Below are 114,820 nucleotides of genomic sequence, written 5' to 3'. Positions count from 1 at the left end.
TGACCATCATCGGCATTCTTGCGGCCATCGCCGTCCCCAGTTACCAGCGTCATGTCATCAAGGCCCGCGAAGCCGTCCTGATGGAGGATCTCTACCAGATGCGCCGCGCCATCGACGCCTATTTCGCCGATCATGCCAGTTATCCCGAATCCCTCGAGGAACTGGTGGAAAAACGCTATCTGCGGGGGCTTCCGCGGGATCCCTGGACGGAATCGGACGCCACCTGGGAGACGATCCCCCCCGAGGCCACCGGGGAGGAGGATGTCCCCATCGGCGGGGTGTTCGACGTCAAGAGCGGCAGCGATCGGGTCGGTCTCAACGGCATCCCCTATAACGAATGGTAGGGCGATGATCCAGATCTATAATGTCTGCAAGGCCTACCAGAAGGAGTCCTCGGCGCTCAACGACATCACCCTGAAGATTCCCAAGGGGGATTTCGTCTATCTGACCGGACCTTCCGGGGCCGGCAAGTCGACCCTTCTCAAGCTCCTCTACTGCGCGGAAAAGCCGAGCCGGGGGCAGATTCTCATCGACGGGCTCAACATCACCCGCATGGGCCCCCTCAAGATCCCCCGCCTCCGCCGCCGTCTCGGAGTGGTCTTCCAGGACTTCAAACTCCTCAACAGCCGGACCGTCTTTGAAAACGTCGCCTTCCCCCTCGAGGTGCAGGGGAAAAAGCGCTACGAGGTCAGTAAAAAGGTCTATCAGACCCTGAAGATGGTCGGTCTCGAGCACAAGCTGCAGCGCCATCCCCTGGAACTCTCCGGCGGCGAACAGCAGCGGGTTGCCATCGCCCGGGCGCTGGTGGTCGATCCCCTGATTCTGCTGGCCGACGAGCCGACCGGCAACCTGGACCCCGAGGTGACCATGGAAATCATGGAACTCTTCAAGGGGGCCAACGCCCGTGGGACCACGGTCGTTCTGGCCACCCACGACCGGGAGATGATCCGCCGCTTTCCCCGGCGCGTCGTCTCCCTGGACGGCGGGCGGCTCGTCGACGACCGCACGCCCTGAGCGTCCCGTCGATCCCGTCGTTCCCGCTCCCTTTCACCTTAATTTCTTGAGGTCTCTTCCGTGTTCGAACGTCTTCTTTATTTTCTGAGAAGAGCCCTGCGCAATATGCGCCAGAGCCCCTTCCTCTGCACCGCCGCCATCGGCACCGTGGCCGTCTCCCTGGCCATCATGGCCTTTTTCGCCATCATCGTCCTCAACGTGCAGCAGGTGACCCGCCACTGGAGCCAGGAGGTTCAGGTGGTCGCCTATCTCGACCAGGTCCCGCAGGAAGAGGTTCTCAAGGGGTGGATCGACGAAATTGCCCGCCTCCCCGAGGTGGAAGGCGTCTCCTTCGTCAGCCGCAGCGAGGCCTTCGAGGCCTTTGGCAAGCGCCTCGGCGCCGACAGCGATCTTCTCGACGGACTCGACAAGGATATCCTTCCCGCCTCGCTGGAGATCGCCCTGAAGGAGGACTATCGCAACCGTCAGGGGGTCGCAAGGGTCGTCGAACACCTCAGGGGACACCAGGGTCTCGGCGATCTGCGCTACGGCCAGGACTGGCTGGAACGTTTCGAATCCTTTCTCGATCTGCTGCGGTTTTCCGGACTCGTTCTCGGCGGATTCCTCCTCTTTGCCGCCCTCTTCATTGTCTCCAACACCATCAAGCTGACCCTCTACGCCCGTCGCGAAGAACTGGAAATCATGGTTCTGGTCGGCGGCACCCCCCTCTTCATCAAGATTCCCTTTCTCCTCGAAGGGGCTCTGCAGGGGGCTCTCGGCGGACTCGTCGCACTCGGCTTTTCCTATGGCCTCTTTCAACTCTTTTTGCAGCGCGGACTCTCCTCGCTGCTGCTGGCCTCGGGAGTGAGCAGGATCGTCTTTCTCCCCGTAAACGATCAGGTTCTTTTGATTGCCGCCGGAACCGCTCTCGGCTTCGTCGGAAGCCTGGTGGCCCTGCGCAAGTTCGTGCGGGTTTAGAGCGGTGACCGGGGGCAAAGGATATCGGCCGTGGCGGCCGTTGTGGTCGGGACTTTTCCTTCTTCTCGCCGTCGCCCTGCCGGCACAGGGAGAGGACCTGACCCAGAGTCGCAAGAGCCTCAAGGAGCTGGACCAGCAGATCCGCCAGACGACCCGGAACCTCGAAAAAAAGAGGAGCGCCGAGCGCTCTCTGGTCGACGAATTGAAGATCGTCGACGATGAACTCGAGGCAACCCGCCGGCGGGTCGGTAAAATCAGCGGGCACATTAAGCTTCTCGATGAACAGGTCCGGGCGGGAGAGGAACGGCTCCGCGAGGTCCACCAGGGTGCGGAAACCGCTGAAAAACGCGTTCGCAGGCGTCTTGTATCCCTCTACAAGGGGGGAGAGGTCGGACTGCTGAGGGTTCTCTTTGCCTCGGCGACCCCCGCCGAAATGGCTGAAGATTACGACTATCTCGGGCGGATCGTGCGCCGGGACCGTCTCCTCCTGGCCGAATACCGCCGCCAGCAGGCCGCCCTCGAAACCGCCCAGAGACAGTTGGCGGAACTGCGCCAGGATCAGCAGGCCGCTCTCGAGGCCCGGCGGGCCGACCAGGAGAACCTGCGTCAGGCCCTTCAACGCAAGGCCACCCTTCTGACGGAGGTGCGCCGCGACCGGAAGGCCCTCGCCAGGGCCCTTGACGACCTGAGGGAAAGGGCGGAGCGGTTGACGGCCCTGGTCAAAAATCTTGAAACGGGTCAGGCCCGGGAGTATACTGGAAAGCCTGGTGTTTTCCAGGGACAGAAGGGGAAGTTGCCCTGGCCGGCCAAGGGACAGGTCAAGGTCGGTTTCGGCACCTGGCGTCATCCGGACCTGGGGACCCTGTATGACAGCAAGGGGCTCGAGATTGCCGTCAGCGGCGAAAAACCGGTGAACGCTGTCTGGCAGGGGGAAGTCGTCTTTGCCAGCTGGTTCAAGGGATACGGCAACCTCCTCATCGTCGATCACGGCGACAGCTATTTCACTCTCTACGCCCAGGCGGCGCGCCTGAACAAAAAGGTCGGCGATCGCGTGGCCGCGGGGGAGCCGTTGGGCTTTACCGCTCCCGAGGGGGCTGTTCTCTATTTTGAAATCAGACAGGGTGGAACTCCTGTCGATCCGGCGAGGTGGCTCCGCCCCCTTTAATCACCCCTGCCGGGGGGTGAGACATCAATGCCATGAGGAGAGTTGCGATGGGGAAAGGAAAGCGCACGACCGTGCTGCTTCTGCTGCTGGCACTAGTTTTCGCCGGCTGGATGTCGACCGGTCGCGCCAACCGCATTGCCTTTGCCGAGGCCCCGACCCGGTATGAGGAACTGCAGCTCTTTACCGATGTCCTCTCCATCGTGCGCCGGAGTTATGTCGAGGAAGTGAAGATGAAGGACCTGGTCTACGGGGCGATCAACGGCATGCTCGCGGCCCTCGATCCCCATTCCTCCTTCATGCCTCCCGACGTCTACCGGGAGATGAAGATCGAAACCAAGGGCGAATTCGGCGGCCTCGGCATCGAAATCACCGTCCGGGACGGCATCCTGACCATCGTCTCCCCCATCGAGGATACCCCCGCCGCCCGCAGCGGGCTGCAGGCCGGAGACCAGATCCTCAAGATCGAAGACCGCTTCACCAAGGATATGTCCATCATGGAGGCGGTCAAGCTGATGCGCGGCCCCCAGGGGACGGAAATTTCGATTACCGTGATGCGCCAATCCCTGGACAAACCGAAGGTGTTCACCCTGACCCGGGAAATCATCAAAGTCAAAAGCATCAAGGCCCGGACCCTCGAAGACGGGTTCGGCTATCTGCGGATTTCCCAGTTTCAGGAACAGACCACCGCAGATCTCCATGCGGCCCTCAAGGCCCTGAACGAAGAGAACGGCGGGAGTCTCCGGGGTCTGGTCCTCGACCTGCGCAACAACCCCGGCGGACTCCTCGACCAGGCCGTTCAGGTCTCCGACACCTTCCTCTCCAGCGGACTCATCGTCTACACCGAGGGGCGCGAGGAGGGGAGCCGGATGAAATTCACCGCCCATCAGAGAGGAACCGAACCCGATTTCCCGATCGTCGTCCTGATCAATGGCGGCAGCGCCAGCGCCTCGGAAATCGTCGCCGGCGCTCTCCAGGACCACGGGCGCGCCGTGATCATGGGGACCCAGAGCTTCGGCAAGGGATCGGTACAGACCATCATCCCCTTGAGCGACGATTCGGGGCTGCGCCTGACCACCGCCCGTTATTTCACCCCCAGGGGGCGCTCCATCCAGGCTCTGGGGATCGTTCCCGATATCGTCGTTCACCCTGTGGAGGTTCAGGAGCTCCCCGAGGGGAGTCAATTCCGGGAAAAAGATCTGAAAAACCACTTCGAATCGAAGGGCGCCCCGGTGAAGGAGCCGCTCCCACCGACGGACAGGAAATTCAACCTCGGCGAGGCCGATTTGACCGACTATCAGTTGATGCGGGCCCTCGACCTCCTCAAGGGATGGCAGATTTTCCAGGGGCTGGCGGGCCGGGCCGCCTGATTCGACCATCGCTCGGCGAGATACGGGGGGGCCGCCGGTCCCCCTTTTTTTCGCTCTTCATTCTCCCCCCTTCCTCCGGAATTGACGGGACGGAGCCGGAGAACCTTCAACGGGAAAAGAATCGTAATTCATGCCTCCGAGAAAAAAAACACGCGGCAAGAAACGCCCCGTCTCCAAAAAATCGGCAAACCAGCACCTCAAGGTGGGACTGGCACTTCTGTTTCTCCTGGTTTTTCTCATCGGCGCCCTGGTCTTTCTGGGACAGCTCCGCAGCCGTCTCCTCCCGCCGCCGGCAAAGGTTGTCCCCGTGGCCGAGAGCGTGATTCTCGAGGCGATGCGGGTGGAAATTGAAAGTGCCCTGCTGCGCAGCGGCGCTTCCATGGAGGGGCTGGAAATCATCGCCGAGGGGGGCCGGACGCGGTTTGTCGTCGTCGCCGACTTCCCGGCGGCCCCCCTTCTGGACAACCTCGATCGCCGGCTGCAGCAGATATCCGCCGATATCCGCCTCGAGATCCGTCGGCAGCAGGGGGAGGTCGCCATCCACCGGGGGGAGACCCTCCCCTTTCTCCTGCAGTTTCGGCTTCCGCCGCCGCTGGAACCTGCCGGCAAGAGGCCGCGCCTGGCGATCATCATCGACGATCTCGGCCGCGACTTGGAGACGGCCCGGACCCTGGCCGGCATGGATCTCGAGCTGACCTTTGCCGTTCTCCCGGGAACCGAGAACGCCTCGCGGGTGGCCACCCTGGCGCATCGTTACCAGCGGGAGGTCATGGTACACATCCCCATGGAGCCCCTGAGCTACCCCGCAACAAACCCCGGGCGCGATGCCCTCCTGGTCGGGATGTCTGCGGAGGAGATCCATCGGCGTTTTCATGGGTTTCTGGAGAGGGTTCCCTACGCCGTCGGCGGCAATAATCACATGGGGTCGCGTTTTACCGAAAATCGTCCCGGGATGGCGGCCGTTATGCAGGTCATGAAGGGGGAGGGGTTGTTTTTCGTCGACAGCCGCACCTCGGCGCACTCCGTCGCCTACGACGAAGCTCGGCGAGCGGGGTTGCCGGCCGCCGGACGGGACGTTTTTCTCGACAACGTCCAGGATGTCGAGGCAATTGTCGTCGAGATTCGGAGGCTGGTGCGGCTGGCCAAGGCACAGGGGACGGCGGTGGGAATCTGCCATCCCCACCCCGAAACCCTGGAGGCGCTGCGCCGCGAGGCGGGGATATTCCGACGGGAGGGGGTCGAACTGGTCCCTGCCTCCCGATTACTGGTTCGCTAAAGGAGAAGGCTCAGGGCAACTGGGACGCGATGCGGACGGCGGCGCCGAGAAACGGTTGGTGCAGATCGTCATAGAGGATTTCTTCGGGGAGGTCCGAGCCGACGCGGCGGATCAGGAGAAAACGATCGCCGAGAAGCCCATCGCCTTCGATCAGGGTGCGGGCCAGCAGGGCGGTGAGCCCCTGTTTCGCCACCCCCGGAGAGGATTCGAGGTCCTTGAGATCGATGATCTTGCAGGACACCTCGAGCCCCTCTTCGTCGAAGCGGTAAAAGGCGAGCTGCTGGCGGTGGAAATTGACCGTACTCGCCCCCCGGCGCAGGACAAAGTAGGATCGCTGGGCCGATTCACGAAACAGCTCCCGCAGCGGGTCCGTGGTGCCGATCTCACGCTTTGAACGGTAGAAATGGCGAAAGACCGCCTCGGAGAAGCATTCATCGTCCAGGTAGCCGCAGAGGGCCTGGTCGGAGGTTTCCCAGTAATAGCCGGCGTTGATGATTCCCTGCGCTTCGACCAGTTGTTTGCCGCAGAGCGGGCAGTCGGACTCAAGCCGCAGCCGCCGGGCGACGAAGGCGTCGCTGCGGCAGGTTACGGCCTGCTCTTCTTCCCTTTGAACCTGGCCCAGGCGCCTCTCCGGCTCCTTGATGACCTCCAGGTAGATCTGCCGGGCGAGATGGGTGAACTGGACATGGACGTCGGTTCCCCGGCCGTGGGTGAGCACAGGGTAGATCTTACCCTCGGGGTTGGTGCTCAGGGATTCGACCTTGGGACTCTTGGCCACGAACCCCTCCATGCAGCGATATCCCCGGTTGATGGCGTACCCCTTGAGAAGCTGATAGGTATCCTTGAAGGGGCCGTCAAAACGGATGCGGGTATCGACCAGGCAGGGGAGGATGCGCAACGGCCGCCGCGAGAGCTGCTGGCTGTCGAAAAAGTCGTAGAGGTTGCGGCAGTTCTCCAGGGACGGCGCGTCCTTTACCGGGACGATCACCCGGTCGGCGGCAAAGAGGGCGTTTTGGGTGTAGACGTCGAGGTCGGGGCGGGTGTCGATGATGACGATCCCTTCCAGCGCCGAGGCGGCCAGGACCCGGGCCAGGACGTCGGAGTTTTTGATCCGGTCGCGGATCTGGTGGAGATTTTTGCTCGAGGGGATGAACTGAACTCCGTACTGGCCGATTTCGATTATTTCCTCGGCGGCGCGACCGTTCATCAGGTCGGCGACGTCGCCGCGCCCCTGGGTACGACCGATGCGGAACATCCGGTCGACGGTAAAGTGGTTGTCGAAGCTCAGAAGCGTGACCGGCAGCTCCTCATTGAGGGCCTTGAGGTAGATGGCCAGATTGGTGGCCAGGGTCGTCTTGCCCACCCCCCCTTTTTCGCTGGAAATAGTAACCACGTACGGATGTGCCATGAAAGATCCTTTGGCTCAGGTGAATTTACCATATATAGGGGAATTGCCCCGATTTGTCAATTTTAAACCCCAAGATATGGTGGTGACCCCATGGCCGAACCAAACCGCATCCTGACCGTCTCCAGGCTCAATGCCCTCCTCAAGGAGCTGGTCGAGGACAATTTCGTCCAGGTCTGGGTCGAGGGGGAACTCTCCAACTATTCCACCCCCGCCTCGGGGCATGCCTACTTCTCCCTCAAGGATGCCTCCAGCCAGATTCGCGCCGTCATGTTCCGTTCCCATCTGCGTCTCCTCCCCTTTCGCCCCGAAGACGGGATGAGCGTGGTCTGCAGCGGCCGGGTCTCCCTGTACACCCAGCGGGGGGAACTGCAGCTGGTGGTGGAGAGCCTCGAGCCCCGCGGGGTCGGCTCCCTGCAGCTGGCCTTCGAGCAGCTCAAGGCCAGGCTCGCCGCCGAGGGGCTCTTCGATGCCGGGAGGAAGCGCCCTCTCCCCCCCTTTCCAGTCACCATCGGGGTGGTGACCTCCGCCACCGGTGCCGCCATTCACGACATCCTCCATGTCCTGCAGCGCCGGGCCGCCGGGGTGAGGGTCCTGCTCCGTCCGGTGCGGGTGCAGGGGGAAGGGGCGGCGGCGGAAATCGCCGCGGCCATCGCCGATCTCAACCGCCACGGAGGCGCCGATGTCCTCATCGTCGGTCGGGGAGGGGGGTCTCTCGAGGACCTCTGGGCCTTCAACGAGGAGATCGTCGCCCGGGCCATCCATGCCTCAAGGATTCCGGTGATCTCCGCCGTCGGACATGAGGTCGATTTCACCATATCCGACTTCGTCGCCGACCTGCGGGCGGCGACGCCGAGTGCCGCCGCCGAACTGGTGGCCCGAAGCCGCCTTGAACTGGAGGGGCACCTGGACCATCTGGTGTTGCGCCTGGCGGCCCAGATGCGCGGGCGCCTCGAACTCCTTCGGGAGCGGGTTGCGGGGTTGAACCGTCGCCTCCGGTCCCCCCGGGGGGAGCAGGCCCTGTCGCGTCAGCGCTACGAAGCCCTCGAACGGCGTATGAAGCAGGGGATGGACGCCATCCTTCTTGAGGCGAAGAGGGAGGTCGGCACTCTTTCCGGAAAGCTCGACGCTTTTTCGCCGCTGCGCACCCTGGCGAGGGGGTATGCCATCGTCGAAAAGGACGGCCGGGCGGTGCGGGACGCCGCCGCCCTTTCCGTCGGCGACCGGCTGCGGATCCGCTTCGCCCGGGGTGAGGTCGGCGCCCGGGTGGAGGAGAAGGGATGAAACTCGGCCTGTCCCTTCTGCTGCTCCTCCTCTTCTGCGGGGAAGCTCCTGCTGCCGGATTGTCGGTGACCCCTGCGGTCATTGCCGCAGGCGGTGCGGCTCTGTTGCGCTGGGAGGGGGAACCGCCGGCGGTCGCCGTCGGCCGTTTCAACGGCCAGAGCTTTTATCTGACTCCCGGTGCCGACGGAGCCACGGCCGTTGTCGGCGTCGACCTGGAGGCGGAGCCGGGGGATTTCCCCGTTGTCGTTGCTCTCACCGACCGCCGGGGGCGCACTGATATTGCCGAGGTCACCCTCCGGGTGCAGCGGATCCGGCGGCCGGAAGAGCGCCTGACCCTCCCGCCGGAGATGGTCACACCCCGAAATCCGGCCACCCGGCAACGGATCAGGGAGGAGAGCCGGCTGCTGGCCGAACTCTTTGCCGGCACGCGTCCTGGGTTTCTCCCCGAGGCGTTTCTCCTCCCCGTATTCGACCCTCTCGGCAGCCCCTTCGGGGTGCGCCGCATTCTCAACGGCGAGCCGAGGTCCCCCCATGGGGGGGTCGATTTCCGCAGCCCGCGGGGGACGGCCGTCCGGGCGCCTGCCGCAGCCCAGGTGGCTTTTGTCGGCGATCTTTACTACACCGGTCGCACGGTGGTTCTCGACCACGGCGAGGGGCTCTTTTCCCTCTATGCCCATCTCGAAGAAATCCTCTGCCGCCCGGGAGACCGGCTGTCCCGGTCGGCGCTCCTCGGTCGGGTCGGCAGCAGCGGGCGTTCCACGGGGCCCCACCTTCACTGGGGGGTAAAGCTGCGGGGAGCCCGGGTCGATCCCCTCTCCCTGGTCGACCTCCCCCTCGGGGAAAAGCCTTGACTCACCCCTTCCGGGGGGCAATAATCTGAGCAACATCCAAGTAAAGGACCGGCAATGGCAAAAAAAGAATCGTTCGAAATCGTCCTGCGGGACCTGGAGGACGCGGTGGCACGCCTCGAAAGCGGCGAGCTCTCCCTCGAGGAGTCCCTGACCTGCTTCGAGCGGGGGGTCAAGAGCGCCGCCTCCTGCCAGAAGCTCCTCAAGGGCGTCGAATTTCGTGTCGAGCAGCTTCTCAAGGATCAGGACGGGAGACTGCATGAAGAACCTCTTGACGGGGTTTAGCAGGGAGCGGCATGGATCTGAAAAACTATTTTGAAGAGCGTCTGTCGCGCGTCGACCGGCTTCTCGACGCCTGTCTGCCGAAGGAAGACACCCTTCCGGCGTCGCTGCACAAGGCGATGCGCTATTCGGTCTTCGCCGGTGGGAAGCGGATCCGGCCGATCCTGATGATCGCCGCCTGCGAGGCTGTGGGCGGGGACGTGGCGAAGGTTCTTCCCGCCGCCTGCGCCATGGAGATGGTGCATGCCTATTCCCTGATTCACGATGACCTGCCGGCGATGGACGATGACGACTTTCGCCGCGGCCGGCCGACCAACCACAGGGTGTTCGGGGAGGCAAACGCCATTCTCGCCGGCGACGCCCTCCTCACCGAGGCCTTTATCCTGCTGAGCAACCCCGAGTCCAACCGCGGGGTTCCCGCCGAAACCCTGCTCCGGGTCATCCACCTCATCGGTCGTTGCGCCGGTTCTCTGGGGATGGTCGCCGGCCAGGTGGTCGACATGGAATCGGAGGGGACGGAGGTCGACCTGCCGACCCTCGAATACATCCACACCCACAAGACCGGGGCGCTGATCCTGGCGTCGATTCAGACCGGCGCCCTCCTCGGCGGCGGGAGTGAAGCGGCCCTGGCGGCGCTGACCCGTTACGGCGAGGCCTCCGGCCTCGCCTTCCAGCTGACCGACGACATCCTCGACGTCGTCGGCGACCAGGAGGTTCTCGGCAAGGACGTGGGGAGTGACCTGGCCCGGGGGAAGGCGACCTACGTCGCTCTTCTCGGCCTCGAAGGAGCCCGGCTCCGGGCCCGCGAGCTGCGCGATCTGGCCGTGGCGGCCCTCGCCCCGCTGGGCGAAGGCGCCGAGCCCCTGCGGCGCATCGCCCACTATATCGTCGACCGCTCCTCCTAAAGGGACAAAGGATCGTTCACCCATGATTTATCTGAAAAATCTCGCTTCGCCTGCCGATCTCAAGGGATTGACCCTCTCCCAGCTCGAGGAGCTGGCGGGCGAAATCCGCGAGGCGATCCTCGAGACGGTCGCCCAAACCGGCGGTCATCTGGCGAGTTCCCTGGGGGTTGTCGAACTGACCATTGCCCTCCACAGGGTTTTCGATACCCCCGTCGACAAGATCGTCTGGGATGTCGGTCACCAGGCCTACGCCCACAAGCTGCTCACCGGACGCCTCGACCGGTTCGCTACCCTGCGTCAGTTCGGCGGCCTCAGCGGCTTTCCCAAACGGGAGGAGAGCCCCCACGACGCCTTCGATGTCGGGCATTCCAGCACCTCCATCTCCGCCGCCCTCGGGATGGCCGCCGCCCGCGACACCCTGGGAGGGAAGGAGAAGGTGGTGGCGGTCATCGGCGACGGGTCCCTGACTTCGGGCCTGGCCTTCGAAGGGCTCAATCAGGCCGGTCATCTTAAAAAGGACCTGATCGTCGTCCTCAACGACAACGAAATGTCGATCTCACCCAACGTCGGCGCGCTCTCCTCCTTTCTCAGCCGCAAAATGACCTCCGATTTCGTCGTCCGCTTCAAAAAGGAGACGGAGCAGTTTCTCGTCAACCTCCCCCGCTTCGGCAAGGACCTCCTCAATCTGGCCCGGCGGGCCGAGGATTCCCTGAAGAGCTTTCTGACGCCCGGCATGCTCTTCGAGGCCTTCGGTTTCAACTACGTCGGCCCCATCGACGGGCACCGCCTCGAGGAGTTGATCGAAACGTTGCAGAACGTCTCCCGCCTCCGGGGACCGACCCTGATACACGTCGTGACCAAAAAGGGGAAGGGCTATCCTCCGGCCGAGGAGAACCCCGCCCTCTTTCACGGCGTCGGGCCCTTCGATCGCCCGACCGGCCAGGTTTTGGGCGTGAAAGGGGGGCTCAGCTACACGGCCGTCTTCGGGCGCACCCTGGTCGAGCTGGCCGAAAAGGACGAACGGGTGGTGGCGATCACCGCCGCCATGGCCGAGGGGACCGGTCTCAAGCTTTTCGCCGAGCGCTTTCCCGGGCGTTTTTACGACGTCGGCATCGCCGAGCAGCATGCCGTGACCTTTGCCGCCGGGCTGGCCTGTCGGGGGATGCGTCCCGTCGTCGCTATCTATTCGACCTTTCTGCAGCGCGCCTTCGACAACGTTCTGCATGACGTCTGCCTGCAGAACCTTCCGGTGACCTTCGCCCTCGATCGGGGAGGACTGGTCGGCGCCGACGGTCCGACTCACCACGGCGTTTTTGACTACTCCTTTCTGCGCCCAATCCCCAATCTCGTCTTTATGGCGCCCCGCGATGAGGCGGTTTTGCGTCGGGCGATGGCGACGGCTGTGGATTATGACGGCCCCTTTGCCTATCGCTATCCCCGGGGTGACGCCCTCGGCCTTCTTCTTGAAGGAGCGGCGGAGCCGCTGCCGGTGGGGATCGGGGAAAAATTGCGCGACGGGGAGGACGGAGTGATCTTTGCCGCCGGGACCACCGTCGCCGCGGCCATGGAAGCCGCCCGGACGCTGGAGGGGGAAGGCCTCTTTCTGACGGTGGTCGATCCCCTTTTCATCAAGCCCCTCGACCGGGACCTGATCGCCGCCGAAGCGCGCCGCAGCGGTTTTGTCGTCACCGTGGAAGAAAACGTTCTCCAGGGGGGATTCGGTTCGGCGGTCATGGAACTGCTGGCCGAGGAGGGGGTGGCGCCGCGCATGCTGATGATCGGTCTGCCGGACCGGTTTGTCGAACAGGGGAGTCAGAGCGCGTTGCGCGCTCTTTACGGGCTCGATGCCGCCGGAATCGCCGGGCGCATCCGGGCCGCCCTCGGTCGGGAGGCGGGGTCGCGCAAGGCGGCCGCTTCCTAGCCTGTCGACAGGCTCCCCGTCTTTTCCTTTTGCACCCCGTTCCGCCAGAAACAAAGAAAGGCCACCCTCCGGATCGAAACCGGAGTGGTGGCCTTTTTGTCTGGGCAGAAACTGCGGGAAGGGGGGTCAGGCGCCGGCGGACGGCTGACTTTTGCCGCGTTTGAGATTGTGTATGATCCCGGCCTTTTCCAGGGCCAGGGCGGCGTGGTGGGAGAGCTGGATCAGGAAGTGAAGCTCCTGCTCGCCGAAACGCTGGCTGCTGCCGTGCCCGGAAAGGACGACTATACCGACCACGCGTTTTTTCAGGAGGAGCGGCGCCGCCAGCAGGCCGGGAAGTTCGAGGAGTCCGTTTTTTTCCGTGGAACCGGCCAGGGCGTCGAGATGCTCCGGGAGGTTGCCGGCCACCAGCACCGGTTTCCCCTGGCGGGCGATCTCGGTCGTCAACCCCTCGGGGAGGCCGCCGGCGTACTGACGGCACAGGGCAATGGGGATTCCCTGGCTGACCTTGAGGGCGAGCCTTCCGGTGGCGCGGTCGAAAAGGGCGAGAAAACCCCGCCGGGCCTGGACTTCATCGACGGCCGAGGTCAAAAGTTCCATGAAGAGGTCTTCGATGTCGATGGCGGTCGCCAGCCGTTCGATGGAGTCGTTTAAGGCTTTCATCATTTTCAGATTGCGGGTCAGTGCGAGATTGTTCTTTTCCAGTTCGGCGATCAGCGCCGCATTGTCATGGCGCAGCTGGATGTGGCTGAAGACGCGATCCAGGGCATTGTAGAGGATTTCGCCGGTATCGATGGGCCGGACGATGAAGTCGTAGGCGCCGTTGCGCAGGGCCTGGAGGACGTTGTAGGAGGAGGCGTTGTGGGTGATGAGGATCACCTCGACGTCGGGGCGGTGCTCCTTGATCTTCTTCAGCAGGTAGAGGCCGCTTTTGGCCGGGAGTTCGGTCTCCGTCAGGACAAGGTTCACCGGGACGGCAGCGACGATCGCCAGCCCTTCCTCGCAGCTTGAAGCTTCCAGCGTTTCGATCCCCCTGTCGGTCAACAGGCGGCGCAGATGGTCGCGGCGGTCCTTGGCATGATCGACCACCAGTATTTGTTGACTTACCATCGGGAAAAACTCCTGATTACGCTTTGGGGATAGCCGAGTGGATTAATAGGTCGATTCTATCAGGAAATGGAGAAAAAGAGGTAATTTTGATGGGTTCCGCATTTTTGTCTGCCGCCGGCCCTTTGCGGGCCGGCGACGGGGAGACCAGGCAGGCGGGGAAAACGGCTATTTCAGGGGTTCGACGACGGTTTTTTCCGACGGGACCAGAACGATCTGGATGCGCCGGTTCTGGGCGCGCCCCTGGGCGGTGGCGTTGTCGGCCACGGGCTGATACTGACTGAAACCGCAGGCGGAGATCCGTTGCCCGTCGATCCCCACCTTCTCCTGAAGAAAATGCACCACGTCGGTGGCCCGGGCGGTGGAGAGCTCCCAGTTGGTCGGGAAGGTTTTGGCCAGGGCCGCGCTGATCGGGATGTTGTCCGTATGCCCTTCGACGCGAATGTCCTTGTCCTGAACCCCCTTGAGGATCGATCCGACCCGCTGCAGGACCTCGAGGCCGGCCGTCTTGACCTCGGCCTTCCCCGAGTCGAAGAGGATCCGCTCCACCATGTTGACGGTGAGTCGCCCCTGGAGTTCGGAAATGGTGACCTCCCCCCGTTCGATCTCGTTTTCCATCTTGTCGACGAGTTCGTCGAAGGTGCTCTTCATCTGCGCGACGCGGGCCTCCCGGGCGATGCGCTCCAGTTCGACCTGTCCGGCGAGGTCGCGGTTTTCTTCCTCGAGACGGTCGATGGCCTGGCGCATCTCGCTCATGGCGGCGCCGGCCTCGGCGCTGCGCGCCGAAAGGACCTTCTCCAGGCGCCCGACATCGGCTCGGCAGCGAAGGAGATCCTGCTGGAGGGCCGAAGACCTCTCCATCGCCTCCCCGTACCGGGTATTGAGGTCGCCGATGTGGGCCTCGAGTCCTTCCTTGATTTTCTGCAGCCGCGAATAATCGCTTTCCAGGGCGTTGAAAGCGGCGCTGAGTTCGTCGAGTTCGTAGAGTTTTTGCTGGTGCGTCGCCTTGCTGACGCAACCGGCAAGAGCCAGGAGGGTCGTCAAGGAGAGGGCAAGGGCGAAGAGTGGGCGCACAACAGACCTCCTTGGGAGAGAAAAAGGGGACGCGGCCTCAGGCCCGCCCCCCCTTGGGTGTCAGTTCATGTCCGCAGTGGATGCAGAAGAGCTTGACCAGCTCCTTGCGTTTGTCGGTCGCTGCTTTGCCGTTGTGGAGGGAAGGGGGAGCCGAATCGTCGTGAACGATGTTGCGGGAGGTTGCGGTGCCCAGCACTTCCCGTATTCCAGTGCCGAAACAGTTGGGACAGACGACAGCTTTGCCCGGTTTTTGCTTCATAAAGCCCCTTTTGTGGGTAATGTGCAATTCCGGAGACGTTTCTAGCATAAACCCCAAAAAAGTAAAAGCAATTTTCGTCCGGGTTTTCGGTTGCGGGGGCGGCGAGCGCTATGGTATAAAAAAGCGTTTTCAATACCTTAGGCAGGGCCGGCCGGCGCGCTAGGCGTCCAGATCCGCCCCGGCAAGTGCCCCTCAGGAGTTGACCATGTTTGAAATCGATCGAATCATTTCCAATGCCCTGCATGAGGATATCGGCCTCGGTGACATCACCACCCTGGCGACGGTGGAACCGGGGACGTCGGCCCGGGCCGAGCTGGTGGCCAAGGAGGATTTTGTCCTTTCCGGCCTGGACGTGGCCCGGCGGGTTTTTTTCACCCTCGACGCTGCCGTGGCCTTTGAAAAGTTGACCGAAGACGCCCGCCCGGTCCGCCGCGGCGAGGTACTTGCCTGGCTGAAGGGGGATGCCGCCAAGCTGCTCCAGGGGGAGCGGGTGGCCTTGAATCTGCTGCAGCGCATGAGCGGGATCGCCACACTGACCTCCCGTTTTGTCGAGGCGGTCGCCGGAACCGGCGCGATCGTCGTCGACACCCGCAAGACGACTCCGGGGCTGCGCGTACTGGAAAAATACTCGGTACGCATGGGGGGGGGGCGCAACCATCGCACCTCTCTCTACGACGGCGTCCTGATCAAGGAAAATCATATCGCAGCGGCCGGGGGGATCGCCACCGCCGTCGACCGCGCCCGCCGTCGCGCCCCCCATACCCTGAAGATCGAGATCGAAACGGAAAACCTTCAGCAGGTGGAGGAGGCCCTGACAGCAGGAGCCGACATCATCCTTCTCGACAATATGAACCTGGATACCCTGCGGGAGGCGGTTCTCTTCATCGATGGCCGGGCTCTCACGGAGGCCTCGGGAGGGGTCAACCTGGAAACGGTGCGCCCCATCGCCGAAACCGGGGTGAATTTCATCTCCGTCGGCGCCCTGACCCACTCCTTTCGGGCGGTGGATATCTCGATGCTTTTTCAGTAGCAGCCATTCTTCTGTCGTCACGGATCGAATATGACCGCTAAAAGCCCGCGGGAGGAGATCCTCCGCCTCTTTCACAAGACGGCAGGGACCTTCGTCTCCGGAGAAGAGATCAGCCTGGCTCTCGGTGTCTCCCGCACCGCGGTCTGGAAGCAGATCGGACTGCTGCGGGAGTTGGGCTACGTCATCGAGGCCGTCTCCTCCCGGGGGTACCGGCTGGTATCGACCCCCGACACCCTGATTCCGGCGGAAATCAAATCCGGGCTCGACACGGGGATCATCGGCTCGGAAATCCTCTATTTCGACGAACTCGACTCGACCAACGCCCGTGCCCGCCAGATCGGAGACGCCGGGGGCGCCGACGGGACCCTGGTCATCGCCGACCGGCAGACCGCCGGGAAGGGGCGCATGGGGCGGCAATGGGTCTCTCCCCCCGGTGTTAACCTCTACGCCTCGGTCCTGCTCCGCCCCCCGATCCCCCCCTGGCAGGCTCCCCAGTTGACCTTTCTTTCCGCCGTGGCGGTCGCCCGGGCCATCGAGGAGATCTCCGGAGTGCGCCCCCGGGTCAAGTGGCCCAACGACGTGTTGCTGGACGGGAAGAAGGTCGCCGGTCTGCTCAACGAGATGAATGCCGAAACCGAGGGGATCCGTTACGTCATCCTCGGCATCGGTGTCAATCTCAACATGGGGGCGCACCAGTTTCCTGCCGACCTTCGCTACCCCGCCACCTCCCTTCGCCTCCACACGGGGGGGCCGGTCTCCCGCCTGGCCTTTGTCCAGTCGCTGCTGCGCCATCTCGACGCCCTTTACCAAAAGTGCCTGAGCGAAGGATTCTCCCCGGTGATCGCTGCCTGGGAAGGATTCTTCGATCTCGTCGGGAAGCCGGTGGAGGTCGATTTCCAGGATCGCGTCGTCCGCGGGGTGGTGGAAGGGCTCGACGACATCGGCGCCCTCCTGCTGCGTCTGGCGGACGGGACCCTCGAGCGGGTCCTTGCCGGGGATGTCCGGCCCCTGTCGTCCCCCTCAGGCGACCCCTCTTCAACCCCTCATTCCATCCGATAGGGCCGCATCCTATGCTTCTGGTCATCGACGTCGGCAACACCAACACCGTTCTCGGCATGTATCGCGGCAAAGAGCTCGTCCGCAGCTGGCGGATCACCACGGAAAAGAACAGGACCGTCGACGAATACGCCATTCTTATCCACGAGTTGTTCAGGCTCTCCGATATCCATTTTACCGACATCCTTGACGTGATTATCTCCTGCGTCGTGCCGCCGATGCTCAACACCCTGGAAAACCTCTGCGGCGACTACTTCAAGCGCAAACCCTATGTCGTCGGACCGGGGATCAAGACCGGGATGCCGATCCATTACGACAACCCGCGGGAAGTGGGGGCCGACCGGATCGTCAACGCCGTCGCCGCTTATGAGAAATACCACCGCAGCCTCATCATCGTCGATTTCGGCACGGCGACGACCTTCGATTACATCTCGGGGCGCGGCGAATACCAGGGGGGCGCCATCGCGCCGGGACTGGGGATCTCCTCCGAGGCCCTCTTCGAGCGGGCCAGCAAACTCCCCCGGGTCGAATTCTCCCGCCCCCCCCAGGTGATCGCCAGGAACACCGTGAACAGCATCCAGTCGGGGATCTTCTACGGCTATGTGGGGCTGGTGGACGGCATCGTCGAGCGGATGATCCAGGAGGGGAAGGAAGATCCCCTGGTGGTGGCGACCGGCGGCCTCGCCGGGCAGATCGCTCCGGCGTCCCGGACCATCGCCGCGGTCGATCCGATTTTAACCCTTGAGGGGTTGAGACTTATCTACACCCTGAACAAGTCGGGATTTTGACAGTCCCCCCGGCGGATGTTAAGCTGCCGTGAGGCCCTTCTCCCTGAGACCCGGGGCCGCCGGCCGCTCAAGAAACTTCCTCCGGCGCCTGCGGCGCCCTTTCGGTTCGTTGTTTCCTGTACCTGATCCTTTGTGCTTCCTCAACTCGGCTGGACATTAAAGGAGAGACCATGGGCAAGTACGATACGGCAAAGTTGCGCAACCTGGGAATTGTGGCCCATGGCGGGGCCGGAAAGACTTCGCTGACCGAGGCGATCCTCTTCAACACCGGAATGACCGACCGCCTGGGCCGGGTCGATGACGGCACCTCCACCATGGACTTCGAGCCGGAGGAGATCAAGCGCCACATCACCATCAATTCGAGCCTCCACCACTGCGAGTGGAAGGGGCACAGCCTGCATATCGTCGACACCCCCGGTTATAGCAATTTTCTCCATGACACCCGCAACTGCCTGCGGATTCTCGGCGGAGCGGTGCTGATCGTCTCGGCCATCTCCGGGGTCAAGGCCCAGACCGAAAAGATCTGGGAGTGGTGCCAGGAGTTTGCCGTGCCGCTCATCGCCTTCGTCAACAAGATGGACCGCGATAGCGCCGACTTCCTCAAGGCCGTCGACGACATGTCGAAAAATCTCGGAACCCGTGCGGTACTGATCAACATGCCGATCGGCGCCGCCGAAGATTTCCGCGGGATCATCGACCTGGTCTTCATGAAGGCGCGCTTCTTCGATTTCGACGGCAAGGGAACCTTCCGTGAAGAGGAGATCCCCGCCGAATACCTGGAGGATGCCGGACGCCTGCGCACCCTCCTCCTCGAAGCGGTGGCCGATGCCGACGACGGACTGATGGAGAAGTACCTGGAGACGGAGACCCTCTCCACCGAGGAGATCCTCCACGGTCTGCGCGAGGGGACGTTGACCGGGACCTTCACCCCGGTTCTGTGCGGCAGCGCTCTCGCCAATATCGGGGTCCGCTCCCTTCTCGAGTACATCGTCCACTGTCTGCCGTCCCCCCTCGACAAGGGGACCCAGATGGGGAGCAATCCCAAAAGCGGCGAGCTCGAAGAACGCCGCCCCGACGAGGACGAACCCTTTTCCGCCATGGTCTTCAAGACGATCAGCGATCCCTACACCGGCAAGATGACCCTCTTCCGCGTCTACTCGGGAACGCTGAAATCCGATTCGATGGTTTACAACCCCAACCGGGAGACCGTAGAGCGCATCGGACAACTCTTCGAAGTGGAGGGGAAGAAGCACAAGGCGATCGATGTGGCTGTAGCCGGAGACATTGTTGCCGTCCCCAAACTCAAGGTCACGGTGACCGGCGATACCCTTTGCGATGCCGCCCGGCCGATCCTCTTCGAAAGCCCGCTCCCGCTCAAGCCGGTGATCAGCTTTGCCCTGCAGGCCCGCAGCAAAAACGATGAGGACAAGATCCACTCCGCCCTTCAGCGGCTCATCGAAGAGGACCCAACCCTGCAGGTTCTGCGGGACGAGGAGACCCACGAACAGATCCTTTCGGGGATGGGGCAGGTGCATCTCGAGGTCACCGTCGAAAAACTCAAGCGCAAGTACGGCGTCGAGGTCGAGCTCAAGGAGCCCAAGGTACCCTATCGCGAGGCGATCAAGGGGCGCGCCAAGCTGCAGAGCAAATACAAGAAACAATCCGGCGGGCGCGGCCAGTACGCCGACGTGTGGATCGAGTTGGAGCCTCTCCCCCGCGGCGCCGGGTTCGAGTTCGTCGACAAGGTTGTCGGCGGCGTCGTCCCCCGCCAGTACATCCCCGCCGTGGAAAAGGGGGTGGCCGAGGCGATGCAGCGCGGAACCCTGGCCGGCTTTCCCGTCGTCGACGTCCGGGTGACCCTTTTCGACGGTTCCCACCATTCGGTCGATTCCTCGGAGATGGCCTTCAAAATCGCCGGCTCCATGGGGTTCAAGAAGGGGATGGAACAGGCCGGACCGGTGCTCCTCGAGCCGGTGATGCATATGGAAATCATCGTCCCCGACGACTGCATCGGCGACGTCATCGGCGCCATGAACTCGCGGCGCGGCAAGGTCCTGGGGGTGGAGCCCAAGGCCAACCGCCAGGTGATCAACGTTCAGGTTCCCATGGCCGAAGTTCTCAAGTACGCTCCCGAACTGCGGTCCATGACCTCGGACCGGGGTCTGTTCACCATGGAGTTTTCCCATTACGAAGAGGTGCCACCGCACCTGACGGCAAAAATTCTCGGCGAGTTGAAGAAGGCCGAGTAGACAAAAATAATACCGATACTCGAAAAGGAGGACTGTTTTATTATGGCGGACAAGGATGATTTTCATTTTGAGGAAGAGGGGGAAGAGAACTCCTTCGATATGACCGGGGGGTTCGACGGCCCCGGGTCCCGCAAGGACGCGGACGCCGATCCCTTCGACTCTTCCTTCGTGCAGACAAAAAAGAGATCCCTGTCACGGCCCCTGCTCCTGGTCCTTCTTCTTTTGGTCCTCTGCCTGGCCGGAGTCTATTTTTTCTTGACTCCTGAACCCGCGCCGGTGGTTCGGGCTCCGGCGCCGGTCGTCAAGAAACAGCCGATTCCCCTCCCCGTTGCGCCGAGCGCCCCGGCGTCCGAACCGGTCCGGACGGCACCGGGAACAACAATAACCGGCGCACCCGCGCCCCCGGTCGAATCCGCTGTCCGACCCCTGGAAAAAGGGGTCGTCGAGGAGAGTCTGAGCCAGGAGAAAGTGGCGGTCGTGGAACCGGCGAACGTTTCACCGGCCGCACCGACGGCTGCACCGACGGCTGCACCGACGGCTGCCCCGGCGACTGCCCCGGCAACTGCCCCGGCAACTGCCCCGGCGACTGCCCCGGTCACTGCCCCGGCGACTGCCCCGGCGGCTGCACCGACGGCTGCCCCGGCGACTGCCCCGGCGACTGCCCCGGCGACTGCCCCGGCGGCGCAGGGGGAAGTGCAAGTCAAGACGAAACCGGAGATCGTCCCTTCTACCGCTTCTCCCGCGTCGTCCGGCAAGTACGTGCTCCAGGGGGGAGCCTTCCTGGTGCACGAGAACCTCGTCGAGGCGGAAGCGACCGTGCGCGAACTCGGTTTCGAGCCGCGCCTGGAAGCGGGGCAGAAGACGGAGAAGATGACCCGGTTGCGGGTCGGCCTCTACGCTCCGGCCGAAGCCCGGGCCAAACTCCAGGAAATAAAGGGACTGGCTCCCGACGCCTTTCTTGTCCGGGCCGGAGACCAGATGGGGGTCTATGCCGGATCCTATTACGATCTCGACAAGTCCCGCCGCTTTGCCGACCATCTTTATCAGCAGGGGCTGCGGGTCGAGGAGGAGTATGTGGAGATTCCCCTGCCGTTGACGATCCTCACCTTCGGGGATTTCCCGGATATGGCGGCGGCCCGCCAGGCCGCCGAGCGGGCCCGGGCCAAAGGATTGGACGTTCTTATCGTTCAGAGGCACTGAGACCATCATGACTTCCACCGCCAGGACCGTGCGCCTCAAGGTTTCGCCGCAGGTGGCGCGGATTGTGACCAAGGGAGCCCCGCGGGAGGTGCAGCTGAATGCCGCCCGGGGGGCTCTCCCTCTCCAGGGGCAGGATCTGCTGACGACCCTCCTTTTCCTCAGCCACGGCACCGATACGGAAATCAAAAGCCTGGCCGGCGCCACCCTGCGGGAGATCCCCCCCGGGGAGCTGGCGCCCGTCGTGGAAAACAGCGAAATTCATCCCCAGCTCCTCGACTTCGTCGCCCGGGCGCGGATCGGCGATCTCGTCATCATGGAGCCCCTGCTCACCAACCCCGCCGTTTCCACCGAGACCCTGGTCCATGTCGCCTCCCATGGCGAAGGGGGGGTCCTCTCCCTGGTGGCGCACCTCGCTCTTCGCCAGCCGGATTCCCCGGAAATCGCGGCGGCCATCCTGGGCAATCCGCGGGCGGACCGGGCCGTGAAGGATCGCCTGGAGCCGGCCATCCCCTCGCCGGCATCGGCCGAGGACGCGGCGGACGCCGACGGGGAGCCTGAAGAAAGCGGTGATGAGGCCGCCGACGACAGCGAAGAGATGCCGGTCGACGAGGAAGAGGTGAATCTCTCCAAATACCAGCAGGCCCTCGAAATGGGAATTTCGGAAAAGATCAAGATGGCCTTGACCGGCGACAAGGAGTGGCGCAACATTTTCATCAAGGACGCCAACAAGCTCGTCTCTTCGGCGGTTCTGAAAAACCCGCGGGTCACCGAGGGGGAGGTGCTGATGATCGCCAAGAACAAGAGCTCCAGCGAAGAACTGATCCGGCTCATCACCCTCGAGCGGGAGTGGGTCAAACAGTACGAAATCAAGAGAGCCCTGGTCCTGCACCCTCGGACCCCCCTCCCCAAGGCCCTGCGCTATATGGGGTTTCTCACCGAGAAGGATCTCAAGAATCTGGCCAAAAGCCGGGGTGTCGCCCAGGCGCTCGTCAACAACGCCAGGCGAATGCTCGCCGACAAAAACAAGAAAAAAGGGTAGCCGTTCCGGTCTGCTCCCTGCCGCATCGGGGGCTATTTACGAAAAAGAATCAGGAGATGGACTTATGAACAGGGCGGAGATCATCGCCGTTTGCACCAGCCCCGGCAAGGGGGAGCGGAAGAAGGACGTCGGCAGCGGCCGACTGGTGGAAAATTACGGGCTGGAGGGGGACGGCCATGGCGGGGACTGGCACCGCCAGGTAAGTCTTCTGGCCATGGAGAGCATTGACAAGATGAAGGCCGCCGGCCTCGATGTCGGCCCCGGAGATTTTGCGGAAAATCTGACCACCCGGGGGATCGATCTCTGCCATCTTCCCATCGGCACCCGCCTCAAGGTGGGGGAAACGGCCCTCCTTGAAGTGACCCAGATCGGAAAGATTTGCCACGAGCGCTGCGCCATCTACTATCAGGCCGGTGACTGCGTGATGCCCAAGGAGGGGATTTTCGCCATTGTCCTCAAGGGGGGAGCCGTATCCCGGGGGGATGTCATCGTCCTGGCCGAGGAATCGGCCAGCGGGGAGGAGACGCTTTGACGGCCGGGGGTCCTTACCGGATCGGCGTTCTGACCCTCTCCGATAAGGGGGCCCGGGGGGAGCGCGAGGACGAAAGCGGTCGGATCCTTCGGGAAATGATTGCGCCGCTGGGGAGCGTCGAGCGCTACCTGGTGATTCCCGACGATCAGGAAACCATCGTCCGGACCCTGGTGGAGTGGGTCGACCGGGAAGGTCTCGACCTGATCCTGACCACCGGCGGGACGGGACTCTCGCCGCGGGACCTGACTCCCGAGGCGACGGCCCGCGTCATCGACCGCCAGGTGCCGGGGATGGCCGAAGCGATGCGCATGGCCAGCATGGCCAAGACGCCCCACGCCATGATTTCCCGTGCCCTGGCCGGGGTGCGGCGGACCACCCTGATCATCAATTTACCGGGGAGCCCGAAGGGCGTCCGGGAGAACCTCGAGGTCGTTTTCCCCGCGCTCGGCCATGCCCTGGCCAAGCTCAAGGGTGACCCTGCCGATTGCGCCCGCTAGGAGCCTGGCGACAGGCGCCTGCCAGACGATACTCCTATTACAAGATATTTTCTCCGGCCAGAATGGTCTGACAGATTTTTCAAGGATCTTATTCATGGATTGGCTGCATCAGCTGCAGAACAGCTACGAACTGAGCATCCTCGGCCGGCTCCTCCTGGCCTCTCTCCTCGGCGGTCTCATCGGCCTGGAGCGGGAGATTCACGGCCGCCCCGCCGGTTTTCGCACCCATCTCCTGGTCACTCTCGGCTCCTGTCTGATGATGATCGTCTCCGAGTATTTTTTCATCAAGTTCGGCGACCTGTCTGCGGACGGCGTGGTGCGTCTCGACCCGGGGCGGGTCGCGGCCCAGATTGTCACCGGCATCGGTTTCCTCGGCGCCGGGGCGATCATCAAGGAAGGGCATGCCGTGCGCGGTTTGACCACGGCCGCCTGTCTGTGGGTGGTGGCGGGAATCGGCATGGCCGTCGGTGTCGGTCTCTATTCGGCGGCGCTGATCGTCACCGTCGTGGCCCTCGGCAACCTTCTTTTTCTCAAGCGTGTGGAGCTGATGCTGAAAAAGGACCGGTATCGAACTCTCCACGTTACCTGTGACGACGGCCATGGCATACGTCAGAAGTTGGAGGTCTTTCTTGCCGAGCGACATTTGCGCGTTCTCAACTTCGGGATTGAAAAGGACAAACTCTGCAAGGAAGTTCGCTTCGAGTTCCAGGTTGCTCAATGCGGAGACGATGTGCGGGGGGTGGTGGCCGAAGCCATCGCCGATTTTGCCGAGGTCAAGAAAGTACGTTTCCGGTAATACCTGCTGGATGGCTGCGCCATGGATCGTCAACAGGCCGGGCACAGGGGCCAGCCTTAATTAATGCGTAAAAGGAACTGCACTGGTTCCTTCCAGGGAGGAGATTTGCCGATGTCCGAGATCACCGTACTGCTGGCCGACGATGTGGAGCTCTTTCTCGAGCTGGAAAAGACCTTCTTCCGGCGCGAGGCCGTGCGCCTGCTGACGGCCCGCACCGGCAAGGAGGCCGTCGATCTCGTTCTGGAGCACCGGCCCGGTCTGGTCTTCATGGACCTTTACATGCCGGAGATGGACGGAGACGAGGCCTGCCGGCAGATCAAGGCGCACCCGGCCCTCGGGAAGACCCCCGTCGTCATGGTCACTCACGGCGGCCGTCCTGAGGATCTGGAACGGTGCCGTCAGGCGGGGTGCGATGACATCCTACTCAAGCCGATCAACCGTCACCTTTTTGTCGAAACCGCCCGCCGCTTCCTTCAGGTCATCGACAGGGCAGCTCCCCGCGTCGAAGCCCGTTTCAGTATCCGCTACGGTATTTTTCAGCAGAATCTCCTCTCCAATTATGCCGTCAACCTCAGTACCGGCGGAATCTTCATCGAAACCGACACCATCCTCCCCCCTCATACCGCCCTCGGTTTGGAGTTTGTCCTTCCCGAACCGGAAAGGGAGATTGTCTGCAAGGGGCGGGTGGCCTGGGTGAACCATCCGGATAAAATCATCAATCCGGCTCTTCCGGCGGGGATGGGTCTTCAGTTTCTCGATCTGCAGGGGGACGATCTCAGCGCCATCCGGGAATATATCAAAACCCGGGCACTTCACCCTTCCTGGTAATTTTGGGAGTATCGAGAAACAAAAGAGGGCCCGGCTATTTTGCCGGGCCCTCTTTTGTTTCCCCTTGAAAAAAGCTTATCGGGCGGGACAGTTACCTTTCGGTAGCGGCAATCCCTCTCTTGTTACCTTCCGGGTACGATCGAGGTAGAGATTTTCGGAAAAATTCAAGAGTGTACGGGGGGAGCCTTGCGGCTTCCCTTTGTTTTTCAGTGGGTTGAGACGCCATTTTCCCCCATGGCACGGTCCTTGGATAGGGATGAAAGAGTTACGCCGGGCTTGCCGGACGGTCAAAGTCCGTTAGGCTTGGCATCACAGATTGGTGTATGGCCGGCGACGCGCCCTCGGGGATGAACTCCGGTCTGCGCCGGCCCCGGAAGGTTCAAGACAGAGGAAGTTACGGCCCGGGGACGTTCCCCCGCAGGACCCAGGAGGTTTTCATGCCCGTCAGCGGTATTGTCATTCGGATCGACCCGGAGCAAAGGGACCGGGTCGTCGCCGGTCTTGCGGCGATGGCGGAAGTTGAACTGCAGCCCCTTTCGAACAGCACCATTCTGGTCGCGGTGCTCGATGCGGTCGATTTCGAGAGAGAAAACGCCCTCGTCCGGACCATCGGCGACTTGCCGGGCGTGGTGAGTGTGTCCCTGTCCTATCATAATTTCGAGGATATGGCCGAGGTTCCCCCTTCCCCTCAGAGGACAGATCTTTCCGGTCCCGAGTAAAATCAATAGGTTTTCGACAGCTTCATGTCTGATTATTTGAACATGGAAAGGAGTCTGCAATGGATATCAAGAGACGTCAGCTGATCAAGGGGGCCGCCGCCGCGGCGGCCATGGCGGCGGCCGGATTCCCGGTCAACGCCCTTCTGGCCAGCCAGGCAGAAGCGGCCGAAGCCGGCCTGACCTGGGGGAAGGCGCCCTGCCGCTTCTGCGGCACCGGTTGCGGCATCCTGGTCGGGACCAAAAACGGCAAGGTGGTGGCCACCAAGGGGGATGCGGCGGCGCCGGTCAACAGGGGACTCAACTGCATCAAGGGGTATTTTCTCGCCAAGATCCTTTCCGCCCCCGACCGGCTGACCCGGCCCCTGCTGCGCCAGGGGGACAAGTTCGTCCCTGTCAGCTGGGACCAGGCCCTCGATCTCATCGCCGAAAAGATGCAGGAAACGATCCGCGATCACGGGGCGCAGGCCGTCGGCATGTTCGGCTCCGGCCAGTGGACGGTGCAGGAGGGGTACGTCGCCGCCAAGTTCATGAAGGGCGGCATCGGCAGCAACAGCCTCGATCCCAACGCCCGCTTCTGCATGGCCAGTGCGGTCACCGGGTTCATGACCACCTTCGGCTCCGACGAACCGATGGGGAATTACGACGACCTCGACCTGGGGGATACCTTCTTCCTCTGGGGCGCCAACATGAGCGAGTGCCACCCGATCCTCTTCTCGCGCATGACCGCCAACCGGGTGAAGAATCCGGATGTCCAGATCATCGACCTGGCCACCCGCTATACCCGCACCTCCAGGGAGGCCGACCGGTACGTCGAATTCCAGCCGCAGTCCGACCTGGCCCTGGCCAACGGCATCGCCCACGTCATCGTCCGCGACAAGCTCTACGACAAGACCTTCGTCGCCGAAAAGGTGACCTTCAAAAAAGGGAAGACGGATATCGGCTACGGCACCGAGGACAACTTCCAGTTCAAGGAAGAGGCCGTGGGGATCGACTTTGCCGAGTACGCCGAATTTCTGAAGGACTACACTCCGGAGAAGGTCGAGGCGATTTCCGGCGTCCCGGCCGGAACCGTCGAGGAGTTGGCCAGGCTCTATGCCGACCCGAAGCGCAAGGTCTGCTCCTACTGGACCATGGGATTCAACCAGCACTCCCGCGGCACCTGGGTGAACAACCTGGTCTACAACATTCACCTTTTGACCGGCAAGATCTCCCAGCCCGGCCAGGGGCCCTTCAGCCTCACGGGCCAGCCCTCGGCCTGCGGCACCGCCCGCGAGGTCGGCACCTTTGCCCACCGCCTCCCGGCCGACATGGTGGTGACCAACCCCGAGCACCGGGCGATCGCCGCCGGGATCTGGAAGGTGCCGGTGGAGAAGATCCCGGCCAAGCCGGGGTACCATGCCACCGAGATGCTGCGGGCGCTCGACCGCGGCGATATCCGTTTTCTCTGGGTGCAGTGCAACAACCCCTTCCAGGCGGCGCCCAACGTCGATCGTTTCCGCAAGGGGGCGCGCAAGCCGGGACGTTTCGTGGTCGTCTCCGACGTCTACCCGACCCGGTCCACCGAGGTGGCCGATCTCATCCTGCCGACGGCCATGTGGGTGGAAAAGGAGGGGATGTTCGGCAACGCCGAGCGTCGCACCCAGCACTGGTTCAAGCTGGCCGACGCGCCCGGGGAGGCGAAGGAGGATCTGTGGCAGATCGTCGAGGTCGCCAGGCGCATGGGGTTGGGGCACCTCTTCGACTACCCGGCCGATCGGTCGATTCACCACTCCCTGTTCGAGGAGTACCGCCGCTTCACCCTCGGTGTCGGCAAGGACCTGGCTCCCTACGAGGTCTACCAGAAGGAGCGCGGGGTGATCTGGCCCTACGTCGACGGCAAGAGCGTCAAGTGGCGCTATAACGAGGAGTACGACCCCTACGTGCCGAAAGGGAAGGGGATCGACTTCTACAAGAACAAGAAGGAAGACCACCGGGCGGTGATCTGGGCCCGTCCCTTTGAACCGGCCGCCGAAGTGCCCGACGCCGACTATCCCTTCTGGCTCTCCACCGGTCGCGTCCTCGAACACTGGCACACCGGGACCATGACCCGGCGGGTGCCGGAGCTCCACCGGGCGGTTCCCGAGGCGCTCTGCGAACTTCATCCCGAAGATGCGGCCCGGCTCGGCATCAAGAACGGCGAGGCCATCAGGCTGACGACCCGGCGCGGCACACTGCAGATCAAGGCGAGCGTCGGCGGGCGGGGCATCCCGGGGAAAGGGAGTGTCTTCGTGCCGTTTTTCGACGAGGAGCGGATGATTAATTCCCTGACTCTCGACGCCATGTGTCCGATCTCCAAGGAACCGGACTACAAGAAGTGCGCAGTCAAGGTTGAAAGGGTCTGATGAGCCGGACGGAAGAGAAATCCTCCCTGGGCCCCGGCGCCCGGGGGGCCCTGGTCGGCGGCGGGGCGCTCTGGCTCCTTCTCAAGGCCGGCTCGGGCTACGGCTGGCTGCTGCGTCCGCCGGGAGCGGTGGCCGAGGACGAGTTTCTCAAAAAATGCCTGCGCTGCGGGCGCTGTGCCCATGTCTGCCCCTATCAGGCGGTGCAGATGGGGCGTCTGGCAACCGGGGTGGCCCTCGGCACCCCGCTGATTGTCGCCCGCCAAAACCCCTGTCGGCTCTGCGCCGATCTCCCCTGCGTCAGGGCCTGTCCGAGCGGCGCGCTCGACCCGGAGCTCAAGGAGGCGCTGAAGACGCGCATGGGGACGGCGGTTATCGTCGAACGCCAGGAGTGCCTCTCTCTCAAGGGGCTGCGCTGCGAGGTCTGCTACCGGGTCTGCCCGGCGATCGACAAGGCAATCACCGTCGAGAGTTATCTCAACGCCAAAACCGGCCGGCATGCCATCTTCGAGCCGGTGGTGCACAAGGAGCACTGCACCGGCTGCGGGATTTGCGAAGAGGCCTGCGTCCTCGAGCGTCCGGCGATTGTCGTCGGTCCGCTGCACCCCCCGTCGGAGAGCTGGTATGAGGGTTAATTTCTGGGCCATCGGCCGCCGGACCGTGCAGGTGGCCGTGCTCCTCCTCCTCGCCTCGCCGGTTTTGGGGTGGAGAGGCTTTCAGGGGAACCTCGGCTCCGCCTCTCTTTCCGGCATCCTCCTTTCCGACCCCCTGGCCGCCCTGCAGGTGCTCCTTCTGACCGGCGCCCTGGCCTTCCCCTTGCTGGCCGGCAGCGCCTCGGTCCTGGCGGTCTACGGGGTCCTCGGCGGGCGCTCCTTCTGCGGCTGGGTCTGTCCCGTCGGTCTGCTCACCGATCTCTCCGAACGGCTGCCGGGGCGCCGCAACCGGCCGCGCTGGCGCCTCGGCTGGAAAGGGGGGGTGCTGGCCCTGACGCTGCTGTTGAGCCTCCTCCTTGGCCTGCCGGTCTTCGAAACCCTTTCTCCCATCGGAATTGCCGGTCGCGCCCTGAGTTTCGGTCCGGGGGCCGAAGTCATTCTCCTTGCCCTGATCGTTGCCTCCGAGCTCCTGCTGGTGCGGCGTCTCTGGTGCCGCAGCCTCTGCCCCCTCGGCGGTTTCTATGCCCTGATCGGCCGATTCTCGCCGCTGAAGGTCGCCTATCGCCGGGAGCGCTGCATCCACTGCGGACGCTGCCGGGAGGTCTGTTTTGTCCCCGAGGTCCTCGCCCCGCCCCTCGAGGAGGGGGCGACCCGGGTGAAGAGCGGCGAATGCAGCCGCTGTGGCGCCTGCATCGGCACCTGTCCGGTGGCGGCCCTGACCCTTTCCTTCAGCAAACCCTGAAATCAAAGGAGACATTTTATGCAGAAAGCTGCCCTCACCATCGTCGCCGCCGCCACAACAGCCCTCCTCTTTGCCTGCCACCCCGCGCCCCCTGCCGCGCACCCCCCGCCCTGACGCCGCCGCCCGGTTCGACGGCCAACCCGCCGCTCATCCCCCACGAAGTCGCCGAAGCCGACAGTGGTGCCGATTGTCTGGCCTGCCACCGGGACGGCGAAGAGGGGGCGCCACCGACCCCCCACCCCTGGCTGGTCGACTGCCGCCAGTGCCATGTTCCGCAGTTAGAAGGGATCGCACCCTTTCAGCCGGCCTATTGACCGGAGTCGGCTCATACCTCTTCGGCGGATGCGGGATGCGGCGACGGTGAGGAGGGACCGCGCCAGGGAAGGGTCGGGCGGCTCTTCTCCCGGGGCACGGAGCAGAAGCTCCGTGCCCCGGAATGTCTGTGGACAGCCTGGGGCTAAAATGCGACAATGCCCTCCGAAATGCGCCGCCCCGGGGAATTCCCCTGTCACTGCGGCTCTGAGGAGTGTTTTGTGAGCGATCCGATGGAAAATGGCGGTAAACCAGGGCTTGGCCGGCGGTTGATACGTCACCTGAAGAAGAAGTTCATTACCGGATTGCTGGTGATCATCCCCGTGGGGATCACCATTTTCATTCTGCGTTTCCTCTTCGGTCTCGCCGACGGGGTCCTGGCTCCCTCCATCAAAAAGGGGGTCGGTTTTTTCTCCGGCGAGGGGCTTTATATCCCCGGCGCCGGGATGATGGCCGGACTTCTCGTGATCTATCTCGCCGGGGTGGTGGCCTCCAATGTTCTCGGCCGCCGCATGGTCGACTTCTGGGACCGGCTCTTTTCCCGCATCCCCCTGGTCAAGTCGATTTACACCTCCTCCAAACAGATCATCAACGTCTTTTCCAGCGGGGGGACCGGGTCCTTCCGTCAGGCCGTTTATGTGGAATTCCCCCGCGCCGGCTCCTTTTCCATCGCCTTCATCACCAACAGCGTCAAGGCCGCCTCCGGCAAACCCTACTACACCGTCTTTATCCCCACCTCTCCCAATCCGACCTCCGGTTATGTGCTCCTTCTCGAGGAATCCCAGGTCTATCCGGCGGCTTTCGGTGTCGAAGAGGCGATGAAAATCATCATGTCCGGAGGCATGGTCACCCCCGATGTGTTGCGCGCGGAAAAGCTTCAGTAAGGGGGGAGTGCGGGCGTCCACAGTTCCTTGTGCATAGCGCTGTGGAAAAGCACCGTCGGTCCTTCCAAGTCCTTCAAGGGGAAAAGGGAATTAGCCCTTTGCCTAGAAAAAAGCCACCCCTTGCCGCGCCTGCTGTTTTTTGGGTTATCTTTATAATTCAGATAATTGAATACTATCTGCGATCCCGTCGGCAACAACCGCTTGCCCCTTGCCTTGCTTCTCCCGGCGGGGAATGTGACGAGCGGCGGTTTTTACTTTGACTAAACACCCCGCCCATGTTATTCAAAAAGCGGTTAAAAAACAGCTATTTGACCAATCTCAAATTTTTGTTTGACGGTATTAAACTTTTTATCCCCGGCAGGAGGTAGGACTCAATGGCCAAGACGCTGCACTTTACCCTGGGCGGGATGCTCGAAGACATCGCCCGCCGTTTTCCCGACAACGACGCCCTGGTCTATCCCGATCGCGGTCTGCGCTACAGCTATCGGGAATTCGACGCCCTCTGCGACCGGGTGGCCAAGGGCCTTCTCGCCCGCGGAGTCCGGAAGGGGGACAATCTGGCGATCTGGGCCACCAACGTCCCCGAGTGGGTCGTTCTCCAGTTTGCCACGGCGAAGATCGGCGCCGTTCTCGTCACGGTCAACACCAGCTACAAGTCGTCGGAGCTCGAGTACGTCCTGCGCCAGTCCGATGCCACGACCCTCTTTCTGGTTCAGGGGTTCAAGGACACCGACTATGTGGAAACCGTCCGAACCGTGGTCCCCGACCTCGGGGACTCGATTCCCGGCAAACTCTCCAGCGCCGCACTCCCCTGTCTGAAGGACCTGATTTATCTCGGAACGTCCCCGCCGGCGGGGATGCTCGCCTACGGCGATCTCGAGATCCTCGGCGCCACCGTTTCCGATCAGGACCTGGCGGCGGCCAAGGGGGCCCTTGACGAGCACGAGGTCATCAATATGCAGTACACCTCGGGGACGACCGGCTTTCCCAAGGGGGTGATGCTCACCCACCACAACCTCATCAACAACGGCTACAACATCGGCGAGTGCATGAAGTTCACCGAGAACGACCGCCTGTGCATCCCCGTCCCCTTCTTTCACTGCTTCGGCTGCGTCCTCGCCGTCCTCGCCTGCGTCACCCACGGCTCCGCCATGGTGCCGGTGGTGACCTTCAATCCCGAGGAGGTACTCAAGACCATCGAAGCGGAGAAATGCACGGCGGTGCACGGCGTCCCCACCATGTTCATCGCCGAGCTCGACCATCCGGCCTTCCGCAAATACGACCTCACCTCGCTGCGTACCGGAATCATGGCCGGTTCACCCTGTCCCATCGAGGTCATGAAGCGGGTCATCCGCGACATGCATGTCTCCGAGATCACCATCGCCTACGGACAGACCGAGTCGTCGCCGGTGATCACCCAGACCCGCACCGACGACCCCATCGAGCTGCGCGTCGCCACCGTCGGCCGCGCCCTCCCCGATGTCGAGGTGAAAATCGTCGACATCGAAACCGGCGGGACCCTCCCTCCCGGAAAGCAGGGGGAACTCTGCACCCGCGGCTACCATGTGATGAAGGGGTATTACAAAATGCCCGAGGACACCGCCCGGGCCATCGACGGCGAGGGGTGGCTGCATACCGGCGACCTGGCGGTGATGGACGACAACGGCTACTGCAAGATCACCGGACGCATCAAGAACATGATCATCCGCGGCGGCGAGAACATTTATCCCCGGGAAATCGAAGAATTTCTCTACACCCATCCCAAGGTCGCCGATATCCAGGTCTACGGAGTGCCCGACCGGAAATACGGCGAGCAGGTGATGGCGGCGATCAAGATCAAGGAGAAGGTCTCCTGCACCGAGGAGGAGATCAAAGACTTCTGCCGCGGCCGCATCGCCAATTACAAAATCCCCTTCTACGTCAAATTTGTCGACGAATACCCGATGACCGCCAGCGGCAAGATCCAGAAATTCAAGCTGCGGGAGATGGCGATCAGCGAACTGAGCCTTGAGGAGGCGGCGGCGGAAAAAACGGCCTGAACCTGATTTCCCCCTCGCACCGCAAAGGAGAACCGGACCCATGCGCATCACGCCGAGAAGCGAACTGCAGTCCCGCATCGAGAAACTCCAGAACCTCATGCAGCAGCAGGGGCTCGATGCCGTCCTCATGCTGCAGAACGCCGATCTCTTCTATTTCACCGGCACCATCCAGCAGGGGATTCTTTACGTCCCCGCCTCCGGCGAACCCCTTTACCTGGTCCGCAAGGACCTCGACCGGGCGCGCATGGAGTGCGGCCTCAAGGAGATCCTCCCTTTCAAGAGCCCCAAAGACCTCCCCGGGATCCTCTCCGATTTCGGCTACCCGACGCCGAAGAGTGCGGGGATGGAACTCGACGTCCTCCCCGTCGCTCTCTTCCAGCGGCTGCAGAAGGTCCTCGATGGCTGTGCGATTTCCGACGCATCTTCGCTGATCCGCATGGTGCGCTCGGTCAAGTCCCGGTATGAGATCGAGATCATGAAGGACGCCGCCCTGCAGGTCGACCGCGTTTACAAGCGGGCCAGGGAGGTGATCCGGGTGGGGATGACCGACCTGGAGCTCGCCGCCGAACTCGAGTTCTGCGCCCGAAAACAGGGGCATCAGGGGATCACCCGGATGCGCGGCTTCAATTCCGAACTCTTCTACGGCCACATCTTCTCCGGCGCCGACAGCGCCGCCCCGGCCTTTCTCGACGCCCCTCTGGGCGGCATCGGCGTCAATCCGTCCATCGGCCAGGGGGCCAGTTACAAGACGATCAAGGCTCACGAACCGATTACCGTCGATTTTGCCGGCGCCTTCGACGGTTACCTCGTCGATCAGACCCGCATCCTCTGCATCGGCGGTCTCTCCGACCAGCTCACCAGGGCCTACGAGGACATGGTGAAAATTCAGGACCGTCTCAAGGCCACCGCCCGCCCCGGCGTCGCCTGGGGGGATCTTTATGAGGACTGTTACGCCCTGGCCTGCGAGCTCGGTTACAAGGAGCACTTCATGGGGTCGGCCGATGCCCAGGTCTCCTTCATCGGCCACGGCATCGGGGTCGAGATCGACGAGTTTCCCTTCATCGCCCGCGGCTTCAAGGACCAGGTCCTCGAGGAGAACATGACCTTTGCCTTCGAACCGAAGGCGGTCTTCCCCGGTCTCGGCGCCGTCGGCATCGAGAACACCTTCTGGGTCGGTGCCGACGGCCTCAAACACATCACCTTCTCCGACCAGGACCTGGTGGTCCTCTGAGTCTTGGCAAGGCTCCGGTTTCACGAACGAAAAAGGCCCCCTCGCAGGAGGGGGCCTTTTTCGTTTCATCGAAGGGAGAGACTAAAAGTCGACGCTCAACTGGGCGGCGACCCGAACTTCCTTGGGGAGATCCTCGCCGTCGAATTCCTCCTGCTGGTCGGAGAAGGCGCCGGCGACGTCGAGGCGCACCGCCCAGAGGTTGAGACCGAGGCCGGCGGTGTAGACCCAGTCGATGTCGCTTTCGATGAGGTTCCGGTAGATCCCTCCCCGCAGGGCGAGAAAGCGGAAGGCGTCCCACTCGAGGCCGAGGGAGAGATTCTGGGTCTTGTACTCCTGGAGGGTCGTTTCGTTCTGGGTCAGATCGAGGTCGACCTCGAGGGTCAGGGTCTTGAGGGGGATGAAGGCGACCCCGGCGGCCACCTGGGGATCGAGGGTGACGTCGTCGAAGCGGGTGGTTTTTATCGTTCCGTCGGGGAGGAGGGTGACGACCGTCGGTCCGTCGAAACGCGGGGCATTGATATTGCGGGCCACCAGGCCGAAATTGACCATTTTGTAGCGTCCCATCAGGCCGAGGTCGATGCCGAAATTCAGGGTCTCCTCATAGTTCTCGTCGGTCTTCATCAGGATGTCGCCCGAGTCCTCGGCAAAAACCAGGACCTGGTTGCCGTAGACCCGGCCGGTCATGACTTTGACGTTGCCGCCGACGGACCAGTGATCGTTGAGGGCGTAGCCGTAGGAAAGGGGGACTTCGGCGAGGCCGAATCCGGAGAGGAGAACGGTTGTCGAGTTGTCCTGCAAGGTCCCGGTCCCCGCGCTCACCTCGGTGAGGAGGGTGGCGATCTGCGCGGCCAGGGCCGGATCGCTCCCCTGCTGGGCGGCGAGAAAGTCCAGACGGTCCACGGCGTCGGCGGCATCGACGCCGGTCGCTCCCGAGGCAACCAGTGCGTTCTGGATGTCCGTTGCCTGCTGGGGGGTGAAGAAGGTCAAAACGCCGTCGGCGGTGTATCCGGTAATCGGTACCGAGGCGATGTCGGCTGCAAGGTTCGTGGAGGTCGCCAGGCCGAGGTTGGCCTGGTCGAGGTCGACGACGACGCCGGAGGCCTGGGCATAGCCGCGGGCGCCGATGGCGAAGTGGCCGATACGCACCCCGACGCCGGCGTTGGCGTCGGCGGTAATGGCGTTCCCCGGCTGATCGAGACCGGAGAGGCTGTGGACGAGGTTGATGAGGTCCACCAGGTCCGACTCGCTCTGGATGCCGTTGGCGCTGAGGAGCTGGTAGTCGATGGCCGTCAGTTCGTCGAGATACTCGCCGAACTTGTTGTGCAGGCGGTAACCGGCGCCGGCGCCGGCGTCGATCCCCCAGTCCTTGCGGCCGACGTCGTTGTTGTCGCAGAGAATCGGCTCCCCCTTCTCGTCGCGGCAGCCGAAAAAGCCGAAGGCGGCGGGATTGTAGTACTGGGCGGTGGTGTCGTTGACCGAGGCGACGTTGGCACCGGCCATTCCCAGGGCACGGGGTCCGACGAAGAAGGTGTCCAGTGCCGAAGCCGGAGCGGCGGCCAGGGGGAGGAGGATGAGCGCCCCGAGCAGGGCGGAGAGATGCCTGGCGATGGAAAAGTGTCTGACCTTCATCGATGAACTCCTTGATGGAAATGGGGCCGCGGCCGCCGGATAGAGATCGGCCGGATTGCTTGCCGAATTGGTGCACTGACTTTTGCACAGGTTGTGCCAGAACTTCTCCGGAAAAACACGAGGTGAGGAGACGGGGAGGGTGCCTGCAAGTAACTAGAGATTCAAGGGAAAAATGAAATCATATCAAAAAGGAGGGTTTGACCGGAATCATGTCCGAGCGGCAACGGATCCCGGGTGTCGGCGATTTGACTTGAGGCGCTCTCAGAAGCTGAGAAGACCTGGTGTCGCTGGCCTCTCCCCTGTTCCTTCTCCCTTCTCCCTTCTGGAAAACGTCGGCCTCTTTGCTATAAGGGTCAACAGGGATCGTCGCAACGTTTGCCGGAGGCATGCACCTTGGCCGAAAAAAAGGGAAACATCCACGAAGTCACAACCCTGCACGGTCGTATCGCCGTCTTTGCCGACCGCCGCCACGGCGGCGAGGTTCTGGCCGGAGTCGTTCCCCCCAACTGTCGCGACGGGGTGGTGCTGGGGATTCCCGCCGGCGGAGTGCCGGTGGCGGCGCGGCTCGCTGAACTCCTCCGGCTCCCTCTCGACGTGGCGGCGGTGAGCAAGATCGTTCTCCCCTGGAACAGCGAGGCGGGGTACGGTGCCGTGGCCTATGACGGCACGGTGCTCCTCAACGAAAAACTTCTGCCGACCCTCGGTCTCGACGAGGCGGAGATCCGAAAGGGGATCGAGCGGACGACGGAGAAGGTGCGCCAGCGGATCGGGCGCTTTCGCGGGGATCGACCCTGGCCTGATGTGACGACGGGGACGGTGATCCTGGTCGACGACGGACTGGCCTCGGGATTCACCATGCAGGCGGCGGTGGCGGCTCTGCGCCGGGAGGGGGCAAAGCGGATCGTCGTCGCCGTTCCGACCGGTCACGACCGGGCGGTGGCGCGTCTCGCCGGGGAGGTCGAGGCGCTGTGCTGCGCCAATATCCGCTCCGGGTGGAGTTTTGCCGTCGCCGCCGCGTACCGGCAGTGGCACGATGTGAGCGACGAAGAAGTCGAGGCTCTGCTCAGGCGGCAACCTGTTGAAAAAAATCCATAGGCGGGAGGGGACGTTCTGTCTTATTGCGGGTGACACTGAAGGGGGCGGGTCGGGATTTTTCGAGACGGAAGGGGACCTGCCCGTGTGTTTGAAGTCGGGGGAGCCGGGACAGTGCCGGCTCCCCCTTCGGTGTTCAGGAGAGGACCTCAGCGGAACTCCAGGGTGAGGGGTTCGGAAATCCGCCCCATCCCATAGAGGTTGGGCTGACTTTCGTCCGGGGAATTGCCGTAGAGGCTGAAAACCGAAACGCCGAAAAGATATTTCTTGCCGGATTCGGGGGCAAACTGGATGTCGAGTTTGTCATCCGTAGCGAGCTTGCGGGCCACCTCGATGAACCAGAAGCCGGCCTCCCAGACCCCCTTGGCACGAACGTCCGCATGGCTTCCGGTCGGAACCTGGGCTTCATAGCGATTGACCAGGTTGCCGAGGAATTCAGTCGGCTTGGGCACCTCCCGGTAGGGGGGCTCGCCGCTGTCGCTGAGCCTCTGCAGGTAGCGTTTTTTGCCCTTCGGGCTGATCGTTTCCGTGGCTTTCGGGGTGGATTTATCGGAAAGGATTTGCAGTTTGTCGTCGGCGTAGCCGGCCAGATTGGAACGGTTGGCTTTCCAGTACCATTCGTCGGCGCGGTAACTGTCATCGGAGAAATTGGAGAGATTGACGTCCTTGTCTTCCAGATTCCATTTGAAGACGAACGTATCCTCCCGATGGGGCCCTTCTCCATAGGTCTTGCCGGCCTCGTCCCAGATCCAGGGTATATGATAGGAGTTCTCCGCCTGATCGGAGAACATGGCCAGAAAGTAGACGCTGTCGTCGGTATAAACGGAACGCAGGAGAATTTTGACCCCGGCCACGGCATCGGTGATGACGAGCGGGGTCACAGAGGTCCACACCTGATCCTGGATGGAGCCGTCGAGAACCGGCGCTGTTTTGACCTTGACCGAAGGAAGGGTCTGCGCTCCCATGACCAGCCCGGGAAAGAGCAGGATCAGCAGAAATAAAACGATTCTCGGCATGATTGAGTCTCCTTTGTTTGGCTAATGAGGGAGCTTCTTTGTACCTATTCTCCGGGGAATCCGTCAATGTTAATGCTTGTTTATCGCGGCAGGAGACGTTTGTCCGCTAATTTTTCCGTGATCGCTTGAAACATATCAGCCGTTTTTTAGTCTCCATCGAAGTCTCATCATATAACGATGTATTAAATTATTCTATTGACTCACCCGGCCAAGCATGCCAATTTAAAGCAAATTTTAACCTTGGTGTGGCCTTGAGGGAATCCCTCCCTCCGGTCCCGCAGGCATTCAGAAGGGAGGTGAACAGCGGAGGTTAAAAGTCGCGAAGAGGAGTTCTTTAACTCAATTGGAGGTTATTCATGATTCGACGACGATTGTTTTACTTCTTGGTTGTCGCCATGTGCAGCGCGGCTCTTTTTGCCGCCGGCTGCCATAGCGACAATGACAACCCCTCACCCCCGCCCGTAAATACAGATACCGGTGGGCAGGTGAGCGGCACGAGTGCCGTCCCTGGCACAGACCTGACCGAAATTGCTGCGCGCCTCGATTTGGTTCTGGCCCTTGGGTACAACACCACAAACCCCGATGCTCTGGCCAAAGTCCTTTTCGACGACACCGCCACCACCACCGATCCCTTCATCCTCGACACCCGGGAGCCCGCGGATTATGCCGCCGGCCATATTCCGGGAGCCGTCAACATCCCCCTGCAGAACCTCCCCCAGGCCCTTCTCGACGGAACCTCCGGCATCCCGGCCGACCGCGAAGTCGTGGTCGCTTCCTACTGGGGCAACGATGGCAATATGGCCAGTCTGCTGATCAACGTGGCGCGGATTGCCGATCCGGTCGCCCAGAAGGCAGCGCTGGATGCCAAGACCGCACTCCCCTATCCCAAAGCGACCGGCCTCTTCCAGGGAATGACTTCCTGGTCCTTCCGCCGGGATCTCGTGCCTGTCGGCACCCGCTTCGACGATGCCGGAGCGGCCGGCGTGGTCGTGGAGAAAGCGACTCAACCCGGAACGGCAGCCGCAACCCCTACAGACGTCTATCCCGCTTTCAGCCCCTTCACCGCCTCGGTGGATACGGTTGTCGACAAGATTCTTGTCCGGGCGAAAAACTACCTTAATTCCGTTCCGACCCAGTTCGATCTCCAGGTCTACCCCTCGGCGCTGGCGACCAACCTGGAGGACGGCAACGCCGCGAACGATCCCCAGATCGTAAGCGTCCGCAGCGCTGCTCATTTTGCACTCGGACATATTCCCGGCTCGATCAACATCGCCTACCAGAAGGTGGCGGATCTGGCCAATTCCGAGCTCATCGACCCGACCAAACCGGTCGTCGCCTACTGTTACACCGGCCACACCGGTTCCATAAGCACCATGGCCCTGGGGATTCTCGGGTATCCGGCCAGGAACCTCCTCTACGGGATCAACGGCTGGAACACCAGTCCCGCCATTGCCTCGGGTCAGCTGTTGAATTTCGATCTGTTCAAAGCCTGGGACTTTCCCCTCAACGATGGCAGCGCGGTCGATCTGGCCAGTCTTGCCGATTACGTGCCGCCGACCGGTTGCGTCGAGTGTCACTCCAGTCTCACCGCCGTTTTCTATGATCGCGAGGTCGCCAATCCACCGATAGCGTCGGTGGCGCCCCCCTCAGAAGGTGAAGGCTGAGGCGGATCTGTGGCGCCCGTGCCGGCGTCAAAAAAATTCTGGATTTTCAACGGTTCCGTAGAGCAGTATCCTTCCATCCTTACCAACAACAGCGTCCATTATGGCGACTGCACCAGCTGCCATGGCGGAGAGGTTTCCGTCAATTCCCGTGCAGCGGCCCATGCGACCGGTTTTGTCGCGACCGCTACGGCAGAAACCTGCGATGGCTGCCATAGCACCATCGTCGCCAGTTCGGCCGCCGGCCTGCATACCAACCTGGGCGGCTACAACACCATCCTCATGCAGCGCGGCTTCGACATGACCGATCCCGAGTCTGAGGCGCGTTTCTTGACGCAGTGCACCAAATGCCACACCGCCACAGGGACCGGCGCAACCGCGGCCACTGCCTGCGGCCAGTGCCACATCTCCGTTCCGGCCACCGCCGGCGGCGGACTGATCAGCGGCCACGGCTTCAACAAGACCCCTTCCATGGACAACAACTGCACCGCCTGCCACGGATCCCGGGTCAAGGACGAGTATTACGGCCTGAACAATGCCCTGCTCGCCCGCAACAAGGCCGTCTTCGCGGCAGACAGCCCCTGGGGCGGCACCTTCCAACTGGTTCCCGACGTGCACAAGACGGCGGGTCTGACCTGCATGAACTGCCACAGCGATGTCAGTCAAAGCGGCGATGAAATGCACGGTGTCGGCCACCCTGCGCTCGATCAGGGCGACCGCTTCGATGTCACGACCGCACCCCAGTGCGTCGACTGCCACGGCGGCGCAACGGATACAGCCTTTGCCGGCATATCCCAACATACCACGGCGCACCTGGGTGCCATGGACTGCCAGGTCTGCCATGCGCTCCCTTACAAGAACTGCTTCAGCTGTCACACCGATGTGACCGCCGAGGGGCTCGGCTTCTTCCGGATCAACGGCGAAGATCCGACCCTCGCAGCCCGCAAGGCAGTCGATCCCGCCGCGGTGCCCGATGCCCTGATTACCTTCAGGGTCGGCAACAATCCGCTCTTCGGGGAACCCGGCAGGAAACCGTATTCCGTGCTCCGCCACGTGCCGGTGGACAAGGATGTGTTTCAGTACACGGGAGTTAATCTTGTCGATGGCATCATCCCACCGACCGACAATTCTCCCGCAACAGTGGACATGGGGTCCCTGTCGACCTGGAAGTATGCAACACCGCATACGATCGCCCGGTCGACGCCGATCACCGCCGCCTGCACCAACTGCCACGGCGCTGATTACAGCATGTACTGGCTGACCGACCCCCAGGTAGATTCGCAGGGCTGGGTCCCTACCAGCAGTCCTTACCTGCCGGGAGAAGTGGACGCCAATGCCGATGTCACGGTGGGCGCCCCCATTGGCACCGGCCCCATTTGATACCTGAAATCATCGCGTCTTGAATTCAGCCCGGGCTTCGGCCCGGGCTTTTTTTTGTGCGCCTTGGGTGGTATCGGGGTTATCCGATGATGAACGGACATGGGACGTCGGACAGCGCAAGAGAACCTTCTTGGTCTTTTGCCAAAAAAGAAATCGCCGCGGACGGTTTGTCGCGGCGAAAGTAGTCGATGCATTTTTAACTGGTAGCTGCAAAAAAATTGCTGATTCCGCCCCGCTACAACTTCATTACTCGCTCAACAAAAATCCGCCTCGGCCGACTCCCGCCGCCCACAAACTCGCTATACGCCGTCAACGCCTCGGTCACCCGTTCGCTATCGACCACCCCATCGACCATAAAGTCGTCGCGGTGACTTTTGCGCAAACGGGCCAGATCCGACCTGAGCCCCGGCGCACTGGCCAGGGCCTGCAGCTCGGCTTTTTCTTCTTCAGTGAGGCGCATATTTTGTCTTCAGCTCCGCAAAAAGGTTGGGCATCTCAAAGAGGTCGAAGTATTCCTCGACCAACAGCCAGTCGAGGGTTGACCCGTGCAGGCGCATCAATTCCTCGATGTCATAACGGTCGAGCGGGATCCGGTCCGGATCGTTGGCCATCGCCTGAATCTTCATGCCGATGAGGTCGTCCGGGCGCAACACACGGACCAGAATTTCACCCTCGAAAATCGACCGCTCAACCGCCCGAGCAAGCATTGTCCGGGTATGGTGACGAAAGGCGTGAAGAAAAGCGATTCCGCCTGCCGAGGAAGAAAACTGGCTGACGTTTTCTGAGCGATGGATCAGGTTGAAGCCGCATTTTTTCATGATTTGGTCGAGGAGCGGCAGATCGTCGCGTACAACCAGAAAATCGATATCGACCGTGCCGCGTGCTACCCCCCACAAACCGACGGCATAGCCGCCGATCAGAGCATAGCCGATCTCTGCCTCGACAAAGGAACTGAGCAGTTGCTGGAGAGTGGCTCTAAAGTTCATGGGGAATTCCCCTCGACATAACTGCGGAGCGCCGACACCCCAAAGCGCCGGACCAGTTCCTCCCTGTGCGTTTTCAGAAAAAGGATGATACCGTAGCGGTTTTTGACCATAGCATGGCTCCATTTCTTCAGTGAGCGGAGTATACGTTTGCCTTGCCCTAAATGCAAGAATGGCAGCCAGTGAGAAGACGAGGCGACAAACAGCGGCCAGGGTGGTATCGGGGTTGGAAGTTTGCCCCCCCGGTTCCCCGATCAGGCCGGAGTCGCAAGTTTGAGACCGACGAGACCTGCCACGATAAATCCCAGGCTCAGCAGTCGCAAAGCATTGGCGGACTCGTCGAACAAGACAATGCCCAATATCGCCGTACCCGTCATGCCCACACCCACCCAGACCGCATATGCGGTCCCCACCGGAATCGTTTTCATTGCGATACCCAGTAAACCGAGACTGATGGCCATCGCGAGAACAGTTGCGACTGTTGGCCATGGCCGGGTGAAGCCCTCGGAGTACTTAAGCCCAATGGCCCATGCGATTTCGAATAAGCCCGCAACAATAAGAATGACCCAGTTCATAAACACCCCTCTCCCTTGCGGGGCCGTCCCCGGTTATTTATAAAGAGGTGAGGCCGTCCCCACTTCTTGAAAGCCTGACGAGAAAGTAAAAAACCCCATGAGGATAGGGGCTTAGAGGATACATCTTCGAGGTGTGATCCCGGTCCATACACCCACGAGGGGAGAGGGGACTTAAAGGTCTCCTTCCTTTGATGGGAGGGGATAGGGGAGGGTGCAAGACGGTCGTTGGCAGTTATTATTCGGGAAGGGACTCTATCGCACCTGTCAGCTTGGAATTGGATGCAGATGAATCTTTCAGGTCCCAGACTTCCAGTTCGAGGTTTCGCAAACTTTGAGTTGTCTGGAAAAGATCACTTTCAAGCAATTTGATTTTGTCTTCAAGTGCGAGGATAATATAGTCCTTTTGACTTAAGTGTCTTTCAAAATCATTTTGTATTTGAAATATTTTGGTATTGAGTTCTATATATCTTAACTCGAGATCTGACCTATGGTCATGATCGGTTTCATAATTATTTTTATTTGCTGCTATGGCAATAGTAACGGCTGCTGCCAAGAACAGACACAATAGCGCAATTGTTTTCATGGGGTTCTCCATTTATATTTTAAAAAAGTTAGGGACATGACCCATTTTAGCGATACGATTAGGGAGTGTCTCTAAATCATTTCTGGCTTCTTTAAGGTAACGTTTAATTTGTAAAATTTTTTGTTTTAGCCAAAATATCATCTAAAATCATTTTTGTTCCTTTAAAAGATAAGTGGTCGTCATCATAATATAATGGTACTCCATCAATATGTGCGATACATCTGCCATCAATATAATTATTACAAAATAATTTTTCCGGGTATATTCTTATTAGGTTTTTGTTTTCAACTATTTTGTCCAATGCTTGGTATGTTCTAAAGTTCCTTTTTTTGAAGGCATCGTAGCTAGTTGAAGCAAGGGCGGAATTGATATCTTTATATATAAATTTATTTTTCATGAGTAAATCTGGTACATTCCATCCCATCTCCGGGATGGGATAAATAAGGATAACTTTTCTTCCTGATTCAATAATTTTTGTAACTGAATCAACAAAATCCTTTTCAAGTGCATTTTGGTATCCTAGAGACTCAGTGTATTCATTTGTGAAAATATAATCTTCACCGTATTCATTTCCACCTTCTTGGTTTTGATATCTCACTTGCTCCATCATTAACGTCCATCGTTGTGTGAGAATAACGTAGTTAGGTATACTATCTGTATCAAGATTGGAAAAGAATGATGCCCTTAAATCTTCACAGACATCATAAGTAGGGTCCTTGACTACGTGTTTTCCTAACATGAGAGGGGGACACGAAGAATAAGTGTAATTTAGGCCTGATATATCGATGCTTTTGGAGACATTATTTAATTCTGCAATAAATGATCCCGCATGGCTATCACCAAAAATCATGAATGATGGTTTCTTGTTTATTTGGCCGATCTTGCATGCGCTAGAAACAGAACTGTTTTTAGTTAAGTTATCCATGCATCCTATGCCTGCATTAGAGCATTCCTCGACATATTTGGACATATTGGCTGAGTCTGGTGATCTAAATATAAATCCATTAGTATATTTTCCTGTAAAACCGAATGTTATAAAAAAAATAGAACCAATGAGAGAAAAGGTAAAAATTTTCTTCTTGTCAAAAGTTATTTTATTTCTAAATGGTACTTCTACAAACCGCCAACTCAGATATGCGAGCACTATTGAAAAAACCGACAACAAAAGTAGCAACGAAACACTGGGATTTTGCAAGCTTCTATGTCGAGCAAACACAAAAAGTGGCTGATGCCAGAGATATGCGCTGTAGCTGAGCAAGCCAATTCCTACCATTATTTTAGTAGAAAGTAGGCGACCAACAAAAGTTTTAGAATTTGAAAAAATAATTATGAGTGCAGTACCAATGGTTGGAACTAATGCATATAAACTTGGAAATGGTGTTGTTTTGTTGAATGCAAATATTGAATAGCATATAAGCGCTAAACCAAGAGATCCAAATAACTCACTTGGAATTCTATGGGATGTAATGAGCTCAACTTGTTCCCGCTTATATAGGAAATAAAAAGCAATAATCGCCCCAATGGCAATTTCCCATGCACGGGTATGTAAGAGAAAGAAGGTTGTAGCTGGTTCATGATAAGCGCCCCACTGCGAAAGAACTAAGCTGATTAAACAAACAGCAATAAGGGACCCAAAAATCAAACGTTTGCGAAGTCTCCATAGAGCCATAAGAAAAAGAGGAAACAATATATAATATTGTTCTTCAACAGATAAACTCCAAGTATGAAGTAGCGGCTTTAATTCTGCTGCTGTTGAAAAATAACCACTTTGTTTCCAGAAGAAAAAATTTGATGAGAATGACGAAACAGCAATAAGACTTCTGCTGAAATTTTTAAAATGATTTGGTAACAACCAGAACCATGCAAACGGCAGACAACAAAACATTACAAAAAACAACGCTGGTAAAATTCGTCGAGCTCTCCTTTCATAGAATGTGACAATTGAAAATTTACCCTTATTCATATCGGAAAGAATAATTGTTGTTATTAGATACCCGCTGATAACGAAGAAAATATCAACACCGATATAACCACCCACTACTGTCCGGTTAATAGCCGAATAAATTCAGCTGGTTATAATCTTGGGTGTCTGGAATCTGCTTGAGCGCTTCCGCAACCAACGATGAAATGGGCTTTTTCTCGAACAGATTGACCTCCAGGATCTGCAAAAAAGTGTAGAGAGTACATTTGATGCTAAGCTGCCTTTTAGCGATCGCCACAAGTAGATATATGCAAAGAGCTACCCATATCTGGCTCTTGACCGCATTGATAGAAGTCCCGTAGAACGCTTTTATTCGTAGATGCTGTTTGATCCACTTGAAGAATAGCTCCACTTGCCAGCGCTGTTTATAGATGTCTGCAACCGTTGTGGCTCCAATTTCAAAGTGGTTGGTGAGGAATACAAGCCGCTTGTTTCGCTCTTTATCAACATAACTGACCCGGCGCAATCTCTCCGGGTAACCCTTTTTCGATTTCTGGGTGACCAAGGCAATCACTTGGTCGGCTCGGACGCCGGCCTCCTTGTCCTTGGGCAAAGAGTACAACCGCTGGTAGCGTAGGTTGTCCTTGGCCCGCACCACGAAGAAGGCGCCCTGTCGGTGAATGGCATAGAGCCGGGCAAAATCTACGTAGCCGCGGTCCATCGTGTAGATGGCCTCTTCGGTGACGGGCATTTCGTCAAGCATCTTGACGTCATGTACTTTGCCGGTTGTCACGGCCACAAACGTGGGGATGATGCCGCGCAAGTCAATGAGCGTGTGCATCTTGACCGCTGCCTTGGTCGTGCGAAACTCGGCCCACGGAAACAGGGTGAGGCAGAGGTCAATGGTCGTCGAGTCAAAGGCGAACAGTGGCTGCTTCAACTCGATGGCCAAGGGCTCATCCCGGTACAGCTGCTGTGCCATGCCGATCAGGACTTGGCCGAAATCCTGAAAAATGCGCCAATCCCGGCGCTCGTTGGCGTCGGCAAGGGTGGAGCGGGAGACAGCGCCACGAAATCCGATGTGGTAGAGCTTCTCCCGATGAGAGTTCAGGCACGTTTCGATATCCCTCAAGCTCTCGCGACCCGATAGCTGGGCATAAGCCAGGCACAGGAACTGGTCAAATGCAGTAAAGCTTTTGGCCCGGTACTCGCCGCGATACCGTCGGGCACAGAGGTTGAACTCGTGACGCGGGAGAAACTGAAGTAGCTGTCTGAAAACGGTCTGGCCAGCGTTCATGGATGCCCTCCTGAAGTGTCAGGAAGATATCACTCGCGGGCGGGGTGAAGCGATTTCAAATCGAGAAAAGAACAGTTGAGCCAAAGTACTATAATTTTCAGTAGGTTATCGACGTACATTCAAAGTTAACCGGACAGTAGTGATAACCACCTTCAAATGATTTAATCCCTGCGTGGAACAGAATTACTGGCAGAACTGCGAGTGCTCGTAATCCGTCTATTTCTCTGCGGTACTCCATGATTTCCTCCAAAAAACTGACAATCTTCAGAAGCCGAAACGGCAGAGGATTCAAAAGATTAACCAGCGTTCGTGCGCCAAACCCGATCAAGAACTCAAGACCGGGTTAATAGCATAATTTTTCGAAGAATTCACTCCGAAAGAGCGTAATTAGGTGAAGAAAAAATTAGGGCCACTGCCCATTTAAGCGAAACGTGGGGAGTGTCCCTGATGTGAACTTCTAGCATTCAGAATACCGCCACCCAATACAACCTGCCCGAACCGCTGGGCCAGATCGCCAAGCCGAGCGACCGGGGCGATCTGCTGACCAAGTTCCGCGATCCGATTGTGCGTCGAATGGTGGAAATTGACCTTCTCACCATCGAGCATTACGAGGAACTCCTGGGCACACTCGAAAGGCAGTTGGAGAAGGTTGCCGAACATCACGATCCCATCAGCCTGGCTCTGCTCAAGAGCATCCAGGGTGTCGGCCGGATTCTCGGGATGGTGATTCTCTACGAGATCGAAAACATCGCCCGCTTCCCCCGGGAGCAGGATTTCGCCTCCTACTGCCGCCTGGTCAAGCCGAGCAAGGAGTCGAACGGAAAATCCTACGGCCACAGCGGCAAGAAGATCGGCAACGCCCACCTGCGCTGGGCCTTCGGTGAGGCGGTGGTCCTGATGCTCAAGGGAAACAAGCCAGCTCAGGCCGTACTGCAGAAACTGGCCAGCAAACACGGCAAGGGGAAGGCCCTGGCGATCCTCTCTCACCGCCTGTGTCATCGGTCATGGAATAATCCCCCCCTGTGGTCATTGAAATTTCCCCCCTCCTGACCACAGGAGATAACGATGAAGCAAGACGAAAGCGAACAGATTTTGCACAATCACCTTCAGCAGACTTCAATGCTGGAGGTGCAAATGGTCCACAGGGACAAGTATGGTGCAATCCGGGAACTTGCCGAGCAGGGGATTGCCAAAAAGGCCATTTCCAGGGCGCTGGGGTTGGATATCAAAACCGTGCGCAAGTACCTTGAACAGGAGCAATGGGTCTCCTATCGGAGAGAACCTGCCACCCGGACGGTTCTTTCTGGCTTCGAGGACTGGATCAAAAACCGAGCGTCGGAAGTTGATTACAATGCCTCCGTGCTGTTCCGCGAGGCTAAGCTGCTGGGCTATCCGGGAGGGTACGAGACACTCAAGCGTTTTGTCCGTCCCCTGCGAACCGAGCAGCGAAAGATCGCCGAGGCCACGCTACGCTTCGAAACACCACCAGGGCAGCAGGGGCAGGTCGATTGGGGCAGTAGCGCTGTTTGGCTCGGTGAACAGAGAGTCCGACTGCATTTTTTCATCCTGACCCTGGGGTATTCGCGCCGGCCCTTCGCCCGGGCTTTTGTCGATGAGAAGATGGCCAGTTTTCTAGCCGGGCACGAAGCGTCATTCGCCTGGTTCGGGGGCCGCCCTCGAGAATTGCTCTATGACAACCCGCGCACCGCGGTGCTTAGACGTGAAGGCGGCCAGGTGATTCTGAACGGGACCTTTGCTGATTTCGTTGCCCATTATGGCTTTCGCCCGCGCTTCTGCAAGCCGTACCGCGCCCGCACTAAGGGAAAGGTGGAGTCAGGGGTCAAATACCTCAAGAGGAACTTTCTGGCTGGTCGCCGGTTCCTGGATCTCGCGCATCTCAATCGGGAGTTGGAGCGGTGGCTGACGGAAGTTGCTGACCTGCGCATCCACGGTACTACCGGCGAGAGACCGATCGACCGCTTCGCCCATGAAAGTCTGGTGGAAATCAGCGCCGTGCCACCCTACCGCCTGGAGACGGTCGTCACCCGAGTGGTTCCTCCCGATGTTCTGGTGAACTTCAGCGGCAACCGCTACTCGGTTCCCTGGAGGTATGTCGGCGAAACCGTTGAAGTCCAGGTGCGCGGCAGCGAGGTGCTGCTTCTCTTCCGGGGGGAGCCGATTGCTTGTCATTCCAAGCTCGCAGGCTCCGGACAACGGTGTATCGACCCGGCACACTTGCAAGGCCTGTTTCGCAACCCCTGCGAGCGCCCGGCTCCCCATCCGCCGCGTTTTGATCCGCAGTGGCCCGGTGACGACGTGATGATCCGGGACTTGGCAATCTATGACCAAGTTGCCGGGCTTTAGGGAGGTGACGATGACACAGATAACAGACCTCTCCGATGGCTTAAAACAACTGAAGCTGCAGCGTCTCTCCGATCAGATTGATGGTTATCTGCAGGATGCCGCCAAGCAGCAGTGGGGCTATGACGAGTTCCTGCGGCAACTGATCGATGCGGAATTGGCATCCAAGCAGGATAAACGCACCGAGATGGGCACGCGCATGGCGCGTTTTCCCTTCGTCAAGACACTGGAATCCTTCGAATTCGCCTATCAACCGTCCATCGACGCCAAGCGCATCAAGGAACTGTCCTGCTGCCGCTGGGTGGCCAACGGCGAGAACATCCTGCTGCTGGGGCCACCCGGGGTAGGTAAAACCCATTTGGCCGTTGGCTTGGGGATTGAGGCTATTCGCCGCGGTTACCGAACGCTCTTTATCGGAGCCCAGGCTCTGATCGCCAGTCTTGCCCGTGCACACAATGAAAACCGGCTGGAGGACAAACTCAAGCAATACTGCCAGCCCAAACTGCTGATCATCGACGAGATCGGCTACATCCCTATTGATCGGCTGGGCGCCAATCTCTTCTTCCAGCTCATATCCCGCCGCTATGAGAAGGGGGCCATGATCATGACCTCAAACCAGCCCTACTCGAATTGGGGCGAAATCTTCGGCGATCAGGTCATCGCCAGCGCCATTCTAGACCGGGTGCTTCATCATGCCATTTCGATCAGCATCAAAGGTGAGAGCTACCGGCTAAAAGAGAAACTCAAAGCCGGCCTCCTGTCCAAACAGGCGGCAAGAGAATAACCCGAGGGGGGAATTTTCGATGACCGAAAAGGGGGAATTTTCAAAGACCATTGACACACAACAGCACTGAGCGAGTTTTTGCCCACAGCGAGAGGCAGGCCATCAAGCGGTTCCGCAGGACTTCCAAAGTGTGGAAAATTAAAAGTATTGTTCGTATCTAACGTTTGAATTCACCGGCGCTGCGCGGCTTCATCGCGCAGCGTCCGGTGGAATGATGGGTTGGGCGGCGTCGGCCAGAGCAAACGAGACATCTGTGGCTGTGCGGAATGCCTTAAGTGGTGCCTCGGATTCAATGCTGAAGATGTGACCCCCGACAGCCCAGACTTTGACTGGTGCGAATATGTCTGGGGCACGCAACGTGCCGGCCCCAAGCATAAACTCGCCGTGGTTTTGAAAGAGAATTGCGGTCGGCCAACGGACTTTGAACCAGCGCATACAGTAGAACTCGATTTCGTTCCACTCAAGTAAGCGCTGCACCTTGTTGATGTGAGCGACCTGCGCTGCAAACTGTCCGCGTTGTTCTGGCGACAGCGACGAGCCCACCTCGCTCAAGATGGCATGCTCAAAGGGTAGAAGCTTCGCCATGTGTCTAAGACGCCCAACGGATAAGGGTAACCGGCTGCGACGTGCCGGAACAATTCGGTAGAGACCTATTCGGGAAGCACTCCTGTTTTTCAGTCCGTGTTTACCCTGTGGTTAGGGCTGGTTTTTATTATTAACTATTTCAAGGTATTTCTCATTCCACCACTTTACAAGTTTTGTGTGGTCTTCGATTGATACCCATGTAATGTTTTCTTCAAGATCAGGGTCGCCGCCAAAAATAATGGGTTTGATATACCATTTTATTTTGTTTGTTAATCTGTCGTCTTTGTTTAAACTCTTTTTTGTTTTGTTAAATTCTACTGGTTCTAAATATTTTGATATAGCTGGTACAGTCGGTATTTTAAAAATTTCTCCCTTAGAATTTTTAACAATAAAATTGTCCCAGTTCAATATGCCAACCAAGCGATAGCCATCTATTGTTGAATTCAAACCATAGGCGTCAAAAATTGATTCAGTCTCGGCCTCTGAAAAAAGAATTACATAATTGTCGTCCAGCCAACCTTCGGAACGCGGATCGTTTGCCATGGCATTCCCAGTTAGAAATAAAACCAAAATAGAAGTGATTATTTTTTTCATTTAAAAGCCCTAACGAGTCTGTAGAAAAAACATTATCACAGGGCCTGAATTATCCCTGATCACAAATTTTCGGGATCTTCCAGTCGAAATCGAGTGAACAACTCAAATTCCTACCGGTTCGTCATTCTGTCAACTTTGCCCCGGAACAAAGCCATTTTCAGTCATCCCAGTGCCCTTTTTCTGCCTTTTTCCTCCCCTAAACCGCCCATCCGTATCTATGAATCTTGAAGATGTTGTGCAACATCGTCATCAGCTTCCACTGACCGTCGACCTTCTCTTTCCCGCGTAATGAGAAGCGTCGCAGTCCAAGGGTCTCGCGGATATTGCCGAAGACCGGTTCGACGATCCCCAGGCGCATGCTGTAGGTGTGGCGGCCCAGGGCGGTGTCGATTTTCTCCTTCATCCGTTGGATGGGTCCGACCTTGGTTTTGTCTTTGGGCAGAGTTTCCAGCAGTACATTGACCTGCCGAGCGCCCTTCTGCTTCACCGAGCGCAGGCACTGCGCCCGCAGGGGACAGTTGTCGCAGTCGGCCTGGCGCCCCATGAACTGCATGAAAACGTGCTGACCTATTTTTGCCTTCTCGCACTTGAGCCACAGCGTCTTTCCGGCGGGACAGGTGCAGGTCTGGTCGTCAAGGTCGACCGCGAAATCCTCGACGGAAAAGCGCTGTTTCGGGGCTTTCGGCTTGACCGGTTCGTTGGCCTTGTGGCGAGCGGCGGTCTGAAACCGAGGGTCGCGGGCGCGGAAAGCATTGTCGGCGATATAGGCGTCGATCCCTTGCGCCTCGAGATGCTCCAGGGTCTTCGTGCTGTGGTAGCCGCTGTCGGCCAGGACCTTGGCTCCGTCCAGGACGTCACTGTCCCCGCCCTGGCTGAGGTTGTCCCGCACCTTCTCGAGCATCGGCTCCAGCAGGCCGTGTTCCTGCCCCTGTCCGTAGGCTTCGGCGGCCACGACCACCTGGTGCTTTCCGTCAACGGCAGCGACGCCGTTATACCCCTGAAGCACGCCGTGGCTGGTCTTCATCTTGGCGCTGGCGTTGTCGGTGATGTTGCTCTGCACGACCTTGCCCGAGATCCCCTGGCGGTCTTCGTTCTCATTCAGAAACTTCTGGATCTTGTGGCTGGCCTTGCGAAGGGTGGCGATCTGCTTCTCCTCGCGCTGGCGCATCGACTCATCCCGGGCGCCCTTTTTGTCTTCTTCCCGGTGCTTTTTGAGCATGTACCCGACGGCCCGCTCGATCTTCTCGCTCTTCTTTTGCAAGTCGGCTTTGGTGCCGCTCCACTCCTTGGAGGCGTTCGACGGGAGCTTGCAGCCGTCGATGGCGAACATCTCCTTGCCGATCAGCCCGAGACGGTCGCAGACCATCAGCACCTGGTGAAAGAGCTTGGAGACCTCCTTGGCGGAAGAGGAGATGAAGTCGGCAATGGTGGTGAAGTGAGGTCGGCTGTCGGCCGAGATCGCCATGAAGACAACATTCTCCCGGCACAGCGCTTCAATCTTGCGGCTGCTGGTGACACCCCGGGAGTAGGCCAGAAGGACGATTTTCAATAGAATCGCCGGATCGTAGGCCGGACGGCCGTTATCATCATTCTTGAAGCGATGGTGAAAGATGGTCAGGTCGAGTTCGTGATTGACCAGGTAGTTGATTGAATGTTCAAAAGTTCCGGTCAAAATCTGCTGATCGAACGCGACCGGTACCATGACCATTTGATTGTAGTTGTAGTCTATGAATTTGGGCATGTCGTAACCTTTCCGTTGTCTGAAAAAGTACGACGATTTTACCAAAAACGATGGGGAATTTGAAGTTTTTCTACAGCCTCAACGGTTCGCGATAAGCGGTGGCGACGAGCTGTTCACGCTACTACCGCAATTTGATTTTGTTTTTCGGGAAACACCCAGCCCCATTCCATCCGCTTGATCTGCTTGTTAGAGCTATTTGTAGTGATACCACCAGTTCCCATTGTCCTCTCGATCCACAGTTTCTTGGGATTCGATATCGAAGGCGACATGCGCTCTTGCTTTTTGTGGCCAGTTATATTTTACGAGCAATTCTCTTAATGAACTTCTGAATGAGTCCAATGCCTTTAATTTGTCTCTTTCTTCGTCTGTTGGTATGCCAACAACAAAGACTAAATGTTTTGGATCGATGTAGTATGCTCCGAAAGACCAAACGAATGGTTTATGCCCTTCTGCCACAATTAGTGATTTAATTGCTGCTTCAATTCTCCAAATTTTCCATTTCAGCAGAATTTTCATTTTTAGCTCTAACGGATCAAGCTCACCGGCGGCGACGGGACGGATTGGCCTGGTAGAGTCTTTTTCGGGAAGCACCCCTGTATCACCCGTCCGAGTGCAGCGTTTGGTTATGCCGATCTTTCAATTTTCTTGTTTTTGCATTTTACTTTTTATTTCAGATAGCTTTTGCTCTCTTTGTTCGCTTGTGTCTCGCTCTTTTACCCTTCTTAGATTTTCTGAGAAGAAAAAATCCTTCTCCCAGTCGATGCCCTCTTGAATGCATTTGGAGATATATTTCATCCCCATGTTTTGAAGAGTGATGCCGTCCCAAGCTACCGTAAACTCTGGCCGGCCAAATGCAGGGCAATCATTTATTTCAACAATTCGACCACGCCACCCTGTCATGTCACATTTAGTAATTTGATCTGGCTTGATGTTTATAATCTTTATGTAGTCACCGATCTTTTTCATTTTTATCTTTTAAAGGCATAACGATTCCGGTTAAGCGGCGACGATGCGCCGGTATGGGACTCACCACAATAGAATGCTTAAGACAGCAGAGTCATTTCTTTCTTCCCCTGCAGTTCAGTCATACCGAGAAGCGATTTCGGATAGCACGGCAAGTATTTCGTCCGCTTCAACCGCTTGTTGGGCGCCCCTAGCAGTTCAGATCGCCTGGAATAGCTCAATTCATTTGTTTTTATTAGTGATTTTGGTAATGATGCTTAAAATTGATTTTTTCATGTAACCACGAAGCTGAATCGTTCGAGGCCGTATTAACTTGTTATACGACGTCGAACGATTCAGCTTCGTTAATTATCATGAATCTTAAATTCTAGCAATTTCGTTCTGTGCTTTTAAGAATATATGAATAATTTTAGCAGGTTGGACGAAGACGAACCCTTGTTAAGGCGCTCAACAGGGAGTAGACCGCTTCTAATGTATCCGGTATAATGTTGGCGGTCATATCGGGTTAAATATCGCAGCCCACTACGGGTGGCGAAACTTTCTTTGCAGGGGGCCATTGTGAAAAATAGCTCATCGGAAGTCAAGGAGAAAGGGGCTGGCGGTTCAGAATTTTGGCTATCTTTTCAAGAACTTCTTCGCACCAAGGGCGTCCCGGAAGATCGCTTGCGTTGGTACCTAAACTGGGGTGAGCAATTCGCCCGATGGGGGAAGAAGGGGTCGCTGCGGGAGCGAACCCTTCAGGATATCGGCCGCTTCCTCGCCTGGCTTCATGGGCTGGAAAATATCAAGCCTTGGCAGGTGACGCAGGCCTCCGAGGCGCTTTGCTTCCTCTACGCTGATTTCCTCCGGCAACCCTGGGCCAATCCCTGGCCCCGATTCGAATTCACGGAAGGTGCCACGGCCATGGACCCCGACCCGATCGAGGGGGCGAGGCGACTTCTGTTCGGGGATACCCCTCCGGCGACTTTTTCGGCCGAGATCGAAAAGGTTTTCGAACGCTACCGCACCGAAGTGCGCCTGCTGCACTATTCCATTCGCACCGAGCGAGCCTATCTCTCCTGGATCCGGCGCTATATCGCTTTTTCTCGTTTACGGCACCCCGGCGAATTGGGGGCAGCTGACGTGAAGGACTATCTGGAGTATCTGGCCGAGGAGCGGGAGGTTTCGGCCAGCACCCAGAAACAGGCCCTCAACGCCCTGGTCTTTTTCTACGGCACCGTCCTCAAGGAGCCCCTGGGCGAACTGGGTGAATTCGCCCGGGCGAAAAAGCCGATGCGCTTGCCGACGGTTCTCTCCCGGGGAGAAGTCTTGGAGGTTCTGGAGATGATGCAGGGGACTCCGGCGCTGATGGCGGGACTCCTTTATGGCAGCGGTTTGCGCCTGATGGAGGGGGTTCGGCTGAGAGTGATGGATATCGACTTCGATCTGGGACAGATCATGATACGCAACGGCAAGGGGCAGAAAGATCGCCTGACCATGCTGCCGGAGCGGTTTCGCGAGCCTCTGCGCCAGCATCTGGAGCGGATCCGGGCGTTGCACCGGGAGGACCTCGCCAAAGGGCTCGGCGAGGTTTCCCTGCCGCCGGGGAAGGCGCTTCAGAACACAGAGGCCGGGCGGGAGTGGGGGTGGCAATTTGTCTTTCCGGCCCGGGCCTACTCGGTGGATCCCCGCAGTAGAACGGTCCGTCGTCACCACGCCAGCGAGGACTCACTGCAGAAGGCGGTCCGGGCGGCGGCCCGCCGGGCCGGGGTGACCAAGCCGGTCTCCCCCCACACCCTCCGTCACTCCTTTGCCACCCATCTCCTCGAATCGGGATGCGACATCCGCACCGTGCAGGAACTTCTCGGGCACAGGGACGTCGCGACGACGATGATCTACACGCATGTCCTCAATAAACCCGGGCTGACGGTCAAAAGTCCGGCAGACGTTTGAGAGCTGAAGGTCCCGGCAAACGAAAAAGGCACCTCCGCGGGGGTGCCTTTTTAATGCCCGACTTGACCGGTCGATCCTGTTCCCTGCCGGGTGAGGACGGTCGTCAATCGTGGACAGCCGCCTGCGAATCGCAGCTCTCGGCGATCGCCTGGCGGTAGAACGCAAGGAGAACCTCCGTCTCCTTCTCCGGGGCGTAGCGCTCGGGACTCGGGCGGGAGAGGGCGCGGCGCAGGGCGGGATCGGCGATCAGTTTTCCGGCCCGGTCGGCGAAGGCGGCGGCGTCGCCGTAGAGGAAGCCGTTGACCCCCTCTTGGACGACGGCGGCGTTGCCGGGGATGTTGCGCACCAGCATCGGCACACCGAGGGCGGCGGCTTCGAGGAGGGCGTTGGGGAGCCCTTCTTTTTGCGAGTTGTTGAGGACGACGTCGGCCTCTCGCAGCAGGGCCGGCATCGCTTTCGGGGGGATGACGCCGAGGTGGCGGGCCCAGGGGCGGCGGGCGACGGCGGCGAAAAAGTCGGCGCTGTAGGGGGCGTCGAGAGGGGGGCCGCAGAAGGCGACGGCAAAGGGGAGGCCGGAGGCCGCCAGGGGATCGAAGAGCTCGAGGAGTTCGAGGTTTCCCTTGACCGGGCGGATCCCTGCCGGGTGGAGAAAGAGGGGGTGGCCTGGGGGAGAAAGATCGCTGCGGGCGAAGGGGGAGGGAGCGGTGCCGAGGACGATTCCCGGCGGCAGGCAGACGATCTTGCCGGCGAAGGGGGGACCTGCCTGGTTCAGGGCCTCGGCGGTCAGCCGGTTCTGGGTGATGATTCTATCGGCCTTCTCCAGAACGCGCCGGATGACGGGACCTTCCGCGGGGTCGTCGAGGCCGCCGTGGATGTCGGTGCCGGTGAGGGTGACGACGCAGGGGATCCCGTCGACTCGGGCTTCGAGCCAGGGGCGTCCGCTGCGGTAGGCGTGGAGGAGGTGAATGACGTCGGGGGCAAAGGAAAGCGTTGCGGCGCGCAGGGACGCTCCGTCTCCGGGGGCGACCCGCTCCAGGGCCACCTCGTGGCCGAGGGCTTCGAGGCCGGCGCGGTGGCGTGCGGCGGTGACCTCGTTGCCGGTGGCCGGATCCTGGCGGGGGAGGACGATCAGGATGCGCATGAGAGGTCCCGAAAGGTGATGGGGGTGATGCCGCAGCGGCGCAGCTCCTCGGCGACGGTCGGGGAGGAGAGGGCGGCAAGCTCCGCCTTCCGCTCGGCTCCGGAGAAGGGGGCGTCGTCGGGATAGCCGGGGTGAACCATCAGCTCCCAGGTTCCCTCGGGAATCCGGTGCAGGGTTTGGCAAAGGGTTCGGGCATTGAGGCGGTTGAGAAGGGGCATGCCGAAGAGGCCGTCGGGTGTTGCGATACCGGCCTCCCGCACCCGGGCGGAAAAATGCGGGGCGAGGCGGCGATAGAGAGCCAGTTCCTCGCCGAGAGGGCCGTCGGGGTCGTCGGCGGCCGGTTCGGCGGGGGAGGGGAGGCGCATGGCCCCGATGGCGTATTCCCGCGCCAGATCGAGGACCATGGTGCAGAGGGCGGGGAAGAGGAGGCAGTGCTGGTGGCCATCGAGATGGTCCGGCGCAAGACCGGCTGCAATGACCCTCTCGATTTGCGCCGAGAGTTCGCGGTGGAGGGGGTCGGGATCGATCTGTCCTTCGGAGAGGATCCGCCGCAGCCCCTCCTTGCCGGGGAACTCGCCCGCCACCGTGGTCAGGGAGGGGATCGGAGCGGTCAGGGGGCGTCCTTCCGAGAGGTTGAGATGAATCCCCAGGGGGAGTCCGAGGTCGAGGGCCTGCCGGGCGGCGCTCGCAAAGCTCGGGCCGTTGGCCAGCAGCGAGGCGCTGGTGACGATGCCGCAGGAGAAGCTGTGGAAGATTCCCCGGTCCCGCTCGATTCCGGAGCCGAGGTCGTCGGCGTTGATGATCAGTCGGCGCATGGGGGGGATATTAGCATGATCTTCGCGATGGGCAGAAGGGGTTTTAACCGGGGAAAGCGGATTGGTGTCAGCCTCTGTTGAGGAAGGTCAGGGCGTCCTTGACCGAGTTCTGGTCGAACTTGAAACGGAAACGGATAAAAGGTCCCTGGGCGGTGTAGTCGGCGGCGGAAAAATCCTTGTCGGTAAAGCCGGTGAGGTTGTAGCCGGCGGAGAGCCAGAGATTCTTGACCGGGCTGAAGCCGAGGTCGATGCCGGTGCTGGAACTGCGCTGATTGTGGGTCCAGCTGGTCAGCAGTTTGCCGTGGGCGCCAAGATCCCAGCGCGGAGTCAGGTCGTAGCGCATTTCGCCGCCGATCAGGTCGGTGTAGCCGCTGAAATCGCCGCCCCCGAAGCTCTCGCTCACATATTTTCCGCCGTAAAGGAAGGCCAGGTGTATCTTTTCGCCGTAACGCCAGGCCGCCTTGAAATTGTCAATGACGCGCCAGCTCTCCAGGTCGCTGCCATTGCCGCTCTGGCGTTCACTGCGCAGGTCGAGACGGTTGAGGAGAATCTGACGCCCCGTCACCGGGCGCCAGGCGAGTCCGAAGCGCATTTCGGCGCTGCTCGTCGTCGTGCCGGTGCTGAAATCGGCGCGGCGCACTCCGGTGTGCAGGCTGAAGCCGAGGCCGTGCCGTGGTTCGATGATGTAGCCGCTCTGCACCCCCCAGCGGTCTTCGGTGTCGCTGGTGCGGAACTCGAAGCGGTTGTCCCAGCTCCACAGGGTGCGGCGAAGATTGCTGCCGAGGGAAAGAGCGGTGAAGTCCTCCTCGTTCTGTGACGCCGCCGGTTGCTCGTCATTGAGCGGCCGGCTGCTGCGGCCGCTGAGAAGCTGGCTGCGGTCGACAGAGCCGTCGAGGGACCATTCCGGGGTGACTTGCCAGGTCTGACTGTAGCCGAGGGTGGCGAAGCGGCGCCGGCTGTCCTCGGCAAGCTGTTGCTCGACGGAGGAGCGGATCTGGCCGCCATCCCAGGGGGTGGCCAGGAGGCCGAGGCGGGTCCCTTCGCTGCTGCCGTCGCTGCCGGAGGTATACTCCTGGGCGCCGAAAAGGGTGACCGAGCGGGTCAGGGCATAGTCGGCGCCGATGAGGGTGCGGGTCGGATAGTCGGTATTGTCGTTTTTGCCGATGGACTGCTCGTGGGTGGTTTTGAGGGTGAGTTTTTTACTTGCCCGCCAGTCTCCGCCGAAAAGGATCTGGTCGGAGGTGCCGCTGACCCCGTCCGTTCCCTGGTCGGCGGCGTGGCGCAGGCCGGTGCTCAGGGAGTACTTTTCCGCCCGGTAGCGCAGGTTGCCGGCGCCGACGTCGCGGGTGACCCCGGTCGCAAAATTCTCCTGCCGCGAAAAGTCGCCGGCGAGGTCGAAGGCCTTGTCGAATGCGTAGTTGCTTTCGAGGCCGTATTTGCGCATTCCGACTTCGCTGGCATTCTGCTGGCCGAGCCCGAAGCCCTCCTCTTTTTCCCGCAGGTAAAGAGTCGATTTGAGCTTTTCGGTGCCGTAGCGCAGTTCGGCGAGCCAGGCGTTGGCCGTCGTATCCACCGTCGGCGAGCTGTTCTGACTGGTGGCATACTCGGTGCGCAGAACGGTCTGCCCGGTGATTTCGACCGTGGCGTCAGCGGCCAGGAGATCGGTTTCATTGAAGCCTTGTCCTTCGTGGATCAGGGTGGCGCCGACCTCGAGGCGGTCCTCGAAGAAGCGCAGATAGCCGCGGCCGCCGTAGAGGGTATCCCGGCTGTCGCTGCTATGGGTCTCGTAGTCGACGACGATATAGGTCGGGTTAAAGGCCTCGTCCTTGCTGGCGACGGGAAATTTGAAAAAGAGTGTCCCGGCGGTGTAATCGATATCGTAGTCGACATGGCGCTGCAGGGTGCGCGTGGAGACGATGCGTTCGCTGTGCAGGCGGTCGCGGGTCTCAAGGAGAAGTTTTTCCGAATTGATGACGAGGGGGGTGCGACTGAGGCGGTAAAGGCCCGAGGTGCCGTCGCCGCGCAGCTCGTCGCGAACAAAGGATTGGGCGGTTTGGCTGACGAAGAGGGAGAAGCCGGCCCGCTCCCCGTCCAGCTCCGATTGGAAACCGGTGAGGCTGCGGTTGTAGCGGCCGAGCTCGCTTTTTGTCAGACCGGCCTGGATGTCGCCGAAGGTGGCGTGGAATTCCTCGCGCTCGATACGGGCGAATAGCTTGGCGGCGCTTGCCGCCGCGTACCCCTGGGCGGTGGCGTCGCCGTAGAGGGTGAAGTAGCTGTCCGGGTCGATGGTCTGGAAAAGGGTGCGATCCTGGCGCGACTCCTTCTCCGAGTCGTAGGCGGCGGTCAGCAACCAATCGCCCTTGATCTGTCCCGAGGCAAAGAAGGCAAGCCGGCCGTCGATGGAGTCGTCCCCGCTCACCCCGGCCGGAAGACCCTCCCCCTGGCTGCTGACGCGGGTGGTGCCGGCGCTGCCGCTGGCGAGGCCGACGACGATCCAGTCCCGCACTTCGGGCTTTACGGAGAATTCGATTTCTTCTTCTTCGCTCCCGTAGCCGAGGACTATGCGGTAGCGTCCGGCGCGGTTGACCGGTTCGAAGCGGACCAGACCGTCGCGGCCGATTTCGACCATGGTTGTCTCGGGCGAGCGCGGCGAGCGATGGCGCTCACTGCCGAGGGGGATGAGGGTGCCGCTTCTCAGTTCGAGTTGCGTCGTCCCTTCGATGGCCTCACCGTTTTCGTCGAATAGACGCAGCTTGAGCGTGATCGGGGTGCGGCCGTCGGCGACGTTGCCGCTGCTGTCGAATACTTCAATGTCGTGCACGGCGCCGATGCGGGAGATCTCCACCGTCTGATCGAAGCGGGCGTTTCCGAAGGGGTCGACACAGCGCAGGCGCAAAAGGTGCACCCCGGGGGCGCCGAAATCGACGCCGATGTAGGTGAGCAGGCGGGTGTTGCTGGCCGGTTCGTTCTGGGTGAAGCCGATGCTTGAGGCCGGGATCTTGCGGCCATCAAGGGTCAACTGCGCCTCCAGCCGCGCATCGATACGTACGCGCACGCTTTCAACGGAGTGCGGCAGACGCTCCCCCTCTCCGGGGGAGAGTATCCCGAGCGGCGGCGGGACGATCGCCGGAGCGTTCTGTCGGCCTCCCCCGGCGCTGGTGGCGACGCTCTGTTCCGGACCGTCGTTGCTGGAAATCTCCTCGGCGGCTATCGGAACCGCCACCCGGTGCAGCACGTACAGATCGGTACGACGGTTGCGGGCGCGACCGGCTTCGCTGGTGTTGTCCGCAACCGGTTCCGTTGCGCCCCTGCCGATGACGACGATGTCCTCCGGATCGATCGGCAGCTGTGCGGCCAGCTCATCGGCGACGGCGCGGGCCCGCGCCGCCGAGAGTTCGGCGTTGTCGCGAAAGGGGACCCCTTCGTGCCAGCGGATTTGCCGGGCATCGGTGTGACCGGCGACGAGAATCCGCAGAAGATCGAGTTTCCTCAGGTCGGCGGCGATGGCGGCGATCTCCCGGCGATCCGCTTCCGTCAGGTCGGCCTTGAGGGTCTCGAAGCGCGGTTGCAGGACGAGCTGTTTTACTTCGCGCCGCTCGGAAGCGGCAATCCAGATCAGGGCGCATTCGGCGGTCGGTGTCGAGAGGTCCTTGTCCTTCGGTGTGGAAAAACGCAGCCAGGCCCGGGCCTGGATCTCCCGGGTCAGGGCGTTGTTGTCGAGCAGGGCGGCGAAACGAAGTTCTTTTTCCCAGTCGGTGGGCGGGTCGGCGAGATCGAAGATCAACTCATTCCCTTGGCCAAGGTCCGGGTCGGCGAATTTGAGCCCTTCGGCAGTTGCCGCCGAGCCGGGGATAAAAGTGACACCGGCGGGGAGGGAGACGTGGAGTTTCAGGTTCTTAAGGGAGACCTGCCGCCCGGAGAGAGCGACGCGGTAGAGGGCACGGTCGTCGCCGTCGAACTGATTTTCGAGGGCGATGTTCACCGTCCCGGTGAGGCGCTTTTCGCTGAGATAGAAGTCGGCGAGCCAGAGCGTTCCCCCCTGCAGTTCGATGAAACGGGAGGTCGGCGTTTTGGCAAAGCGGGTGTGATCTTCGCACAGCGCCGGTTCGAGGTCGCCGGGGATGGTGACCGGGTCGAGCTGGATGACGTGGCTGCCGGGGGAGAGCCCTTCGATGTGGTAGCGCCCTTCGCTGTCGGTGATGACGAAGGTGCCGTCCTCGAGATAGAGGCGCACGCCGGGGACGCCGATCTCCTGGGCCGAAGCGCCGCAGTCGGAGCGCTGGACCACGCGGCCGGCGAGGAAGGAGCGTTCGCTCAGGAAGTCGTCGCCGACGGTCAGGAGGACTTCCGGGCGGTTGGAACGGAGGTCGGTTCCGGAGAACGCCTGGGCCGGGGTCGGGTAGGAACCCGGGGGGGCCGTTGCGACTGCGGCGACAAAGTCGATAATCCCTCGGCCGCCGGCGTCCAGATCGCCGACAGGAAAAGTCAATGTCCGCCCGTCGGCAGCGATGAGAGGATCGGGGATGGCCCTGCCGTCGCGGCGGGCGCTCCCCTTCTGGTAGCGGAAGCCTGCCGGCAGAATCTGGATGATGCTGACGGCCGGAGCGGTCGCGGTGGTCGAGAGATTCTCCACGGTCAGGGTCAGGGGGACGGCATCCCCCTGGCCGACCACACTGCGGCTTGTGGCCAAATGAAGCCAGAGCGGGGCGCTTCCGTCGACGGCGGCGGTGATGGACAGGGGGGTGCCGCCGTCGTCGTAGGTGAGGGCGATGGTGCTGCCGGCCGGGGCGGTCAGGTAACCGTTGTAGGTTGTGACGGGATCGGCACCGGCCTGGATGTAGCCGACGAAGAGGCCGCTGTTGACCGAGTCTTCGTAGAGGCGCAGCAGTTCGCTCTCCCCCGAGACGGTGACGGTCAGGCGCACCAGAAGGGTGTCGATGCCGGTCGGATCGAGGTTCTGGTCGTGATCGTCGATGCGGAAGACGACCAGCTCTTCCTCGGCATAACGGAGGGCGGCGGCCAGGGTTCCGGGACTGTACGGCGGCAGGAGCGGGGTGTAGACGCCGTTCGGCGGGTCGCTGGGGCTGAAGTCGGGAATCGACAGTAGCAGCCCCGCCGCATCGGCCGTCAGGCGCAAAAATTCACCGGTGGCCACCGTCGGGGGGGGGGTGGCGACGACCGTGACGGTGTTGGACGCCTGGGTGATCGGCGGCCCGCCCTTGGCGTAGCGGATCGTTGCCGTGTTGTCGATTTCAACGGCCAGGGCCGATGTTGCGAAGCAAAAGGTCAGGGCCAAAACGAGGATCGCCCGTCCCTGGGCATTTCGGAAGGAAATGCCCAGGGACCGGCGGGCCCCCGGCCGGCACGTGCCGGCCGGGGACGCAGCGGTCTGCTGTGAAGCCCTCGACGCAACAGGACGCAACTTCCCCGTCCCCGCCGCCGGAAGGCGGCGGGGGAAGAGAGTGCGCAAGGCTGCGGTGAGGGTTTTGATCATCGAGCTCTCTTGGTTGCGGGGGACGAACCCAGGTCCGTCCCCCGGCGCGGGGTTATTGAATGGCGGCCTGGTAGCGAATCGCCGTGGAGGCGGCCGCGGCGACCGATCCGCCGGTGGTCGTGCTGGCAACACCGCCGACTCCGGCATAGACGGTGAGGGTCGGGGCGCTGTAGGCGGCTGCATCATTGGCGGCGGCGTCGACGACGTCGAAGGTGCCGTCACCGTTGGTATCGATGTCGACCGAGGCGGTATCCAGGGCGAGGAAGGTCGAGATGGAGTCGCTCATCTGCACGTCGGTGGCGCTGCCGGGACCGGCGTTTTCGATCACCACCAGATACTCGAGGGTGTCGGCGGGGACGGCGCCGAAGGCGGAATTGCCGGTGACGCCGCTCTGGTAGTAGGTGTTTCCGCCGTAGACAAGCGGGATTCCCCCGACGACGGCGTTGCTGACATTGCGCGAGTACTTGGTCACGGTCAGGGCGCCGGCGACGACGCGGGTGTTCCAGGCGGTCGTAGTGTCGGTTGAGAATGCGTTGCCGTCGGCATTGAAGCCGGAGACGCCGAATTCGTCGGTGGCGGTCATGGCGTGAACGTGGTTCTCATCGAGGTCGGGAGCAATCAGGGTTCCGGCGGTGCCGCTGAAGGTGATGCTGACAACCTCACCGATCTGCACACCGGCCGCACCGGCAACGGCCGTTGCATCGCCGGTCACGACCAGCTGTGTGGCGGTGCTTCCGGCGGCAACGAGATACTCGTTACCGTTAATCAGCACGCGGGTGGTGCCGACGACCAGGGAACCGGTGGCGAGGTTGCTGACCGGGATGGTGGTTACCGTGCCATCGTAGACTCCGGCGCCGCTGGAGATGGCGCCGACCAGGACGGGGGCATTCGGCGCAATATTCCAGCTGCCGGCGCCGAGGGAGGCGAGGACCTGGGTGGTGCCGTCGGTGATGGTGGCGGTGGTCGTGCCGTTGCCGGTATTCTGCAGGTCGACGGTGTAGCTGACGGCGCCGCCGTTGCCGACGGTGTCGGTTGCCGGGCTCAGGGTCCCGTCGAGCCAGGCCAGGCCGCTGACGAGGTTGACGGTCACATCGACGATGTTCGAGGCGACGGCAGTTGCCGATTCGGCATAGGTGACCGAGGCCTGGTTGCTGATGGTGGTGCCGGCGGAAAGGGCGGCAAAAGCGCTGCCGGTGGTGAGGGCGATCAGGGCCAGGGCCGTGATCAGGGTCGCGATAAAAAGACCGCGGCGGTTCTGTTGTCTCGAGTTCATCTCATTCTCCTTGTTTGTTGGGTTGTTCATCGTTTTATGGCTGAAAAGGGTTCGATGGATCTGTCCGGGCACAAGATCTGGAGGTCTGTTATGTCGCCATGACCAGCGGCCGGGCGGAGAAGGCCCCGACCGACAACGGGGGGGCGGGTGGCGATGGATGGACGATGAAGGATGATCGGTCATGGCAGAGACTCCTGGCAAAGGGGGAATCGGCTATTCGAATTGGGATCAGCGGACGGTTGCCCGGAAGCCGACGTTCACCGTCGCCTTGGCCGGTATCGAGGCGATCTGCCACTGGATATGGGTGTATTCGTCCGGCGAGGCCAGCCGCTCCTCCAAACTGCCGTCGCTCGTCTTGATCTTGTAGGAGAGGAGGGTCGGCAGCTTGTAACTCTGGCCGCCGTCGATGGAGAAGGTCACCTCGCTGTTGTCGCCGAAGGCGCTGCCGACCTGGAAGACGACTTCCTTCGGGATCGGGTCGTTGACCTTGACTGCGGTGGCGGTCTGGTCGCCGACATTGCTGCAGGTCAGGGTGTAGTGGATGATCTGTCCGGTCGTGACTTCTTTGGCCGGGGCCATGCGCACCACTTCCTTGCCGTCGACGACCTCCTTGACTTCGACTTCGGCCTTCAGGGTGATTTCGATCCTGGGCTGCGCCCAGGCGCTGGTGGCGCAGAGGAGGAGTCCGAGGAGTGCTGCGTTGAGGAATAACTTCATGATTGATCTCCTTCTTTATGGGTGAGGTGGGTTACTTGACTCGTACCTTGAAGCGCAGGATAAAATCTGCGGCGGCGCTGAAGCTGCCGGTCATGGGGATCTCCCAGCGGACGACGCTTCCGTCTTCGCCGGCCGCAAAGTCGGGGGTAAAAGTGCCGCCGCTGTTGTAATAGACCGGAGTGCCGAGGGTCACCCCTGAGGCACCCGGCGTAAAGTCGAAGGGCTGGTCGGGTGGCGCCACGCCGTCGTAGTCGAGGATCAGGGAAACGAAGGGGCTGAGGTTGTCGATGACCCTGACCGCAGTCGCCGCCCCGGGCCCGCTGTTGCTGCTGACGATGGTGTAGGTGATGACGTCCCCCGAGTTGACCCGTGCCCTGTCGGCGGATTTCACCAGGGTCAGATTCGGCAGCGGCATGACCACCTCCAGCGTCCCGATGCCGTAGTCGGCAACCGCCCCTTCCGTCCCCTCGTCGGCATCGACGCGGATCGACCAGTTGCCAAGGGGGGCGTCGATCGGCAGGGTGTAGATGAACTCGTACGTTTTGGTTGCCGCAAGCGAGTCGGCATAGACTGTCATCGGCTGGGCCGAGACTTGCGCAGTCCCGAGGCTGTCGGTCAGGGTGATGCGCGTGGCAGTGATGTCGAAACTGCCGAAGGGGTCGGAGACGGTGGAGCGGATGTGCACTGTAGTCCCCGGCGCGATGCCGCCGACGAGGGGGGTGCCGCCGGTGTCGAAGAGATCAATGCTGTCGACGTTGATCACCGTGGCGCTGTTCAACTCCACACGCGAGGTGTCGGGAGTGCCGGTGAAGGCGGCATAGGGGAAGATGTAGATCTGTTCACCGGTCAAGGCCCCGAGGTCGTTGTCAATCGTCAGGGACAGGACGCTGCCGACCGGGATGGTGACGGCCGGTGTTGCCAGGTTGAAGGTGTAAACCGCCGGCAGAACGTTGGCGATGTTCAGGTTGGTGAAGTACTGCTGGGACAGCACAACCGGGCCGGCGCCGGCATTGTAGCTCAGGGTCAGCTGCAGGTTGCGCAGGGTGGCGCTGTCGTCGGCCATTTGCAGCACGACGGCGCTGTTGGCGTTGAGCGTCAGGGCGGTTTGCAGCACCGGGGTCAGGTCCCAGCGCACCGGGGTGTCCTGGCGGCGGATGCGGACGCGGATCGGCGCCGGGTAGGCGGTGAGCGGTATGCGCGACAGGGCCTGGGGAATGGTGGGAAAGTTTTCGCTGTCCGGGGCGCCAAGGTAGAGTTGCTTGGTCCCGGTGACGGGGAGCGTACTGGCGGCGATGGTCACCGTCGGGGCGATGGCGGTCCCGCCGGTCCCACCGGGGTTGCTGATGTCGGCGGTGTTGTCGATGGTCGTGCCGTTGGCGCCGGTCACGACCACGGTGAAGGTGATGGCCAGGCTGCCGCCGGCGGGGACGCTGAGGCCGGTGATGTCCAGAAATCCCGTGCCGTTTGCTCCGGATCCGGCATAGGTGGAGGCGTTCGTGCCGCCGCCGGTGCCGGTGACGGTAAAGCTGGTCGCGTTGGCCGGGATCGTGTCGGTCACCCGGACATTTTGCGCCGCTTTGCCGAGGGTCTCAATCAGGGTGATGGTGTAGCGGAGGGTGTCGCCCGACTCGACGTCGCCGCCGTTGAGGTCGGTGACGCTTTTGGTCGAAGTCGAAAGATCCCCGGCAAGGGTCGGGATCAGGTTGACACTGGCGCTGTTGTTGGCGCTGTCGGTGTCCACTTGATCGAGAGCGACCAGGCTGGCGGTGTTGGCGATGGTGGTTCCGGCCGTGCCGGGGTCGGTTTGCGCCGTGATCTGCAAGGTGGCCGTGGCGCCGACGGCCAGCGTCGGGATCTGCCAGCGGCCGAGGGCAAAGGTTCCGGTGGTGGCCGAGCTGCCGATGAAGGTCACGCCGGCGGGCTGGAAGTCCTCGATGGCGACGTTGGTCGCCAGGTTGGGGCCGTTGTTGAGGACGCTGACCGTGTAGGTAAAGAGTGTGTTCTGCGCCGGTGCCGGGTCGCTGACGATTTTGGTTACGGCGAGATCGACGGTGTTGACGAAGATATTGACGCTGGCGGTGTTGTTGCCGGGGATGACATCCCCCTGGTCGGCTGAAAAAATGGTTGCCGTATTGTTGATGACCAGCTTGCTCGATCCGGCGCGGACGCGGGCGGTGATGGTCATCGTTATACTGGCTCCGGTGTTGATGCTCAGGCCGGTTCCGGGAGTGGCGCTTTCCCAGAGGCCGTCGCGCAGGTCGCCGGGCAGGTGGTTGTAGACGCCGGTGCCGGCGGCGCTGACAAACTCGAGTTCGGGCGGAAGGATGTCGCGCATGAAAACGTTGGTGGCGTTGCGCGGTCCATTGTTGGTCACGGTCAGGGTGTAGGTGAAGTTCGCGCCGATGATCGGATTCGCATTGCTCACCGTCTTGGTGATGGCCAGGTCGGTGCCGGTGATCGCCACCTGGACGCTGGCGATGTTGTTGACCTGGTTGGGGTCGGGCTGGGTGGCAGCGGTGATAAAGGCATTGTTGGTCACCAGATTGCCGGCGGTGCCGTTGTTGACCTGCACGGTGAGAGTGAGGGTGGCGCTGGCCCCGTTGTTGAGGCTGATTCCCGACCAGACCCCGGACGTCTTGCTGAAGGAGCCGGAGATATTGCCCGCCGCCACCGGGGTGATGGCGACACTGTCGGCCTTGTAGGCGACCTCGGGGGGGAGAACGTCCTGAACACTGATCCCGGTTGCCTGGCGCGGCCCAAGGTTGGTCAGGGTAAGGATGTACTCGAACTGTCCCCCCACCCCGGGCGTCAGGTTGTTGGCGGTCTTGGCCAGCATCAGGTCGGTGCCGCCGACGGCGATGTCGACCTTGGCTTCGTTGTTGGCATCCATGCTGTCGGCCGGGGTGACGCCGCGCAGGGTGGCGACAGTGGTGATCGTCTTGAGGCTGGCGGTGGAAAAGACCGTGGCGGTAACGGTCAGGGTGGCGGTTTGGCCGCTGGCGAGACTGGCGAAGTTCCACAGTCCGGTGCCGGTGTTGTAGGTGCCGAACTCCGGCACCCCTGAAATGGGGAAGAAGGAGATCTGGTCGAGTCTGGCGCGGAGCTGGATGGTGCTGGCGGTGGACGGTCCGTTGTTGGTGACCCTGACCGTGTAGGTGACGACGTCGCCGACGGCCGGTGTGCTGTTGCTGACAGTGATGCTGACCGCCAGATCGACGGTGCCGATGGTTACCGTGGCGCTGGCGGCGTTGTTGCTGGCCACCGGGTCCGGCCGGGAGGAGCTCAGCACAGTGGCGGTGTTGACATGGCTGCTGCCTGCGGCGCCGGTGACCGTGGCGGTAATGGCCAGGGTGGTGATGGTGCCGGCGGGGACGCTGGCCAGAGTCCAGTCGCCGCTGCCGGGCAGATAGCTGCCGGAGCCGCTGTGGCTGACGTAGGTCAGGCCGGCCGGCAGCAGGTCCCGGATCACCACATTCGTCGCCTCAAGGGGACCGTAATTGCGCAAGGAGAGGTTGAAGACGACATTTTCCCCGGAGGTGACGATCGCCTTGCTGACGCTCTTGCTCAGGGCCAGATCGGCGCCGCCGACGGTCAGGGTGACACTGGCGCTGTTGTTGGCCGGAACGACATCGGTGGGGGACAATGCCGTCAGACTGGCGGTGTTGGTCAGCACCCCGGAGACCCCGATGTCGACGGTGACCGTCAGGGTCAGGGCCGCGGTGGTTCCGGCATCGAGGGCGCCTATGCTCCAGAGACCGTTGGCACTGGTGTAGCTGCCGCTGCCGGCCGCCGCCACAAAGGTCAGCCCCGTCGGAAGGAGGTCGGTGACCTGAACGCCGCTGGCATTGACCTGTCCGAGGTTGCTGGCGGTCAGGGTGAAAGTCAGGGTCTGACCGGCGACCGGGGCGAGGGTGCTGGCGCTCTTGGTGACCCGGATATCGGTGCCGGTGGCGGTCACCTGCAGGAGGTCGGTACGGACGACCGGCGGGGTGGCGGCGCCGGCTGCGGTCAGAATATCGAGATAGGTCGCCATCACGCTCTCGCCGGCCAGGATCTGAAGAGTGTTGTCGCGACTGGTGCGCCCGCCGGCGGCGCTGGCGCTGGGGAGGGTGCCGGTAAACTTGCCGGCCACCCCGGTGGCGGTCAGGGTGATGACCTCGGTGTCCCCACCCGAGGTGACGAGGGTGACGACGACGGTTTGGCCGGGGTTGAAGGAGGGGGTCTGGTCGGCATCAGTGACCCGGACATAGACCGTCTGGCCGACGGTGATCACCGTCGCCTCTTCATTGCCGGCAAGGGATTTGACGAAATCGACCTGGCCGTTGCTGCCGGTGGCCGGCAACAGGCCGCTTGGGGTGAAGTAATCCCCCAGGCCGTCGTAGAGGGTGATGTTGCCGGTCGAGCCGATGAGGTCGGAGCCCGTGGCATTGAGTTTTTGGGCGTTGTTGGAGGTACCGCCGATGAAACGGATCGCCGTCCCGTCGGTCATCCCGGTGGCCCCCTTGAACACCGCGTAGGGGAGTTTGAAGTCGAGAAAATAGTCGGCATCACCGCTGCTGAAGGTGTTGGCGACGCTGACCTGAAAGTAGCCGGTGAGCGGATACTGGGCGACGAACTGTTCCGCGGCGTCGGACGGCTCGCCGATGGTCCCCTGAACGGTATTTCTCTCCAGAAACACCCCTTCGGCGGAAGGGAGGCCGCTGCACATGATCAGCCATTCGTAATCGTCGGCATCCTGGTCGATATCGAGTTCGATCCCCCAGCCGGAGGACTGGAGTCCACTCCCCTGGCGCGGGTCGCCGTTGAGGCGGATGCGGAAGTTGAGGTAAACGCCGTCGTTGTGGAAGTAGACCGGTGCATCGGTCGGCGTCGAGACGATGTCGATTGATTTCGATGCGTCTCCGGTCGGATCCTGGAGGATGGCGCCGTTTCGGGTCAGGGGAATCCACTCTCCATCCAGTGGCCAGGCCATGACAGGCGCTGCGCATGTCAACACCAGCAATGTCGCCAGGAGACAGCGGCAGAGGGTGCGGGTGCAGTTTTGGATTGCGAGGAAAAAGGTTTTCACGACAGGGCCCGTCCTTGGGTCTGGATTATTGTACTTTCGTACTAGGAGCCTGTCGGACTATCCATGAGCCGGCTGCAAAATCGTCTATTTGGTCCATATCCGAGCTTCTTTTCGACCAATAGAGACGACTATTGGCTCTCAAACAAGCCCGAATCTGTCCTCAAATATCCAATTTTTCGCTTCGGCCCGTATAGTCCGACAGGCTCCTAGTACTTCAAAGAGAAAGCGAGGGTGCCGACTCCCCCGGAAAGACGTCTTCTCCCCCCCGATTCCGTTCCGACAACAGTGAAATAAAGGTCTCAACCCGTTCAATCGAACAGTGCTCCCCTGCACACCCGTTCAGGTCCGAGGGGAGAGATTCCCGGAGGCAATGGCAAACGGTTGGAAAATACGGGTGTTCTTCAAATCCATGATCGACCAGTGAAAGCAGGTAGTTATCCAATTGCCGGCGCAGGGACTGGAAACCTTCCGCTTCTTTGCCGCCGGCGACCCCGCGCCCCGGGCATCCTGAGGCCAGGCTTTTGCCCAGAACCCGCAACCGTACCGCCAGGTCAAGGGCCTGTTTTTCGGAGTGCATCTGAAATTGATGAAAGGCCTGGGTGATTGGTGCATCGATCGACCGGCCGGGGCCGAAAGCCAATTTGTCACCATGGGGACACTTTTTGATTTCTGTATTCATTCGTCGATTCGCTCCCGGTTGGCCTCGAAAAAAAATAGCCCAGGTTCTCGGGGAGAATGGGCGTCGACACAATGGTTGTGCCTGTTCCATACTCCCCGTCTCTTCGGTAGCCCGGCGACCCTTTCCCCCTTCGCCGATTCGGCCGCTGCAGCCAGGGCTGTCGCGGCGAAAGTGGCGGTATTGAAGGATGAGGGCCCGTGGCTTTGCGTCTCCGGATTTCTCCGGGTTTGCCCTTGTCGGAGTATGGTGGGGTTCAATTGTGGTGTTGCCGGTTTTGTCTCGGGGAAACCGCGAGGCGGGATCCCTCCTGGTGAATCAATGCCAGGCCGTAAGAGGACATTTTCCCGGCCGCTGCCGGGACGGTAAATCAGGACTTGTGCTCTTTCGCCGGAAAGAGAGTTGCATTTTTAATCTATCCACTATTTGTGCCAAGAAAAAAGTTAGCAATTTCAAGCAACTATGGATTGGGATAGGTTGCAGGGAGGTCTCTGGGTATCTATTTTGGATACCCATATTGATTAGTCGTCCACTTCGCCACACATGCCGTACCGCGTCAATCGGCGGCGGAATGTGTAGTAATTCATGTCGAGAAGGCGGGCTGCGACCATCTTCTTTCCCTCCGCCGCGGCCAGTGCCCGCGTCAGCGCCCATTTTTCCACGTCGGCCATTTCCAGCGGGAGGCTGTTGGCACAGCCATCGTTGCAGGTAGTCAGGTCGTTTGCAGGTTTCCCGGCGGCAGGGGAAGGCTCACCCAGGGTCCCCTGCAGGATGGCCGCAGTCACCCTGCCGTCTGCCATGACTGCCGAGTGCTTGATGGTATTGCGCAGTTCCCGGATATTTCCGGGCCAGGAATGGGACTGCAGCAAGGTCAGCCCGCCCTCGGAAATTTCCGGGGTCGGCCTGCCGATTTCATGGCAGGCTTCGAGCAGAAACTTGGCAGCAAGGCCCGGAATATCTTCGGGAATGGTCCGTAACGGCGGCATTTCGATCATGAAGGTTGCAAGGCGGTAAAAGAGGTCCCGGCGAAAAGTCCCTGCCGCGGCTTCGGCGGCCAAATCCTTATTGCTGGCGACGATGATGCGGATATCGGCGGGAATTTTGCGATTGCCGCCCAGCGGACGATAGTTTTTCTCTTCCACCAGCTGAAGGAGCAAGGCCTGCACCGAAGGGGGGACGGCATCGATATCATCGAGAAACAGGGTTCCACCCTGGGCGGCGTGGACCAATCCTTCCCGTTTTTTTTCGGCTCCAGTAAAAGCGCCCTTTTCATGCCCGAAAAGTTCGGCAGCCACCAGCGATTCGGGAATGGAACCCAATTGAACGGTGATGAAAGGCTTTTCGGCCCGGGTACTGAGATCGTGAACCAGCATCGCCAGCCGGGATTTGCCGGTGCCGGTTTCCCCCTGAATCAGCAGGGCGTAGTTGCTGCGGGCGATCCGCACGACTTGCCCGGCGATTTTCCTTAGTTTGGGTCCTTTGCCGAGGAGTTGCTCCACTGAATTGTGCAGTTCGCTTTCGAGGCCGAGTAACTGTTTTTTTTGCAGCACCGGAAGTGCCGCCTTGTTCAGAGTGGCAAGGAGCTTTTCATCCTTGAACGGCTTCGGTACGAATCCGGCCACCCCGAGCTCTATCCCCCGCAGCAGATTGGGAACATCGGAATAGGCGCTGAGAAGAACCACCGGGGTTTCCGGGCTGAGTTTGCTGAGCTCTTCAGTGAGGGCGAGACCGTCCATAAGGGGCATGATGATATCGGTCAGGACTAGGTCGGGCTTTTCCCGCTGGAAGATCTCCAGCGCCTGGCGGCCGTTGTCGGCGAAGAGCAATTTGCCGCAATAGGGTGAAAGGAGGTCTCCCATTGCCTTGCGCAATAGATTCTGGTCTTCTACAAACAGCAGGGTCATCTGTTTTAAGTTGTTCATAATGACCTCTTGAATTGGCCTGGGGAGAGAGCCACGGGGCTTTTCTCTATCCGATTGTTCTGGGCCTCTGTCGTTGTCCCAGAAGACGGCGGCTCTCCCCGGGCCGGTGGGCGAGCTGTTTCATTGTGGTCAAGTTATTGAATTTAATAACAAAAAGGCGCCCCTTTTTCAGCAAAAAGGGCGCCTGACATCACCGGAGCGGCAAGCGTCCGGTTCGTCTGAGGCCCTCTCTTCGGCAGCCCGGCTGTCCTCACGTGGAGGCCCGCGGCTTTGTGCTGCCGGATTGATCCGGCATTACTCTTATCGGAGAGGAACTGTTTTTTTGTCTATCCAGGTCGACCTTAGGGTCATTCATCCCTGTAAGTCAACAACTATGTCCTTATTTTTAAATGTGTTTTGCCTTATGGGAGATCGGCGAGGGGAATATAACCAAATTCGATATATTTAAGGGTAATGCATAAAAAGTGCCGGATGAGTCCTGGCTCCTTTGATATTTGCAGAAAAAACACCCCAGGGGCCGGCGGGCCCCTGGGGTGTTTTTAAATCCGAGTCCGGTGACGGGAGAGTCTTGGGACAACTGGTGGTGACTGACGAAACGAAGGCCAGGAAACGGGCGGTTACGCCAGGACCATGCGCACCACCCCGAGTAGCTGCTCCGGCTTGAAGGGCTTGACGATCCAGGCCGAAGCGCCGGCGCTTTTCCCCTCCTGCCTTTTACTCTCCTGGGATTCGGTCGTCAGCATGAGGATCGGCATGAAGCGGTTGGCGGCGTCCTTGCGCACTTCGCGAATCAGCGCCGTCCCGTCCATCTTCGGCATGTTGAGGTCGGTAATCAGCATCTGCACGTTCTCGGTGGCGAATTTGGCCAGGGCGTCCTCGCCGTCGACCGCCTCGACCACATCGTAACCGGCCTGCTTCAGGGTGAAGGACATCATCTGGCGCACACTCGCCGAATCGTCGACCGTCATGATCTTTTTCTTCTTGGTCATTCTCTCCTCTTCATTCCTGGGGTGTTTGGGTGGTGAGTTGATGAAAACCCGTCAAAAAATGGACAGGGTCAAAAAATCGACAGGATCGAAAAACATAAAGGGGCAAAAAAACGCCGTCGCCGGAGGGGTACAGCCGGGAAGCGCTCAACCGGGAGGGCTCAGCGGAGCTTCATCCGAGAGTGCCGGCGGTTGTTGTCTCCGGAGTGCCAGGATCCGTCGAGGGGACGGATCGGTGAAAAAAGTACATCTTTAGCATGAGCCGTGCCGATTCCTCCAGGCCGGCAACATATAATCTGGCCTCCCAACCCGGGGAAGGGACGGTCTGAAATGAAAAAAGCCCCGCCGGTTTCCCGGCGGGGCTTTGTCTGTGTCAGAAGAACCAGGGCGATTACTCGCAGAGGTCGATCTTGATGTCCCAGTTCTTGATCCTCATGGTGCCGTTTTTGGCGAGGTTCTGCTGCATCTTGAAGCAGCGATCGAAGAGCTGGGGTTCGTGGCCGATACCCTTGGCCAGGCACTCCTTCTTCGCCATGTCGAAGTATTCCTGGATGATCGGCTTGTACTCGGGATGAACGCACTTGTCGATCATCATCTGGGCGCGATCCTTGGGGGCGAGGCCGCGAAGGTCGGCAAGACCCTGCTCGGTGACCAGCACGTCGAGGTCGTGCTCGGTGTGGTCGATGTGGGGCGCCTTGGGGACGACGCAGGTGATGCCGATGGGGTCGGTCTTGGACGGACGGGTCGACGGCGAGTGCATGATCTTCAGGAAGCCGTTGCGCAGGAAGTCGCCGGAGCCGCCGAGGCCGTTGATCATCCGGGTCCCGCCGACCAGGGTCGAGTTGGCGTGGGCGTAGATGTCGAACTCGACGGGGGTGTTCATGGCGATACACCCCAGCCGGCGGATCGGCTCGGGAGCGTTGGAGATCGACAGGGGGCGCAGCACGATCTTGTCAGCGTACTTCTCCCAGTTGTCGAAGAAGCGGGGGAAACCCGGCGACTCGGAAAGGGAGAGGGAGCAGGAGGAGGCAAAGTCGAGCTTCCCCGAGTCGAAGAGGTCGAGCATGGTGTCCTGGAGAACCTCGGTGTAGACGGTGAGGTTCTTGAAGGGACCCTTGGCCAGTCCGCCGACGACGGCGTTGGCGATGGAACCGACACCGGACTGCAGGGGGAGGAGGTTCTTCGGCAGACGCCCCTTGGCGACTTCGTTGCTGAAGAAGTCGATGATGTGAGCGGCGATCGCCTCGGAGGTATCGTCCATGTCGGTGAAGGCACGCCCTTTGTCGCGGCGCTTGGACTCGACAATGGCGATGATCTTGTCGGGGTCGCAGGGGACGGAGGTGGTGCCGATGCGGCTGCTGGCCTTGGTGATCAGGTAGGGCTGGCGGTTGGGGGGATTCTGGGACATGACGATGTCATGCATCCCCTCGAAGGAGGGCTGTCCGGTGTTGACCTCGAGGATGATGCGGTCGGCGACCATCATCAGCTCGGGGACGACGCCGCAGGACGAGGTGAGAACCAGGCCGCAGTCCTCGGTGATGGCCGAGACTTCGATGATCGCCAGGTCGATGCGGCCGTTTTCGGTGTAGAAACCGTAGCCGAGGTCCTGGGCGAAGAGGGAGAGGTGCTTGTCACCCATGCGGATGCGCCCCTCGTTGATCCCCTTGGAGATGTCCTTGCCGGTCTGGTAGGGCCAGCGGCGGTCGATCATGTCGAGCTGGGCCCAGCGGTTTTCGGTCTCGGCCCCGACGGAGGCGCCGATGAAGAGGTTGAACTTCATCTTCCCCTGCAGGTTGTTCTTCTCGACGTGGTCGGCGAGGGCGATCGGAACCGCCTTCGGGTAGCCGGCGGGGGTAAACCCGGACCAGCCGAGGTTCATGCCGGATTTGAAGAACTGAATGGTTTCCTCAGCCTTCATGACTTTCTTCATCAGGGACTTGCGACGGATGCGACTTTCCAGTGTGCCGAACTCGGACATTCTCTCTCTCCTCCTCGTGAAATTGCCGGTAGCGCCCGAAGTGGTGCGTTCCGAACGGACTCTGCAGGAATGAATTAAAACAGTGGTGATTTGTGCTCTTGGCGTCCCCCGAAGGGGCAATAGCTTGAATTGGTGAGGTTCTGCAATAAAAAAAAGCCAAATGCCGAAAAACTCAAGTGGCCTTGGCCATGTTTTTAAAATTCCGTTATAGGATGCCGATTTTTATAATATGCCGTAAACGGCAAGTCAAGCAAAAACATCCTTTTTCCGCTGTCCGGACTGGGGGCCTTTCGTCGATTGACGCCGAAGAAAAAGCTCCCTCGACAAGAGCGTCGAGGGAGCTGTATCCGGCCGATCAATAATCCTTTTCCAGGATCTTTTGCCCCTTGGGGACATATTTGCTGCCGGGGAACTCCCGGTACAGGGCGTTAAAGGTATTTACGGCCTTTTCCCTCTCCCCGGCCTGAAGATAGGCCTGGCCGAGATAGAAGTAGGCCTCGTCCTTTTTGGCGAAGGCCGGATAGGTCGCCAGGAGCGCCTCGAGGCGGTGAATCGCAGCCCTGGCTTCGCCGGTGCGCTGGTAGAAGCGACCGACGTAGAGCTCATGCTCGGCCAGGCGCAATTTGCAGCGTTCGATAAGACCCTTGATTTCTTCCTCGCGGGGATCGCCGGGATAGCGCTTGAGGTAACTCTGGAAGGTGGCCAGGGCGTTGTTGGTGGCGGTCTGGTCCCGATCCGCCGAGAGAATTTGCTGGTAGTAGGACATCCCCAGTCGGTAGAGGACCTGGGGGGTCTCTTCGTGGTCGGGGTGCTGTTTAAGGAAGTCTTCGTAGGCGGCGGCCGCTTCCACGTACTCTTCGGCCATGAAATGGGCCTCGGCAATCTTCAATTCGGCCCGGGCGTTGAGTTCCGGGGAAAAATAGGAGTCGCGGACCTTCTCCCAGGCGGCGATGGCGTCGGCGTACTGCTCCCTGGCGAAGAACTCTTCTCCCTCCTGGTAGTAGAGATCGGCGGATTTTTTCGGGGGGACGGTAGTCGTGGCGCAGGCGGCGGCCAGGAAGAGGAGAGCGGCGGCGAGAATCAGTTTTTTCATGGTCGGAGTGTCCTGGTTAGAGGCGAAGGTCGCCGTAGAAATTACGGGATGCGCCGGGATTTGTCAACGTCATTCCAAAGGCGCAGGGCGAGTCGGCGGCGCCTGGCCCTGAGGTTTTGTCCCCTCCGGGGGACGGGGCCGAAGCGGCAGAGATCCTCCTCTTCCCAGAGGCGCTCGAGGGCGGTCCATGTCTCTGTCCGCACTCCGCTTTGCATCAGAGTTGCGGCGATCTCCCGGCGGGAGAGGCCCCTCGGGGCGCGGCCGAGGAGGCGTGCCAGAAGGTAATCGAGGTCGGCATTCCGGCGCTGTTGCCGTCCCCAAAGGGCGAGGGCCGAGACGCCGGCTAGGGGAAGGAGAATCCGCAAGGCCCAGGCGCCCCATCGCCCCGGCGGTGGATTGAGGGACGCCGAGAGGAGGCGATAGGACTCTTCCTGCGGATCGAAGGTCGCCAGGGTAAAGGCGAGGCTCCCCTTCTCTCCCTCCCCCGGGAGATAGAGGTAACGCAGGGTTCGCAGGGCCGTCTCCTCCGTAAACGAGAGATCGTCGCCGAGAAAGACGAGGCGCTCGCCGCGTCCCGGGGCCGCCCGGGGAGCGGGGACGTTGGAGAGGACGCCGGTTCCGCCGATTTCCAGGCGCACCTCGCGGGTGCCCGTCCCCTCGCCCCGCAGGGTCAGGGTATAGCGGCCCACCGCTCCGGAGAAGTCGCTCGGGCGCCCTTCTTCCGGGAGGGGGCGCACCCGCAGCCTCAGGGGGGGGGCGGCAATGAAGTCCTCTCCGAGGGAGACGCCGCCGCCGGAGAGGCGGAGCGTTCCTGTTTTTAGGGGGCGCAGAAGGGTCCGGCCGCTTTCCACCAGGATTTCCCCCTCGGCGGTGGTCTCGCGGCGCGGGAGGAGGGGAGGGAGCTCCTCCTGCAGGAAGTCGTCGAGGAGCGGCCAGGCCAGGGAGGGACGCTCCCGCAGGGCCCCCTGCCGGCGCACCTCCAGGGTGAGAATCACCTCCTCGCCGAGATAGGGGGCAGAGTTTGACACCAGCAGCCGCGCCTCCAGCAAAGGGAGGGGGGCGGCGCTGCCTGGTGAGGGCAGGAGAAGGAGGACCAGGAGGGAGAATAACAACGTCACCAGTCCCTCCCCGGCCGGATTTCGAACAGGGGGACGGTGGAGGCGGCATCCCCCCCCGGGCGGGCGATTACGGTCTCGAGAAGCTGCAGGGCCTGGCTGCGGCTCAGGGTTCCGCCCTCCCTCTCCTCTCCCTTCTCTCCCGGGGCGCTGCCGTAGGGGAGATCCTCCCCGAGCGCCCGCAAGGTCAGAGCGAGGTTGGTGCGGACCTGCCGATCCCCCGGCAGCAGAAGGATGGCTTCTTCGAGAGGGGACAGGGCTTTTTTGGCGTCTCCTGCACCGAGCAGGAGGGTGCCGGCGTTGTAGAGGGCCGCCCCCCGTTCGGTCCCCTCCAGGATGCGGGCCGCGGCGGCAAAGAGCCGGGCCGCCTCCAGGGGACGGTCGGCTGCTGCCGTTTCGAGGGCCTCGGCGTACAGACGCCGGGGGGAAGGGTTATCCCGGGGGTGGCAGGCCAGAGTCAGGCCGCAAAGGGTCAGGGCGACGACGGCGGTCACGGTCCCCCGCTTTGGCCCGTGACGGAAACGGCCGGGCACTTCGCCGGCCAGAAGAAGGAGGAGAACGAGGGAGAGAATTGCCGTGGAACCTTCGGCGGTGGGTTTTCTGTTTGCCAGGGAGAAGCGTTCGATGAGGGGAGCGACGGAAAAGTCTTCCCCGGGCACCGGTAGGAGGGCTCCATCGGTGGCCCCACATATCGTTTCCAGGACTTCGGCTTCGAGGCGGGTCAGCAGCGGCTCCCCCTGAGGGTCAAGGCGCGCATGTCCCGCGGCGTCGAGGACCGGGCTCCCCTCGGGCGTCCCCAGGGGGACGGCGTAGACCGGGACGCCGGAGGGGAGGAGGGGGGGCGGGGTACCCACCGTACGCTCGCCGTCGCTGAAGAGGATGACCGCCTGCGGTCCCGTCTCGCCGGCAAGGGCCTTGAGGGCCGCCGTCACCCCCTCCTCGGGGGCCGAACCGGGGACCGTCACCGTCCCCGGGGAGAGCCGATCGACGAAAAAGGCGAGGGCCGCAGGGTCGGCGGTGAGGGGGACCTGCAGGACGGCCTCGCCGGCAAAAAGGACGAGGGCGAAGCGGGCCCCGGGGAGGGCGGCGAGAAGGGCGCGGATTTCCCTGCGGGCGCGCTCGAGGCGGCTCGTCTCCCCGTCGGAAGAGGCCATGCTCGCCGAAACGTCGACGGCCAGGGCCAGGGCCGGCCCGGGACCCTTCTCTTCGGCCGGTGACGATCCGAGGAGCATGAAAAGGAGGGTCAGGGCGGCCAGGGTTGCCAGATCGCCGAGGATCCGGTGCGAACTCCCCGGGAGCCCGAAGTGAGCCAGACGTTTCCGGCTGGAGCGTTCGGCGAAAAAGAGGAGCGCCAATAGGAGGAGGGTCACCGCTCCGAGGATCATGGCACCCTCCGCAGCCAGAGGCGAAAAAGGACGATTTCCAGAAGGAGGAGGCCCGCCGCCAGTTGCAGCAGGAGAGGGGCGAGTTCCTGGCGAATCAGGCGCTCGCGGATTTCCAGGGGGGTCGTTTCGAGGGCGTCGATGCGGCCGTAGACCTCCTTCAAGGCGTCGCCGCTGGAGGCGCGGAAGTAGCGGCCGCCGCTGAGGCGGGCGATCTCTTCGAGCGTCCCTTCCTCGAGGGCGTCGCGCAGGGGGGTGCCGTCGGCCAGGCGGCCAATCTCCCCCGCCGGACCGAGGGGGACTTCGGCCCCTTCCTCGCTGCCGAAGCCGACGGGGTAGACCCGGACGCCGAGGGCGGCGGCGGCCCGTCCCGCGGCCAGGGGGGTGAGGCGGCCGCGGTTCGAGGTGCCGTCGGTGAGCAAAACGACCGCCTTGCTTTTGGCCGGAGAATTCCCGAGCTGGGCGAGGGCGGCGGCCAGGGCGTCGCCGAGGGCGGTGCCGCTGCCGCTGCGGTCGGCAACCGTCTGCTGCAGCCGGGCCAGAAGAGGTCCCTTGTCGAGGGCGGGGGGGGAAAGGAGGTAGGGGGCTCCGGAGAAGAGGATGACGCCGACACGGTCGTCTTCGCGTTTCAGGAGAAAGTCGGCCGCGGCCTCCCGGGCGACGGTCATGCGGTCGGGGGGCATATCCCGAGCGCCCATGCTGGCGGAAATGTCGAGAGCCAGCATCAAATCGACGCCGCGGCGCACGACAGTGCTGGTCCGTTCGCCGAGGACGGGGCCGGCCAGGGCGATCAGGAGGAGGAGGAGGGTCAGGGCGCGCCAGCCGGGGTGCAGCAGCGCCAGACGAACGCGCCAGCCCATGGCCAATCCGGCCAGGGGGGCGAGGGAGGAGAGGAGAATCCCTTCCCGGCGCCGCGGCAGCAGGGGGAGGAGGGCCAGGGGGGCCAGAAGGAGGAGGGCGGGAGTGACAAAGGAGAGGGTCATCTCCCCTCCTTTTCCAGCGTCTCGATGGCCGCTGCCGCTTCTTCGATCTCCTCCTCCGAGGGGACGCCGGGAGCAAAGCGCAGCCGCTCCAGGCGCTCTTCCAGAAGGCGGCGCTCGGCTGAGTCGTCGGGGATCAGATCGAGACGGCGCTGCAGGGCGGCCAGGCGGGTCACCGGACCCTCTTCCTTTTGTCCGGAAAGAAGGCGGCGGATCCGGGCCAGTCTCCACAGAAGTCCGAGGAGGAGAGCCGCGGCGGTGAGGAGGAGAAGGGGCCAGAGGGGAATGTCGTCCTCCTCCGGGGGCGGGAGGTCCATCAGCGGGGCGGCCACGCTCTCGGCGTCCAGGCACTCGTTCACGGCAAGCTCCAGCGGCTCCGTCGCCCACTGGCGGCTGCGCCCCCGGGTCAGAGGGAAGGACGGAAGGGTTTGGAGCCCCGGACGCATGGGGAGGAGAAGGATCTGCAGCTCCCCTTCGCTCCTGCGGGGCGGGGCGAGGAGGGCAAAAGAGCCGAGATCGGGGAGCCCGATGAGTTCCGTCCCGCTGTCGGGGAGGGGGATGGCCACCAGGAGCGGACTCCCCAGGCAGGGGCGCTCGGGGGTGAGGACGGGGACGGGGGCGGCCCCGGACAAAAAGATCCAGAGGATCAGGGAAGAGCCCAGGCGCCTCATCGCTCCCTCCGGCGCCGGCTGCCGAAGAGTGAGCGCAGGGCCGGCAGCGGAGGCTCCTTGTCGTCGACAAAGGCGTGGTCGATTCCCAGCCGCTGCAGTTCGGCCGCCAGCCGGCGGTCCGAATCGTCCCAGGCTTTTTCCATGGCGGTGCAAGCGGCACGGCTGCCGAGGTCGACCAGGCGCCTTGCGCCGCTTTCGGCGTCGGCGACCAGGGTCAGGCCGCTGCCGGGGCACTGCCGCTCCCGATGGTCGCGCAGCACCAGCGCCAGCAGGTCGTGGCGGGCCAGGGTCCGACGGAGGAGTTGGTCGGGGAGGGGGGCGTGGAGATCGGAGAGAAGGATCAGCATCCCGGGGCGGCGATGGAGAGCGAGAGCGGCGTCCAGGGGGGAGCTCAGGTCGGTCCCTTCTCCTTTCGGAGAGAGGCCGAGCAGGGTACTGAGGATGCGCAGGGCGTGATTGCGGCCGCTGCCGGGGGGGATGAGTTCCTCCATGCGGTCGCTGAAGGCGATCAGGGCGACGCGGTCGCGGTTCTGCACCGCGGCAAAAGCGAGGAGAGCGGCGCAGCGGGCCAGGAGGAGGCGCTTTGCCGGGGTGCAGCTGCGGGAGACGTCGGCGATGAGGGTCAGGGTCCGGGAGCGCTCCTCCTGGTAGAGGCGCACCTGGGGGGTGCCGCAGCGGGCGGTGAGGTTCCAGTCGAGCTGGCGCGGGTCGTCGCCGAACTGGTAGGGACGGATCTCGGCGAATTCCATCCCCCGGCCGCGAAAGTGACTGCGGTACTCGCCGGCCAGGGTGCCGGCGAGCTGGCGCCGGGCGGTGATTTCCAGGCGGCGCACGGCGGCGGGGATCTCCAGGGGAGGGATCAAGTTGCCTCCTCCGTGTCAGGGGGCGGGGACGGCAGCGAAGATGCGCTGCAAAAGGGCATCGCTGGAAATCCCCCGGGCTTCGGCCTCGTAGGAGGGGACGAGGCGGTGGCGCAGCACCATCGGGGCCACGGAGAGGACGTCGTCGGGGACCACGTAGGGGCGGCCGCGCAGGAAGGCCCGGGCCCTGGCCGCCTGGGCGAGGGCGATGCTCCCCCGGGGGGAGACGCCGTGGTCGATGAGGGTTTCCATCTCCCCGAGGCCGAAGGCTGCGGGGTTGCGGGTCGCCGCGACCAGGTCGAGGAGGTAGTCGCGCACCGGCGCGGCGAGATAAAGGGTGCGTACCGCCGCCATCGCCTCGGTGAGAGGGGCGTGGCCCACCACCGCCTGCAGGTCGGCGGGGCCGTTGCCGTGGCGCTCGAGAATCTCCTCTTCCTCGGCGCGGTCGGGATAGCCGACGACCACCTTGAGCATGAAGCGGTCGAGCTGGGCTTCGGGGAGGGGGTAGGTCCCCTCGTGTTCCAGGGGGTTCTGGGTGGCCAGGACCAGGAAGGGGTCGGGGAGGGGGTGGGTCTCGTCGCCGAGGGTGACCTGACGCTCCTCCATCGCCTCGAGGAGGGCCGACTGGACCTTGGCCGGGGCGCGGTTGATCTCGTCGGCGAGGACGAGGTGGGCGAAGACCGGCCCCTTGCGGGTGCGGAATTCGCCGGTTCCCGGATGGTAGATCGGCGTGCCGACCAGGTCGGCGGGGAGGAGATCGGGGGTGAACTGGATGCGGCGGAAGGAGAGGTCGAGGGCGGTGGCCAGGGTATTGACGGTGAGGGTCTTGGCCAGCCCCGGCACCCCCTCGATGAGGACATGTCCCCGGCAGAGGAGGCCGATGAGGAGCGCCTCGACGAGGTCCCGCTGGCCGACCACCACCCTGGCGATCTCGGCCAGGAGCGGGGCGACGAAGGCGCTCTTGAGGCGGATCTCGGCCTCGAGTCGGCTCAGGTCATCGCGGGCGGCAACTTCGGTCACGGCGCACTCCTCGGGTGGCGGGGCGTGGGATTTTTCGAGTATAGACATCCGCCCGGTGCAGTTCAAGGAGAAAGCCGTCAGGTCGCGGCCAGCACCCCCCTGAGTTTGGCCAGGGCGTTTTTCTCCAGCTGGCGGATCCGTTCGCGGCTGATGCCGTAGTCGTCGGCGAGCTCCTGCAGGGTGCGGGGGGCGTCGCAGAGGATGCGGTCGTGGACGATGCGCCGCTCCCGGTCGTTGAGAGCGCAGAGGGCGTCTTCGACCCGGGAGGTGAGGAGGCTCTCCTCCTGGCTCTTCATCAGGACCTCTTCCTGGCTGGGGCGGTCGTCGGCGAGGGTGTCGAGGAGGGAGTACCCCTCCCCCTCGGTCAATTCCAGGTCGAGGGAAGCGTCGCGGGCGGCCATGCGCACCGTCATCTCCTCGACCTCTTCGCTGCGCACCGAGAGCTCGGCGGCGATCTCCGCGGCCCCGTCGCCTCCGGCAAGACGCTGCAGCGCCGCCCGGGTCTGGCCGAGCTTGTAGAAGAGTTTCTTCTGCGCCTGGGTGGTACCGATCTTCACCAGCGACCAGCTTCTGAGGATGTAGCTCTGGATGGTGGCGCGGATCCACCATACGGCGTAGGTGATCAGGCGCAGACCGCGCTGCGGGTCGAACTTTTTCACCGCCATCATCAGGCCGATGTTCCCCTCCTGGACGAGGTCGGCCAGTCGGAGCCCGTAGGAGCGGTATTCGTTGGCGATCTTCACCACGAAGCGCAGGTTGGCGCAGATCAGCTTGTGGGCGGCCTCCAGGTCCCCTTCGTCGTGGTAGCGGACGGCAAGGGCATGTTCCTCTTCGCGGTCGAGGAGGGCGAATTGCCGGATGCTGGACATGTAATGTTCGAAGGAATCAGTGGCGGCGGGGAGCTGCAGGGTGGTCATTGTCATTCCCTCCCGGGATGGTTGATCCCATATCAGGGACCAAGGCTTTTATCCGCAGATGTCGCAGATGGGCGCAGATGAAACCGGGATCAAGGGACCCCGGGCAAAGATTGAATTCCCGGGTTTATCATCTGTGTAAATCTGCGACATCTGCGGATAGTTTGAAGGTTTTGAGGAACCAGACCCGACGGTTCAAAAGTTTTGACAAAATGGAGAAGATTGATCTTGAAAATCGGCGCATTGGCACTCTCTCTGGTGGAGTGCCAATAGATATAACAAATCACATCTCCTTCGGCAACAGGAATATGGGCAGAGACGCCTGTGCAAAGGCGCACTCGGCGACTCGCCGGTTGACAGCCTTGAAGGCCCCCTCCATAATGGTCGCCGTCGCCCTTTTCCATAGAAACTTTGCGGACAAAAAAAATGCAACTCGTCTATATCGGACTTTTCGGCGCTCTTGGCTGCCTGGGACGCTATTTCGTTTCCGGGTGGAGCTACACCCTCTTCGGCCGCGGCCTCCCCTACGGGACGTTGGCGGTGAATGTCATCGGCTCCTTTCTCCTCGGTCTGATCATGGAGGGGAGCCTGCGCAGCACCTTCCTCTCCCCCGAGGTGCGCATGGGGATCACCGTCGGTTTCATGGGGGGATTTACGACGTTTTCCACCTTCTCCTACGAGACGATCCGCCTCATGGAGGACGGCAGCTTCCTGCAGGCCGGGGCCAACGTCCTTCTCAACGTTCTGGTCTGCCTGGTCTTCGCCGGCCTCGGAATCTTTCTGGCGCGGCAGCTGTGATCCCGCAGCAAGAGTCGAGGACGACCTATTTTTGCCAGGTCTCGGAATAATGAAGGGCGCAAACCTGTTTCACGCGACGCCGCAACGACGCAACGAAAATCCGGTTCCTGACCTTGATCCAAAAACGTGGCGTCGTTGCGGCGTCGCGTGAGGCAAAGATCTTGTTTTGCAGGAGGATGAGATGACCAGACTCGAAGGGGAACAGGTGCTGATGCGGATCTTCATCGGCGAGGGGGACCGCTGGGAGAAGAAGCCGCTCTACGAGGCGCTGGTGGAGATGCTGCGCCGCGAGGGGATGGCCGGGGCCACCGTTCTCAAGGGGGCGATGGGCTTCGGGGCCCGCAGCATCACCCACAGCGACAGGCTGCTGCGCTTTTCCTCCGATCTGCCGGTGATCGTCGAGGTGGTCGACAGCCAGGAGAAAATCGATGCCGTTCTTCCCTTCCTCGACGCCATGCTTGAAGGGGGGATGGTCACTCTGGAGAAGGCCCGGGTGATTCGCTATTTCAAAGTATGATGGTAAAGATTAAAGCTTCAACGCGGAGAGCGCAGAGAAGGTCCGGAGAACGCAGAGAAGAGCATAACCGGAAGCGTTTTCTTGGTTTAATCTTAAAACCAGACTTCTCAGCGTACTTTCTTTTTCCTCTGCGTCTCTCCAGAAGTAGGCGCCCCGAGGCGAGTGAGCACCGCGAACGGGCGTTGAGATCTCCGTGCCTAAAGTTTAAAGAGAGGAATTCGAAATCATGATGAACCGGATCAAGGCCCTTCTCGGTGCTGCGTCCGCCGAGGAATCGGCGGACCCTGGCGAACGGATTCAGGTGGCGACCTGCGTTCTGCTGCTGGAGATGGCCCATGCCGATGAAACCCTTCACACGCTGGAGGCGCAGCTCGTCGGCGATCTGCTGAGCCGCCGCTTCGACCTGCCGCAAAAGGATGTCGATGAACTGATGGCCCTGGCCGACCGGGAGCGCCACCAGAGTCACGACCTCTTCCAATTCGCCAAAGAGATCAATGCCCACTTCTCCCGGGAGGAGAAGCTGGAGATCATGGATACCCTGTGGCGCATCATCTACGCCGACGGAGTTCTCGACAAATACGAGGACGCCCTGATCCGCCAGCTCGCCACCCTGCTGCGCCTCACCCACCGCGAGATGATCGACGCCAAGGTCGCCGTTCTCGACGAACTTAATCCCGGGCGCTGAACCCGATTCCTACCATGGTCCCCTTCCCCCTGACCTCCATCGTCTCCCGCGCCCAGGAGCTCCTCGGCGAAGTCCTGAATGCCGGGGAGCTGGCCGTCGATCTCACCGCCGGAGGCGGCCGCGACACCCTCTTTCTCGCCCGCCGCGTCGGGCCGGAGGGGAGGGTGCTCTCCTTCGACATCCAGCAGGAGGCCCTGACCCGCAGCGCCGGACTCTTAACCAACGCGGGGATTTCCCCGTTCTTCCACGGCGCCCCTCCGGCCTCTCCGCTCCCTTGCGGGGTCCACCTGATTCACGACTGCCACAGCCGCCTTGAGAACTATCTGGACGCCTCTCCTTCTGCGGTCATCGCCAACCTCGGTTTTCTCCCCGGGGGAGACAAGGCGAGAACGACCCTCCCGGCGACGACCCTTGCCGCTCTCGGCTGCGCCCTCGAATCCCTTGCTCCCGGGGGGCGCCTGGCTGTTGCCGTTTACGTCGGTCACCCCGGCGGTGCGAAGGAGGGAAGGGTCGTCGAGGACCTGTTTCAATCCCTGCCGCCCCAGCGCTGGCAGGTCCTGCGCCTGCAGGTTTTCAACTGTGCCACCCCCCCTTTTCTCCTCATCGCTGAAAAGCGCTCCTGACCGACCCCTCCCTCCCCGTCCATTTGACATCCCGCCACGGCTGCTAGAATGAAATCAAGCCTTCAGTGAAAGGGATTCCATCATGAAAAAACAGATATGGCCGGTAATGCTCGTTGTCCTCTGTGCCCTGATCCCCGTCTTCGCTTTGGCGGCGCAGGGCACGGAAACGGAAAAGATCGATGTGGCCGTCGAGGTGCTGGAGCAGAACCTGACCATCCCCGAACGGGGGATTCCGCCGCAGCTTCTGAAAAGCGCCGAGGGGATCGCCGTCATCCCCGGCGTGCTCAAGGTCGGTTTCGTCGTCGGCGGCCGCTACGGGACAGGGGTGGTCATGGTGCGCAAGGAAGGCGCGTGGAGTCCGCCGGTCTTTATTTCCCTGACCGGAGGGAGCCTGGGTTGGCAGATCGGCGCCCAGTCGACGGACCTCATTCTGGTCTTCAAGACCCCGCGCAGCGTCGAGGGGATGATGAGAGGCAAGGTGACCCTCGGTGCCGATGCGGCCGTTGCCGCCGGACCGGTGGGGCGGCAGGTCGGGGGGGCCACGGACGCGGCGCTTAAGGCCGAGATCTATTCCTACTCCCGAAGCCGCGGTCTCTTTGCCGGGGTCTCCCTCGAGGGATCGGTCCTGCAGATCGATGACGAGGCCAACGCCGCCTTCTACGGCCGGAAAGGAATCAGCGCCGGGGAAATCTTTGCCGGCACGGGGATTGTCCTGCCGCCGGCAGCCGAAAAGCTTCTCAATGCGCTGCGTCGCTACGATGCGGGTGAGGGGGAGTGAGAGGGCAGGAGTTTGTCCTGGATAGCACCTCTTCTCCTTGACTGAATACTGGTGTTTCGGGTTCGGTTTGCGCCAAAAACGTTGCGTCGTTGCGTCGTCGCGTGAGGCCAAGGTCCTGGCTTTTCTGGCTCTGTTTGTCAATCACCCTGAGAGGGACATCTCCCGGGTGGTGCTTAAAAAGAAATTACAAAAAGGCTGGTTTCACGCGACGACGCGACGACGCAACGAAAATCCTTGATCTAATGCTTGTCTTGAGAAAAATTCAATGTCGTGTCGGGAAGGCGCGGCTCCTAGAAAAAGTATTTCAAAAAAACGCCGCCGCTGTCGCCGACGGAACCGAACTCGCTACGCGGCACCGAGAAGGAGAGGGTCGGAGCGGGCTTCTTTCCGCCGGTGAAGCTCCAGAAGAGCTGGAGATCGAAATTGTCGGCCAAGGAGATATCGAGCAGCGGCCGCAGGAGAAGGGAGCCGTCGGTGAGATTGGAAATCACCAGGGCGTTGAGGGTCACCAGGGGATGGGCCTCCCAGGACGGTCCGAGCAAAAGGTAGTGGCGGCCGAGGAGGAAGCTGAGCCCCTCGACAAAGGGGGCCGAGGCGGCCACCTGCGGGTAGTCGGCGGGTTCGTTGGCGCCGGCGCCGTTATACAGATATTCGGCGATCAGCACCAGGCCGCTGTCGAAGCGGTACCACCCCTCGGCGGCGCCGATGGCGAAGCGGTTTTCGCGATCCCCTCCGGCAAGACCGACATCCTTGCCGTCATAGACGGAAATCTCCCCCTTGAGCCCCAGCCCTCCCAGGCTCCCCGCCAGCCCCGCCCCGATCATCTCCCTCTCCCGCAGAACCCCCCCCAGGGCCAGAATGTCGATTCCCCGCAGGTTGTACGAGACGGTCGCCAGCCAGGCATTGTTCCTTTTTTCGTCGCCGAAGACCACCGTTCCGCCCAGTTGGCCGCCGAGGCCGAAATAGCGCACCCCCTTCAATGCGTCGACACCGGGGCGCACCTCGGCGTCGAGGGCGTCGGGCGGGAAAGGGGCGATGACGTCGAGGGGGGAGAAGAGAAGAATGCGCCCGAAGCCGATGGCCTGGCGGCCGGCGACCCAGTCGATCCCTCCGAGGGTGGCGCTGAGGTTGAGCCGGTCGATGGAGAGTTGTTGTTTGAAGTGTTCGTCTCCGTCGCGGTCGGCCTCGAGATCGAGGCGCCGGTTGGTGGACGAGCGGGGGAGGGGGAGGAGTGCGGCCGGATCGCTGTAGTACAGAAGGGACTCGGCGGATAGCTCGACGCCGACGCCGGGGCGCGGCTCGGCTTCGAGGTCGAGACGCAGGCGGTTGGCGGAGAGATCGGCGCTGACCGGAGGGCTCTGGAGGTGCATGTTCAGCGACTTGACAAAGCCGCTGAAATGAAGGGTGTCGCTCCCGGCGGCGGGAACGCCGCAAAGAAGGAGGAGGGCAAGGGGAGCAAAAATCCGGACCGATCGGCGGCGATTCAAGGCGCCTCCTCCGTCGGCTCGAGGTCCTGCCGTGAATCCGATTCGAGGCGGCCGTCCCGGAGGCGGATCACCCGCCGGGCGTAGTCGATGACCATGGGGTCGTGGGATGAGAAGACGAAGGTGGTCTTCTGCTCCCGGTTGAGCCGGCGCATCAGCTTCAGCAGTTCTTCGCTCGTCTGGGTATCGAGGTTGGCCGTCGGCTCGTCGGCGAGGATGACCGACGGTTCGGCGGCCATGGCCCGGGCGATGGCGACGCGCTGTTGTTGTCCGCCGGAGAGGTCTCCCGGCTTGCGATTTTCCAGCCCGGAAATCCCCAGGTCGGAAAAGAGCCCCTCGATGCGCCGCCGGCGCGCAGTGCGCGGCACCCCCTGCAGCATCAGGGTGAATTCGGCGTTTTCCGCCGCGTTGAGCACCGGAATCAGGTTGTAGGACTGGAAGATGAAGCCGACCCGGCGCAGGCGAAAATCGGCCAGGGCCCGGGCGCTGCACTCCCCGACATCCCGTCCGTCGATGACGACCGATCCCTGACTCGGCCGGTCGAGACCGCCTATCAGGTTAAGGATGGTCGTCTTGCCGCTCCCCGAGGGGCCGGCCAGAACCGTGAACTCCCCGGACTCGATGGCCAGGGTCAGTCTGTCGACCGCCGTGACCTGCTGATGGCCGAGGGGGTAGATCTTGGTGACGTTGTCCAGTGCGATCAGGGGCATGGTAACTCCGTCGTGGAGAAGGTGTCGCCTGCGGAGCGCCGGGGCGTTTCAGACATGGCGCATCGCCTCGGCCGGTGCGATCCGCGCCGCCTTGCGCGCCGGATAGAGAGAGGCCAGCAGGGAGAGGGCGAGGACGTAGAGGGCGATGCGGACCATGTAGGTGAGATCCCAGGCGGCGCGCATCACCGGATCGAAGACCACCCCGCCGAACTCGAGAGACTCGGAAATCAGGGAGCGCAGGTCGATGCCGTATTCGACCAGGTACCAGGTGAGGGCCGCGCCGAGGAGCGTTCCGAGGGTCATGGCGACGAGACCGAGGACCAGGGCCTCGGCCAGGACCATGCGCCGCAGCCTCCCCGGGGTGGCGCCGAGGGCGAGGATGACGCCGAATTCGCGGATCCGCTCCATCACCGACATCAGGAGGGTGTTGACCACCCCGATGGTGACGATGAGCATGATGATGATGAAGATGACCCGCTGGCTGGCGTAGTCGAGCTTGATGGCGTTGGCCAGGTTGGGCATCGCCTCCTCCCAGCTCAGGACCCGCACTTCCCCGCCGGGGGGGAGGAGGGCTTCGAGGAGGGGGCGCACCCTCTCTTCTTCGGCGCGTCCCTGCAGGATCACCGCCAGTTCGTGAACCCGACCGGGGATGCCGGCCATGGCGGCGGCCCGCTGCCGTCCGACCATCACCAGGGAGCCGTCGAGGTCCTTGATTCCCGTCTCCACCGACCCCCGCACCCGCAGGAGTTCGCTGAGAAGGTCGCCGTCCGGCCCCTGCAGGGTGACCACGAATTTGCTGCCGACGGATATTTTCAGTTCCTTCAGCAGTCGGCTGCCGAGGAGGGCGTCGCGGCCGTCGCTGCTGCCGATCATCTCCCCGGCGACGATTTTTTTCAGGAAGGGGTTGATCCCCGTCTCGGCCGGCGGATCGACGCCGGTCACGAGGACGCCGCGGCTCTCGCGGCTCGACTGGGCGAGGGCGGGGAGATAGACGCGGGGGAGGACCCGGGCGACCCCGTCGATGGCGGCAATCTCTTCGACGAGCGTTCCGGGGTCGAAGGAGAGCTCCTCCTTGCGGCTGCGGGCGTAGTCGCCGCGGTAGACGGTCAGGTGCCCGGAGCCGGCCCGCACCCCGCTGTCGATCATCTGGGCGTAGACGCCGAAGGAGAGGTTGTGACTGGCCTGGGTGAGCATGACGCTGAGGCTGATCGCCGCCAGGGTAATGAGGGTGCGGCGGCGGTTGCGCCAGAGATTTTTCCAGGCGAGGCGGAGAAATTCCATGGTCAGTCCTCGCGGATGGCCGCCACCGGATCGAGGCCGGCGGCCCGGTTGGCGGGAAGGAATCCGGCCAGCAGGCAGACCACCAGCAGGAGAAGGGACGGGACGATGAAGTTGGCCGGTTCCATGACGACGCGCAGCCGCGGCGCGATGGTGCCGCCGGCGTAGGTGATGGGGGTGATGGACTCGGAGAGGTCGATCCCCACCGTCGCCATGTAGAGGCTCAGCGCCAGACCGAGAGATATGCCGAGGGCCAGGGAGACTCCCCCCATGGCGAGGGTTTCCAGCAAAACCATGGCCCGCACCCGCCAGGGGCGCATCCCCAGGGCCATGAGGATGCCGAACTCGCGGGTCCTCTCCATGACCGACATGAAGAAGGTGTTGAGAATCCCCAGCCCGGTGGCGAAGTAGAGGATGGTGACGATGATCAGCCGGCTGACGTCGGAGGCGGCGATCGCCTCCTGCATCTCGGGGAGGAGTTGCCCCCAGTCCGTGGCCTCGAGACCTTCAGGGAGCTGCCCGTTGAGCTGCGCCGCCGTCGCTCCCGCCGTCATGGGATCCTCCAGGGACGCCGCCAACTCGTGAACGCGGTCGGGGAGGACGGTGAGCCGCTGCAGGGCGGAGAGACCCACGAGGACCAGGCCGTTGTCGTGGCGGCTGTCGCCGGTGGCAAAGATTCCCCGGAGCGTAAAGAGGTCGTTGCCGATGGAGCCGTCGGCGGCCTGGGTGACGAAGACCAGTTCGTCGCCGGGGTTCACCCCGAGGCGTTCGGCGAGGCCGCGTCCGAGGAGAGCGCCCTTTTCCGGGTCGTCGGGAAGGTAGGACCCGGCGACGATCTTCTCCTGGAGGCGGGTGACCTGGCGCTCGGAGGCCGGCTCCACGCCGAGAATCTCGGCGGGATCGCTCCTCTGGCCGTGGGAGACGAGACCGAAGGCGCGCAGCCGCGGGGAGATCCCCCGGACCCCGGAGGTCGAGGCGATCCTCTCGAGAAGCGCGGGGTCCGGAGAGAAGTTGTCAAAGAAGTCGCGATCGTCCTGGTACCCCGTCACCGAGACGACCAGGTGGCCGTAATACTGCTCCGTCGCCGAGGCGAGCATGTCGGAGAGCATGCCGGAGAAGATCCCGAGGGAAAGGATCAGCAGGGAGGAGGAGACGACCATGGCCGAAACGGTCAGGGCGGTGCGCCGCTTGTTGCGCCAGATATTGCGCAGGGCCAGACGCCAGAGCATGGTCAGCGCTCCTTGAGGGTGCGCAGGGAAAAGAAGGAGGCGGTCAGGGGGACGTCGAAGTTGATCTCCTGGTACTGGAGGACCGTCTCCTCCCCCGGCTTGTCGAGGGGGCGCACCGTCATGCGCATGGGGAGGGTGCGCCCGCCCGTCGTCCGGACGTCGGCGAAAAGGATCTCGCGCACCGGTATCATCCCCTCGTCGTAATAGGTAACCGTCCCCGGCACCAGGAGCGGCTTGAGGATTTCATAGACGATCTTCCCCCAGACCACCGCCGCATTGACCTTGGGGAGACATTCGATGAGATAGTGCTCGGGACTCTCCTTGAGAAGGGTGAAGGTATAATCCTCGTCCACATGACTCGCCTTGACCAGATCGTCGTTGGTGATGTGACTCCCCATCCACGCCCCGCCCATCATCGACGGCGGCACCTTGATCACCCGATCGACCCGGGGGAGATAGTTCCAGACCTCCTTGTCCACCTTGAGGGTGGCCACCCCCCGCTCCTTGGGCGGAGCGAGAATCCGCACCAGAAAGCGGTCGCGCTCCAGGGACCAGGCCTCCATCTCCAGGGAGCGCTGCCAGTGTTCGGTCCTGACCCGCATCTCGGTGCGGGCGTGGGAGCTGCTCCCGTGGTACTGCTGCTCGACATGACGGATCAGCTCGCGCAGCTCCAGGGCTTGGACCGATTGAGCGGTACATGGGATCCCGGTCAGGAGGATGGCTGCGACGAAGAATGAAAGGGAGGTGCTGCAGGAACTGGGCATGAGGGGTCTCCGGATGAGTTGGTCGATCCTCTGCAATTCTACACGGGATCAGGGGATGCGCCAGAAAACATCCCCCGATCCCTGATGAATTGACAGCAGTCCCCCTGAAGTGTTTAACTGCAGAATCGCATTCGACTTTCGACAGGGGCATACTCGGAGAAATCCGACGACGCAAAGCCATGGGTCCTCGGTTCCGCAAAGTGCGGTTCACGGATTGCCAGGTTGCCGAAGACGCTGCACCAGCTTGAAAAGGCTGAGCTGTATCTACTTGGCGCTTATCCCCTGTTCGGTGATGAGCGCCATTTTTGTTCCTGCCGCCTGCTTAATAAATTGATCTATTCAATCCGGGAGTATTCGCATCGTGAAGCAGACACTCCATAAATTCCAGCGCCTTCAGGATCAGACCGGCCTCGCCTATGTGCTTGTGATCGCTATGCTCCTGGGGACTATTTTTGCCGCCGAATTCCTGGTCATGTACCTTTTGCCGTTCATCGTCGGCAACAAGTCGGTCTTCGTCGCCAATCTTTTGGACGCCGCTCTCCTCTCCCTTGTCAGTGCCCCCTTCGTCTGGCTGCTGGTGGCCATGCCCCTGCGGAAGGCTGCCCTGTCGGAAAAAAACCGCGGTGACGCCATTCTCCGCTCCGTGGCCGACGGCGTCATGATCTTTGACAAAGAGGGGGTGATCAGGACTTTCAACAGCGTTTCGGAAAAGATGTTCGGCTATACCGAAGCGGAGGTGGTCGGTCAGCAGTTCAGCTTTCTGGTAAAACCCGAAGGGACAGGATGGGACCAGGACGATTTTCTTCCCCTCCCCAGCGGACCCAGGGGCGGGAGCGAACGCATCTGTTATGAAACGCTGGGGTGGCGGCGAGGGGAAGACCCCTTTCCCATTGAACTCTCCATCAGCCGCACCCGGCTCGACGGACAACCGGTCTTTATCGGCATCGCCCGGGACATTACGGAGCGCAAACAGGCCGATGCAGCGTTGCGGCGCAGCGAAGAGCGGTTCCGGTCGATCTTCGAACACGCCGTGGCCGGCATGAATACCATGGACAGCCAGGGACGGCTCGTTCAGGTCAACGATGCCTTCTGCCGGTTTCTCGGCTACAGCGGCGATGAGCTGCAGGGAGTGGCGATCGAGGATCTCACCCATCCGGAGGATCGGGCCGAAACCTGCGAGGCCCTGCGCGATGCGGCCGCCGGTCTGCGCCAGGTGTTCAACGGCGAAAAGCGCTACCTCCACAAAGACGGTTCAACGGTCTGGGGGCATATCTCCCGGGCCTGGGTCTTCGACGACGAGGGACGGCAGACCTATTCCATCGGCCTGGTGCAGGACATCACCGAGCGCAAGCGGGCGTCGGAGGAGCTCGATTACCTGACCCACCATGATCCCCTGACCCTGTTGCCGAACCGCCGGCTCCTCAACGACCGCATGGTCCATGCCCTGGCCCGGGCTAAACGCTCCGGAAACCAGCTCGCCCTCCTGCACCTCGATCTCGACCGTTTCAAGGTGATCAACGACTCGCTCGGTCTGGAGTGCGGCGATCAGGTCCTCAGGGAAATGGGGAGCCGGCTCAATAGCATGATCCGCACCGCCGATACCGTGGCGAGGCTGGGTGGGGACGAGTTCGTCGTTCTGCTCGAAGAGGATTGCGATGTTCAGAAGGCGGCGATCGTCGCCCAGAAAATCCTCGCCGAGATCGCCGCTCCCCTGTCGGCCGGCGGCCAGACCCTTGTTCTGACCGCCAGTCTCGGCATCAGTTTCTACCCGTCCGACGGCGGCACCCTCGAAGAACTCCTCAAGAGTGCGGAAAAGGCCATGTATCGGGCCAAGGAGGAGGGGCGCAACACCTACCGCTTCTACACGGCCGGGATGAATGCCCGCTCCCGGGAATTGCTCCTTCTCGAAGGGGGGCTGCGGCAGGCCCTGGACCAGGATGAGTTCATTGTCTATTACCAGCCCCAGTTCGACCTCCTGTCGGGAGCGCTGGTCGGCAGCGAGGCGCTGCTGCGCTGGCAGCACCCCCAGCTCGGAATGATTTCTCCCCTCGACTTCATCCCCATGGCCGAAGAGACCGGGTTGATTGTCGCCATCGGCAACTGGGTCCTGAAGAGCGCCTGCCTGCAGAATCAGCTCTGGCAAGAACGGGCCGGACGCCCGCTGCAGGTCGCCGTCAACATGTCCGCCCGCCAGTTCCGCCATGCCGACCTGCTGCAGGACGTTGTCGCCGCCCTGCAGGAGAGCGGTTTGTCGCCGGACCTGCTGGAGCTGGAGATCACCGAGAGCATCCTGATGGCCGATGTCGAGCAGGCCATCGAGGTGATGCGTCAACTCACCGTGCAGGGGATCCATTTTGCCATCGACGACTTCGGAACAGGCTATTCCTCCCTCAACTACCTCAGGCGCTTTCCGATCTCCAACCTGAAGATCGACCGCTCCTTCGTTCAGGATGTCACCACCGATCCCAATGCCGCCGCTATCGCCCAGTCGATCGTCATGCTGGCCCACAACCTCAATCTCCAGGTGGTGGCCGAGGGGGTCGAGACGGCCGAACAGGCGGATTTTCTCCGTTCGGTCGGCTGCAACCTGGTCCAGGGGTTCTTCTTCGGCCGCCCCGCGTCGGCGGTGGAATTTGAAAGACTCTATTTTAAATGACACCCGAAAAGGGCCGCCGAATTTCTTTGAATAGGCAAAAGATCGTACCGGCAGGCCGGATCCTCAGAATTCGAAGGCCAGTTGGGCACCGAGAAGTTCGCGGCGGTCGGGAACGTTGCCCTCTTCGTCGGCACTGAAATCCTGGTCGAACCTGCCGCGCAGGTATTCCAGAGAAAGGGTGGCGTCCTCCCAGAGACTCCAGGAGACGGCCACCCCGTACTGGCGTTCCGGTTGGCCGGCGAACTCGTCGCTCCCCTCGTAGCGGGCGGCCACCTCCACCTGCTCCACCGGCGCCCACGACACTTCGAGGTTCCAGGCCAGCGGCCTGTCCCCCTTTCCGTTGCCGTCGGCATCGAGATCGGCGGCGTCGAAGGACTGCACTCCCCCGAGAATCTCTGCGGAGGCTCCGAAGGGGCCGTGTTCGACCGTCGCAAAGGAGGACCAGCCGCCGACCCGCCGCCGGTACTCGGCGAGCAGCCCGGCATCGCTGTCGGCAAGGTCGGCCAGATAACTGCCGCCGAGCTCGATCCCCTCGGCCGGAGTGAGAACCAGGCTCGCTCCCCAGTCGTCAATCTGGTCCTCTTGACCGATTTTCCCGGCGTCGCCGTTGAAGACGAAGGCGGAGAGGGAGAAGAGGTCGTGGCCGTAACCGAGAAGCAGAGCCGTCTCCCGGGTCTCCCCCAGCGCCAGGGTCAGCGGGTCGCTGATGAAGTGGCTGTGATAGACCCCGAAGGGGAGGTAAAGGCGCCCGAAGCGACCGAAGAGCGAAGGGAAGTAGATGTCGACGGCGGCCTCGTCCACCTCGAGATCGGTGTCCTCGTCCCCGAAGGCACCTTCCTCGAAGAGGAGGCTGATGTTCCCCCGCACCCTCTCGGTCAGCTTCACGCCGAGGGCGATCTGGGCGGTCGCAAGCGTCAGATCGCTGGCGGCATCGGCGGTGCCGTCGGCAAAATCCACGTTCTCGGCCGCGGCTTCCACCTCGATCAGGCCAGAGATGGTGATGCGGTCGGTGATGTTCCTGGCCCGCCCGGCGGCCTTCTTCTCGGCGAGGGTGTGGTAGGGCTCGACCTGACGCTCCCCGGCCGAAGGATCGGGTGTTTCCGGCGAGGCCGGTGTTTCACCCCCGGCGGCGGTGTCGCCGTGGGCGAAGCTCGGAGCGGGAAAAGTCAGGGCGAGGAGCCCGCCAAAGAGCAGGGCAGGGACGATTCGGGACATCTTGCCGGTCATTGCTTTCCTTTCTCCTTCAGGCTTATGTAATGCAGTTAAAGTATCCGCACCTGCCTTGCGGACAGTCTCTGATCGATACGATTTACTGGCGCCGCGCAGCCCGAGAAGGAAGAGGGTTGGTCCGTCTCCTCGGTTGGTTGATATTGAAATCGGTTTTCATTTTGATCGAAAGGCGCCGACCGGGTCAAGGCAAAAATGATTATCGTTTTCAAAGAATGACCGAATTCTTTCCAAATCCGGCGGCTAGGTCCCGGCGGGGGATGCGCATTCACGACCCGGGAGATTCGATGGACACCGGGCGCTTTGGGCTCATTCCTCTCGTCAAATACCCGGGGGGATCAGTCGCTGTGCTTGACCAATTCCCCTCTCTGCATTACAGTGTCTCCCCGCTGGAAAAAACACGACCCTTCAGGAGCTTATCCCTAATGACCCGAATCGAATTGCCCCGCGAGAAAAAGGTGGGGCATCTGACGTTGCTCCGCCAACAGCGCAGCTTGACCTCCAGGGAGTTCAACGCCCTCACCGCCGATGAACGCCTCGAAATCATCCGCCACGCCCAGGGGATGAACAAGTACAACCTGATGCTTGAAGCGGCCGATGTTGCAGAGCTCGTCCCCCGTCTGGCCGCCCAGGAAGTCTATCTGCTGATCAAGGAAATGGGGAGCGAGGACGTGACCGAGCTCCTCGACCTGATCTCCACCGATCAGTTGACGACCATTCTCGATCTCGACTGCTGGCAGGGGGACACCCTCCAGGCGGAGCCTTCGCTGGTGTGGATGCAGTATCTCCTCGACGGCGGCGAGGAGCGGGTCATCCGCGCCATCAAGGAGCTCGACTTTCTGCTGCTGGTCCTCATGTTCAAGAAATTCGTCACCGTCCCCCGCGGACCCGAATCGTACGATGACGACGATGAGCGGATGGAGGCGATGGTCGCCGCCGGCGGCTACGAGCTGGAGTTCCACGACCCGGAGAGTTCCAAGGTGGTCAGCGCCGTTCTCGACATCGTCTTCCGCCACGAGCGGGAGGAATTCACCCGGCTGATGGAATGCGTGCGCTGGGAGCAGGAGGCGATGCTCGAGGAAGAGGTCTACGGCCAGCGGGTCGGACGCCTGCAGGATCACGGTTTTCCCGATCCCTTCGAAGCCCAGCGGGTCTATGCCCGCCTCGATCCTGCCTCTTTTGCCGTCGAGAACCATCGCAAGAAGGGGCTGGGGCTCGTCAGCGAAGAGGGGGCCGCACCCGGTTTCATCCTCACTGTCGCCCGTCCCCGCGACCTCCTGGCCGAGGTTCTGGCCGGGGGCCTGCGGCCGGAAACGGCCTGGGAGCTGACCTTTCTCCTCAACAAGGTCATGAGCGCCGACAAGGTTGACGTCGGCGACCTCGCCTCCGTCCAGACGGCCATGGAGGAGGTCTACCGCTATCTCAACCTGGCGCTGGAGGAACTCTCGGAAGGGGATGTGGCGCGGGCGGCCACCTGCTTCGACGATGTCTATCTCGAATCCCTTTTCCGCCTCGGTTTCAGCCTGACTCTCGAGCTGCAGCAGCGGGCTCTCCGGGTGCGCAAATCGGCCGGAGCTTCCTATCTCGACGGCCCCTTCCGCGCCCTCCTCGACGGCCTGGTGCGGAAAAAACCCCGTCTCTTCGAAGGGGTCCTGGAGGAAAACCGCGGCGGCGAGCGCCCCTTTGCCACCCTGCGCGATCTCCGGCTGGCCGGCGAGTGGCTGGAGCGCCTCGAGCTGCAGCTGCAGCTCTTTGCCGGACACTTCCCCTTCGAGCTCCCCCTCCCGGAAAGCCTCGACCTGTCCGGCTGTTACCCCGACGATGCCGCCGATCTGACCCTCTCCGACTTCTTTCTCACCGCCCTGGCCAACCGCCTCCAGGGACGGGACTTCCTCCCCGAGCCCTTTCCCCAGGCGGAGCTCGGGGCCCTCCACGACCGGGTCTGTCGCGACGGCCTCCTCGCCGAGGAGCTGCGCCGGGACACGGGGCAGTGGCTCGAATCCCTCCTCCCGGGGACCGGACCCTTTGCCGATTATTGCCTCGATCTGTGGGCCGAGGATTTTTGCACCCGCTCCTCCGCCGAACTCGACCCCCGTTATCTCGGCGGGCTGATCGTCCGGAGGGGTTGATTATTTCGGACTGACTTCGAAAACGAAGCGGGAGAGTTGAGCCAAGGATGATTGGGAGGGGGCGCTGGCAGGAAGCGGCCCCCCCTTTTTTTTTACCAACGTTTCAGCCCATCTGTTTCCGTAGAAGAAGCCGGCAGGGGGGCCAAAGGTGACAGATTTTGTTTTCGGCAGGTGACAAAAATGGGCAAATAATTTCAAAGGGTTCCCTCTCTTTTTTTTCCTTGGATCCGAAAAAACCCTTTTAATCCCGGGACTCCTAGGCGGTCATATTTTTCATTAAAGAACAAAACATATATGGTGGAAATTAATAGAACTTGATGGAATTTAATAATTTGAATACCTAATATATTGGAACATAACTATTTTTGAATCCGTCACTGTATCCGGTCGATGAAGCAGGCCTGGGATTTGCATATTTCTGGCTATTCGAAGCCTCCCGGGCCAGGATTTGCGCTTCTTCATCGAGCCCGACCCAGGAGAAACATCCCTGGCCGCGGTGTGGAAGTGGAGCAGCTGATCCGGGGGAAATTCTTTTCATGTTGCAGCAAAGGAGACAGAAATGAAGAAAATGTTCCTGATGGTTGCCATGGTTTTTTCCCTGACACTCGTCGCCGCCGCCAGCTCCCTGGCCTTCGACAATGTCACCCCTTCGGATGCCTACGCCCTGGCGACATCCAGCCCTGACTTCTACATCGTCGACGTCCGGACCATCGCCGAGTGGCAGTGGGTCGGCCACCCCGGAAAGAACAAAGCCGGAGAAGGGGCGGCCCTCGAAGGGAAGGTCGTCAACATCTCCTCGATGATTGAGAAGAAGGGGGTTCTGATCGACAACAAGCGCTTTCTCAAGGATGTGGAGGAGCGCTTCCAGGACAATTGCGACGCGGTTCTGATCCTTATGTGCCGCAGCGGCGGTCGCAGCGCCGCGGCCGCGGCGCTTCTCGAGGCGAAGGGATACAACGTGCTGAACATGACCACCGGTTTCGAGGGGGGCACGGACGCCAACGGTTATCGCACCAAAAACGGCTGGAAGGTCGATGGTCTCCCCTATACCTTCGCCGGTGAGGGCTATTCAAAGTAACTTTTCTCGACGCGCTTAAGAGTCAAAGCTTCGACACGCGCTGTCAAAGAACCGACCGTGCTGTTCGGCAAATAAAGAAGGAAGGGACCGGCCCGTAGCCGGTCCCTTCCTGTCCTGCGTTCGAGAACCCGTCATTGAACAATGCAACACCCAAGAAAGGAGCTCAGACTTTGCAGAAAACTATTTTCAAAGCCGCTGCCGTTTTGGCTACCCTCCTCATGGTCGCCGGTCTGGCCGCTGCCGCCGACGAATTCGTGCTGCGACCCAAATATCCCAATGTGAAACCGATCTCCACCGACGAACTGGCCAGGGTTTATGACCAGGCAGTCATCGTCGATGTCCGCTCCGACATCGAGTACGATGTCGCCCATATCACCAAGGCCGTGCACATTTCCATTTCTCAGGGAACTTTTATCGGCGAACTGGAAAAGGCCCGGGCCAAGGAGAGCGCCTCGCCTCTGGCGTTCTACTGCAACGGCACCACCTGCGCCAAGAGTTACAAGGCGGCCGAAGAGGCCATGGCGGCCGGTTTTGCCAACGTCTTCTGCTACGATGCCGGCGTCAACGCCTGGATCACCACCCATCCCGAAAAAGGGACCCTGATGGGGCGGACCCCGGCGGTCAAGGAAAAGCTTCTCAGCGACGAGGCCTTTTCCGCCCGCAAGATCGGCTATGCCGAGTTCGCCAAAAAAGCTTCCGAGGCCAATTCCCTGGTGATCGATATTCGCGAGCCCTTCCAGCGGGCAAAAGACCCCCAGCTCCCCCAGAACAAGATGCTGACCCTCTCCGGGGTGCGCAACATCCCCTCGGACCGGCTGGTTCCTCTCCTCAAGAAAGGGGAGTTCAAGGACAACCAGCTACTGATCACCGATGCGGTGGGCAAACAGGTACAATGGCTCCAGTATTACCTGGAGGACAACGGGTATAAGAACTACTTCTTTCTCGACAACGGGGTGCTGAGCGCCGCAAAGGCCGGGGCCGTCAAGTAGCCGATTGTTCCTTCTCCGTCGGCGAACGACGGAATCGGAAAGGTTTTTTTAACTCCGATCGTCTGGCCCGTGGCGGGTGCCCATGGGCCGGACTTTTTTGTCAATTCCTGAACCGGGGCCTAGCCGGGGGGAGCCTTTGGTGATGTTCATGAATTGGAACAAGTCCATCACGGCCAGGTTTATACTTGTTTTGTTGCTGGTGCTGCTGGTCGGGCAGGGGATCGGAACCTTTTTCTTTTTGCGCACTACGCGCATCAAGTTGCTGACGGACCTGCACGGCCGGATGGAACGGACCGTTGGCCAGGCGGCGGCGGTGGTCGCCGACCCGCTGTTGAACTACAACTTCCCCTTCATCGATTCCTGTCTCGAAGGATACCTGCAGGATCCGGACATCCTCTCCGTGGGGGTGTTCGACGACAAGGGGAAGGTCATTGCTGAAAAATCGGCAGGTGAAATCGACCTTGAACCCTTTGTTTCCACCCGGACGATCCTCTCCGGAGAGACGGTTCTCGGGGAATTCAGGATCACCTATGCCGGGCGAACCATCGACGCCTGGATGGACAAAAGCCTGATGGTCATTCCGTCCTATCAACTGGCCATGCTCGTTGCCGTCGCCGCCATCCTCATTCTCCTGCTCAACTTCCATATCCGCACCCCGTTGTCCGAAATTAACCGGGTGGTGAAGCGAGTTACTTCCGGAGATCTTACCGTGGCCATGCCCCGTTTCCGGGAGGACGATATCGGCGTCATTGCCCGGGGCGTCGGCTTTCTCGTTGAAGGGCTGGCCCGGACCATCGCCCGAATCCACTCCATTTCCAAAAACTCCTTCGGTGCCATGGGGGAGCTCAGCGTCACCTTCGATCACGTCAACAGGGTGATCGGTCAGCAGCAGGCGTCCATTGGCGAGGTCTCCCGTTCGGTTAAAAGCGCTTCCGAGGCCCAGCAACGCATCGTCGAGGGGACCGCAGAGCTTCTCAACCTGTCCGAGGGGAATGCCTCGGCCCTTCTGGAGATGAAGGCGACTTCGGAGGAGATCGCCGGAGGTACGGAGCAGCTCAGCGGCAACATCAACAATTCCCTCTCCACGCTCACCCAGCTGACCCAGACCGCCAAGGTGGTCGCCGGGATGGCCGACGAGGTGACGCGGGCGGTGGAGAGCTCCTCCTCCTCCATCGAAGAGATCTTCGGCTCCCTCAAGGAGGTGGAAAGCATTGTCCGCCAGTCGACCCTCCTCAGCGATGAAACGACCTCCATTATTTCCGAAAAGGGGATGGCGTCCGTCGCCAATGCGGCCCAGAGCATGCGCTCCCTTGAAACGTTCATGGCGGCTCTGTCTTCGTCGATCAAGGGGATGGAGACGCGCTCCAGGGACATCGGCCAGGTGCTGACGGTCATCGGCGAGGTGACCAATCAGCTCAAACTCTTGAGTCTCAATGCCCAGATCATCGCCGCCCAGGCCGGCGTCCACGGTCAGGGGTTTGCCGTCGTGGCCAACCAGATGCGCCAGCTCTCCGAACGCACCGCCAACTCGACCCTGGAGATCGAAGGAATCGTCTCTCTGCTGCAGGAGGAGATCAACGGGGTGGTCCAGGGAGCCGGTGATGCCACGCGGGTCGTCGGGGAGAACAACCGGGTGGTACAGGAGACCGCCGAGGTGTTCAAGGAAACCCTGGGAGCCTCGCAGCGGGCGGCGGAGATTTCCCGCAAAATCGAGCGGGCCTCCATCGAGCAGACCCGGGGACTGGAGCTGGTGGTACAGGCCACAGAGCAGGTTCGAAGCCGGATTTTCGAGGTCAATCGCGCCACGGACGAGCAGGAGAAGAGTACGGCCTATCTGCTGCGCAATCTCTCTCCGCTCAGGGACGGCATGGAAATGACCCTGCGGGCGACGCAGGAGCAGGTGCGCAGTGCCCGGGTGATCGCCGACAATATCGAGCTGGCCAACCGGAAAACGGTGGATATCTCGTCCGCGGCCCAGGAACAGCAGGCCGTCAATCAGCAGATCATGGCGGCCACCGAAGACCTGCTGGGCATGGCTGCTGAAACTTCCGAACAGGTCCAGGGAAATGCCCGGATCCTGCAGGCGCTCAACGATGAAATTGCCCTGCTCAAGGGGGAGATGGAACAGTTCCGGATTTCCGGCTGAAGGGCGCGGGAAGATGGACGGACAATTGATTTGCCGGCAAGCGAAAAGGCCCGGGTGCAGATGCACCCGGGCCTTTTTTCGGTGTACGTGAAAAACCAAAAAGAACACGTCAAAGGCCTGTTTCACGCAACGACGCGACGACGCAGCGAAAATCAATCCTTTGACCCTGATCCAAAAACGTTGCGTCGTTGCGGCGTCGCGTGAGGCAAAGGTTCGGGGTCCAGGGAGGAGTAAAGCTCGATTGACGGAACTTTAAACCTACCAGAGCCCCATCATCCGCAGGTGGCGCAGGAGGTTGACCGCCCCCATGAGGGCGACCAGGATTCCGGCGATGCGGATCATCCAGCTACGGGCGCGGGTGCCGAGCCAGTGGGCCGCGCTGCCGAAGAAAAAGAGGGCCGGGAGGGTGCCGAGACCGAAGGCGAAGAGAGTCACCCCGCCGGTGACCGGCGAGGCGCTCTGGGCGGCGGTAATCGCCATGGCGTAGAAAAAGCCGCAGGGGAGAAGGCCCATGACCAGCCCGAGGGGGAGGGCGGCCAGGGCCGGCGGAAGGCGGCGCAGGGAACCGATGGCGCCGCCCAGGGCCTGCATCGGCGCGGAGAATTCGAGTTTCATGAGGTTGAGCCGGGCAAAGAGACCGGCGCTGCCGAGGCCGACGGCGATCACGAAGAGATCCGAGGCGACGAGAATGACCCGCGTGGCGCCGGAGAAGATGTCGGTGTAGGCGATGGCCGAGCCGAGCCAGCCGACGAGAAGTCCCACCAGGGTGTAGGTCAGGATGCGCCCGGCATTGTACAGGAGGTGGAAGACGATCCCGCCGCGCCGCCCCTCCGCCGAAAGGGAGAGGGCGGCGACCAGTCCGCCGCACATGCCGATGCAGTGCCCCGAACCGAAGAGGCCGGTGGCCAGGGCGAGGGTGTAGAGGGGGTCGATCATTTCAGCAGGACCCGATCCATATCGAAGATCAGGGTCTTCGCCTCGCCGTTGGGGAGCAGGATTTCGAAGGTGGCCCGCCAGGCCCCGGCCATGGTGAAGATGGCCTCGCCGCGGTAACTCCCCCCCTTCTCCGTGACCGCCGGCCGGTTGATCGGCATCGCCATCGCCGGCATGCTCAGGTCGCAACGGACGGAAGCCCCGGTGAGCGGCGATCCGGCGTCGTCGGTGAGTTGCAGCTCGAAGGGAATTTGCGTCATGGCGACCAGGGGCGCCTCCTTGAGAAGAAGCACGGCGTTTAGGCCGCCAGAGGCCCTCTCCACGAGGCGCGTTTCTCCGCCGGCCAGGGCCGGAACGGCCAGGGCGGAGAGGATCAGGAGGAGGGTCAGAACCGCGGCGGCATGACGCAGGACATCAGGGGAATGGGGATTTTTCATCAACGTCTTCTCCTTGGCGGGTCGGTGGCAGGTCGTCTTCGAGCATCCGGTATTTGGCGCCTTCGATATCGTCGAACTCCCCTTTCTTTACCGCCCAGATGAATACGAGCCAGACTCCGGTGCCGAGAAAGAGGGAGAGGATGATGAGGATAAGGGTGGAACTGTGCATGGGGTACTCCCTTAAGCAATAACCGACAGTTTATCCGTCGGGGGGCCAAGGTCAAAGGTTTTTCAGCCGCAGCGAATTGCCGACGACGCAGATCGAGCTGGCGGCCATGGCGGCGGCGGCGTGAATCGGCGCCAGTTCTCCCGCGGCGGCCAGGGGGAGGGCGAGGATGTTGTAGGCAAAAGCCCAGAAGAGGTTCTGACGGATGATGCCTAGGGTGCGCCGCGCGACCTCGACCCCGGCGACCAGGGTCGTCAGATCGGGGCGGGTCAGGACCAGGTCGGAAGTTTCGAGGGCGATGTCGGTCCCCCCGGCCATGGCGCAGCCGACGTCGGCCTCCGACAGCGCCGGGGCGTCGTTGATGCCGTCCCCGACCATCAGCACCCGCTCCCCCCGGGCCATCGCGTTTTTTACCCACTCGGCCTTGTCGCCCGGGCTCAGGGCGCCGTGGACCTCGTCGATGCCGAGCCGGTCGCCGATGCTCCGGGCGGCCTCGACGGTGTCGCCGGTGAGGATTGCCGTGCCTATCCCCAGCCGCCGGAGCCGGGCCACCGCGTCGGCCGCCTCCGGGCGCAGGGTGTCCTCGCAGAGGATGCTGCCGAGGTAGCGGTCGCCGAGAGCGGCATGGATTTCCGTCAGAGCCTCACCGGAAAAGGGGTCCATGCCGCCAATCCCCGCCTGTTGCAGGAATCGCCGGCTGCCGACCCGCAGCATCCCTTCCTCGAGGTCGAGTTCGACGCCGAGGCCGGGGAGGGTGCGAATCCCCCCGCCGTCGCCGGATTCAAGACCGCGCCGCCGGGCTTCGGCGACGATGCACTTCGCCAGGGGGTGGTTCGAGCCCCCTTCGGCGCGGGCGACGAGGTTAAGTAGGTCCTCCTCGCTCCCGGCCAAAGGGCGGATGGCGGCGATCTTCGGCTTCCCCTCGGTGAGGGTTCCGGTCTTGTCGAAGGCGGCCAAGGTGAGGCGCGCCGTCCCTTCGAGGACATCGCCGCCGCGGAAAAGGATCCCCCTCTCGGCGCTTGCCCCCGTGGCGACGAGGACCGCCGTCGGCGTGGCCAGTCCGAGGGCGCAGGGGCAGGCGATGACCAGCACGGCCACCGCCGCCAGCAGCGGATCGACCGTGCCGGCGGCCCAAATCCAGTAACTGAAGGTGGCGCCGGCCACAAGGACGACGAGGGGGACGAAGAGGGCAGCCACCCGGTCGGCGAGGCGCTGAACGGGGGCGCGGCGCGACTGGGCCTCCTCGACGAGGCGGGCGACCCGGGCGACGAAGGAGTCGGCGGCCGGAGCCGTGACCTGCACCCGCACCGAGGCCGAAAGGTTGAGGGTCCCGGCGGTCACCGGGTCCCCGGCGATCCGGAGGACGGGGAGGGGCTCGCCGGAGACCGCCGCCTCGTCGATCTCGGTGCTCCCGGCGAGGATCGTGCCGTCCACAGGGAGGCGCTCTCCGGGACGAACGAGGAGGATGTCGCCGATCCTCAGGCTCCCCGTGGCGACCACCTCCGTCGTCGTCCCGATTTCCCTGTGGGCGATCTCCGGGGTCAGACGCAGGAGACGGTCGACGCCGCTGGCCGCCCGGCGCCGCGCCGACCCTTCGAAGAGGCGGCCGGCGAGGATCAGGGTGACGATCATCGCCGCCGTGTCGAAATAGACCTCGCCGCCGCCGTAGAGGGCGAAGAGGCTGGCGCCGTAGGCGGAAAGGACCCCGAGGGCGATGAGGAGGTCCATGTTGGCGGTGCGGGTGCGCAGGCTGCGCAGGGCGCCGCGGAGAAAGGGCCAGCCGGAGTAGAAGACGACCGGCGTCGTCACCAGGGCGGCAAAATACTGCATCAGCGTGCGCGAGGCGGGATCGATCCCCTGAAAATAACCGGCGTAGAGGGCCAGGGAGTAACCCATCAGCTGCATGGAGAGGAAGCAGGCGGTGCCGAAGCGGATCAGCGTGGTGCGCTGCTCTCTCTCCTCGGCCTGGCGGGCGGCATCGTAACTGAAGGGGCGGGGAGTGTAGCCGAGACGGGCGACGGCGGCAAAGATCGCTCCGGGGGAGACGGCCAGGGGGTCGAAGACGACCCTTCCCCGGTGCGTTCCGTAGTTGAGGCGAATTTCGCTGACCCCTGCAAGAGACCCGACATACCTTTCCACCAGCCAGACGCAGGAGGCGCAGCGGATCCCCTCGATGAGAAAGGAGAGTTCCCCCTTCCCGTGCCGCTCCGAAACGAAACCGGACAGATAGGCGTCGTCGTAGGTGTCCTGAACCGTCCCTGCCGGAAGCCCGGAACGGCTCAACTGCCGTTTCTCGTAGTAGGTGCCAAGACCGGCGCCGCTGATGATGCGGTAGACGCTGCGGCACCCCTGGCAGCAGAAGCGCAGCTCCTGTCCGTCAATGCGGTCGATAATCGCATCGGCCGGGGGGATGGGCAGCCGGCAGTGATGGCAGGAATCGGTGCTCAAAGTGTGCGGTCCCGTCGTGTCGTGAGGTTGTGGGTCTTGGGTTCCTGCCCCTGGAGAAAGGCGCCTGCAGTTGCCTCGATTGTTTATGACCTTCGTTGCGTCGTTGCGGCGTCGCGTGAGGAAAAGATCCTGCTTTAAGGGCTTGTTTCACGCGACGACGCAACGACGCGACGAAAATCTTTACACCCGAACTCAGAGATTGAACAGGAGGCGCCGGTCGATCCGGGCGCCATCGCGGCTGAGCCGGAGACGGGCGGAAACCTCTCCGCGGAGCTCCGGGGCGATCGTCGCCGTATAGAGTCCGGGGGACGATTCCGCCAGGGGGAGGAGCAGGAGGGTCTCCGGCCGGGAGGCGAAAAGTTCCAGCTCTCCCCGACAGGCGCCGACCGGGAGGCCGGCGCGGTCGGCGAGACGGATTTCGATCTGTCGCCCCCGGACCTCGGCGGTCAGACTCCATCCCAGACTTTCCGCCGCCTTCTGCTCGACCCGGGTGTGGTTGTACCTGAGACCGTGACTGTAATAATTGCGGTCGGAGACGGCGCTGCCGCCGTTGACGGCGCGGTAGGCCGACCAGGCGCTGAAGAGGAGAAAGAGCGCGCCGAGGGTAACGAGGAGCAGGGGCCAGCGGTTGGGCGAAGAAGCGGCGGTCATGGCGGGGAATCCTTTACGGCGGTGATAAAGGCATGGGCCCGGGCCAAGGGTCTCCCGGACGAATTGTCGAGAAAAAAGAGGATCTTCTGCGGACTCTCCCCCTCGGGGACGGGCGTCAGCAGCACGAAATCGAAGCGTCGTCTTTCCCCGGCGGTAAGCACCACCTCCCGCACCGGGCCGCGGAGCCGGAAGGGTTCCCCCTCTGGGGAGGAGGCTCGCAGCGACAGGGTCTGCGGCGTCTGCAGGCGATTGGCGACGTAACCGGTGAAGAAGGAGGCCTGGGTTTTGTCATCCAGCAGGCGGCTGGCCGCCCCGGCATTGCGCGCCAGGGCGAGACTGGCCGCCGGCCGTTGGAGGACCGCTGCGGTCAGGGCGATGGAGAGGGAAAAAAAGAGCAGGGAAACCAGGGCCAGGCGGGGATTGATCAGCGCCCGCAGGCCGCGGTTTTCCAGGCCGAAGGTGTAGCGGATGATTCCTGGTTCGCCCCGGCGGGCCATGACGATGCGGCAGGCATCGAGGCAGCGCCCGCAGTTGATGCATTCGATCTGATAGCCGTTGCGAATGTCGATGCCGGTGGGACAGCTGCGCGCGCAGGCGCCGCAGGATATGCAGCGCGCTGCCTCGTCGGGATGAAAGCGCAGGGTCAGGGTGCCGGGGTCGACGAGCACCGTCTGGAACCGGCCGTAGGGACAAAATTCCCGGCACATCAGCCGTCGCACCAGGGCCAGGTCGAAGTAGACGAAGGCGGCGACGGCAAGGAGGGTAACCCAGGCTCCCCGGGGGAGGGCGCCGCCGAGGAGCGCCGGGAAGAAATCGTAGGGAGAGATGAAGTACCAGATCAGGTTGGCCGCCACCAGCAGGGCGAGGGCGCCGTAAAAGAGGTGCAGCGCCGCCTGCTGCCAGGGTGCCGCCTCGATGCGCCCCCCGGCGACCCGGGCGCCGATGAGCCGGGCAAACCCCTCGGCGAGGTCGGTCAGGGAGGTCTGGGGGCAGGCCCAGCCGCACCAGGCGCGGCCGAGAACCAGGGTCAGCAGCAGAAAAAAGAGGACCAGGGCCAGCCCCAGCAGGAGAAAGAGATAGAGCTCCTGAATGCGGAAGGTTGCGCCGCCGGCGTGCAACGTCAGGGTGGCGATGTCGAGGCGCAGCAGGCTCTCCCCATCGAAGCGGACAAAGGGGATCAGCAGCAGGGCCAGGGTTGCTCCCCATTGGAAGGCGAGCCGCCAGGGGCCGAGGAGATGGGGTCGGATCGGGGTCATGAGTTCAGCTCTCGGGGAGGCCGTCCGGTTGCCTCTCCAGAAGTCGTTATTCGCTGGCCCCCAGGGCTTGCATCTACTTCAGGGAGAGGACAAAGTCCGTCAGGCTATCGATCTCGGCGGCCTTGAACTGGCTGCCGAAGGCGGGCATCCCCCGGGGGCGGCCGTTGCGGATCGATTCGGCAATATCGGCGGCATCGCGGCCGTACTTGAAGCTTCCCGAGGTGAGATCGGGGCCGATCCCTCCCTCCCCTTCGGCGCCATGGCACATGGCGCAGTGGCTGGCGAAGAGTTCCTTGCCGTTTTCGGCCTCCTCCAGCGCCGTCGCCGGGGCCGCCGCGGCAACGGGAGCCGATCCGGCCTGTTGCTGGTGGGCCGCCATCTTCTCCTCGAATTCGCCGCTGGAGCTCCAGCCGGAGAGAAGGTAATAGGCGCAGAAGATGACACCCCAGACGATCAGGCCGTAAAAGAGGACGGCAAAATAAGCCGGCGGTCTGTTGGCCCGGTTCTCGATGATGCCGTCGAATTCGTGGACCGGGTGCTTGTGCTGGTGTTCCTCGAGCATGGACATAAAGGTTTCCTCCCCTTGATTCAATCGTCTTCGAGCATGCGGTGCTTGGGCTCTTCCAGTCGGGCTTTACGCTTGCGGTTGTATGTGCGGATGACGATCACCGCAAAGACGACCAAGAGCCCGAAAGTAAAGCCGAGATAGAGTACCGAAGCCCAGTCCATTTAGTGCCTCTTCTGATATTTGAGGTAGTTGACGAGTTTCCAGACCCGGGTCGAGCCGAGGGAGTCGAAGGCCGGCATCCCCCCCTCGGGAAGACCATTGTAGAGGATTTGATAGAGCTCGGCATCCGCCATGTCGAGATCCTGGATGTCGGGGCCGATGTCGCCTGCCAGGTCCTTGCCGTGACAGACGGCGCAGTGCTGGTCGTAGAGACCTTCTCCCTCGGCGATGACGGAGGAGTCTCCCAGATAGGGGTTGGTCAGTTCGCCGACCACCCGTGTCTGCGCCGCCTGGCGCCAGGGGATGTCGCTGCCGAGTTTCTGCAGGTAGGCGACCACGGCGTCCAGCTCGTTTTTCCCCTGCAACCCGGCGATCTCCTCGTCCGTACAGGGGAAGCCGAGAACTTCCATCTTCCGGCGGGTATGTCCGGTATCGAGGCTCCTCTCGCCGAGAAAGGCGTAGGCCGGCATGTTGGAACGGGGGATCATGGCCGTCGGCGCCGCCATGTGCTGGGTGTGCCAGGCGTCGGGGTATTTGCCGCCGATCCGCGCCAGATCAGGGCCGGTGCGCTTCGATCCCCAGAGAAAGGGGCGGTCGTAGGCGAATTCTCCGGACTTGGAATATTCCCCGTAGCGAAGGACTTCGGCGACCAGCGGTCGGACGGTCTGGGTATGGCAGTTGTTGCACCCTTCGCGGATGTAGATGTCGCGCCCCTCCTGCTCCAAGGGCGTGTAGGGGGAGACGGAGGCGATGCGATCGGCCTCGGTGTTGACCCAGACGAAGGGGAGGACCATGGTAATGATGGTGCCGACCAGCATGGCGGCGGTGGCCAGAATCAGAAAGAGGAACGGTTTTTTCTCCCACATGGCTTCGGTTCCTCCCTCTTTAGGCAGTTTGGCCGACGGCATCGTCGGAGGGTTTCCCCTTGCGAACCGTCAGAATCAGGTTGTAGATGAAGACGCCGAGACCGAGCAGGTAAATGACCCCGCCGACGGCCCGGGCCCACCAGTACGGATACATTTCGATCATCGTTTCCATGAAGGAATAGGTCAGGCTGCCGTCATTCTCCATGGAGTGCCACATGCCGGCCTGCTGTACCCCGGCGATCCACAGGCTGACCGAGTAGATCAGCTGGCCGATGAGGACGAGCCAGAAGTGGAGGTTGGCCAGGGGGATGCTGTAGACCTCCCGCCCGTAGATGCGCGGCAGGAGGTAGTAGATCCCGGCAAAGGCGATGAGAGAAACCCAGCCGAGGGTCCCCATGTGGATGTGTCCGGGGATCCAGTCGGTGTAGTGGATGAAGGCGGAGAAGGAGCGGATGGCCTGCATCGGTCCCTGCAACGTCTGCAGGCCGTAGAAGGTGATGCCGAGAATCAGGAATTTGACCAGATAGTTCTCGCGCATCTGATGCCACTGGCCGTTCATTGACAGATAGCCGTTGAAGACGCTCCCCCAGGACGGAGCGATGAGCATCACCGAAAACGCCATGGCCAGGGTCTGGATCCAGTCGGGAACCGGCGTCCAGAGGAGGTGGTGGGCGCCGGTCCAGAGGTACATGAAGATCAGGCTCCAGAAGGAGATGATCGACAACCGGTGGCTGTAGATCGGGACCCCCGTCGACTTGGGGAGAAAGTAGTAGAACATGGCCAGCGGCGGCGCCGTCAGGGCCATGGCGACGGCGTTGTGCCCGAACCACCACTGGACGTTGGCGTCGTTGGTTCCGGCAAAGGCCGAGTAGGACTTGAAGAGGGAGACGGGAACGGCCGCCGAGTTGACCAGATAGAGGATCGCCACGCCGACGATGGAGGCGAGCATGTACCAGAGGGAGATGTACATCTGCTCCTCTTTGCGTTTGACGATGGTCATGATGATGTTGATGGAAAAGGCCACCCAGAGGATGACGACCATGACATCGATCGGCCATTCCATCTCGTGGTATTCCTTGGAGGTGGTGTAGCCGAGGAGGAGAGTCACCGCCGAGGCGGCGATGGTGATATTGAAGAACCAGAGCTGGAAGGTGGCCAGCTTGTCGCTCCACAGGGGGACCCGGCAGAGGCGCTGGACGATGTAGAGGAACATGGCGAAGATGGTCCCCACCCCCCAGCCGTAGATCCCGGCGTTGGTGTGGATCGGCCGCAGCCGGCCGAAGGTGAGGTAGGGGGGGAAGTTGAGTTCCGGAAGGACCATCTGGAAAGAGACGATCACTCCGACCAGAACGGCCACCAGCCCCCAGACGACGCTCCAGGCAACGAAGCTGCGGACGATGGCGTGGTTGTAAACCGGTTTGTCCATGTAACCTCCTGTAACAATTTGGAAAAAGCCCAGGCCAAGTTTAGGTGACCCGAAGGCAAAGTCAAGCCTTGCATTGCTGACCAAAGTGGTGATTAAACTAGCCGCAGGATGGGCAATTGTCAACATTGAAAAACGTCCAGCGGCAGGTGCGCGCCTTGACACTCCTTGCACCGCTCCTCTATCATGCCCCTGTCCGCGTGGTGCGGATTCCGATCACCCCTCCCCGCCGGATGGCTCCCCATGCAGATCACCCTGGGCAAAAAACTTTTTCTCTATACCAGCGGCATCCTCGTCCTCCTGCTGCTGGTGACCTTTCTGGTCCTGGAACGCAGCCAGTCGCGGCAGTGGGAGGAACACCTCCGCGCCCAGAGCATCTCCTTCGTCCGTTTTGCCACCCCCGAACTCCTCAAGCTCTTCCGCGGCTCCTTTTCCCCGCAGGCCGACGGGACCACCATTCAGGAAGTGAACGATTTTCTCGCTGTCAACGCCGACCTGATCCAGGTGTCCATCTACTCCCCGAATGGACGATTGCTCTACCGCTCCCCCGGTTTCGGATCCTTTTCGACCCGGACTCTGACCGGGTCGGAGGAGGAAATCGCCCCGGAGCGGATGCTCAGCGATCAAACCACCACCCGGACCCTGAGCCTCCCCGGGGGGGGGCGCATTCTCGATCTGGTGACCCCGGCCTTCTCGCCGAGCGGCGCCCGAATCCTCGCCGTGCGTTACCTGATCTCCTATGATTCCGTCGACATCCGCCTGGCGGAGGTGCGTCAGCACTTCCTCCGCATCGCGATCCTGGCCGTCCTCTCTTCCCTGCTCCTGGTGGCCCTGGCGGCGCGGCGGGTCACCCGGCCGATCAAGGAGTTGACCGTCGGCGCCCGGGCGATTGCCCAGGGTGACCTGCAGACGCGGATCGCCACCCCCCGGGGGGACGAGATCGGCTCCCTCGCCCGGGCCTTCAACGAAATGGCCGAAAGCCTGGCCGTCAGTCAGCATCAACTGACGGAAAAGAACCGCGCCCTCTCGGACGCCAACAGCGAGCTGCGGACCATGCAGGAACAGCTGATCCGGGCCGAGCGCCTCGCCGCCATCGGCCAACTGGCCGCCGGTGTTTCCCATGAGATCGACAATCCCGTCGGCATCATTCTCGGCTATGCCGAACTCCTCCGGGAGGACCTCGCCGAAGGCGATCCCCGCCGCGACGACGTCCAGGCGATCATCGACGAGTGCAAGCGCTGCAAGCGGATCACCGGCGGCCTTCTCGGTTTTGCCCGGACGGCTCCGCCCCGCACCGAACCGTTGCAGCTCGCGCCCCTGGTCGAGGGGACCCTGGCTTCCCTGCGGCCGCAGAAACTCTTCCGGGAGATCGTACTGCGCCTGGACAAGGGGCCGGCGCTGCCGCCGATCGTCGGCGATGCCGACCAGCTGCGCCAGGTGCTGGTCGACCTCTTCCTCAATGCCGCCCAGGCGATGGCGGGGAAGGGGACCCTGACCGTGGAAATCCGCCGCGACGGAAAAGAGGGGGTGGTCCTGGTGTCCGACAGCGGTCCGGGGGTCCCCGCCGAACTTCTGGAGCGGGTTTTCGACCCCTTTTTCTCCACCAAGGGGAGCGGCGAGGGGACCGGCCTCGGCCTCTCCCTCTGCCGCAAACTGGCGGAGGCTCATGGCGGAACCCTCCGTGCCGAGACGTCGGACTCCGGAGGAGCGCTGTTTCGATTGGGTCTTCCCCTGGCGACGAAGGAAAATTGTTTTGACAAGGGTCCCGTTGATTCTTTAGGATAGGCAGGATTTCCTACCCCGAGGACGGTGAACCCCCCATGGAAAATGCACTGGAATTACTGAAGGAAGATCTCCTCAAGGTTGAGGCCCAGTTCCGGCGCGATCTCGATTCGGAGGTGGCGCTGATCCGCAAGGTCGGAGAATATGTTCTGGCCAGCGGCGGCAAGCGCGTCCGGCCCATGCTCCTTCTTCTCTGTGCCCGTCTGGTGGGGTATGGCGGCGAGAACCATATCGGTCTGGCCAGCGTCGTCGAATTCATTCATACCGCCACGTTGCTGCACGACGATGTCGTCGACAGCGCCGTGCTGCGCCGGGGGAATGCCTCGGCCAACGCCGTCTGGGGGAACGAGGCTTCGGTTCTGGTCGGCGATTTCCTCTTCGCAAAATCCTTCTCCATCATGGTCCGCAATGGCGATCTGAAGATTCTTCAGGTCCTCTCCGATGCCACGACGATGATGGCCGAAGGGGAGGTGCTGCAGTTGATCAGCACCTGCGATGTCGATCTCGACGAAGAACGTTATATCACCGTGGTCCGGACCAAGACCGCGGTCCTGATCGCCGCTGCCTGCCAGTGCGGCGGGATTCTCGGCAGAATCGGCGAGGAGGAACAGGCCGCCCTTCACGAATTCGGCATGGAACTGGGGATCGCCTTCCAGTTCATGGATGATGCCCTCGACTACGTGGCCGAGGAGTCCGAGTTCGGCAAGGTCCGGGGGCACGATCTCTCCGAAGGGAAGATGACCCTACCGCTCATCGAAACCCTGCGCCGCTGCAGTGCCGAGGAGCGGTCCCGGGTCGCCGAGATCATCGAGCAGGACGAACTCGAAGAGGGTGACGTCGCCGAGGTGGTCGCCCTCATCGAGGCCCATAACGGCATCGAATATACCCGGAACCGGGCCCAGACCCTGATCGATCGGGCCAAGGGACACCTGATCTCCTTTCCCGACGGGCCGGCCAAGGAGGCCCTCTTTGCGGTCGCCGATTACGTGGTCAGGCGCCGGAAGTGAGCCATTCCTCCCGAAGATGACAGCCTTTTAACTGAACCTTCAGGCTCATTCAGCATCCGCCGGTCGACTGACCGGCGGATTTTTTTTGGGAAAGAACTGAAATTACTGGTCTTTTTCCGCAATCCGGTGCAAAGCATGCTCCTTGGCCCGGAATTTGCTAAAACAACAAGCGTCTCCCTCCGGAGCCGGGTCCGAGTCCCGGCCCGGGCAAATCAATACCTGTCCCTTGCGAGCATTTCATGAGTGCCGATATCCTGGTGCATCAATCGGTTTATCACTTCGGCGGCCAGGACTACCCGGTCTGCGTCTACAGCCGCCCCGACGGCAGCCATGTGGCCCGGACGGCTTTTTCCGCCGAGGACGTGATCGTCAACGACGGCCCCACTCTCGAAGAGGTTCTGGCCAAGCATCAGCGCCTCCTGCCGCTGGCCGTCAATTCCCGGCAGCTCCTGCGCAATTTCCGGTCCGAGCGTTAACCTTTCCTTCTCCCTTCTCCCTTCTCCCTTCTCCCTTCTTCCTTCTTCCTCCTTCCTTCTTCCTTCTTCCTTCTTCCTTCTTCCTTCTTCCTTCTTCCTTCTTCCTGCCACCTCCTGCTATAATCCCCCATGGCCGCTCTCAATCTCCAGAAGAAGGTTCTCTACGCCTTCCTGTTTCTTTCCCTTGTTCCCCTGATGCTGCTGGCGGCAAATTCCCACCGCAGCCTCCGTTCGGTGGAAACACTGCTGCGCGACGGCGCTGCCGAGGCTCTCAACGAGCAAGCGGCCGAGGCCCTGGCGTTGCGGGCCGAGATGGTGGCCAAAGAGGTGAGCGATTTTCTCGCCGCGGTGGAAAACGACCTCCACGACCTGGTTCTCCTTCCTCCGGATCGGGACGCATGGCAGGTATTCAGGGACGGTCACCGTCGCCAGGTCTGGTCCCGCGGCGGCACCAACCGGCATCCCGTGGAACAGAAGGAGATGCTTCCCCTCTACAGCGAACTCGCTTTTGTCGGCGCCGA

102 protein-coding genes, 1 pseudogene and 3 riboswitches (2 of these 106 running past the window's edge) are annotated in these 114,820 nt (G+C 61.7%); of the genes and pseudogenes, 50 read left to right on the top strand and 53 right to left on the bottom strand.

Annotation, left to right across the window (positions count from 1 at the left end):
- The 6 genes from DSOUD_RS11760 to DSOUD_RS11735 all read left to right on the top strand — a co-directional run.
- Positions 1-344, top strand: partial view of a type IV pilin protein gene (locus tag DSOUD_RS11760; RefSeq protein ID WP_053551196.1) — the 3' portion only. The gene continues 67 nt to the left of window position 1, outside the view; the window shows 344 of its 411 coding nt (coding positions 68-411); the start codon falls outside the window, past its left edge; it ends in the stop codon at positions 342-344.
- Positions 345-348: 4 nt separating this feature from the next.
- Positions 349-1,014: a cell division ATP-binding protein FtsE gene (gene ftsE, locus DSOUD_RS11755; protein WP_053551195.1), complete on the top strand. Its 666-nt coding sequence runs from the start codon at positions 349-351 to the stop codon at positions 1,012-1,014.
- Between the two features lie 60 nt (positions 1,015-1,074).
- Positions 1,075-1,971 (top strand): permease-like cell division protein FtsX, encoded by an 897-nt coding sequence (ftsX, locus tag DSOUD_RS11750; protein ID WP_053551194.1) that lies wholly within the window; start codon positions 1,075-1,077, stop codon positions 1,969-1,971.
- A gap of 40 nt (positions 1,972-2,011) precedes the next feature.
- A complete protein-coding gene (locus DSOUD_RS11745) occupies positions 2,012-3,136 on the top strand; it encodes a murein hydrolase activator EnvC family protein (RefSeq protein WP_053551193.1) in 1,125 nt (374 codons plus the stop codon).
- Between the two features lie 47 nt (positions 3,137-3,183).
- Entirely contained in the window at positions 3,184-4,503 is a 1,320-nt protein-coding gene (locus DSOUD_RS11740; RefSeq protein ID WP_053551192.1) for a S41 family peptidase, read from the top strand.
- Positions 4,504-4,633: 130 nt separating this feature from the next.
- Positions 4,634-5,779, top strand: a complete 1,146-nt coding sequence (locus DSOUD_RS11735; protein ID WP_053551191.1) for a divergent polysaccharide deacetylase family protein — start codon at positions 4,634-4,636, stop codon at positions 5,777-5,779.
- A gap of 10 nt (positions 5,780-5,789) precedes the next feature.
- Here DSOUD_RS11735 and DSOUD_RS11730 read toward each other — a convergent pair whose 3' ends face one another.
- On the bottom strand, positions 5,790-7,187 hold the full coding sequence (locus DSOUD_RS11730) for a ParA family protein (protein WP_053551190.1): 1,398 nt from the start codon (positions 7,185-7,187) through the stop codon (positions 5,790-5,792).
- Positions 7,188-7,277: 90 nt separating this feature from the next.
- Here DSOUD_RS11730 and xseA point away from each other — a divergent pair, with 90 nt between their 5' ends.
- The 5 genes from xseA to dxs are packed head-to-tail and all read left to right on the top strand — an operon-like array spanning position 7,278 to position 12,424.
- Positions 7,278-8,468, top strand: coding sequence for an exodeoxyribonuclease VII large subunit (xseA, locus tag DSOUD_RS11725; protein WP_053551189.1), 1,191 nt, complete (start codon positions 7,278-7,280; stop codon positions 8,466-8,468).
- Positions 8,465-9,319 carry a M23 family metallopeptidase gene (locus tag DSOUD_RS11720; RefSeq protein WP_053551188.1) on the top strand — a complete coding sequence of 285 codons (855 nt, stop codon included), beginning with the start codon at positions 8,465-8,467 and terminating at the stop codon, positions 9,317-9,319. The genes xseA and DSOUD_RS11720 overlap by 4 nt, the downstream gene beginning before the upstream one ends.
- 54 nt (positions 9,320-9,373) lie before the next feature.
- Complete coding sequence (xseB, locus tag DSOUD_RS11715) at positions 9,374-9,601, top strand: exodeoxyribonuclease VII small subunit (protein WP_053551187.1); 228 nt, start codon at positions 9,374-9,376, stop codon at positions 9,599-9,601.
- Positions 9,602-9,612: 11 nt separating this feature from the next.
- A complete protein-coding gene (locus DSOUD_RS11710) occupies positions 9,613-10,503 on the top strand; it encodes a polyprenyl synthetase family protein (protein WP_053551186.1) in 891 nt (296 codons plus the stop codon).
- 22 nt (positions 10,504-10,525) lie between these two features.
- On the top strand, positions 10,526-12,424 hold the full coding sequence (dxs, locus tag DSOUD_RS11705; RefSeq protein ID WP_053551185.1) for a 1-deoxy-D-xylulose-5-phosphate synthase: 1,899 nt from the start codon (positions 10,526-10,528) through the stop codon (positions 12,422-12,424).
- 126 nt (positions 12,425-12,550) lie between these two features.
- Here dxs and DSOUD_RS11700 read toward each other — a convergent pair whose 3' ends face one another.
- The 3 genes from DSOUD_RS11700 to DSOUD_RS11690 form a co-directional block, all read right to left on the bottom strand.
- On the bottom strand, positions 12,551-13,531 hold the full coding sequence (locus tag DSOUD_RS11700) for a response regulator (RefSeq protein ID WP_082351246.1): 981 nt from the start codon (positions 13,529-13,531) through the stop codon (positions 12,551-12,553).
- 165 nt (positions 13,532-13,696) lie between these two features.
- On the bottom strand, positions 13,697-14,602 hold the full coding sequence (locus tag DSOUD_RS11695; RefSeq protein ID WP_053551183.1) for an OmpA family protein: 906 nt from the start codon (positions 14,600-14,602) through the stop codon (positions 13,697-13,699).
- A 37-nt stretch (positions 14,603-14,639) separates the two neighbouring features.
- A complete protein-coding gene (locus DSOUD_RS11690) occupies positions 14,640-14,861 on the bottom strand; it encodes a hypothetical protein (RefSeq protein WP_053551182.1) in 222 nt (73 codons plus the stop codon).
- Between the two features lie 205 nt (positions 14,862-15,066).
- Between DSOUD_RS11690 and nadC the strand changes: the two genes are divergently transcribed.
- The 18 genes and pseudogenes from nadC to DSOUD_RS11600 all read left to right on the top strand — a co-directional run bounded on the left by nadC (position 15,067) and on the right by DSOUD_RS11600 (position 33,834).
- Positions 15,067-15,891: a carboxylating nicotinate-nucleotide diphosphorylase gene (nadC, locus tag DSOUD_RS11685; RefSeq protein WP_053551181.1), complete on the top strand. Its 825-nt coding sequence runs from the start codon at positions 15,067-15,069 to the stop codon at positions 15,889-15,891.
- Between the two features lie 30 nt (positions 15,892-15,921).
- Positions 15,922-16,950: a biotin--[acetyl-CoA-carboxylase] ligase gene (locus DSOUD_RS11680; RefSeq protein ID WP_053551180.1), complete on the top strand. Its 1,029-nt coding sequence runs from the start codon at positions 15,922-15,924 to the stop codon at positions 16,948-16,950.
- Positions 16,951-16,961: 11 nt separating this feature from the next.
- A complete protein-coding gene (locus tag DSOUD_RS11675) occupies positions 16,962-17,735 on the top strand; it encodes a type III pantothenate kinase (protein ID WP_053551179.1) in 774 nt (257 codons plus the stop codon).
- Positions 17,736-17,905: 170 nt separating this feature from the next.
- On the top strand, positions 17,906-19,984 hold the full coding sequence (gene fusA, locus DSOUD_RS11670) for an elongation factor G (protein WP_053551178.1): 2,079 nt from the start codon (positions 17,906-17,908) through the stop codon (positions 19,982-19,984).
- 42 nt (positions 19,985-20,026) lie between these two features.
- Positions 20,027-21,184, top strand: coding sequence for an SPOR domain-containing protein (locus DSOUD_RS11665; RefSeq protein WP_053551177.1), 1,158 nt, complete (start codon positions 20,027-20,029; stop codon positions 21,182-21,184).
- Positions 21,185-21,191: 7 nt separating this feature from the next.
- Positions 21,192-22,223, top strand: coding sequence for a hypothetical protein (locus DSOUD_RS11660; protein ID WP_053551176.1), 1,032 nt, complete (start codon positions 21,192-21,194; stop codon positions 22,221-22,223).
- Positions 22,224-22,287: 64 nt separating this feature from the next.
- On the top strand, positions 22,288-22,755 hold the full coding sequence (locus DSOUD_RS11655; protein ID WP_053551175.1) for an MOSC domain-containing protein: 468 nt from the start codon (positions 22,288-22,290) through the stop codon (positions 22,753-22,755).
- Positions 22,752-23,252, top strand: coding sequence for a MogA/MoaB family molybdenum cofactor biosynthesis protein (locus tag DSOUD_RS11650; RefSeq protein ID WP_053551174.1), 501 nt, complete (start codon positions 22,752-22,754; stop codon positions 23,250-23,252). Before DSOUD_RS11655 ends, DSOUD_RS11650 begins: the two co-directional genes overlap by 4 nt.
- 94 nt (positions 23,253-23,346) lie before the next feature.
- Complete coding sequence (locus DSOUD_RS11645) at positions 23,347-24,048, top strand: MgtC/SapB family protein (protein ID WP_053551173.1); 702 nt, start codon at positions 23,347-23,349, stop codon at positions 24,046-24,048.
- A gap of 111 nt (positions 24,049-24,159) precedes the next feature.
- Positions 24,160-24,876, top strand: coding sequence for a response regulator (locus DSOUD_RS11640; protein ID WP_053551172.1), 717 nt, complete (start codon positions 24,160-24,162; stop codon positions 24,874-24,876).
- A 437-nt stretch (positions 24,877-25,313) separates the two neighbouring features.
- A complete protein-coding gene (locus DSOUD_RS11635) occupies positions 25,314-25,595 on the top strand; it encodes a chaperone NapD (protein ID WP_053551171.1) in 282 nt (93 codons plus the stop codon).
- Positions 25,596-25,654: 59 nt separating this feature from the next.
- A complete protein-coding gene (locus tag DSOUD_RS11630) occupies positions 25,655-27,976 on the top strand; it encodes a molybdopterin-dependent oxidoreductase (protein ID WP_053551170.1) in 2,322 nt (773 codons plus the stop codon).
- Complete coding sequence (locus DSOUD_RS11625) at positions 27,976-28,608, top strand: MauM/NapG family ferredoxin-type protein (protein ID WP_053551169.1); 633 nt, start codon at positions 27,976-27,978, stop codon at positions 28,606-28,608. Before DSOUD_RS11630 ends, DSOUD_RS11625 begins: the two co-directional genes overlap by 1 nt.
- Positions 28,598-29,368, top strand: a complete 771-nt coding sequence (locus DSOUD_RS11620; RefSeq protein WP_053551168.1) for a NapH/MauN family ferredoxin-type protein — start codon at positions 28,598-28,600, stop codon at positions 29,366-29,368. Before DSOUD_RS11625 ends, DSOUD_RS11620 begins: the two co-directional genes overlap by 11 nt.
- A gap of 12 nt (positions 29,369-29,380) precedes the next feature.
- Positions 29,381-29,482 (top strand): annotated as a pseudogene (locus DSOUD_RS17955) (hypothetical protein); the annotation flags it as partial.
- Between the two features lie 419 nt (positions 29,483-29,901).
- Positions 29,902-30,564 (top strand): DUF502 domain-containing protein, encoded by a 663-nt coding sequence (locus tag DSOUD_RS11610; RefSeq protein WP_232426440.1) that lies wholly within the window; start codon positions 29,902-29,904, stop codon positions 30,562-30,564.
- A 374-nt stretch (positions 30,565-30,938) separates the two neighbouring features.
- Positions 30,939-32,603 carry an AMP-binding protein gene (locus DSOUD_RS11605; protein WP_053551166.1) on the top strand — a complete coding sequence of 555 codons (1,665 nt, stop codon included), beginning with the start codon at positions 30,939-30,941 and terminating at the stop codon, positions 32,601-32,603.
- 40 nt (positions 32,604-32,643) lie between these two features.
- Positions 32,644-33,834, top strand: coding sequence for a M24 family metallopeptidase (locus DSOUD_RS11600; RefSeq protein WP_053551165.1), 1,191 nt, complete (start codon positions 32,644-32,646; stop codon positions 33,832-33,834).
- 81 nt (positions 33,835-33,915) lie between these two features.
- On the opposite strand, the gene traF is transcribed toward DSOUD_RS11600, so the two are convergent.
- Positions 33,916-35,463: a conjugal transfer protein TraF gene (gene traF / locus DSOUD_RS11595; protein ID WP_053551164.1), complete on the bottom strand. Its 1,548-nt coding sequence runs from the start codon at positions 35,461-35,463 to the stop codon at positions 33,916-33,918.
- Positions 35,464-35,856: 393 nt separating this feature from the next.
- On the opposite strand from traF, the gene DSOUD_RS11590 reads away from it, so the two are divergent.
- A complete protein-coding gene (locus tag DSOUD_RS11590) occupies positions 35,857-36,558 on the top strand; it encodes a phosphoribosyltransferase (protein WP_053551163.1) in 702 nt (233 codons plus the stop codon).
- 146 nt (positions 36,559-36,704) lie between these two features.
- Here the strand turns inward: DSOUD_RS11590 and DSOUD_RS11585 are convergent, their stop codons facing one another.
- Positions 36,705-37,571, bottom strand: a complete 867-nt coding sequence (locus DSOUD_RS11585) for an ethylbenzene dehydrogenase-related protein (RefSeq protein WP_053551162.1) — start codon at positions 37,569-37,571, stop codon at positions 36,705-36,707.
- Positions 37,572-37,927: 356 nt separating this feature from the next.
- Here DSOUD_RS11585 and DSOUD_RS11580 point away from each other — a divergent pair, with 356 nt between their 5' ends.
- Positions 37,928-39,235, top strand: a complete 1,308-nt coding sequence (locus tag DSOUD_RS11580; protein WP_082351242.1) for a rhodanese-like domain-containing protein — start codon at positions 37,928-37,930, stop codon at positions 39,233-39,235.
- 27 nt (positions 39,236-39,262) lie between these two features.
- Here DSOUD_RS11580 and DSOUD_RS18520 read toward each other — a convergent pair whose 3' ends face one another.
- Positions 39,263-39,448 carry a hypothetical protein gene (locus DSOUD_RS18520; RefSeq protein WP_157671858.1) on the bottom strand — a complete coding sequence of 62 codons (186 nt, stop codon included), beginning with the start codon at positions 39,446-39,448 and terminating at the stop codon, positions 39,263-39,265.
- 114 nt (positions 39,449-39,562) lie between these two features.
- On the opposite strand from DSOUD_RS18520, the gene DSOUD_RS11575 reads away from it, so the two are divergent.
- A complete protein-coding gene (locus DSOUD_RS11575) occupies positions 39,563-40,612 on the top strand; it encodes a cytochrome c3 family protein (RefSeq protein WP_157671857.1) in 1,050 nt (349 codons plus the stop codon).
- 235 nt (positions 40,613-40,847) lie between these two features.
- Here DSOUD_RS11575 and DSOUD_RS11570 read toward each other — a convergent pair whose 3' ends face one another.
- From DSOUD_RS11570 to DSOUD_RS11550, 6 genes are all read right to left on the bottom strand, one after another.
- Complete coding sequence (locus tag DSOUD_RS11570; protein WP_053551159.1) at positions 40,848-41,072, bottom strand: hypothetical protein; 225 nt, start codon at positions 41,070-41,072, stop codon at positions 40,848-40,850.
- Positions 41,059-41,598 carry a nucleotidyltransferase family protein gene (locus tag DSOUD_RS11565; protein ID WP_053551158.1) on the bottom strand — a complete coding sequence of 180 codons (540 nt, stop codon included), beginning with the start codon at positions 41,596-41,598 and terminating at the stop codon, positions 41,059-41,061. The genes DSOUD_RS11570 and DSOUD_RS11565 overlap by 14 nt, the downstream gene beginning before the upstream one ends.
- A gap of 251 nt (positions 41,599-41,849) precedes the next feature.
- Positions 41,850-42,170: a quaternary ammonium compound efflux SMR transporter SugE gene (gene sugE / locus DSOUD_RS11560; RefSeq protein ID WP_053551157.1), complete on the bottom strand. Its 321-nt coding sequence runs from the start codon at positions 42,168-42,170 to the stop codon at positions 41,850-41,852.
- Between the two features lie 235 nt (positions 42,171-42,405).
- Positions 42,406-42,753 (bottom strand): hypothetical protein, encoded by a 348-nt coding sequence (locus tag DSOUD_RS11555; protein WP_053551156.1) that lies wholly within the window; start codon positions 42,751-42,753, stop codon positions 42,406-42,408.
- 103 nt (positions 42,754-42,856) lie between these two features.
- Complete coding sequence (locus DSOUD_RS17950) at positions 42,857-44,791, bottom strand: acyltransferase family protein (RefSeq protein ID WP_157671856.1); 1,935 nt, start codon at positions 44,789-44,791, stop codon at positions 42,857-42,859.
- 10 nt (positions 44,792-44,801) lie between these two features.
- On the bottom strand, positions 44,802-45,971 hold the full coding sequence (locus DSOUD_RS11550) for an IS4 family transposase (protein WP_053549677.1): 1,170 nt from the start codon (positions 45,969-45,971) through the stop codon (positions 44,802-44,804).
- A gap of 573 nt (positions 45,972-46,544) precedes the next feature.
- Here DSOUD_RS11550 and DSOUD_RS11545 point away from each other — a divergent pair.
- Genes DSOUD_RS11545 through istB form a run of 3 tightly spaced genes read left to right on the top strand, consistent with a single transcriptional unit; the run spans position 46,545 to position 49,116 of the window.
- A complete protein-coding gene (locus tag DSOUD_RS11545; protein ID WP_053551155.1) occupies positions 46,545-47,021 on the top strand; it encodes an IS110 family transposase in 477 nt (158 codons plus the stop codon).
- Positions 47,022-47,036: 15 nt separating this feature from the next.
- Positions 47,037-48,335 (top strand): IS21 family transposase, encoded by a 1,299-nt coding sequence (gene istA / locus DSOUD_RS11540; protein ID WP_053551154.1) that lies wholly within the window; start codon positions 47,037-47,039, stop codon positions 48,333-48,335.
- Positions 48,336-48,354: 19 nt separating this feature from the next.
- Positions 48,355-49,116, top strand: coding sequence for an IS21-like element helper ATPase IstB (istB, locus tag DSOUD_RS11535; protein WP_423739492.1), 762 nt, complete (start codon positions 48,355-48,357; stop codon positions 49,114-49,116).
- A gap of 189 nt (positions 49,117-49,305) precedes the next feature.
- Here istB and DSOUD_RS11530 read toward each other — a convergent pair whose 3' ends face one another.
- The 5 genes from DSOUD_RS11530 to DSOUD_RS11520 form a co-directional block, all read right to left on the bottom strand.
- Entirely contained in the window at positions 49,306-49,701 is a 396-nt protein-coding gene (locus tag DSOUD_RS11530) for a hypothetical protein (RefSeq protein ID WP_053551153.1), read from the bottom strand.
- Positions 49,702-49,812: 111 nt separating this feature from the next.
- Entirely contained in the window at positions 49,813-50,295 is a 483-nt protein-coding gene (locus tag DSOUD_RS18515) for a hypothetical protein (protein WP_157671855.1), read from the bottom strand.
- A gap of 196 nt (positions 50,296-50,491) precedes the next feature.
- Positions 50,492-52,036 (bottom strand): IS1182 family transposase, encoded by a 1,545-nt coding sequence (locus DSOUD_RS11525; protein WP_053551152.1) that lies wholly within the window; start codon positions 52,034-52,036, stop codon positions 50,492-50,494.
- Positions 52,037-52,228: 192 nt separating this feature from the next.
- Complete coding sequence (locus DSOUD_RS18510; protein ID WP_157671854.1) at positions 52,229-52,627, bottom strand: hypothetical protein; 399 nt, start codon at positions 52,625-52,627, stop codon at positions 52,229-52,231.
- Between the two features lie 45 nt (positions 52,628-52,672).
- Positions 52,673-53,002, bottom strand: coding sequence for a hypothetical protein (locus tag DSOUD_RS11520; RefSeq protein WP_053551151.1), 330 nt, complete (start codon positions 53,000-53,002; stop codon positions 52,673-52,675).
- 555 nt (positions 53,003-53,557) lie between these two features.
- Here DSOUD_RS11520 and DSOUD_RS11515 point away from each other — a divergent pair.
- Positions 53,558-54,931 carry an integron integrase gene (locus DSOUD_RS11515; RefSeq protein WP_082351240.1) on the top strand — a complete coding sequence of 458 codons (1,374 nt, stop codon included), beginning with the start codon at positions 53,558-53,560 and terminating at the stop codon, positions 54,929-54,931.
- A 103-nt stretch (positions 54,932-55,034) separates the two neighbouring features.
- Here DSOUD_RS11515 and DSOUD_RS11510 read toward each other — a convergent pair whose 3' ends face one another.
- The 18 genes from DSOUD_RS11510 to rpoH all read right to left on the bottom strand — a co-directional run bounded on the left by DSOUD_RS11510 (position 55,035) and on the right by rpoH (position 83,045).
- Complete coding sequence (locus DSOUD_RS11510) at positions 55,035-56,072, bottom strand: GPMC system family 4 glycosyltransferase (RefSeq protein ID WP_053551150.1); 1,038 nt, start codon at positions 56,070-56,072, stop codon at positions 55,035-55,037.
- Positions 56,060-56,887, bottom strand: a complete 828-nt coding sequence (locus tag DSOUD_RS11505; protein ID WP_053551149.1) for a carbohydrate deacetylase — start codon at positions 56,885-56,887, stop codon at positions 56,060-56,062. The genes DSOUD_RS11510 and DSOUD_RS11505 overlap by 13 nt, the downstream gene beginning before the upstream one ends.
- 67 nt (positions 56,888-56,954) lie before the next feature.
- The gene (locus DSOUD_RS11500) at positions 56,955-62,381 is read right to left on the bottom strand and encodes an OmpA family protein (RefSeq protein WP_053551148.1); all 5,427 of its coding nucleotides are present in this window, start codon (positions 62,379-62,381) and stop codon (positions 56,955-56,957) included.
- Positions 62,382-62,433: 52 nt separating this feature from the next.
- Complete coding sequence (locus tag DSOUD_RS11495; protein WP_053551147.1) at positions 62,434-63,654, bottom strand: hypothetical protein; 1,221 nt, start codon at positions 63,652-63,654, stop codon at positions 62,434-62,436.
- 228 nt (positions 63,655-63,882) lie between these two features.
- Positions 63,883-64,371, bottom strand: a complete 489-nt coding sequence (locus DSOUD_RS11490; RefSeq protein WP_053551146.1) for a DUF11 domain-containing protein — start codon at positions 64,369-64,371, stop codon at positions 63,883-63,885.
- A 31-nt stretch (positions 64,372-64,402) separates the two neighbouring features.
- Entirely contained in the window at positions 64,403-69,343 is a 4,941-nt protein-coding gene (locus DSOUD_RS11485; protein WP_157671853.1) for a DUF11 domain-containing protein, read from the bottom strand.
- A 310-nt stretch (positions 69,344-69,653) separates the two neighbouring features.
- Entirely contained in the window at positions 69,654-70,118 is a 465-nt protein-coding gene (locus DSOUD_RS11480) for a hypothetical protein (protein WP_053551144.1), read from the bottom strand.
- Between the two features lie 102 nt (positions 70,119-70,220).
- A riboswitch (cyclic di-GMP riboswitch) is annotated at positions 70,221-70,360 on the bottom strand.
- A 276-nt stretch (positions 70,361-70,636) separates the two neighbouring features.
- A complete protein-coding gene (locus DSOUD_RS11475; protein WP_053551143.1) occupies positions 70,637-72,037 on the bottom strand; it encodes a sigma-54-dependent transcriptional regulator in 1,401 nt (466 codons plus the stop codon).
- Between the two features lie 231 nt (positions 72,038-72,268).
- A riboswitch (cyclic di-GMP riboswitch) is annotated at positions 72,269-72,346 on the bottom strand.
- 308 nt (positions 72,347-72,654) lie between these two features.
- Positions 72,655-73,026, bottom strand: a complete 372-nt coding sequence (locus DSOUD_RS11470; protein WP_053551142.1) for a response regulator — start codon at positions 73,024-73,026, stop codon at positions 72,655-72,657.
- A gap of 388 nt (positions 73,027-73,414) precedes the next feature.
- Positions 73,415-75,001 carry an acetyl-CoA hydrolase/transferase C-terminal domain-containing protein gene (locus DSOUD_RS11465; protein ID WP_053551141.1) on the bottom strand — a complete coding sequence of 529 codons (1,587 nt, stop codon included), beginning with the start codon at positions 74,999-75,001 and terminating at the stop codon, positions 73,415-73,417.
- A gap of 355 nt (positions 75,002-75,356) precedes the next feature.
- Complete coding sequence (locus DSOUD_RS11460) at positions 75,357-76,094, bottom strand: outer membrane protein assembly factor BamD (RefSeq protein WP_053551140.1); 738 nt, start codon at positions 76,092-76,094, stop codon at positions 75,357-75,359.
- 41 nt (positions 76,095-76,135) lie between these two features.
- Positions 76,136-77,212: a BatD family protein gene (locus DSOUD_RS11455; RefSeq protein ID WP_157671852.1), complete on the bottom strand. Its 1,077-nt coding sequence runs from the start codon at positions 77,210-77,212 to the stop codon at positions 76,136-76,138.
- Positions 77,209-78,594 (bottom strand): vWA domain-containing protein, encoded by a 1,386-nt coding sequence (locus tag DSOUD_RS11450; protein ID WP_053551138.1) that lies wholly within the window; start codon positions 78,592-78,594, stop codon positions 77,209-77,211. Before DSOUD_RS11450 ends, DSOUD_RS11455 begins: the two co-directional genes overlap by 4 nt.
- Complete coding sequence (locus DSOUD_RS11445; RefSeq protein WP_053551137.1) at positions 78,591-79,574, bottom strand: VWA domain-containing protein; 984 nt, start codon at positions 79,572-79,574, stop codon at positions 78,591-78,593. Before DSOUD_RS11445 ends, DSOUD_RS11450 begins: the two co-directional genes overlap by 4 nt.
- Positions 79,571-80,242: a hypothetical protein gene (locus DSOUD_RS11440; RefSeq protein WP_053551136.1), complete on the bottom strand. Its 672-nt coding sequence runs from the start codon at positions 80,240-80,242 to the stop codon at positions 79,571-79,573. Before DSOUD_RS11440 ends, DSOUD_RS11445 begins: the two co-directional genes overlap by 4 nt.
- Positions 80,239-81,105: a DUF58 domain-containing protein gene (locus tag DSOUD_RS11435; RefSeq protein WP_053551135.1), complete on the bottom strand. Its 867-nt coding sequence runs from the start codon at positions 81,103-81,105 to the stop codon at positions 80,239-80,241. The genes DSOUD_RS11440 and DSOUD_RS11435 overlap by 4 nt, the downstream gene beginning before the upstream one ends.
- Before the next feature lie 15 nt (positions 81,106-81,120).
- Positions 81,121-82,122 (bottom strand): AAA family ATPase, encoded by a 1,002-nt coding sequence (locus DSOUD_RS11430; RefSeq protein WP_232426438.1) that lies wholly within the window; start codon positions 82,120-82,122, stop codon positions 81,121-81,123.
- Positions 82,123-82,199: 77 nt separating this feature from the next.
- Positions 82,200-83,045: an RNA polymerase sigma factor RpoH gene (gene rpoH, locus DSOUD_RS11425; RefSeq protein ID WP_279330523.1), complete on the bottom strand. Its 846-nt coding sequence runs from the start codon at positions 83,043-83,045 to the stop codon at positions 82,200-82,202.
- Between the two features lie 417 nt (positions 83,046-83,462).
- Between rpoH and crcB the strand changes: the two genes are divergently transcribed.
- From crcB to DSOUD_RS11400, 5 genes are all read left to right on the top strand, one after another.
- Complete coding sequence (gene crcB / locus DSOUD_RS11420; RefSeq protein WP_053551133.1) at positions 83,463-83,834, top strand: fluoride efflux transporter CrcB; 372 nt, start codon at positions 83,463-83,465, stop codon at positions 83,832-83,834.
- 181 nt (positions 83,835-84,015) lie between these two features.
- Positions 84,016-84,351: a DUF190 domain-containing protein gene (locus DSOUD_RS11415; protein WP_053551132.1), complete on the top strand. Its 336-nt coding sequence runs from the start codon at positions 84,016-84,018 to the stop codon at positions 84,349-84,351.
- Between the two features lie 226 nt (positions 84,352-84,577).
- Complete coding sequence (locus DSOUD_RS11410; RefSeq protein WP_053551131.1) at positions 84,578-85,036, top strand: tellurite resistance TerB family protein; 459 nt, start codon at positions 84,578-84,580, stop codon at positions 85,034-85,036.
- A 14-nt stretch (positions 85,037-85,050) separates the two neighbouring features.
- Positions 85,051-85,659 (top strand): tRNA 5-(aminomethyl)-2-thiouridylate-methyltransferase MnmM, encoded by a 609-nt coding sequence (gene mnmM, locus DSOUD_RS11405; RefSeq protein WP_053551130.1) that lies wholly within the window; start codon positions 85,051-85,053, stop codon positions 85,657-85,659.
- Between the two features lie 82 nt (positions 85,660-85,741).
- Positions 85,742-86,437 carry a lipid-binding SYLF domain-containing protein gene (locus tag DSOUD_RS11400; protein ID WP_232426437.1) on the top strand — a complete coding sequence of 232 codons (696 nt, stop codon included), beginning with the start codon at positions 85,742-85,744 and terminating at the stop codon, positions 86,435-86,437.
- Positions 86,438-86,727: 290 nt separating this feature from the next.
- Here the strand turns inward: DSOUD_RS11400 and DSOUD_RS11395 are convergent, their stop codons facing one another.
- The 5 genes from DSOUD_RS11395 to DSOUD_RS11375 are packed head-to-tail and all read right to left on the bottom strand — an operon-like array spanning position 86,728 to position 91,902.
- Complete coding sequence (locus DSOUD_RS11395; protein ID WP_053551128.1) at positions 86,728-87,924, bottom strand: hypothetical protein; 1,197 nt, start codon at positions 87,922-87,924, stop codon at positions 86,728-86,730.
- Complete coding sequence (locus DSOUD_RS11390; RefSeq protein WP_053551127.1) at positions 87,921-88,631, bottom strand: ABC transporter ATP-binding protein; 711 nt, start codon at positions 88,629-88,631, stop codon at positions 87,921-87,923. The genes DSOUD_RS11395 and DSOUD_RS11390 overlap by 4 nt, the downstream gene beginning before the upstream one ends.
- 48 nt (positions 88,632-88,679) lie before the next feature.
- Positions 88,680-89,912 carry an ABC transporter permease gene (locus tag DSOUD_RS11385; RefSeq protein ID WP_053551126.1) on the bottom strand — a complete coding sequence of 411 codons (1,233 nt, stop codon included), beginning with the start codon at positions 89,910-89,912 and terminating at the stop codon, positions 88,680-88,682.
- A 2-nt stretch (positions 89,913-89,914) separates the two neighbouring features.
- Entirely contained in the window at positions 89,915-91,138 is a 1,224-nt protein-coding gene (locus tag DSOUD_RS11380) for an ABC transporter permease (RefSeq protein ID WP_053551125.1), read from the bottom strand.
- Positions 91,139-91,140: 2 nt separating this feature from the next.
- Positions 91,141-91,902 carry an outer membrane lipoprotein-sorting protein gene (locus tag DSOUD_RS11375; protein WP_082351237.1) on the bottom strand — a complete coding sequence of 254 codons (762 nt, stop codon included), beginning with the start codon at positions 91,900-91,902 and terminating at the stop codon, positions 91,141-91,143.
- Between the two features lie 136 nt (positions 91,903-92,038).
- Positions 92,039-92,132: riboswitch (cyclic di-GMP riboswitch) on the top strand.
- A gap of 131 nt (positions 92,133-92,263) precedes the next feature.
- Between DSOUD_RS11375 and DSOUD_RS11370 the strand changes: the two genes are divergently transcribed.
- The gene (locus tag DSOUD_RS11370; RefSeq protein WP_053551124.1) at positions 92,264-94,558 is read left to right on the top strand and encodes an EAL domain-containing protein; all 2,295 of its coding nucleotides are present in this window, start codon (positions 92,264-92,266) and stop codon (positions 94,556-94,558) included.
- A gap of 63 nt (positions 94,559-94,621) precedes the next feature.
- On the opposite strand, the gene DSOUD_RS11365 is transcribed toward DSOUD_RS11370, so the two are convergent.
- A complete protein-coding gene (locus tag DSOUD_RS11365) occupies positions 94,622-95,785 on the bottom strand; it encodes an LbtU family siderophore porin (RefSeq protein WP_053551123.1) in 1,164 nt (387 codons plus the stop codon).
- A gap of 425 nt (positions 95,786-96,210) precedes the next feature.
- Here DSOUD_RS11365 and DSOUD_RS11360 point away from each other — a divergent pair, with 425 nt between their 5' ends.
- From DSOUD_RS11360 to DSOUD_RS11345, 4 genes are all read left to right on the top strand, one after another.
- Positions 96,211-97,914, top strand: coding sequence for a DUF6178 family protein (locus DSOUD_RS11360; protein ID WP_053551122.1), 1,704 nt, complete (start codon positions 96,211-96,213; stop codon positions 97,912-97,914).
- 559 nt (positions 97,915-98,473) lie between these two features.
- Positions 98,474-98,992: a rhodanese-like domain-containing protein gene (locus DSOUD_RS11355; RefSeq protein ID WP_053551121.1), complete on the top strand. Its 519-nt coding sequence runs from the start codon at positions 98,474-98,476 to the stop codon at positions 98,990-98,992.
- Between the two features lie 170 nt (positions 98,993-99,162).
- Positions 99,163-99,981: a rhodanese-like domain-containing protein gene (locus DSOUD_RS11350; protein ID WP_053551120.1), complete on the top strand. Its 819-nt coding sequence runs from the start codon at positions 99,163-99,165 to the stop codon at positions 99,979-99,981.
- Between the two features lie 148 nt (positions 99,982-100,129).
- Complete coding sequence (locus DSOUD_RS11345; RefSeq protein ID WP_157671850.1) at positions 100,130-102,127, top strand: methyl-accepting chemotaxis protein; 1,998 nt, start codon at positions 100,130-100,132, stop codon at positions 102,125-102,127.
- Between the two features lie 258 nt (positions 102,128-102,385).
- On the opposite strand, the gene DSOUD_RS11340 is transcribed toward DSOUD_RS11345, so the two are convergent.
- The 10 genes from DSOUD_RS11340 to DSOUD_RS11300 form a co-directional block, all read right to left on the bottom strand.
- Positions 102,386-103,063, bottom strand: coding sequence for a sulfite exporter TauE/SafE family protein (locus tag DSOUD_RS11340; RefSeq protein ID WP_053551118.1), 678 nt, complete (start codon positions 103,061-103,063; stop codon positions 102,386-102,388).
- Positions 103,060-103,497, bottom strand: a complete 438-nt coding sequence (locus tag DSOUD_RS11335; protein WP_053551117.1) for a FixH family protein — start codon at positions 103,495-103,497, stop codon at positions 103,060-103,062. Before DSOUD_RS11335 ends, DSOUD_RS11340 begins: the two co-directional genes overlap by 4 nt.
- Complete coding sequence (gene ccoS, locus DSOUD_RS11330; RefSeq protein ID WP_053551116.1) at positions 103,475-103,666, bottom strand: cbb3-type cytochrome oxidase assembly protein CcoS; 192 nt, start codon at positions 103,664-103,666, stop codon at positions 103,475-103,477. Before ccoS ends, DSOUD_RS11335 begins: the two co-directional genes overlap by 23 nt.
- Before the next feature lie 51 nt (positions 103,667-103,717).
- On the bottom strand, positions 103,718-106,111 hold the full coding sequence (locus tag DSOUD_RS11325) for a heavy metal translocating P-type ATPase (protein ID WP_053551115.1): 2,394 nt from the start codon (positions 106,109-106,111) through the stop codon (positions 103,718-103,720).
- 192 nt (positions 106,112-106,303) lie between these two features.
- Positions 106,304-106,762, bottom strand: coding sequence for a FixH family protein (locus DSOUD_RS11320; protein ID WP_053551114.1), 459 nt, complete (start codon positions 106,760-106,762; stop codon positions 106,304-106,306).
- Positions 106,759-108,018, bottom strand: a complete 1,260-nt coding sequence (locus tag DSOUD_RS11315) for a 4Fe-4S dicluster domain-containing protein (protein WP_053551113.1) — start codon at positions 108,016-108,018, stop codon at positions 106,759-106,761. Before DSOUD_RS11315 ends, DSOUD_RS11320 begins: the two co-directional genes overlap by 4 nt.
- Positions 108,019-108,091: 73 nt before the next feature.
- Positions 108,092-108,586 (bottom strand): cytochrome c, encoded by a 495-nt coding sequence (locus DSOUD_RS18500; protein ID WP_157671849.1) that lies wholly within the window; start codon positions 108,584-108,586, stop codon positions 108,092-108,094.
- A 20-nt stretch (positions 108,587-108,606) separates the two neighbouring features.
- Positions 108,607-108,747, bottom strand: coding sequence for a cbb3-type cytochrome c oxidase subunit 3 (locus DSOUD_RS17945; protein ID WP_082351235.1), 141 nt, complete (start codon positions 108,745-108,747; stop codon positions 108,607-108,609).
- On the bottom strand, positions 108,748-109,611 hold the full coding sequence (locus DSOUD_RS11305; protein WP_053551112.1) for a cbb3-type cytochrome c oxidase subunit II: 864 nt from the start codon (positions 109,609-109,611) through the stop codon (positions 108,748-108,750).
- A 19-nt stretch (positions 109,612-109,630) separates the two neighbouring features.
- Entirely contained in the window at positions 109,631-111,037 is a 1,407-nt protein-coding gene (locus DSOUD_RS11300) for a cbb3-type cytochrome c oxidase subunit I (RefSeq protein WP_053551111.1), read from the bottom strand.
- A 240-nt stretch (positions 111,038-111,277) separates the two neighbouring features.
- Here DSOUD_RS11300 and DSOUD_RS11295 point away from each other — a divergent pair, with 240 nt between their 5' ends.
- From DSOUD_RS11295 to DSOUD_RS11285, 3 genes are all read left to right on the top strand, one after another.
- A complete protein-coding gene (locus tag DSOUD_RS11295; protein ID WP_053551110.1) occupies positions 111,278-112,819 on the top strand; it encodes a sensor histidine kinase in 1,542 nt (513 codons plus the stop codon).
- A 35-nt stretch (positions 112,820-112,854) separates the two neighbouring features.
- Complete coding sequence (locus DSOUD_RS11290) at positions 112,855-113,823, top strand: polyprenyl synthetase family protein (protein WP_053551109.1); 969 nt, start codon at positions 112,855-112,857, stop codon at positions 113,821-113,823.
- Positions 113,824-114,062: 239 nt separating this feature from the next.
- Positions 114,063-114,299 (top strand): hypothetical protein, encoded by a 237-nt coding sequence (locus DSOUD_RS11285; RefSeq protein WP_053551108.1) that lies wholly within the window; start codon positions 114,063-114,065, stop codon positions 114,297-114,299.
- Here DSOUD_RS11285 and DSOUD_RS19010 read toward each other — a convergent pair.
- The gene (locus DSOUD_RS19010; protein ID WP_269745839.1) at positions 114,296-114,430 is read right to left on the bottom strand and encodes a hypothetical protein; all 135 of its coding nucleotides are present in this window, start codon (positions 114,428-114,430) and stop codon (positions 114,296-114,298) included. The genes DSOUD_RS11285 and DSOUD_RS19010 overlap by 4 nt on opposite strands.
- Between DSOUD_RS19010 and DSOUD_RS11280 the strand changes: the two genes are divergently transcribed.
- A protein-coding gene (locus DSOUD_RS11280) for a PAS domain-containing sensor histidine kinase (protein WP_053551107.1) crosses the window boundary here: on the top strand, positions 114,429-114,820 show its 5' end (the start). The gene runs 2,110 nt beyond the window's last position; the window shows 392 of its 2,502 coding nt (coding positions 1-392); it begins with the start codon at positions 114,429-114,431; its stop codon lies beyond the right edge, outside the window. The genes DSOUD_RS19010 and DSOUD_RS11280 overlap by 2 nt on opposite strands.

This window comes from Desulfuromonas soudanensis (assembly GCF_001278055.1).
In the GTDB taxonomy this organism is placed as follows: domain Bacteria; phylum Desulfobacterota; class Desulfuromonadia; order Desulfuromonadales; family WTL; genus Deferrimonas; species Deferrimonas soudanensis.
This window is presented reverse-complemented; position numbering and strand designations above follow the sequence as displayed.

Bases quoted from the DNA above. Each gene is read 5' to 3' on its own strand.
- ftsE (WP_053551195.1), top strand. From the start codon at position 349: ATGATCCAGATCTATAATGTCTGCAAGGCCTACCAGAAGGAGTCCTCG.
- DSOUD_RS11740 (WP_053551192.1), top strand. From the start codon at position 3,184: ATGGGGAAAGGAAAGCGCACGACCGTGCTGCTTCTGCTGCTGGCACTA.
- DSOUD_RS11735 (WP_053551191.1), top strand. From the start codon at position 4,634: ATGCCTCCGAGAAAAAAAACACGCGGCAAGAAACGCCCCGTCTCCAAA.
- DSOUD_RS11730 (WP_053551190.1), bottom strand. From the start codon at position 7,187: ATGGCACATCCGTACGTGGTTACTATTTCCAGCGAAAAAGGGGGGGTG.
- xseA (WP_053551189.1), top strand. From the start codon at position 7,278: ATGGCCGAACCAAACCGCATCCTGACCGTCTCCAGGCTCAATGCCCTC.
- DSOUD_RS11720 (WP_053551188.1), top strand. From the start codon at position 8,465: ATGAAACTCGGCCTGTCCCTTCTGCTGCTCCTCCTCTTCTGCGGGGAA.
- xseB (WP_053551187.1), top strand. From the start codon at position 9,374: ATGGCAAAAAAAGAATCGTTCGAAATCGTCCTGCGGGACCTGGAGGAC.
- DSOUD_RS11710 (WP_053551186.1), top strand. From the start codon at position 9,613: ATGGATCTGAAAAACTATTTTGAAGAGCGTCTGTCGCGCGTCGACCGG.
- dxs (WP_053551185.1), top strand. From the start codon at position 10,526: ATGATTTATCTGAAAAATCTCGCTTCGCCTGCCGATCTCAAGGGATTG.
- DSOUD_RS11700 (WP_082351246.1), bottom strand. From the start codon at position 13,531: ATGGTAAGTCAACAAATACTGGTGGTCGATCATGCCAAGGACCGCCGC.
- DSOUD_RS11690 (WP_053551182.1), bottom strand. From the start codon at position 14,861: ATGAAGCAAAAACCGGGCAAAGCTGTCGTCTGTCCCAACTGTTTCGGC.
- nadC (WP_053551181.1), top strand. From the start codon at position 15,067: ATGTTTGAAATCGATCGAATCATTTCCAATGCCCTGCATGAGGATATC.
- DSOUD_RS11680 (WP_053551180.1), top strand. From the start codon at position 15,922: ATGACCGCTAAAAGCCCGCGGGAGGAGATCCTCCGCCTCTTTCACAAG.
- DSOUD_RS11675 (WP_053551179.1), top strand. From the start codon at position 16,962: ATGCTTCTGGTCATCGACGTCGGCAACACCAACACCGTTCTCGGCATG.
- fusA (WP_053551178.1), top strand. From the start codon at position 17,906: ATGGGCAAGTACGATACGGCAAAGTTGCGCAACCTGGGAATTGTGGCC.
- DSOUD_RS11665 (WP_053551177.1), top strand. From the start codon at position 20,027: ATGGCGGACAAGGATGATTTTCATTTTGAGGAAGAGGGGGAAGAGAAC.
- DSOUD_RS11660 (WP_053551176.1), top strand. From the start codon at position 21,192: ATGACTTCCACCGCCAGGACCGTGCGCCTCAAGGTTTCGCCGCAGGTG.
- DSOUD_RS11655 (WP_053551175.1), top strand. From the start codon at position 22,288: ATGAACAGGGCGGAGATCATCGCCGTTTGCACCAGCCCCGGCAAGGGG.
- DSOUD_RS11645 (WP_053551173.1), top strand. From the start codon at position 23,347: ATGGATTGGCTGCATCAGCTGCAGAACAGCTACGAACTGAGCATCCTC.
- DSOUD_RS11640 (WP_053551172.1), top strand. From the start codon at position 24,160: ATGTCCGAGATCACCGTACTGCTGGCCGACGATGTGGAGCTCTTTCTC.
- DSOUD_RS11635 (WP_053551171.1), top strand. From the start codon at position 25,314: ATGCCCGTCAGCGGTATTGTCATTCGGATCGACCCGGAGCAAAGGGAC.
- DSOUD_RS11630 (WP_053551170.1), top strand. From the start codon at position 25,655: ATGGATATCAAGAGACGTCAGCTGATCAAGGGGGCCGCCGCCGCGGCG.
- DSOUD_RS11625 (WP_053551169.1), top strand. From the start codon at position 27,976: ATGAGCCGGACGGAAGAGAAATCCTCCCTGGGCCCCGGCGCCCGGGGG.
- DSOUD_RS11620 (WP_053551168.1), top strand. From the start codon at position 28,598: ATGAGGGTTAATTTCTGGGCCATCGGCCGCCGGACCGTGCAGGTGGCC.
- DSOUD_RS11605 (WP_053551166.1), top strand. From the start codon at position 30,939: ATGGCCAAGACGCTGCACTTTACCCTGGGCGGGATGCTCGAAGACATC.
- DSOUD_RS11600 (WP_053551165.1), top strand. From the start codon at position 32,644: ATGCGCATCACGCCGAGAAGCGAACTGCAGTCCCGCATCGAGAAACTC.
- traF (WP_053551164.1), bottom strand. From the start codon at position 35,463: ATGAAGGTCAGACACTTTTCCATCGCCAGGCATCTCTCCGCCCTGCTC.
- DSOUD_RS11585 (WP_053551162.1), bottom strand. From the start codon at position 37,571: ATGCCGAGAATCGTTTTATTTCTGCTGATCCTGCTCTTTCCCGGGCTG.
- DSOUD_RS11580 (WP_082351242.1), top strand. From the start codon at position 37,928: ATGATTCGACGACGATTGTTTTACTTCTTGGTTGTCGCCATGTGCAGC.
- DSOUD_RS18520 (WP_157671858.1), bottom strand. From the start codon at position 39,448: ATGGCAGCCATCGCAGGTTTCTGCCGTAGCGGTCGCGACAAAACCGGT.
- DSOUD_RS11570 (WP_053551159.1), bottom strand. From the start codon at position 41,072: ATGCGCCTCACTGAAGAAGAAAAAGCCGAGCTGCAGGCCCTGGCCAGT.
- DSOUD_RS11565 (WP_053551158.1), bottom strand. From the start codon at position 41,598: ATGAACTTTAGAGCCACTCTCCAGCAACTGCTCAGTTCCTTTGTCGAG.
- sugE (WP_053551157.1), bottom strand. From the start codon at position 42,170: ATGAACTGGGTCATTCTTATTGTTGCGGGCTTATTCGAAATCGCATGG.
- DSOUD_RS11555 (WP_053551156.1), bottom strand. From the start codon at position 42,753: ATGAAAACAATTGCGCTATTGTGTCTGTTCTTGGCAGCAGCCGTTACT.
- DSOUD_RS11550 (WP_053549677.1), bottom strand. From the start codon at position 45,971: ATGAACGCTGGCCAGACCGTTTTCAGACAGCTACTTCAGTTTCTCCCG.
- DSOUD_RS11545 (WP_053551155.1), top strand. From the start codon at position 46,545: ATGGTGGAAATTGACCTTCTCACCATCGAGCATTACGAGGAACTCCTG.
- istA (WP_053551154.1), top strand. From the start codon at position 47,037: ATGAAGCAAGACGAAAGCGAACAGATTTTGCACAATCACCTTCAGCAG.
- DSOUD_RS11530 (WP_053551153.1), bottom strand. From the start codon at position 49,701: ATGGCGAAGCTTCTACCCTTTGAGCATGCCATCTTGAGCGAGGTGGGC.
- DSOUD_RS18515 (WP_157671855.1), bottom strand. From the start codon at position 50,295: ATGAAAAAAATAATCACTTCTATTTTGGTTTTATTTCTAACTGGGAAT.
- DSOUD_RS11525 (WP_053551152.1), bottom strand. From the start codon at position 52,036: ATGCCCAAATTCATAGACTACAACTACAATCAAATGGTCATGGTACCG.
- DSOUD_RS11520 (WP_053551151.1), bottom strand. From the start codon at position 53,002: ATGAAAAAGATCGGTGACTACATAAAGATTATAAACATCAAGCCAGAT.
- DSOUD_RS11510 (WP_053551150.1), bottom strand. From the start codon at position 56,072: ATGCGCATCCTGATCGTCCTCCCCCGCCAGGATCCGGCCACCGGCAAC.
- DSOUD_RS11505 (WP_053551149.1), bottom strand. From the start codon at position 56,887: ATGCGCCGACTGATCATCAACGCCGACGACCTCGGCTCCGGAATCGAG.
- DSOUD_RS11500 (WP_053551148.1), bottom strand. From the start codon at position 62,381: ATGATCAAAACCCTCACCGCAGCCTTGCGCACTCTCTTCCCCCGCCGC.
- DSOUD_RS11495 (WP_053551147.1), bottom strand. From the start codon at position 63,654: ATGAACTCGAGACAACAGAACCGCCGCGGTCTTTTTATCGCGACCCTG.
- DSOUD_RS11490 (WP_053551146.1), bottom strand. From the start codon at position 64,371: ATGAAGTTATTCCTCAACGCAGCACTCCTCGGACTCCTCCTCTGCGCC.
- DSOUD_RS11485 (WP_157671853.1), bottom strand. From the start codon at position 69,343: ATGGCCTGGCCACTGGATGGAGAGTGGATTCCCCTGACCCGAAACGGC.
- DSOUD_RS11480 (WP_053551144.1), bottom strand. From the start codon at position 70,118: ATGAATACAGAAATCAAAAAGTGTCCCCATGGTGACAAATTGGCTTTC.
- DSOUD_RS11475 (WP_053551143.1), bottom strand. From the start codon at position 72,037: ATGAACAACTTAAAACAGATGACCCTGCTGTTTGTAGAAGACCAGAAT.
- DSOUD_RS11470 (WP_053551142.1), bottom strand. From the start codon at position 73,026: ATGACCAAGAAGAAAAAGATCATGACGGTCGACGATTCGGCGAGTGTG.
- DSOUD_RS11465 (WP_053551141.1), bottom strand. From the start codon at position 75,001: ATGTCCGAGTTCGGCACACTGGAAAGTCGCATCCGTCGCAAGTCCCTG.
- DSOUD_RS11460 (WP_053551140.1), bottom strand. From the start codon at position 76,094: ATGAAAAAACTGATTCTCGCCGCCGCTCTCCTCTTCCTGGCCGCCGCC.
- DSOUD_RS11450 (WP_053551138.1), bottom strand. From the start codon at position 78,594: ATGATCCTCGGAGCGGTGACCCTCCTCCTATTGGCGCTCCTCTTTTTC.
- DSOUD_RS11445 (WP_053551137.1), bottom strand. From the start codon at position 79,574: ATGACCCTCTCCTTTGTCACTCCCGCCCTCCTCCTTCTGGCCCCCCTG.
- DSOUD_RS11440 (WP_053551136.1), bottom strand. From the start codon at position 80,242: ATGAGGCGCCTGGGCTCTTCCCTGATCCTCTGGATCTTTTTGTCCGGG.
- rpoH (WP_279330523.1), bottom strand. From the start codon at position 83,045: ATGACAATGACCACCCTGCAGCTCCCCGCCGCCACTGATTCCTTCGAA.
- crcB (WP_053551133.1), top strand. From the start codon at position 83,463: ATGCAACTCGTCTATATCGGACTTTTCGGCGCTCTTGGCTGCCTGGGA.
- DSOUD_RS11415 (WP_053551132.1), top strand. From the start codon at position 84,016: ATGACCAGACTCGAAGGGGAACAGGTGCTGATGCGGATCTTCATCGGC.
- DSOUD_RS11410 (WP_053551131.1), top strand. From the start codon at position 84,578: ATGATGAACCGGATCAAGGCCCTTCTCGGTGCTGCGTCCGCCGAGGAA.
- mnmM (WP_053551130.1), top strand. From the start codon at position 85,051: ATGGTCCCCTTCCCCCTGACCTCCATCGTCTCCCGCGCCCAGGAGCTC.
- DSOUD_RS11400 (WP_232426437.1), top strand. From the start codon at position 85,742: ATGAAAAAACAGATATGGCCGGTAATGCTCGTTGTCCTCTGTGCCCTG.
- DSOUD_RS11390 (WP_053551127.1), bottom strand. From the start codon at position 88,631: ATGCCCCTGATCGCACTGGACAACGTCACCAAGATCTACCCCCTCGGC.
- DSOUD_RS11385 (WP_053551126.1), bottom strand. From the start codon at position 89,912: ATGGAATTTCTCCGCCTCGCCTGGAAAAATCTCTGGCGCAACCGCCGC.
- DSOUD_RS11380 (WP_053551125.1), bottom strand. From the start codon at position 91,138: ATGCTCTGGCGTCTGGCCCTGCGCAATATCTGGCGCAACAAGCGGCGC.
- DSOUD_RS11375 (WP_082351237.1), bottom strand. From the start codon at position 91,902: ATGCCCAGTTCCTGCAGCACCTCCCTTTCATTCTTCGTCGCAGCCATC.
- DSOUD_RS11365 (WP_053551123.1), bottom strand. From the start codon at position 95,785: ATGACCGGCAAGATGTCCCGAATCGTCCCTGCCCTGCTCTTTGGCGGG.
- DSOUD_RS11360 (WP_053551122.1), top strand. From the start codon at position 96,211: ATGACCCGAATCGAATTGCCCCGCGAGAAAAAGGTGGGGCATCTGACG.
- DSOUD_RS11355 (WP_053551121.1), top strand. From the start codon at position 98,474: ATGAAGAAAATGTTCCTGATGGTTGCCATGGTTTTTTCCCTGACACTC.
- DSOUD_RS11345 (WP_157671850.1), top strand. From the start codon at position 100,130: ATGAATTGGAACAAGTCCATCACGGCCAGGTTTATACTTGTTTTGTTG.
- DSOUD_RS11340 (WP_053551118.1), bottom strand. From the start codon at position 103,063: ATGATCGACCCCCTCTACACCCTCGCCCTGGCCACCGGCCTCTTCGGT.
- DSOUD_RS11335 (WP_053551117.1), bottom strand. From the start codon at position 103,497: ATGAAAAATCCCCATTCCCCTGATGTCCTGCGTCATGCCGCCGCGGTT.
- ccoS (WP_053551116.1), bottom strand. From the start codon at position 103,666: ATGCACAGTTCCACCCTTATCCTCATCATCCTCTCCCTCTTTCTCGGC.
- DSOUD_RS11320 (WP_053551114.1), bottom strand. From the start codon at position 106,762: ATGACCGCCGCTTCTTCGCCCAACCGCTGGCCCCTGCTCCTCGTTACC.
- DSOUD_RS11315 (WP_053551113.1), bottom strand. From the start codon at position 108,018: ATGACCCCGATCCGACCCCATCTCCTCGGCCCCTGGCGGCTCGCCTTC.
- DSOUD_RS18500 (WP_157671849.1), bottom strand. From the start codon at position 108,586: ATGTCCATGCTCGAGGAACACCAGCACAAGCACCCGGTCCACGAATTC.
- DSOUD_RS17945 (WP_082351235.1), bottom strand. From the start codon at position 108,747: ATGGACTGGGCTTCGGTACTCTATCTCGGCTTTACTTTCGGGCTCTTG.
- DSOUD_RS11305 (WP_053551112.1), bottom strand. From the start codon at position 109,611: ATGTGGGAGAAAAAACCGTTCCTCTTTCTGATTCTGGCCACCGCCGCC.
- DSOUD_RS11300 (WP_053551111.1), bottom strand. From the start codon at position 111,037: ATGGACAAACCGGTTTACAACCACGCCATCGTCCGCAGCTTCGTTGCC.
- DSOUD_RS11295 (WP_053551110.1), top strand. From the start codon at position 111,278: ATGCAGATCACCCTGGGCAAAAAACTTTTTCTCTATACCAGCGGCATC.
- DSOUD_RS11290 (WP_053551109.1), top strand. From the start codon at position 112,855: ATGGAAAATGCACTGGAATTACTGAAGGAAGATCTCCTCAAGGTTGAG.
- DSOUD_RS11285 (WP_053551108.1), top strand. From the start codon at position 114,063: ATGAGTGCCGATATCCTGGTGCATCAATCGGTTTATCACTTCGGCGGC.
- DSOUD_RS19010 (WP_269745839.1), bottom strand. From the start codon at position 114,430: ATGGGGGATTATAGCAGGAGGTGGCAGGAAGAAGGAAGAAGGAAGAAG.